Raw genomic sequence first — 115343 nt, forward strand, 5'->3', positions numbered from 1 at the left:
CGGGCGCCACGCCCGGCGGTGCCTTCGAGCCGCTCCAGGAGCCGCTGCCCGGCGGCCGCGAACCGCCGCTGCCGCAGGACCAGGCCTTCGTGGTCGAGGCGATCGCCCTCGATGCGACCCGACTGCTGGCCCGCTTCACCATGCCGGCCGGCTACTACCTGTACCGCGACGCCACGCGGCTGCGCGTCGACGCCGGCGACGCGCTGCTCGGGCAGCCGCAGTGGCCGGCCGCGACCGCCCACGAGGACGAGCACTTCGGGCAGGTCCAGGTGTTCTTCGGCCAGGTCGAGGTGCCGCTGGCGATCGCCCCGGAACGCGCCGGCACGGCCACCACGGTGACCCTCGCGGTGGACCTGCAGGGCTGCCAGCTCGACGGCATCTGCTATCCGCCCATGCAGCGCGGCCTGGTGGTCGACCTGCCGCCGGCATCGCCCGAGGCGATCGCCGCGGCGCGCACGGCGATCGCCGCCGAACCGCCGTCGCCCCCGGCCCTGGGCGAACCGGCCACGACCGTCGGCAACGCCATGCCCGCCACCGCCGACGACGGCAGCCTGCTGACCCGCGGCGGCTGGCTGACCCTGGCCGGCTTCCTGCTGGCCGGCCTGCTGCTGGCGTTCACGCCCTGCGTGCTGCCGATGGTGCCGATCCTGTCCGGCCTGATCGCCGGCGCCGGCACGGTGACCACGCGGCGCGCGTTCACGCTGTCGCTGGTCTACGTGCTGGCCAACGCGGTGGTGTTCACGATCGCCGGCGTGATCGCCGGCCTGGCCGGCCAGAACCTGCAGGCGCTGTTCCAGAAGCCATGGATCCTGATCTCGTTCGCGGCGCTGTTCGTGGCGCTGGCGTTCTCGATGTTCGGCTACTACGAGCTGCAGCTGCCGGCGCGCTGGCAGAACCGCCTGGCCAGCGCCAGCAACCGCGGCGCCGGGGGCTCGCTGGCCGGCGTCGCGCTGATGGGCATGCTCTCGGCGCTGATCGTCGGCCCCTGCGTGGCGCCGCCGCTGGCGGCGGCGGTGGCCTACATCGGCCAGACCGGCGACCCGGTGCTGGGCGGCGCGGCGCTGTTCGCCCTGGCCATGGGCATGGGCCTGCCGCTGCTGGTGGTCGGCACCGGTGCCGGGCGCTGGCTGCCGCGCGCCGGCGCCTGGATGGACACGGTCAAGGCGCTGTTCGGCGTCGCCTTCCTGTTCCTGGCCTGGTGGATGCTCGAGCGCATCCTGCCGCCGGCCTGGACCCTGGCCCTGCTCGGCGCCCTGCTGGTCGGCTGCGGCGTGTTCGGCGGCGCGCTCACCCTGCTGCCCGCCGATGCCGGCCGCGCCCGGCGCCTGGGGCAGGCGCTCGGCGTGATCGCCCTGGTGCTGGGTGCCGCACAACTGGTCGGCGCCATGGCCGGCGGCAACGACTGGCTGCGGCCGCTGGCCGGCCTGCGCGGCGGCGCGGCGCAGGTGGCGCCGGTGCAGTTCGAGAAGGTGGTCGGCGAGGCAGGGCTGGACGCGGCCCTGGCCCGCGCCGCCGCGGACGACCGCCTGGTGCTGTTCGATTTCTATGCCGACTGGTGCGTGGAGTGCAAGCGCATGGAGCGCTACACCTTCACCGACGAGGCGGTGCGCGCGGCGCTCGGCGACGTGGTCCTGCTCAAGGTCGACGTCACCGACCAGACCGCCGACGACGTCGCCCTGCAGCGCCGCTTCGGCATCATCGGGCCGCCGGCGACGCTGTTCTTCCGCGACGCCGCCGAGCTGCGCCCGTTCCGGCTGGTCGGCTTCGAGGCGGCGCCGGCGTTCGCGCGGCGCATCGGGCAGGCCGGCCAGGCGCGGCCATGAACCGTCGCCTGCTGCTGCCCGTGCTGCTGGTGGCGTTCGCCGTGGTCGGCGGCAGCGCCGGCTTCCTGCTCGGCGGCTGGCTCTACGACAACCCGCCGGCCCCGGCCGGCGTCGACCAGGTGGCGGTCGGCCAGCCGGTCCCGGACTGGTCGCTGGACGACGTCGACGGCCGCCCGGTGCGCCTGTCCGACAGCGCCGGCCGCCTGCGCATCGTCAACTACTGGGCGAGCTGGTGCCCGCCCTGCGTCGAGGAGATGCCGATGCTGGACGCCTGGGCGGCCCGCCACGGCGACGCCGTCGCCGTGCTGGGCATCGCCGAGGACGACGAGGACGCGGTGCGCGGTTTCCTGGCCGACCACCCGGTCGCCTACCCGATCCTGCTCGCCCGCCGCGAGCTGGCCGGCTCGTCCCTGCAGGTCGGCAACAGCCGCGGCGTGCTGCCCTACACGGTGGTGATCGGTGCCGACGGCCGGCTGCTGGAACGGCGCGCCGGACTGCTCGACGAGGCGCGCCTGGACGACTGGCTGGCACGCTTCGGCGCCGGCCGGCGCTGACCGACCGGCGCCCGACGTGGAACAATCGGGGCAGCCTGCAGCGCCGCACCGCCCCGCGACCGCCGCAACCACCCGCCTTACGAATCCGCTCACGAGGAACCCGCCATGGTCCGTCGCCTCACCCTGATCGCCCTCGCCGCCGCCCTCGCCGCCTGCGGCCGCGAACCCGCGCCCGCCGCGCCCGAATCGGGCCCCGCGCTGTCGGCGTCGGCGCGCGCCACGCTCGACCGCTACCAGGACCAGGCCCGCGACTTCGCGGCCGCCATCGTCGAGAACGCCGGCGCCGCCGACGAGCTGGCCGCGCACGCCGACGAGCTGCTGGCCAGCGCCGAGGCGGTGCTGCCCGAGTTCGTCGCCGCCCGTCCGCACTGCGAGCCCTACCTGTCCGAGGCGCTGCGCCTGCGCAAGCTGTGGACGGCGATGACGCCTGAGCAGATCGAGGCCGGCTACCACAAGGACGGCGCCCTGCCGGCGGTCGAGGACGCCGTCTCCTGCTACCACATGAAGGACCTGGTGGTGCATCCGCTCACCGCCCTGGCCTTCCTGGCCCAGGACCCGCCGGACGCGGCCGCCGCGCGCCGCGAGATCGACGAGGTGATCGCCCACGTCACCGTGGTCCGCGACATGCGCTGAGCGCGCTCCGGACGGCCGCGGCGCCGTCCGCGATCGCGCGGCGTTGTCGCGGCAACGCCCGCCGCCTCAGGGCTCGAAGCCGTCGCCGAAGATGAGGTCGGTGCCGGGCAGCTGGCCGCTGGCATCGCGGCCGTCCAGCTCGCGCAGCCAGGCGATCAGGTCGGCACGGTCGCCGACGGACAGCGCACGGACCCGGCGGTGCGGCTGGGCGCGGGCCAGGTCGCCGGGGCCGGACACCACGATCTGGTCCAGGGCCAGGGGCGGCCAGCCGCCGGACTGCGCAGTGACCACCACGGTGTTGCCGGTGCCGGGCGCCAGGGCGACGTCGTCGATGGCCAGGGTGCGCCAGTCGATGCCATTGCCGGTCGCCGGCATCTGCAGGTTGCGGACGCTGCCGTTGACGCTGACGGTGAAGTTGAACTGACCCGCGCCGGCCGGCCAGGCCAGGCGCAGCTCGATGCGTCCGTTGCCGCCGGGGCCACCGGCGACGCCTGCCAGGGTGACGCTCGCGCCGGCGCTGCCCAGCTGCACGAAGCCGCCATGGCTGGCGTTGCCCTCGTTGAGGTCGATGAAGTTGGTGACCGCGCTGGCGCCACCGGCCAGCGCACCGGCCTCGGCCTGGTAATCGGGTCCGCCGGCCACGGCGAACACGTCATCGAGTGTGTCGGCCGAGCCGTCGTGGAAGTACGGCGGGTTGTCCCAGACGCCCAGCAGGGTCGGCGTGTCGATGCCGTCCAGCGGGGCGCCCAGGCGCTGCCCGGAAGTGGTGCGCAGCGTGCCGACGTCGTGGCGCTGGCCGTCGCGGAAGCCGCTGGCCGGCGCATGGCAGGTGGCGCAGCCTTCGGCGGCGAACACCGCCTGGCCACGCACCGCCGCCGCCGTCAGCTGGCCGCTGGCCTGGCGGTGCGGGCTGCGCGGCAGGCTGGCCAGGCCCAGCGAACCGACATAGGCGGCCAGGTCGTCCAGCTCGGCGCTGAGACCGGTCTTGGCCGGCCCCAGCGGGTGCTGGGTGGCGGCGAAGTCGGCATCGCTCATGAAGCCGGTGCCGCCGAAGAACAGGCGGATGTCGTTCTCGAAGTCCTGGATCTCGTCGAAGTTGCCGGTCCAGTGCACCAGGCCGTGCGCCAGGCCGGCGCGGCCGCGCAGCTCGATGTTGTTGCGCAGGCCCTCGCCGCGGCCGGTGAAGTCCCAGACCCGGCCGTCGCTGCCGCCGTCGAGATGGCAGGTCGCGCAACTGATGTAGCCCTCCGGGCTCATGCGCGGGTCGGATGCGCGGTAGAACAGCCGCTTGCCGCGCGCCACCGCCGGGGCCAGCGCTTCGCCGGCCGTGAGTGCCACGTGGCTGGCGGTGCCGGACTGGCCGCCGCTGGCCAGGAAGTCGTCGACCGATCGCAGCGAGGCGCTGCGCGACATGAAGTTCTGCACCACCAGGTCGCCGCCGGCGAGCAGCACGCCCTGCGGCGCGCCCTGCACCGGCCAGCGCCCGGCCACGCCCTGCAGACCCGGCGTGGTGTCCAGCGCCAGGGCATCCAGGACCAGCACCTCGTCGTTGCCCTGCAGGCCGACGAAGGCGTAGTCGCCGAGCGGCGAGAAGGCGACCGAGGCGGGCGAGTCGGCGTTGTCCAGGTCGCGGCCTCGGCTGTCGTCGACGCTGTTGCCTGCCAGGTTCAGCACGATCACCTGGGCGCGCACGGTGTTGTCCGGATCGAGCTCGTGGCGGCCGTCGAAGAACTGCAGGCCGCGCGTGGTGTTGTCCTTCTTGGCGGTGATCCAGGCGCGGTTGGCGCGCGGCGAGATCGCGATGGCGGTCAGGTAGTTCGGCACGCCGCGGCCGTCGGCCGAGGAATCGGTCGGGATCGCCCGCATCGGCAGCCGGATGCGCCGGGTCAGGGTGAAGGGACCTGCGGCGATGTCGTAGACCTCGCCATGGTTGCGCGCCGAGACGAAGCGGGTGACCAGCACCCGGGCGCCGTCGCCGCTGACCGCGATCGCCCGCGGCGTCGGCCCGACCGCCAGGCTGTGCACGTCGAGGGTGCCGGTATCGATCTTCAGCACCCGGCCGGCGCCCTGCAGGGCGACATAGGCGGTGGCGCCGCCCGGCGCCATGGCCACCGCCACCGGTGCCGAGCCGTAGCCGGTGGCGATCGACTGCACGACCGCCCCGCTGCCGGCGTCGAGCAGGTCGATGCGGTCGGCATCGAAGCCGGCGACCCAGATCCGGCCGGCGCCATCGACCGCCACCGAGCGCGGGTCGGCGCCGACCGCGAACTCGCCGGTGCGCGTGCGCGTCGGCCGGTGCACGCGGCTGACCGTGTCGTGGTCGGGATTGACGATCCACAGCGTGTCGCTGGCGGCGTGCCAGGCGATCGCGCCGCTGGCGGTGGGCGCCGGCCCTGCCGGCACCGCCTGCACGGTGACCCGGGTCGCCCGCGTGCTGATCGCGCCGTGCGGGTCGCGCGCCTGCACCTGCAGGGTGTAGCGGCCGGCCGCCGCATAGCTGTGGCTGGCATCGCCGCTGGCGGTCCAGGCGGTGCTGGTGCCGTCGCCGAACACGAACCGGTACTGCACGGTGTCGCCCGGATCGGGATCGACGGCGGTCGCGCTGGCCGACACCGGGGCGCCGGGCGCGGCCGGGTAGGGACCGGCACCCAGCGCGGTGATCTGCGGCGGCTGGTTGCCCGAGGCGCTGCCGCCGGTGGAGAACCGGAAGCCGTAGCCCTCGATGCCGTTGCCGGCGACGTCCTGGATGCCGCCGGCCGGAAACACCACCTCGTACTCGGTATCGGCCGCCAGGTCGTCCACCGGGACGACGTTGAGCTGGCCGCCGGAGGTGAAGTTGACCAGGGCCTCGATCGGCGCGCCGCCGACCGGCCGGACGATCACGGTGCTGCCGTTGACGATGGTCTCGGCGCGCAGGGTCTCGTGGATCAGGAAGGCCAGCGGCGCGGTGCGCGGCCAGCTGGTCTGGTTGGGCCGAGGACGGTGGTAGCCGACGGTCGGCCCGCGGGTGTCCGGCTCGGCCTGGTGTGCCCAGATCCGCCAGGCCTGCTCGGTCATGCTGCCGACGCCGCCGGTGACCAGCAGGTTGCCCAGCGGCAGGGCGAACTGGCTGGTGTCGCGCCAGGCGCCGCCCGACTCCGAGGGCAGCGCCAGCACCGGCTGCTGCGGGTTGCGCATGTCGATCTTGAAGCGGCCGGTGAACGCGAAGTTGTCCTGGAACTGGGCGTACATCGGGCCGTCGCGCCAGTTCGTGCTGGCCACCACGTCGGCGACCAGGGCAGGCGCGGCCGGGTCGCTGAGGTCGACCACCTGCCAGCCGCGCAGGCCGTCGTTGCGGCGCGGGAACAGCAGGTACAGGGTGTCGCCCTCGCCCCACAGCTCCGGCCAGTAGCCGCCGGTTCCGCCCTGCTTGAAGACGCTGAGCAGGGTCGGCGGCGTGCCCTGGTTGCGGAAGGTCGGCTTCATGTCGTACACGGCGACGCCGGACAGGGTCTGTTCCTCGCTGGCGACGATCAGCAGGTCGCCGAACAGCAGCGGCATGCCCATCACCCCGCCGCTGACGGACAGGTGGTCCCAGTCCGCCCACAGCGTGGTGGCGACCTGGTTGGACGGGCTGCTGCGCCGGCCGATCGCGAAACGGCGCTGGTCGAGGTTGTAGAACCAGTTGCCGCCGATGTTGCCGTTGCCCGGGTCGCGGAAGCCGACCACCCAGCGCGGCACCGCGCGGCCGCGCTCCCAGGCCATGTTGTGGAAGCCCTGCGGCGCGCCGGTCGGGAAGTTCACTCTCTGGTACTGCTGGTAGCCGGTGCGCCGGAACAGCCAGTTGTCGCCGCCCAGCTGCAGGTCGGCGTTCTGGAACACGTAGCCGTGCGCCTGCATGTTCATCGGCCCGATGCCGAAGTTGGCGACCATCTGCGGCGTCGCCAGCAGGGCCTCGCTGGAGATGTCCCAGGCCTTGATGTGCAGGCTGCTGCCGGCGGCGCTGGAGGGGTGCTCGGGGATGGTGTAGAGCAGGCCGCCATGGAAGGCGATCAGGGCGCCGCGGCCGTCCGAGGCGAAGCCCTGCGGGCCGGTGGTGATCAGGGTGCCGGGGGTGCGCGGCGCGTTCGGGAAGCCGGCCTGGGACCAGGCCGTGCCGGCGCCGGCGAGCAGGGCGGCGAGGCCCAGCAGGGCGCCACGGGCCAGGCGGGCTGGCCGCGGCAACGGACGTGCGGATGCGTTCGACATGGAATCCCCCCGGTTCCAGTGGTCAGCGGAAGACCGGATGCTGGCCGCTGCGGCGCCGGCGAACCGTGATGGACCTCACATTCGCCCGGGCCGGGGCGCCACGCTCAGGCGGCCGCGCGCGCCTCCAGCGCCGCTACCGCCGGCAGGGTCTTGCCTTCCAGGAACTCCAGGAAGGCGCCGCCGCCGGTGGAGATGTAGGACAGCTTCGCGCCGATCCCGTACTTCTCCACCGCCGCGATGGTGTCGCCGCCGCCGGCGATGGAGAACGCGCTGCTCGCCGCGATCGCCCGCGCCAGGGCCTCGGTGCCCTTGCCGAAGGCATCGAACTCGAAGACCCCGACCGGGCCGTTCCAGACCACCGTGCCGGCGCGCTTGACCAGCTCGCCGTAGCGCAGCGCGGTCTCCGGCCCGATGTCCAGGACCATCTCCTCCGAGCCCACCGACTTCGCCGACTTCACGGTGGCGCGGGCCTCGGCCTTGAACTCGCTGGCGACGGCGACGTCGCTGGGCAGCGGGATCTCGGTGCCGCGCTCCTTGGCCAGCGCCAGGATCCGCTTCGCAGCCGGCAGCAGGTCGGGCTCGTAAAGGGACTTGCCGACCAGGTGGCCGGTCGCGGCCAGGAAGGTGTTGGCGATGCCGCCGCCGACGATCAGCATGTCGACCTTCTCGACCAGGGTCTCCAGCAGTTCCAGCTTGGTCGACACCTTGGCGCCGCCGACGATCGCCAGCAGCGGCCGCTTCGGCTCGCGCATGGCCCGGCCCAGGGCGTCCAGTTCGGCGGCCAGCAGGGGTCCGGCCACGGCCACCGGCGCGAACCGCGCGACGCCATGGGTCGAGGCCTGGGCGCGGTGGGCGGTGCCGAAGGCATCCATGACATAGACGTCGCACAGGGCGGCCATCTTGCGGGCCAGCGCCTCGTCGTCGGCGCCTTCGCCGGCCAGGAAGCGGACGTTCTCCAGCAGCACCACCTGGCCGGGCTCGGCCTCGACACCGTCGATCCAGTCCCGCACCAGGGGCACCGGCGCCTCCAGCTTTTCCGAGAGCCAGGCGGCGACCGGCGCCAGGCTGGCGGACTGGTCGACGACGCCCTCCTTCGGCCGGCCCAGGTGCGACATCACCAGGACCCGCGCGCCGGCATCGCAGGCGGCGCGCAGCGTCGGCAGGGCCGCCTCCAGGCGCTGGCTGGCGGTGATGGTGCCGGCCTCGTCCATGGGCACGTTCAGGTCCTCGCGGATCAGCACGCGCTTGCCGGCCAGGTCGATGTCGCTCATGCGGAGAAAGGTCATGGGCTGCGGCTTCCGTGTCTTGGCAGTGGGGCCGCGCGCTGCGCCGGCGGGCCCGGGCCGGCCATGGTAATGCACCGGCCGGCGGGTCCGGCCGGGCTGGCCGGGGACGCGGAGCGTGACCGCTTCGTTAGCGCGTCTTAACCCGCGCCCTGCACCCGGCTGCTAGTTTCACTTTTATGACAGGGGCGAAATCCACCATCACGCCAGGGGCAGGGCCCGGCTGGCGCGGAGCGGCTTCGCGGGTGCCGATGACCGGCCTGCCCGGCTGGCCGCTGCTGGCGCTGCTGCTCGTCGTCGCGGCAAGCGCCTGGCTGCTGCGCGACCTGGTGGTGCAGCTCGATCCCGCGCTGGCCGGCGTGCCGGGCGAGGACGGCCCCGATCCCGACCTGCCCGGGCGGCGCTGGGCCAACGCCCTGCCCCTGCTGGTCCCCGCCCTGGTGCTGCTGGCCCTGCTGCGCCGGCCGGTGCTGGCGCTGTGGCTGACCAGCCTGCTGGCCGCCGGGCTGTACGGCATCGACGCCCTCAAGTCCGCGCACCTGGGCGTGCACCTGGTTCCGGCCGATTTCCAGCTGCTGCCGCAGGTGCTGGCGAGCAGCGGGCTGTACCTCAACTACCTGCGCGCCGAGGGGCCGGGCTGGCTGGCCGTCCTGGTGCTGGCCCTGGCCACCCTCGCCCTGTGCTTCGAACCGCCCCGGCCGTGGCTGCGCTGGCCGCAGCGGCTGGCCTGCGCGCTCGCCGCCGCCGCGCTGCTGCTGGCCCTGCTGCGCGGCTGGCCACCGGTGGCGGCCCTGTACGACAGCGAACGACTCGGCTTCGTCGCCTGGGTGCCGGACGAGTCGACGGACCGCGCCGGCCTGCTGGCGAGCCTGGTGAAGCTCGGCGCCCAGGGCCCCTGGCGCCTGCCGGAGGCCGACCCGGTGTTCGTCGAGCACGTGGTCGCGCTGCACGCCGACGAGGCGCCCGGGGCGATGGTTCCCGATCCGGCCACGCTGCCGGACATCGTGGTGTGGCAGAGCGAGTCGCTGTTCGACCTGGGCCGCATGGCGATGCCAGGCGCCGCCCGCCACCAGCCGGCGCTGGCCGACGCCCGCCGGCGCAGCCATCACGGCAAGCTCAGGGTGCCCACCTACGGCGGCGGCACCGTGCGCACCGAATTCGAGGCGCTGACCGGCTACCCGCTGCACGCCTTCCCCGGCATCGACTATCCCTACACCGCGCTGGCGCACCGGCCGGTGCGGGCCCTGCCCCAGGTGCTGCGCCGGATCGGCTACCGGACCCTGGCCATCCACCCCTACGACGCGCGCTTCTGGAGCCGCAACCGCGCCCTGCCGAACCTGGGCTTCGACGACTTCCGCGATGCCGCCTGGTTCGACGGCGGCGACTACCACGGCTGGTACATCGGCGACGACGCCCTGCTGCGCCATGTCGTCGAGGCCCTGGACGGGCCGGAGCGCGAGGACGATGCGCCGCGCTTCGTGTTCGCCATCTCCATGGAGAACCACGGCCCCTGGCACGAACGTCCGGGCATCGACAGCCGCCGACTGGCCGGCATCCAGGTGCCCGAGGCGCTGGCCGGGGCGCCGGCCACCGAGCTGGCCCATTACCTCTACCACGCGCGGCGCGCCGACGAGGCGCTGGCCGCCCTGATCGACCACGTCGCACGCCGCGCGCGGCCGACGGTGGTGCTGTTCTACGGCGACCACCTGCCGGCCCTGGACGAGGTGTTCGACCAGGTCGGCTTCGCCGACGGCGCCCGCGCCCGCAGCCAGCCGGTGCCGTGGCTGCTGTTCGACAACCGCACGCCGCGGCAGCGCGGCCGGACCGCGGCCGGCATCCTGCGCAGCTACCACCTGGCCAGCCTGGTGCTGGACGCCGCCGGCATCCAGGCCAGCCCGCGGCAACGGGTGCTCAGTGCCGACCGCGAGCGCCACGGCCAGACCGGCCTGGCCAGCCCCGCGCTCGACCCTGTGCTCGACTACGACCACGCCCTGGCGCACCTGAGCTGGCACTACTACCGGCTGGCACCGGATCCCGCCACGCCCGGCGACGGCGAGCCGGCGGCGATCCCGGCCCCGCCCTGAGCCTCGACCCGGAGGCCTCCTGTGGCCGCTGCGGCGGCCTTGCGTCCCGGGGCAACAGCCGGTCCGACCCGCCCGCGACCGGGCCCACCCGCTCCTGGGGCACTTGAACCCGCGTGCCGGAACGCGCAGGCTTGCACCCGATGTCCCTGCGCGCCGCCCTGACCGTGCTGCTGTGCCTGGCCCTGCTGGCCCGGGCCGGAATGGCGTTCGGCTTCGCGACGCCGCCGGCCGCCGAGGCCGCCGCACCGAACGGCGTCGCCGCAATGGCGACCGACTGCCACGGCAATCCGCTGCCGGCCCCGGCGCCGGCCGATCCGGACCCGGTCGCGTGGACCTGCCTGGACTGCGACTGCGGCTGCCTGGCCGTGGCCCTGCCGGCGGCGACCGCCAGCGGCGGCGTCCACCCGCGGCCCGACGGGCCGCGCCCGGACCTGCGCGATGGCCGGGACCAGGCCTGCGCGACGCCGCAGATCCGGCCACCGATCGCCGCCTGAGCCGTCGCGGCGGCGCCCGGCGCCCCCGCCTTCCCCGTCCCGCACCGCGGCGCAGCGCCGCCGGTGCCGTCGTTGCGTCCAGGTGATCCGATGACCCGACCTGCCTCCCCTGCCCTTGCCCTGCTGGCCGGCCTGCTGCTGGCCGGCTGCGCCAGCCTGCCGGCCGACCGCGGTCGCGGCGAGCTGGCCGCCCGCCTGCCGGCGGGCACCGCCCTGCCCGATCCCGCGCAGGCCGCGCCCCTGCCCGAGCTGCCCACCGGTCCGCTCGGCCCGGACGACGCCGTCGCCCTGGCCCTCGCCGCCAGCCCGGCGGTGCGCGCGATCCTCGCCGGACTCGGCCAGGCCGCAGCCGACCGCTTCGAGTCCGGGCGCATCCACAATCCCCGGCTGTCGCTGGGCCGGCTCGGCGAGGAACGCCACGCCGGCCTGGACGTGGTGCTGTCCGACCTGCTCAGCCTGCCGGCGCGCAGCCGGATCGGCGCCGAGCGCTGGCAGGCCGACCTGGCGCAGTCCGCGCACGCGCTGCAGGCCTACGCCGGCCAGGTGCGCGCGGCCTGGTACCGGCTGGTCGCCGCCGGCCAGATCGCCGGCCTGCGCGCGGCGGTCGCCGACGCCGCCGGCGCGCGCGTCGAGCTGGCGCGCCGCTTCCACGCCGCGGGCAACATCAGCGCCCTGCAGCTGGCCCGCGAGGAGGCCGCCGCGACGCTGGCGCGGACCGACGCGGCGCGGGCACGCAGCGAACGGCTGGCCGCGCGCATGGCGCTGGCCGAGCTGACCGGCCTGGCCGGACGCAGCAACGCCTGGCGCACGCCCGAGCGCCTGCCGCTGCCGGCCGGCGAGCCGCCCGCCGTCGCCGCGCTGCTGGCCGGCACCGCCGAGCATCGCCAGGACCTGGCCGCCGCCCGCGCCGCCCTGGCCGCCGGCGAGCGTGGCCGCCGGCTGGCACGCCGGCTCGCCTGGCTGGGCGAGATCGAACTCGGCGTCGAGCGCGAGCGCGAGGGCGACGAACGCCGCAGCGGCGCCTCGATCGCCCTGGAGCTGCCGCTGTTCCACCAGGGCCAGGCCCGGCGCGCCCGCGCCGACGCCGACCTGGCGGCCGCCGATGCCCAGGTCGACGCACTGCAACTGGCCGTGCAACGCCAGGTGCGCACCGCCGCCGAGCGCGTCGCCACCCGTCGCGGGATCGTCGAGACCTACCGCGACGCCCTGCTGCCGCAGCGCAAGGCGATCGTCGAGCGCGAACAGGAACGCTACGACTTCATGCTGATCGGCGCCTTCGACCTGATCGCCGCCCGCCAGCAGGAGTACGACGCCTGGCAGGCCTGGCTGGAGGCGATCCGCGACTACTGGCTGGCCGTGGTCGAGCTGGAGCTGGCCGCCGGCCGGCCGCTGCCGCAACTGCATGCCGGCACCGACAGCGCCGGCAGCGCCGATGTCCTGGCGCCGCCCGACGCCGGCGGCGGCCACGACCACGACCACGACCACCACCATCACCACCTGCACGGAGACACGCCATGAAGCTGCGTCGACGCGACCTGTTGCTCGGGGCCGGCGCGGCCGCCCTTCTTCCCGCCATCGCCCGTCCGGAACCGGTGGACGGCACCGGCATTGCCGTGGCGCCGCCGCGCGACCGCCGGCACGGCTACCGGCCGGTGCGCACGCTGAACGGCTGGACCCTGCCCTGGCGGCTCAAGGACGGCGTCAAGGAGTTCCACCTGGTCGCCGAGGAGATCGAGCACGAATTCGCGCCCGGCAGCCGGGCGGTGTGCTGGGGCTACAACGGCACCACGCCCGGGCCGACCATCGAGGCGGTCGAGGGCGACCGGGTCCGCATCTTCGTCACCAACCGCCTGCCCGAGCACACCACCATCCACTGGCACGGCCTGCTGCTGCCCTCGGGCATGGACGGCGTCGGCGGCCTGACCCAGCCGCACATCCGGCCCGGCGAGACCTACGTCTACGAGTTCACCCTGCGCCAGCACGGCACCCACATGTACCACCCGCACGCCGACGAGATGGTGCAGATGGCGATGGGCATGATGGGCCTGTTCGTGATCCATCCGCGCGCCGGCGAGGCGCGCCGCATCGACCGCGACTACGCCCTGCTGCTGCACAACTGGGCGCTGCACCCGGGCACCGCGCGGCCGGACCCCTCGGTGATGCAGGACTTCGACCTGTGGACCTTCAATTCCAAGGTGTTCCCGGCGATCGATTCCCTGGTCGCGCGCAGCGGCGAGCGGGTCCGGGTGCGGATCGGCAACCTGTCGATGTGGAACCACCCGATCCACATGCACGGCGTGCAGTTCGAGGTCACCGGCGGCGACGGCGGGCGCTGGCCGTCCGGGCAGTGGCGCCGCGAGGTCACCGAGATCGTCGGCGTCGGCCAGATGCGCGACCTGGAGTTCACCGCCGTGCCCGGCGACTGGGCCTTCCACTGTCACATGGCCCACCACGTGATGGGACCGATGGGCCACGGGATCCCCAACACCCTGGGCGTCGACCAGCGCGGCGTCGAGGAGCGCATCCGCCGGCACCTGCCCGGCTACATGGCGATGGGCGAGGGCGGCATGGCCGAGCACCAGGAACACGTCGACATGGGCCACATGCGCGGCCCGGACAACACCGTGGCGATGATGGCCGGCAAGGGCCCGTTCGGGAACCTGGAGATGGGCGGCATGTTCACCGTCATCAAGGTCCGCGACGACCTGGCCCGCGACGACTTCCGCGACCCGGGCTGGTACCGCCACCCGGAAGGCACCGTCGCCCGGCGGGTCAGCGCCGATCCGGACTTCGGCCAGCCGGTCCGTGCTGCGGCGTCGCCCGGTGCCGCAGCACCCGCGACGCTGCCCCGCGCGACCCGCGGCGGCCACCGTCACGATTCGGGCACTCCGTGAACCGCGGATAGGGTGGCGCGCGTCCGGGGCTTGCTGGCGCGAGGCGCCAGGCCCCGGGAGCGTCGACCCGCTCCATGCCGTGTCGCAGAAGTCCCGCTGCGATGGACCCACGCGTTGATGGGCGACCGCGCTTCGGATATGCAGCGATCAACTCTCCCCGGGGGGCGTTGCAGCCCCCCGGATAGCCATCCGCCCGCGCCTCGGATCGCGGGACTGCGCGTGCCGCCACGCCATGCCGCGTGGCGACCGGCGCGCCTGGCCCGTCAATCGAACGTGTCGGCGAACAACAGGTCGTTGCGGGCACCGCGCAGGGTTGCGACCAGGGCGCTGTTGGCGACACGGACCGTAAGCGCGGTGATCAGGCTGCCCGAGCGCAACAGCTGCGTGACCGGCTGCATGCCGCCGGTGCCGCCGACTTCGATGCGGTCGGTGACCCAGCCGCCGACACCGAAACTGGGGTCGGGACTGAAGTCGCGGCGCAGGCGCAACAGGGCCAGCTCGGTCCGGTTGTCCGGGTTCGTGCTGGTGCCGGCCAGCAGGTAGCGGCCGTTGCCCTGGCGCAGCAGGGTGCGGCCGTGGTCGGTGTTGTAGCCGGGCGCGTTCGGATCGCCGCCCTGGTTCAGGCCGTAGGTGCGGTGGCCGGCCGGGCCGAAGCTCGCGTCCGGTTGCCCATCCGGCCGCCAGCGCACCAGCAGGAACTCCGACTTCAGGTGCGGGGCATTGGCGTTGTGCCAGCTTCCGATCTGGATCAGCGAACCATCGCGCTCCAGCAGCGAGTCGTAGGTGATCCCGCCCCCGTACGCGGGGTCGCTGCCGGTCGCCACGGGCAGGTTGAGGAGGCTGATGCCGGGCGCATGGTTGCCGAAGCCGATGTCGCCGGAACCGCTGGGCTGCACGCGGACCACGAACTGCAGCCGGTTCAGGATGTCGTCGCCGGACCACAGGTCGCCACTGGCCACCAGCCGGCCGTCAGGCATGGCGTGGATGGCGCCGATGTGGTCGACCGGCTTGGGCAGTGCGAAGTTGGCGCGACCGGCGTTGCCGAAGCCGGGCACCGGGCCACCCTGCGCGGTGAACAGGGCCAGGCCCAGGCGGCGGCCGGTGGCCGAGCCGACGATGCCGGCCACGGCGACGTGACCGTCGGCGGTGAAGCTCATGCGCCGGGGCAAGTCGAGGTTGTCGCCGCCCAGGTTGAAGGGGATGCTCAGGCGGCCGCTGCCGAGCAGACTGGTGTCGGCAAGGCCAGCGGCGGTGAGGCGGTACAGCTCGAAGTCGCCGCAGCCGCTGAACAGCAGCCAGGGCCGCTGCTGTCCGTCGATCGCGGCATGGGTCAGCGATCCCTCCGGGCAGGGCGGCGCCAGGGTGATGAAACCGTCGTTGCCGAAATCGAAGTCGAACCAGCCGTCGGGCAACAGGCGATAGACCAGGGCGCGGAACTGGTTCGGCGCGACGCGCACGCTGGCGAAGACGTACAGGCGCTGTTGCGCGCCTTCGGCGAGCGTGACCACCCTGTCGAACTCGCTGCCGCCGTACGGCCCCGGGTAGAAGCCGAAGCCAGGGAACTGGGCCTCGGTGCCGAAGCCGATCAGGCGGTCGCCATCGGCGGCGGTGGACGGTAGGTGCCAGACGGCGAGACACAGCGACAGGACGGAAAGCAGCAGGCGGGACATGGCGGAGACTCGTGGAGGGACACCGGCATGTACGGCGCCCCCGGACCCCGGGGATCATCGCCAGCCCGGGTTTCCTTTGACATCTCGCCCTCCGGTGGTCGGCGCGGATGCACGCACTCCTCTCCCATGGCACAAGAGGCGGCCATTCCCGCTGCACACTGGGCCGTACTCGTCCCGCGGCGATCCCCTGCCGGCATGCTCAGCAGGGGTTGGACCCGGTGATCGCGAAGCGGACCCGCCAGATGCGTCGATGGCGATCCGGTCCGCTGCGGTGTTGAGCTGCGAACCGTCGCCCCGCAGGCACGATTGGCGGGGCCGCCGAGCGCCTGCATCCTGCTCCCCTGGAGCATGCCTTCGCGCGCCAGCTCAGCACCCGGCCGTCCATGGCCGGGATGAGGACATCTGCGTTGCTCCCGCTCAGATGCGCGACCGGAGCACGCCCCGCAGACGGCCGGCGGCCAGCAGCAGCACCAGCGCGCCGAGCAGGAGCACCCCCCAGGCCGCCAGGGACGGCACCGGCTGCACGCCGCCGGTGGTCGGTGGCGGCGTGGTGCCCAGCGGCAGGAAGCTGCCGGGCGCCCCTTGCGGCAGCGCGAACACGCCGAGCGGCTGGTTGCTGCCGTCGCCGGCCGCGAACACGCGGATCAGCGTGCCGGCCGGCAGGTTGACCGGCAGCGGGTTGATCAGGGTGGTGCCGCCGCCCGGCGTGGTGATGCGCAGGTCGTAGCTACCGCCCGGCAGTCCGAGGTAGCCGGTGACGTCGCCGAAGGTGACGCCGGGCACCACCGGGGTGCCGTCCTCGAGGCGGACATCGGCCAGTACCGCGGCGCCGGAGGCGAACGGCGCAAGGTGGCCGACGCGGATACGGATGTCGCCGGCCGGCGGCGGCGTCTGCTCGTCGACCAGGGCGATCAGGCCCAACGGCTGGTTGCCGCCGTTGCCGACCGCGATGGCCGTGTAGTCCGTGTTCGCGGCCAGGCTGACGTTGGCGCTGATCGCCGGGCTGCCGCTGCCGACCGGGAAGATCTCGACCAGATAGTCGCCGGCAGGCACCTCGAGGTAGCCGGTGGAACCGCCATAGCTGACATTGGTCAGCGCGGTGGTGCCGTTGAGCGCGATGTTGACGGCGGTGCCGGCGCCGGGGGCGAACGGCGCCAGGTGGGCGACCTGCAGGCGCGCGGTGCCCGGCGGCGGCGTGGTGCCGAGCGGCAGGAAGAAGCCCGGCGCGCCCTGGGGCAGGGCGAACACCCCCAGGTCCTGGTTGACGCCGTCGCCGACGGCGAAGGCACGGATCAGCGTGCCAGCGGGAAGATCCACCGGCAGCGGATTGATCAGGGTCGCGCTGTCGCCCGGCGCGGTGATGCGCAGGTCGTAGCTGCCGCCCGGCAGGCCCAGATAGCCGGTGACGTCGCCGAAGGTCACGCCCTCGACCACCGGCGTGCCGTCCTCCAGGCGGACGTCGGCCAGCACCGCGGCGCCGGAGGCGAACGGCGCGAGGTGGCCCAGGCGCAGGCGGATGTCGCCGGCGGGCGGCGCGGTCTGCTCGTCGACCAGGGCGAGCAGGCCGAGCGGCTGCTGCACGCCATTGCCCACCGCGATCGCGGTGTAGTCGACGCCGGCATCCAGGTTCACGTTGGCCGAGATCGCCGCCGTGCCGCTGCCGACCGGGAAGATCTCCACCAGGTAGTTGCCCGCGGGCAGGTCGATGTAGTCGGTGGAATCGCCGTAGCTGACGTCGGTGAGCGCGGTGCTGCCGTTCAGCGCGATGTTGACGGCGGTCCCGGCCCCCGGGGCGAACGGCGCCAGGTGCGCGACCTGAAGGCGGGCGGTGGGGGCACCGGCGGTATCGGCGACGGCGGGCAGCGCGGCGAGGCTGAAGGCTGCCGCGGCGAGCAAGGAAAGGACTGGTTTCATGACGAACCCCTGGGTGGAAGACGGTGACGCGCTGCGTCTTCCGCATCGTTGCCGGCGATCCGTGGCTGTCGGGTGAGCGATCGCCGCGATTTCGTGGGCGATGCGTGAACCCGTCGCACGAGGCTCACGACGCCTCGACGATCGTGGCGAAGGCGTGAGCTTCGACGCGCGTCGCTCGTCGGAGAACGGCCTCGTCGCACGGGCGCATTGCCGCGCCACTGCGCCGCCAGGGCGCCCGGTCGGCAGGGCCGTCCTCGGGCCAGCCTGCCGACCGCTGCCCGTCGACGACCGCCGCAGCCTTCGCCGCTACTGCGGATCGATCGGATCCGGATCGCCGTCCAGGAACCGGCCGGCCCGCCGGGTGATCTCCGCATCGACGCCGATCACGCCATGCCCGGCGCCCGGGACCACAATCAGTTCGGCCCGTTCGAAACGATGTCGCACGGCCTCGAGGTGGTGCAGAGGCGTGGCCGGGTCGATGCGGCGACTGAGCAGCAGGGTCGGGATCCGGATCTCCCAGTCGGTGTCCAGCGGCTGGGCAGGCACGCCCATCCAGTCGCACAGGGCGTACTGCCACGGCGCCGGACGCATGACGTCGGCGAACTGGGGCCAGGCGGCGAGCTGCTTGTCCAGCTTGGCGGGATCGAGCGGCGGGTTGTCGCGGCAGCCGATCAGGTGGTGGGCGAGCGGGCTGAAGGTCGCGTCCATCCAGAGCGTGGCCGCCGCGTCGAACAGCGCCTGCCAATCCGGGTCGGGACCCGTGCGGGCAAGGCGGTCGAGTAGGCCGGGAAACTCGGCGATGCGATCCTCGCCGTACAGGGCGGAGACGAGCACATCCAGCAGGTCCTGACGCTCGATGCGCATCTCCAGGCTGCGATCGTGCGCGCGCAGATCGCGGGCGACGACCTGCAGGGGCGCTGCACCGAGCCGATCGAGGGCACGCCGCAGTGCGGCGCGGATGCCGCCCTCGTGGCTCGCGCAGCCGGCGAGCGTGCGACAGCGTGCGTCGATCGACGCCAGCAGATGCTCGAAGTCCTCGGGCAGGATCGCCAGGGTGCCACCGCTGCCGGGCGGGTAGACCGAATCCAGGACCAGCCGGTCGACCGGTACATCGGCGCCGCGCACCGCCTCGATGGCCAGGCGCGTGCCGTAGGACTCGCCGAACAGCGCGAATGACCGGTAGCCGTGGACACGGGTCAGGGTGGCCATCAGATCGCGCAGGTCGGCGGCGGCCGTAACCGTCCCGTACAGTCCGGCGGCACGATCCTCCGGCGACACCAGCCGGGCGCAGGCGAGCAGGAACTTGGCGGCCTTGGCCATGCGCTGGCCGTAGTCGCCGGGTCCGGCCAGCACGCTGCGCAGATGGGCGTCGTTGCCATCGCAATGCAGCGACGGTTGCGCCCGGCCGGTGCCACGCTGGTCGTAGAGCACCAGGTCCTGGCGCAGTCCCAGTTGCGCCCGCCACATCCGGGCGGCACGCAGGCCAGCAGTGTCGAGATCGCTGCCGGCGCCCGGGCCGCCGGTGAGGTAGATCACGGCGCGCCGGCTGGCACGCTCCGACTGCCGGCGCAGGATCACCACCGGCAAGCGGATGGCGCCCGCGGCATCCTGCCGCGAGGGCGTCAGCCAGGCGCAGTGCGTGCGGCGACCGGCGCCCACGTCGAACCAGCACTCGGTGTCCTTCAACTCGGCGCCGGCCAACGCCGGCGCCGCTGTGATCAGGGCAAGGGCAGCCGTCAGCAGGCGGGCCAGCCTGTCCCCGCGCCACGCGCGACCGGTCCGCACAGCAGGCGCCACGCGGACCGGGCTGCCCGCCTCAGCCGCCCCGGCGTCCGGCCGCGACCAGCGCCAGCGTGGTGTCCAGCATTCGGTTGGAAAAGCCCCACTCGTTGTCGTACCAGGCGCACACCTTGACCAGGGTGCCGCCCATCACCTGGGTCAGGGTGGCGTCGTAGACCGAGCTGTGCGGGTCGTGGTTGAAGTCCACCGAGACCAGCGGCTTGGTGTTGTAACCGAGGATGCCCTTCAGCTCGCCCTCGCTGGCCGCCTTCAGCACGGCATCGATCTCGTCCTTGCTGGTTTCCCGCGCGGCCACGAACGACAGGTCGACCACCGAGACATTGATGGTCGGCACGCGCATCGAGAAGCCGGTCAGCTTGCCGTTGAGCTCGGGCAGCACCAGGCCGACCGCGGCGGCGGCGCCGGTCTTGGTCGGGATCTGGCTCTGGGTCGCCGAACGCGCCCGGCGCAGGTCCTTGTGGAAGACGTCGGTCAGCACCTGGTCGTTGGTGTAGGCGTGGATGGTGGTCATCAACCCGTGCACCATGCCGATCCTGCCGTGCAGCACCTTGGCCAGCGGCGCCAGGCAGTTGGTGGTGCACGAGGCGTTGGAGATGACCGTGTCGGACGCCTTCAGGGTGTCGTGGTTGACCCCGTAGACGATGGTGTTGTCGACATCCTTCTCGCCCGGCGCGGAGATGATCACCTTGCCGGCGCCGGCGTCGATGTGCGCGGAGGCCTTGGCCTTGGAGGTGAACAGCCCGGTGCATTCCAGCACCACGTCGACGCCGAGTTCGCGCCAGGGCAGCTTGGCCGGATCGCGCTCGGCGCAGACCCGGATGCGGTCGCCGTTGACGACCAGGTCGCCGCCGGCCACCGAGACGGTGCCGGGGAACTTGCCGTGCGCGGTGTCGTACTGGGTCAGGTGGGCGTTGGTCTCGGCATCGCCCAGGTCGTTCACCGCGACCACCTGGATCTCGCCGGTACGGCCGGTCTCGTAGAGGGCGCGGAGGATGTTGCGGCCGATGCGGCCGTAGCCGTTGATGGCGACCTTGACGGGCATGTACGGGCTCCTGGTGGCGGCGGATGGGGGCAAAGGACCGTGATTTTAGCCCATCCCGGCCATCCTCCGGACCGCCGGACGGCGCCCCGCGCGGGTCGGCATACGTCGATAATGGCCGCCCCGAACCGACCCGGCCCGAGGCCCGACGATGCTCAGCAGCTACATCGCCCGCGACGGCCGCGTCGAGGTCGCCGACACCATCGCCGCCCTGCACGACGCCGATCTGGTCTGGGTCGACCTGCTCGATCCCAGCGCCGAGGAGCGCCTGGCGGTCGAGCAGCGCTTCGGCCTGGCGGTACCCAGCCAGGCCGAGATGGGCGAGATCGAGCCGTCGAACCGGCTCTACGAGGAGGATGGCGCGCTGTTCATGACCGCCACCCTGGTCGCCCACGTGGAGACCGGCTCGCCGCGCAGCGCGCCGGTCACCTTCATCCTGGGCGAGGGGCAGCTGATCACCCTGCGCTACATCGATCCGAAGTCGTTCCGCACCTATGCCGGCCACCTGCACAAGGCGAGGCTGGCGGACAAGCGTCCGGTCGGGGTGTTCACCGGCCTGCTCGAGACCGTGGTCGCGCGCCAGGCCGACATCCTGGAGCGGATCAGCCTGGATGCCGACCAGATCTCCGCACACGTGTTCCGACCGGGCGAGGTCCAGCAGGCCAAGCCGCCGGCGGAACTGCTCAAGGACATCGGCCGTTGCGGCGAACTCACCTCGCGCCTGCGCGAGGCGGTGGTCTCGACGATCCGGCTGCTGACCTGGTTCGGGCACCCGGAGAACGGTTACCAGAAGGACCCCGGCGTCCGGGAGCGCATCAAGAGCCTGGGCCGGGACCTGGCTTCGCTGGCCGACTTCGCCAACTACCAGTCCAACAAGGTGCAGTTCCTGCTCGATGCCACCCTGGGCCGGATCAACATCGAGCAGACCAACATCATCAAGATCTTCTCGGTGGCCGCCGCCGCGTTCCTGCCGCCGACCCTGATCGCCAGCATCTACGGCATGAACTTCGAGGTGATGCCGGAGCTGGGCTGGCGCTTCGGGTATCCGCTGGCGCTGGTCGCCATGGTGCTGTCGGCGGTGCTGCCCTTGTGGTACTTCAAGCGGCGCGGCTGGCTCTGAGGGCCTGCGGCAGGACGCCCCACTGCCGCGGCAGCCGCGCAAGGCACCGCGGACCGTCGTTCGCGCAGGCGCCTCTCGAACACCGGCCGACACAACGGAAGCGCCGGCGTCGGCGCGCTGCCGAGCGTGGCCGGTTCGCGCGTCCGGGCTAGACTGGATACCCCGTCATCGCACCTGTCCAGGATGCGCCCTTTCCGGCCCGCCCTTGTCCTCGCATTAGCCGCAATCCTGGCAGCGGCCGCGCCGGCCCGTGCCTTCGGTCCCGACGGCCACCGCATCGTGGGCGACCTGGCCGCCCGGCAGATCGCCGCCGGCACGGCAGCCCGGGTCGCCGCGCTGCTCGCAGGCGAGGCCGACGCCAGTCTCGCTGGCGTTTCGATATGGGCCGACGAGGTGCGGGAACGGCCCGAATGGCGCCACACCGCGCCCTGGCACTACGTGAACCTGCCGCGCGGCGATTGCCGCTACCTGGCGAGCCGCGACTGCAAGGACGGCAGGTGCATCGTCGCCGCGATCGGCGAACAGGCCGAGATCCTGGCCGACCGCAGCCGGGATCCCGCGCTACGTGCCCGGGCGCTCAAGTTCCTGGTCCACTTCGTGGCGGATATCCATCAGCCTCTGCATGCCGGCCACGCCGACGACCGCGGCGGCAACACCTTCCAGCTGTTCTACCTGGGCCAGGGCGGCAACCTGCATGCGCTCTGGGACGGCGGGCTGCTGCGGGCAAGCCGGGAGCCCTGGCGCACGCGCAGCGCACGGCTGGCCGAGGTGCGAGCCGATACCGACACGCGCTGGTCGATTCGGGCGCCGCGCGCCTGGGCAGAGGCCTCCTGCCGCCTGATCGCTTCGGCGGACATCTATCCGCGCCGGCCGGGACGCCTGCCTGCGGACTACATGGAGCGACAGCTGCCCGTGGTGGAAAGGCAACTCGTCCTTGCCGGCGCCCGCCTGGCCGCCCTGCTCGACGCCCTGCTGGCCGACTGACCGAACATCCCCCGCCTGCTGCGAGACTGCTTCGCGCTGGGGCGCCGGGCAGCCGCGCTCACTGCCCAAGCTGTCGTGTCGCCCAGGCGACGATGTCCCCGGCTGCCATCGCGCCCGAATGCCGGGCCCGCTCCTGGCCGCCGATCGACAGGATCAGGGTCGGTATGCTGCGGATGCCGTGCCGCGCCGCCAGGGCGGGCTCGGCCTCGGTGTCCAGCTTGGCCAGGCGCAATCGCGGTTCCAGCGCGCTGGCGGCGCGTTCGAAGTGCGGCGCCATCGCCTGGCAGGGGCCGCACCAGGACGCCCAGAAATCGACCAGCACCGGCAGGCTGGCGCGCTCCAGATGCGCGGCATAGGCGGCGGCGTCCAACGCGACCGGGCCACCGACGAACAGCGGGCGATGACAGCGCCCGCAGGACGGCGACTCGCCCAGACGCCCGTCGGGCACGCGGTTGAGCGCATGACAATGCGGGCAGGCAACCGTGGTTGCGGTCGCGGTCATCGTCGCGCGGCGCTCAGGATCCGGCCTCGAAGCTCTTGTCGCCCAGCAGGACGCGACCGTCGACGTCCTTGACCGTGACCGCAACATCGATGCCCTGACGGACGCTCTGGGTGACCACGCAGAACTGCTCGAACTGGCCGAGGATGCGCTCGAGCTGCGGGTAGCTGGCGGCATTGCCGGGCAGGTGCAGTTCGACATCCGCGCGCGGCAGCCGCCAGCGGCCATCGGCGTTGCGCTGCATGAGCGCGGTGGCCTCGGCCAGCAAGGGACCCGAGGGGTCGTTGCGGAACTTGCGCAATGCGAACAGCAGGCTGGCCGCCAGGCAGTTGGCGACCGCGGCCAGCAGCAGGCGCGAGGGATTGGGGCCGCCATCGTGTCCCAGCGGCGCCGGCTCATCGGTCAGCAAGGCGGCGAGGTCGGTGTCGGGGAAGCTCAGCCGGAAGGCGAAATCCTCCTGCTGTTCGAGACGGACGCGGATCGGCGTGCTGTCGCTCATCGCGGACTCCTGTCAGGGGGGCGGTTCGGTGGCGGGGACCTCGACCCAGAGCGCACCCCGCAGGTCGCCCTCGCGGAAGCCGGTGGCGCGGTCGCCCGGGTACTGCAGGGCGATCGCCTCGGCGATGCCCGGCGCCAGCTCGACGCCATGGCAGAGCTGGCAGGGCGCCTCCACCCGGATACCGCGGGCAAGACGCGCATCGATCCCGTCGGGCAGGCCGTCGATGACCAGCTCGACCTGGTCCTCCGGGGCGCCACCCGTCGCCACCGCGTCGGCGAACCGGGCCAGCACGGCAACTTGCCAGCCGGTTGCGGTGTTGCCGGGGTTGCGCTCGCGTCCGGGGAGAGCGACGCGACCCAGGCGCACGCCGTGCGCCGTCATCACCTCGGCGGCGATCGCCGGCGCCTGCTCGCGGCAGAAGGCCACGGCGGAGACCGGGCCTTCGCTGCCCATGTGGTCGCGAAGCGCCGCGCGCAGACGACCGGAGAAATCGGCGGCGGCGGCACGGGCACGATCCGCAGCCGAGGCCGGCACCTGTTCCGCCCCGGTGTCCGGCGCGCGCTCGCCGGGCGCGGGCGCCTGGCCGCAGCCGGCGACGAGGACCGCCAGCGCCAGGGCCGCGATGATGCCCATCAACCCGGACGCATTGCGAGGACGCAAAGCCACGCCGTCGGAAACGCGTCGTGGTGCCGGCAACGGGCCTTTGCACGGCGAACGCGCGGTCGACGGGAGCTCGAACCGGCCGGCCGCAACCGATAGGCACACAACGCGGATATCTGCAGCCGGAGGTGCGGCCTTGCGAATCATCCGGAACGACCTCATGGCGTGGACTCCTGCGCCCTGCCCTGGCGCTCAAGCAGCGAGAAGTAGAGCAGCGGAATGACCACCAGGGTCAGCACCGTCGACACCAGTATGCCGAAGATCAGGGAGATCGCCAGGCCGTTGAAGATCGGGTCGTCCAGGATGAACGCGGCGCCGGCCATGGCCGCCAGGGCGGTCAGCGCGATCGGCTGGGCCCTGACCGCGCAGGCGTCCACGACTGCCTGCGCGGGCGAGCTGCCCTCCGCCAGCGCCTGGTTGATGAAGTCGACCAGCAGGATCGAGTTGCGGACGATGATGCCGGCCAGGGCGATCATGCCGATCATCGATGTGGCGGTGAACTGCGCGCCCAGCAGGGCATGCCCGGGCAGCACGCCGATCACGGTCAGCGGAATCGGCGCCATGATCACCAGAGGCACCAGGTAGCTGCGGAACTGCGCGACCACCAGGAGATAGATCAGCAGCAGTCCGACCGCATAGGCCATGCCCATGTCCCGGAACGTCTCGAAGGTGATCTGCCACTCGCCGTCCCACTTGACCGTGTAGCCGTCGACGCTGTCCGGTGGCGCGAAGAAGGCCTGGTCGAGCGGCTGGCCGGCGACCTCGCCGTCGCGGATCCGCCCGACCAGGTCGAACATGCCGTACAGGGGACTGTCCAGGCGGCCGGCCTCGTCGGCCGTCACGTACACCACCGGCAGCAGGTCCTTGTGGTGGATCGCCGCCTCGTAGCCGACGCGCTGCACCTGGACCACCTCCGAGAGCGGCACCAGGCGACCGCCCTGGCCGCGCACGCGCAGGGCCAGCAGCTGGTCCAGGCTGGCCTGGTCGCCGGCCGGCAGGCGCAGCCGCACCGGCACCGGATACTTGGAGGCGCCGTCGCGCAGCCAGGTGGCATCGTGCCCGGACACCGCCATCGCCAGAGTCTGGGCGACCTGGGCCTGGCTGACGCCCAGACGCGCTGCGCGAACCCGGTCGACGACGACGAGTTCGCGGGGTGCGTCCGCCTCGACCGTGCTGTCGACATCGACGATGCCTGGGGTGGCTGCGAACATCGCCGCGAGCTCACGTCCGATCTCCCGCTGCCGGGCAGGGTCCGGACCGTAGACCTCGGCGACCAGTGGCGCCAGGACCGGCGGGCCGGGCGGCACCTCGACCACCTTCACGGAGGCGCCCGACCCGGCACCCAGGGCCGCCAGCACCGGCCGGACTGCGCGGGCGATGTCGTGGCTCTTTCGGGCGCGCTGGCGGCGCTCGCGCAGGTTCACCTGAAGGTCGCCGAGATGCGGCCCTTCGCGCAGGTAGTACTGCCGCACCAGGCCATTGAAATTGATCGGCGCCGACGTGCCCGCGTAGGCCTGGACATGGGTGACCTCGGGCACCGCCACCAGCGCCTGTGCCAGGCGGGAAAGCAGGGCGTTGGTCTGCTCCAGGCTGCTGCCCTCGGGCAGGTCGACCACCACCTGGAACTCGGACTTGTTGTCGAACGGCAGCATCTTCATCACCACCCACTGCACCAGCACGAGGCTGGTGGCCAGGACGACCAGACCGGCGATGGCGGCGAACAGCAGGCGGCGCGCGCGACGGCCCCGACGGGCGTCCAGGAAGGGACCGAACAACCTTCCGAACACAGGCTGCAGCCGGGCGGCCAGGCCGTGGCCAGCGTCCTTTCCTTTGTCTTCTCCCGCTGTCCGCGCCGCTGCCGGCAGGTGCCGCGACAGCAGCTTCCAGGCCAGCCAGGGCGTGACGGTCAGGGCGATCAGCAGCGAGATCAGCATGCCCACCGAGGCATTGATCGGGATCGGCCGCATGTAAGGACCCATCAGGCCGCTGACGAAGGCCATCGGCAGCAGCGCCGCGATCACCGTGAAGGTCGCCAGGATGGTCGGGCTGCCGACCTCGTCGACCGCTGGTGGGATGGCTGCGAGCAGGCCGATGTCGCCACGCGCCATGTGCCGGTGGATGTTCTCGACCACCACGATGGCGTCGTCGACCAGGATGCCGATCGCGAAGATCAATGCGAACAGCGACACCCGGTTCAGGGTGAAGCCCATCGCCCAGGAGGCGAACAGCGTGAGGGCCAGGGTCAGCACCACGGCGATTCCCACCACGATCGCTTCGCGCCAGCCCAGCGCCGCCAGCACCAGCAGCACCACCGCCATGGTCGCGAACACCAGCTTGCTGATCAGGGTGTTGGCCTTGTCGGTTGCGGTCTGCCCGTAGTCGCGGGTGATCTCGACCTCGACGCCCTCGGGCAGCACGGTGCGTCGCAGGTCGACCAGGCGTGCGCGCACCGCGCCGGTGATGTCCGCAGCATTGGCGCCGGGCTGCTTGGCGATCGCCAGGGTGACCGCGGGCGCCTGGCCGGCCGCAGGACCGGGCTGGCCGGCGGCGGCCATGTGCCAGACGTAGCTTCGCGGCAGGTCGGCACCGCGCCGGATGGTCGCGACGTCGGACAGGTACAGCGGTCCGCCATCGCGCAGGCCGATGACCAGGCCGGCCACCTCGCCGGCATCGGCCAGCCAGGTGCCGGCGGTCACCGGGACGCTGCCGTCGGCGACGGTGCGTTCGCCAGCGTGCACGGCGACATTGCTGGCAGCCAGTGCAGACGACAGGTCCTCCACGGCCATGCCGTAGGCCGCCAGGCGGGTGGCATCCAGCTCGACCACCACGGCACGCGCAGGGACGCCCAGCGTGTAGACATCGCGGGTGCCACGGATGCGCTTGAGTTCGGTCTCCAGGCTGTGCGCCACTTCGGCCAGTTCGGTGGCGCCGCGACCGGGATCGTCGGTCCACAGCGTGAGCGCCATCACCGGCACGTCGTCGATGCCCATCGGACGGACCAGGGGCTGGCCGACGCCCAGTCCGGCGGGCACCCAGTCGGCGTTCGAGTAGACCTGGTTGTAGAGGCGCACCACCGCCTCCTGGCGGGGCACGCCGACCTGGAACTCGACGGTGATCACGGCGGCGCCGGGGCGACTCACCGAGTAGACGTGCTTGACGCCTTCGATCTCGGCCAGCCTCTGCTCCAGGGGGAAGCTGACCAGGTTCTCGACGTCCCGCGCCGGCGCGCCGGGGAACGGCACGAACACGTTGGCCATGGTCACGTCGATCTGGGGCTCCTCCTCGCGCGGCGTCACCAGCACCGCCAGCAGGCCGAGCAGCAGGCCTGCAACGGCCAGCACCGGGGTCAGGGGGTTGCTCTGGAACGCGCGCGCCAGCCGTCCCGAGATGCCCAGCGGCGGGGTCGTCATCGGGCCGCCTCGCGCCGGCCGGCCAGCCAGGCGAGTGCGCGGCCGGGATCGGCGGCAACCCGCTCACCGTCGCGCAGGCCGGCCAGGATCTCGATCAGCTCATCGTGACGATGGCCGACCCGCACCTGGCGCAGCGCAACGCCGGCCTCGTCGACCACGTAGACCGCGACCACCTCGCTGCGCCTGACCAGGACGCGCTCGGGCAGCAGCAGGCGCTCACCCTCGCCCAGGGCGAAAGCGACCTTGGCGATCATCCCCGGGTGCAGCCCGGTGTCGGCTTCGGGCAACTCGATCCGGACCCGGAAGCTGTGGCTGCCGGGGTCGGCATAGGGGAACACCACCACGCGATCGGCCCGGACCCTGCGACCGTCGTCCAGCAGCACCCAGGCCTGGCCCTGCGCGCGGATCGCGGCGATGTCGCTCTGCGGCACCTGGACCTGCACGCGCAGCCGGTCCAGCGAAAGCCCGGAGACCAGCGGCTGGCCCGGCTGCACGGCCTCGCCGACCTCGACGTGGCGCTCGGTGAGGATGCCCGGATACGGGGCCCGGATCACCGTGTAATCGACCTGCTCGCCGGCTTCGCGGACGGCGGCCCGGGCCGCGTCGAGGCGGGCGCGCTCGGCATCGCGGCGGGCGACGGCCTGGTCCAGCTGGCTGCGCGCGACCAGGCGCCGTTCGTAGACCTCGGCAATCCGCCGGTGTTCCGCCTCGGCTTCGGTGAACGCGGCCTGCGCCGCGGCGAGTGCCGCCTGGGCCTGACGCGCGCCACTGCGCTGCTCGACGTCGGTGAATCGCACCACCACCGCGCCGGCCTCGACGTAATCGTTGACGTCGTAGGGCAATTCCAGCACCCGGCCACGGGTCTGCGCAGACAGCGTGGCCTGGTGGACGGCCTCGACCACACCGTCCCAGACGCGCTCGCGGGGCACGGCGACCGCCCGCACCTCAAGGGTCGCAAGGTCCGGCGCCTCCGCGACGGGTCGCACCGGGCCGCTGTCCTGCGCGCAGGCGGCCAGCGTCATCGCGGCGATCACACCCGTCCAGCGCGGCAGGGCCCGCACGCCGACGCCGCTCACTTGAACGCGCACCCGGACCGCACGCCCAGCGACGCGAGCACCCGCGCCGCCGGGCAGAACCCGGTGAATGCCGACTGCAGCAGGTTCAGACCGACGAAGGCGGTCAGCAGCAGCCACCAGGGCGAGACGAAGTGGACCAGCGCGACGCTGGCGAGGATCATCGTGCCGGCGAAGGCGAAGATGGCGCGGTCGATGTTCATGACGGATTCCTTGGGTTCCTGGCGGGGGTTCGGGCGGAGGCTGGGGCGATGCGATCAGGGCTTCAGGCGGAAGATGCCCAGCGCCCGCATCACATACTTCTCGTAGACCGGCTCGACGTTGCCGGTGCGCATCTTGCGGAGGAAATACTTCTCGAAGGCGATCTTCGCCAGATGCACCCACTTGCCCACCCGGGCCCAGGTGACGTTACGTGGCGGGATCTGCGGCAGTGCCACGAAGGCGGCGCCGGTATCGCCCATGTCGGCGAGGCAGATGGCGTTCCAGGTGGCGCGCGCCGCGGGCGATTGGCCGTCCAGTTGCAACCGGATGTTCTCGCACACCGCGGTCACCATCGATTCGATCATGTATCCGGTCTTGGGTGCGCCGGTCGGCACCGGGGTGACTTCGACCGGCGGGATCGCGACGCAGACGCCGACCGCGTAGATGTTGGGGAACTGCGGATGGCGCTGGTGCGCGTCGATCGGAACGAAGCCGCGCGCGTTGCCCAGTCCGGGCGCCGCGCGCACGGCATCGACGCCAGTGAAGGCCGGCATGACCATCCGGAACACTGCCGGCGCGGCGCCCTGCCGCAGCACGGCACCCTGGTCGTCCAGCTGTTCGTAATGCACCGCCTCGCCGTCCAGCGCGGTGATCCGGGCATTGGCGATCCACTGGATATGGCGCTGCCGGAACTGGTGTTCGAGCAGCCCCCGGGAATCACCCACCCCGCCCAGGCCCATGTGGCCGATCCAGGGTTCCGGGGTGATGAAGGTGATCGGCACCCGGTCGCGAATCCGTCGCCTGCGCAGGTCGGCATCGAGGATCATCGCGTATTCGTACGCCGGGCCGAAGCAACTCACGCCCGGGGCGGCGCCGACCACCACCGGGCCGGGCGCGTCCACGAAACGCTGGTAGTCCTGCCAGGTGGCGAGCGCATGCGGCGTCGTGCAGATCGAATGGCTGTGCGCGTCGGGTCCCAGGCCGGGCACCTCATCGAAGGCCAGGCGAGGTCCGGTGGCCACCACAAGAAAGTCGTAGGCGATCGGGGCGCCGTCGCGCAACTCCACCTGGCTGCCGCCCGGATCGATCCGCGCCGCGCCGGCGCTGACCAGCCTGATGTCGTGACGCGCCAGGGGCGTGGCGATCTCCACCTCGATGGCCTTGGCGGTGCGCCAGCCCACCGCTACCCAGGGATTGGACGGCGTGAACGAAAAGCGGTCGGTCTCGGCGACCACGGTGATGCGGTGGTGCTTGCCGAGGGTCTTGCGAAGCTCATAGGCTGCGCTCATGCCGCCGACACCCGCCCCCAGTACAACGATGTGCGCCATCACCGACCTCCCTGGCAACCCACGGGTTGCACCTGGATTAGATGTTTCTTATATTAGGCCCTGCTAAGCCAAAGTCAAGGGGAACCCCAGCATGACAGTCACCGCTTCCGAACTGGTCGCCACGGCCCGCGCCGCGATCCGCGAGGTCGCGCCCGCCGACTGCGTTGCGCTGCGGCCGCGCCCGGTACTGATCGACGTCCGGGAGCCCGCTGAATTCCAGGAGGCACACCTGCCCGACGCCATCAACCTGCCTCGCGGCGTGCTGGAGTTCCAGGTCGATGCGCATCCGGCGATGGGCTGCGCCACGGCCGCCGCGCTCGCCGATCGCCACCAGCCGGTGCTGCTGTACTGCCGCTCCGGCGGCCGCTCCGCGCTCGCTGCGCAGAGCCTGGCCGCCATGGGATTCACCGACGTGCGTTCCGTCGCTGGCGGCATCCAGGCCTGGCTGGAGGCGAGGCTGCCCGTGGTGCGTCCATGAGCACCGCGACCCGGCCAACCGGGGATCCGGCGTTGCCCGACCCGGAGGCGATGCGCGCCCACGCTGCCGATGCCGCGCGCCTGCTCAAGGCGCTGGCCAACGATCGGCGCCTGATGATCCTGTGCCTGCTGGTGGGTGGCGAGCTCAGCGTCGGCGAGATCAATGCCCGGGTGGACCTCAGCCAGTCGGCCCTGTCCCAGCACCTGGCGGTGCTGCGCGAGGAGCAGCTGGTCCGGACCCGCCGCGAGGCGCAGACCATCTACTACAGCCTTGCCGATGGCCCGGTGCATGCGCTGATCGAGACGCTGCATGGGATCTACTGCGCTGCCTAGCCCGGATGTTTCCTGAGGACGTAGAGCGAGGCCGTCGAGATCGCGTCGTGGTGCGGGCGGCGGACCGTTGGACAGTGAAGGCATAGCCGACACCATGTCGAACCAGCCAACGGAAGCAGACCGCGCCAGGGCGCGAAGATCGGCGGCCGCAGTAGCGGTCTCAAGAAACATCCGGGCCAGGGTAGGCCTGGCCAATTCGGAGCTTCCCGCGGCCCCTGAATGAGCCGGCGCAGGTAGGCCCGCAAGTGCAGGATTCATCCGGGCTCGATCATTTGCCGGCCCCGGCGACCCAGGGCTGGCGACCAGGAGATTGCCATGCTGTTCCGCCAACTGTTCGATGCCGAGTCCAGCACCTGGACCTACCTGGTCGCCTCCGGGCCCGGCCGTGAAGCGCTGATCATCGATCCCTGCAAGGCCAACCTCGACCAGTACCTGCGGCTGGTGGACGAGCTTGACCTGCGCCTGGTGCGCGCCATCGACACCCACACCCATGCCGACCACGTCACGGCGCTGGGCGACCTGCAGGACGCCACCGGCTGCGCGACGGTGATGGGCGAGCACACGCGCGCCGAGTGCGTCAGCGAGCGTGTCCGCGAAGGCGACATGCTGGATGTCGACGGCATCCGCCTGCAGGCGCTGTACACGCCGGGCCACACCGACGAGTCCTTCAGTTTCCTGCTCGAGCCGGAGCGGCCGCGCGCGGTGTTCACCGGCGACGTCCTGCTGATCCGCGGTACCGGCCGGACGGACTTCCAGAACGGAGACGCCGGTCGTTCGTACGATTCGATCACGCAGACCCTGTTCGCCCTACCCGACCGGACCCTGGTCTACCCGGCGCACGATTACAAGGGCGAGACCTGCTCCAGCATCGGCGAGGAGAAGCGCCACAACCCGCGCATCGCCGGCAGGTCCCGGGAACAGTACATCCGGCTCATGGCCGAGCTCGACCTGCCGAAGCCGAAACTCATCGACATCGCGGTGCCGGCCAACCTGCGCTGCGGGCGCAACGCGCCTGCGGCGCAGGGTTCGGCGCCGCAGGGCTGAGCGCCCCCACGATCGCCGGTTCAGCCGCGCGTGGTTCCGGCGACCCGCCGAAGCGCCGCCACCACCGCGTCCACGGTGATCCCGAAGTGCTCGAACAGCCGGGCGGCGGGGGCCGAAGCGCCGAACCGGTCCATGCCGATCACGGCACCATCCAGACCGACGTAGCGCCACCAGCCGTCCGGGTGGGCGGCCTCGACCGCAACCCGGGCCCGGCACCAGCTCGGCAGCACGCCCTCGCGGTACTCCAGCGGCTGGCTCTCGAACACGCTGGTGCACGGCATCGACACCACCCGCACGCCCAGTTCGCCGTCCAGCGCCCGCGCCGCCGCCATCGCCAGCTCGACCTCGGAGCCGGTGGCGATGACGATCGCCTCGACCTTGGCACCGGCCGGGTCCCGCAGGATGTAGCCGCCCCGCGCGGCCGCGGCCAGGGTGTCGGCATCGCGCGGCTGGCAGACCAGGTTCTGGCGCGAGAACACCAGGCAGGTCGGGCCGTCGCGGCGCTCGATCGCGCGCTGCCAGGCGATCGCGCTCTCCACCGCGTCGGCCGGCCGCCAGACCTCGTTGCCGGGAATGCAGCGCAGCGACGGCAGGTGTTCGACCGGCTGGTGCGTGGGGCCGTCCTCGCCCAGGCCGATCGAGTCGTGGGTATAGACATGGATCGCCGGCGCAGGGATCAGCGCGCTCATGCGTACGGCGTTGCGCGCGTAGTCGGAGAACACCAGGAAGGTGGCGTCGTACGGGATGAAGCCGCCATGCAGGGCCAGGCCGTTGGCGATCGCGGTCATGCCGAACTCGCGCACCCCGTAGTAGACGTAGTTGCCGCGCGCCGGATCGGCGTTGACGTCGACCGCACCCTTCCAGAGGGTGAGATTGCTGTGCGCCAGGTCGGCGGAGCCGCCGATCAGCTCGGGCAGCAGCGGTGCCAGCGCTTCGATCGCCTGCTGGCTGGCCTTGCGCGAGGCGACCTCGGGAAGCCGGGCCTGGACATCGGCGACGAACGCCTGCGCACGCTCGGCGAAGTCCTCGGGCAGCTCGCCGGCCAGGCGCCTGCGCAGCTCCGCGGCCAGCTCGGGATAGACCCGTGCGTAGGCCTCGAACTGGCGGTGCCATTCCTTGCTGCGCATGCCGCCAGCCAGGCGTGCGTCCCAGGCGGCGCGGATCTCGCCGGGCACCTCGAACGGCGGGTGCGGCCAGCCCAGGGCCTGGCGCGCGCCGGCGACCTCCTCGGTTCCCAGCGGCGCACCGTGCGAGCTTTCCTTGCCGGCCTTGGTCGGGGCGCCGTAGCCGATCACCGTGCGGCAGCAGATCAGGGTCGGCCGCTCGTCCTGGGCCTGGGCCGAGACGATCGCTGCCTTGATCGCCTCGGGGTTGTGCCCGTCGATCTCGGGGATCACCTGCCAGCCATAGGACTCGAAGCGCTTGACCGTCTCGTCGGTGAACCAGCCGCGGACGTCGCCGTCGATGGAGATGCCGTTGTCGTCGTAGAAGGCGATCAGCTTGCCGAGCTTCAGGGTGCCGGCCAGCGAGGCGACCTCGTGGGAGATGCCCTCCATCAGGCAGCCGTCGCCCAGGAACACCCAGGTGTAGTGGTCGACGATGGCGTGCTCCGGGCGGTTGTAGCGCGCCGCCAGCAGCTTCTCGGCCAGTGCCATGCCGACGGCGTTGGCCAGGCCCTGGCCGAGCGGGCCGGTGGTGGTCTCCACGCCCGGCGTCTCATGCGCCTCCGGATGGCCGGGCGTCTTGCTGTGCAATTGCCGGAAATTGCGCAGCTCGGCCAGCGGCAGGTCGTAGCCGGACAGGTGCAGCAGGGCATACACCAGCATCGAGCCATGGCCGTTGGAGACCACGAAGCGGTCGCGGTCGGGCCAGCCCGGCTCGCCCGGATCGTGGCGCAGGAAGTCGTTCCAGAGCACCTCTGCGATGTCGGCCATGCCCATCGGCATGCCGGGATGGCCGGACTTGGCCGCCTCCACGGCATCCATTGCGAGGGCGCGGACGGCATTGGCGAGGTCGCGTCGGCTGGGCATCGGGATCGACTCCTGGCCGCGGCGGCGGCATTGGGGGCGGCCATTGTCGCCGACCCGGGCCGGCAGCCCAAGCCGGGGCGTGCGCCTTGTGTGACCGGTCCGCCGGAATGCGGCCTCCGGGCAAGGCTAGACTCGCCTGGGCGACCCGCCGGGAGGGGCGGCATGGCGATGTTTCGATGGCTCTGCGGCGGGCGACCGGTCCGTCTCCTGTGCGGCATCCTGGTCGTGCTGGCCGGCCCGGCTGCCGCGATCGACCTCGTGGTCCGCGATGCCCGCACCGGCGTCGGTCTTGACGCCTCGCTCCTGATGGCGCCGGCGCAGGGGCCGTCGACCACCCGCAGCGCCCTGGCGGCGGCACTCGAACATGCCGGCCCGCGCGCCAGGCGCCTGCAACTGACTCAGGGACGGACCCGGCTGGTCCTGGCCGAACCGTCGGCGGTCCTGGTCATGCACCCGGGACACCGGCCCCTGTGGCTGCTGATGGAGCCGGGCACGCCAGCCGTCCCCTGGACACTGTGGCTGGCACCGGCGGAGGAACCGCCGGCACCGGCCGAGCCCGACACGCTGACCGGCCACGTCATCGACCCGCTGACCTTGCGCCCCGTCGCAGGCGCCACGGTGCGGCTCGCCAGTGGTGCCCGCACCGTCACCGGCAGCGACGGCGGCTTCCGTCTGCAGACACCCTCGGGTCCGGAGCATGGCCCCCTGCGCCGCGACCTGCTGGTCGTGGAGGACCTGGGGGGCCGGCGCAGCGAGCGCGCGATCGCGCTCGCGGCCGGCGCCGACCTGCACCTGCTGGTCGATCTCGATGCCGGCTGGCAGGAGGACGCGGGGCACCGTCACCTTGCCGGTGCCGGCGATGCGCAATTGCCGTGGACCGGCCCGATGCCGGTGCCGGCCCCCGCCGGCACCGTGACGGCGCCTGCCGGGCTGGGCGACGAGCCCCCGGCCAGCGTGCGGGTCGGCTACGGCAATGCCGCTTGCAGCGCCACCTGCTGCACCGGCAGTTGCAGCCACGTGTGCGTGTTCGACCTGGAAACCTACGTCAGGCGGGGCCTCAACGACGAGTGGATCGCCTCCTGGAACGGCCAGTCGCTGCGCGCCGGCGCCGTGGCCTACCGCAGCTACGGTGCCTGGCATGCGCTCAATCCGGTGCCCGGCCGGCCGTTCGACCTGTGCTCGTCCGCCTGCTGCCAGGTCAACGACGCCGACACCTCGACCGCCACCGACCAGGCGGTGGCCGCCACCGCCGGGCTGATGCTTGTGCGCAACCAGGCGGTGTTCCGCAGCGAGTACTCGGCGGAGAACAACTGCCTGCTCGGCACCCAGAGCTGCGCCAACGTCGACCTGTCCTGCGGCAACGGCTTCGCCGGTTCGCCGGCGGCCGGCTGGCCCTGCCTGGCCGACCCGGTGGGCACCGACCGCGACTGCTTCGGACATGGCCGGGGCATGAGCCAGTGGGGCACGCAGCGCTGGTCGCTGGCGCCGCACCTGCGCAGCTGGCGCTGGCAGCTCGACCACTACTACAACGGCAACGGCGGCGGCACCGGCCTGCGCACGGCGACGCCCAGCCGCGTTCTGGTGCTCGACGGCCTGGACGGCGCGCCGCGCACCCTGCGGCCGGGCGACACGCTGGAAATCCGCTACCAGGCGCAAAATCTGGCCGCCACCGGCCACGACCTGGTGCTGCTCGGCGCCAGCCTGCGCGCGCCGCCCGGCCCGTTCGTCGACGATCCGGGCAACGACGCCCCGGTGTCCCTGCCCCCAGGGCCGGCCACGCGCAGCCGGCTGTTCGTCCTCCCGGCGTCGCTGCCGCCCGGCCGCTACGACCTCTACGGGTCGCTGTACATCGACGTCGACGGCAACGGCGCGATCGCGCCAGGCGATCTCGCCCAGGCCCTGGTGCACCGACCCGGCACGCTGCGCATCGTCGCCAGCGGCGACCTCATCTTCGCCGACGGTTTCTGACGCGTGGACGCGGGGGCCAGGTTGGCTCAGCCGGAAGCGTTGCCGCGCGGCTGCTCACCGCGTGCGATCACCATGGTGCCCACCAGGTCGCCACCGACGTTTACCGTGGTTCGGCACATGTCGAGGAACCGGTCGACGCCCAGGATCAGGCCGATGCCTTCCGGCGGGATGCCGAACATGGCGAGGATCATGGCAATCACCGGCAGGGAGCCCCCCGGCACACCGGCGGCACCGACGCTGCCAAGAATGCACAGGACCAGTACCAGCAGCTGCTGCAGCAGGGTCAGCTCGACGCCGAAGAACTGCGCCAGGAACAGCACCGTCACGCCCTCGAACAACGCCGTGCCGTTCATGTTGGCGGTCGCGCCCAGCGTGCACACGAAGCGCGAGACGTGCCGCGGTGCACCGAGACGCTCCTCGGCCGCCTTCAGTGTGGTCGGCAGGGTGGCGCTGCTCGACGACGTCGAGAACGCGGTCAGCATGACCGGCTGGATCTGCCTGAAGAACCAGAGCGGGGAAACGCCTGCAAGCGTACGCAGGAGGATCGGGAAGACCACGAACATGTGCACGGCCAGCGCGAGGACCACGGTGCCGACGTAACGGGCGAGCTGGGCCAGCACATCCCAGCCGAGGCGAGCGGTGATGGTGAACAAGAGGGCGGCAACCGCGTACGGGGCGAGGCGGATCACCCATTCGATCAGCTTCAGGCTGATCTCGTACAGACCCTGCACGGTATGGCGAAACGCCTCCGTCGCCGGGCTGCGGATCACCGCGGCGGCCAGTCCGACCAGAAGGGCGAACAGGATCAGTCCGATCAGGTCGTTGCGCGCCGCGGCATCGACCACGCTGCGCGGCACCAGGTTCATCACCAGGTCGCTGGCGCGGACCGCCTCACCGCGCGCGGCGATGTCCGACGCCTGAGTCGACGCTTGCGCCAGCAGTGCCTGGCCGACCTCGGGGGGCAGGCCTCGTCCTGGCTGCAGGACGTTCACCGCGACCAGGCCGATCAGGGCTGCGAGTCCGGTGACCAGCAGTATCCACAGCAGGGTCCGGCCACCAATGCGACCCAGCGAACGAACATCGCCGATCTCGATGACGCCCAGCACCAGCGCGGAGAACACCAGCGGCACCACCAGCATGAACAGCAGACGCAGGAAGATCTGCCCGGCGGGGTAGGTGACCCAGTCGATCAGCGCGTTCAGCCAAGCCGCGTCGGCTGCAAAGGTGTAGGCGGCAATGCCACCGAGCAATCCGACCAGGAACCCGATCAGCATCTTGGTGTGCAGCAGCATGCGGTCGACCCCGTCTGATCGGGACGGCACGGCGTCGCCCCTGGGCAGCCGGCATCCTCGCACAGCTGTGCGCCGGCCTGCGAGCTTGCGAAAAAAAAGAACGCCCGGAGGACCGGGCGTTCAGATGCGATCGATCGTGCGGAAGACCTCAGGGCGCGGCGAACTCCGCCGTGCAGGATCTATCGGCAGTCATGACCACCTGGGTGCCGGCCAGGTTGCCCGTGCAGTCGCCGCTCCACTGCACGAAGGTGCTGCCATTGGTGGGAATTGCGGTCAGGCCGGCAGCGGAGTTGGACACGAAGGTGAAGGAGCATGGCCGGTCCGCGTAAAGGCACAGTGCGGAACCGCCCGGCCGCGGCGGCGAGAACGACGAGGTGCTTGAGGTCACCGCGACATTGCCGGTGCCGCTGCCGATCATGTCCACAGTCAGGGTGAACGTCTCGCCAGGCGTGCCGCCGCCGTCGGCGCCGGTGATCGCGACGGTCGCCGTCGCGCCGAAGGCGAAGAAGATGAGCGCCGGCTCGCCACCGGCAGCGGTCACCCCGGTGGTGGAAACGTTGGCCAACAGGCAACCGTTGCTGTCGGTCGGCCCGATCGTGCCGCCGGTCGATCCGGTGATGCCACCGGTGCCACCGCCCAGCGACTGGAAGGCGAAGCCGATTCTGGCGCCGCGCACCGGCACCTGGTTGGCATCGGTCAGGCAAACGCTGACGGTCGCCTGCTGGTTGGCGCTGATCTGCTCGGGAACGGCGACCAGGTTGGCCGGGCCGGCCGCCGGATAGGCGGTCAGTTCCGCATCGGCGACGGTCTTCGGCTCGCCGGCCACCACGCGACCGTTGCCCTGTGCCCAGACGATGACGCTGGAGCCCAGGCGCGACACCGGGTACGTCATCAGGGTGGTCGCGACGCCCAGCTCGTTGGTGGCTGCGCTCTGGCCGATGTTGCCAATGGTGGCGCGTCCGATTGCGTAGGGGATGACGCCGCCGTTGTTGACGCTGTTGCCCGTGTCGTCGTTGAAGTTGAAGCGACGGGTCACGGTCAGGCTGCCCGGGCCGGTGACGCTCTGGATCACCCGCGCCATCTCCAGATCGCGATTGCCCGCGACACTGCGTCCGAACAGCACCAGCGCGTCGCCCGGGCCGGCGCCACCGCCGGCACTGGTGAAGGCGCCGTTGGCGGCGGTGAACAGGGTGCCGCCCTCCTGCGGATCGCCGTTGTTGCCGGAGATCGCGAACGGACCGAAACCGCCATCGGGCGCGCCCTGGATGGGCGAGTCGATCAGGCCGAAGTCGATGACCGTGCCCGGCCGGACCGGGTTGCCCAACCGGTCGGTGGCCACCGCGCTCATGATCACGCTGTAGCTGCCATCCGGCGCCGCACCGAAGTTGGACTCATTGACGAACAGCGAGTCGATGAACGGGCTGGTCAGGGTGAGGCTGAACAACTGGCCGTCGGACACCACGATGGTGTTCTCCGCGGTCAGCGCATTCTGGATGCCGTTGTCGATGTTGTTGTCGGCACGATCGGCGGTGGCACGGATCGTCACCGGGCCCTCGCGGGTCGAGGAAACGAAGATCGCGCTGGCGATGCCGTTGGCGGTCCGGGTACTGACCACGGTGCCTTCCTGGGTGGCACCGGCGGCGTTGGTGGTGCGCAGTCGCTCACCCTGGGGATTGACGATCTCGAGCCGGAGGTTGTTCCAGGCGACGCCGCCCTGCTGCGGGTTGGGCACCGGGCTCCCGGCGCCGTCGGTGACGAAGATGCGGATGGCGCGGTCGGTCTGTACGTAGGACGCCGAGCCCAGCGGTTCGATATCGATGCTCGCCGGCATGTTGGGCACGCCGGAGACGATGGTGAACTCCATCTCGGCGCTGAGATCCTCGTTGGTGTCGAGGTCGCGCACGCCCACCGTGAGCGTGCCGGTGCCCTGGAAGCCCAGGGAGCGGGCGAACACCGTTGCGCGTCCGGCGTTCAGGGCCAGGTGGGTGGAAGCCAGGAAGAGTTCGCACTCATTGATGTCGGTGGTTTCCGGATCATCCGGAATGCCCAGCGCACCGACGTTCGCCGGAGATGTCCACGATGCCCGCATGGCCTCCGAGTCGGTCGGCGTGGTCACCAACTCGCCGCGCAGGTTGCGCCACGTCACCTGGACCTCGGCCTGGTAGGGGTAACCGCGGCAGTTTGGCGGTACCCCTTCCAGGTTGATCGGGATCTGGGTGCGGTCGGCGACCAGGGTCAGGCGGTTGTCGTTGCTGGGACCGCCATTGAGCGAGATGCTGGTCTGCCCCGTGACGTTCAAGGTCGGCGTCTGCGGGTCGTTCACCGACGCCCGGACCACGACGGTGCCGGTCTGCCGCGTGCTCTTGAAGCGGAACCGGGCGACGCCGCCGGCGGTGGCGGCCTGGGCGCTGTTGTTGAAGGACTGGTTGTCGCCGCTGGCGGCGCCGACCTGGCCGAGCGCGGGACTGTCCACGCTGAGGCTCACCACGGTTCCGTCGGGCACGCCGGTGCCGCGACGCGTGACGTTGACCACGATGTCGGACAGCGAGTTGACACCCAGGGTGGACTGGCTGCTCGACACCGCGACGCTGACCGTCTGCGGCGGCTGGATGCCACCGCCGGAGTCACTGCCACCGCCGCCGCAGGCGACCAGCGCCAGGCTGCCGAGGAGGGGAACGAGCCGTTGCAGGGCGCGGATCATCTTGTTCTCCAAGCTTGCATTGATCATGTCTGGGAATCCGGTGCGCGGTTACTGCAGCGTCTCGCGCAGCAGCTTGGGCGTGACGAAGATCAGCAGTTCTGCCTTCGACATCCGGCGGTTCTTGTTGCGGAACAGGTTGCCCAGCACAGGCACGTCGCCGAGCAACGGCACCTTCTGCAGGGACTCTTCGGATGAGATCTCGTAGACGCCTCCCAGGACCACGGTCTCGCCGTTCTGGACCAGGACCGCGGTGTTGATCTCGCGCTTGGTGATCGAGGGAATGGTGCCCTGCGGCGTCTGGATGCGCTCGGCCACCTCGTCCTTCTTGACGTTCAGGGCCAGGAAGACGCGCCCGTCGTTGGTGATGGTCGGCGTGACGCGCAGCTCGAGCAGGATCTCCTTGAAGTTCACGGTGGTCTGCACCACGCCGCCGGACACCTGTGTGGTCTGGTAGCCCTCTTCACGGCCCTGCTTGATCACGGCTTCCTGCTGGTTGGCGGTGATCACCCTGGGGTTGGACACCACCTCGCCGCGACCCTCTGCCTGCAGAGCCGAGAGCTCCAGGTCGAGCAGGTAGTCGGCGCCCAGGATGGCCAGCGCGAAACTGCCGGCGCCGGGCGTGCTGACCGGAAGGTTGAAGTTCAGGCGCTCACCCAGCAGCGGAGCGCGGATCGGGTCGCCGCGCTGTTCGGGCTCCACGAAGACGGGCAGGCCACGGCTGCGACCGGTGTAGCGGTTGCGGATCCCCTCTCCGTTCATGCGGTCGGTGCCGGTGGCGCTGCCCGCGGTTGTGAAGATGTTGCCCTCGCCATCCTCTCTCGCGCCGCTGACGCCGAAGCGGGCGCCCAGCTCGCGCGCGAAGCTCTCGTTGGCAATCACGATGCGGGACTCGATGAGCACCTGCTGTACCGGCCGGTCGAGCAGGGCAATCAGTTCCCTGATCTCCTGCAGCTTCGGCGGAATGTCGTTGACCAGAAGGGTGTTGGTACGGCGATCGAAGGAGACGCTGCCGCGCGGGGACAGGAAGCCCCTCGCTCCCGTGGTCCCCTGGCCGGCGCCCCCACCCTGGGACTGCTGGCTCTCGGTGGTCAACAGCTTGGCGATCTCCTCGGCACTGCCGAAGTTGATCGGGATGTAGTCGGTGATCAGCTCGGCGCGCTCCTCCATGGCGATGCGCGCGTCCTCCATTTCCTTCTCGCGGTTGGCGATCTCCTGCTGGGGCGCGATCCAGATCACGTTGCCCTGGGTGCGCTTGTCCAGGCCCTTGGCCTGCAGGATGATGTCGAGTGCCTGGTCCCACGGCACGTTGACGAGGCGCAGGGTGATGTTGCCCTGCACCGAATCCGCGACCACCACGTTGAGTTCGGAAACATCGGCGATCAGCTGCAGCACCGAGCGGACCGGTATGTCCTGGAAGTTGAAGGTTACGCGCTGACCGGAGTACTCCGGCGTCTTGAGGCGCCGCTCGGCGGCGGTCGGCTCACGCTTCTCGGCGACCTCGACCACGTACTGGTTGCCGGTCTGGTAGGCGAGCGTCTGGATCGCGCCACTGGTGCCGATCTCGATGCGCGCGCCGCTGTCGCCGACCGCGCGGATGTCGACGAACTGCACCGGCGTGGCGAAATCGGTGACGTCGAGGCGGCGGATGTTGCGCTCCGGGACCCGAACGTTGGCCAGCTCCAGCTGCAGGCGGTTCCCGAACTCCCGCATGTCGGCGCCGACGCTTTCGCCGGTGAACACCAGCTGCAGCCGGCCCTCGCCGTTGCTGCCGCGCCGGAAGTCGACCCGGTCGAGCTCGTTGCGGGCGGCGATCGCCGGTCGCTTGGTGGGATCGGTCTCGGCGGCGATGGTCGCCGATCCGCCGGACGCCGACACGCCGGATTCGACGCTGAGCACCAGCGCCGGGCCCTCCTGGCGCAGCGAATAGCTCGCCGGGCGCAGGAGATCGACCACCAGGCGGGTGCGACCGCCCGATTCCACCGCGGAAACCGCGCTGACGGCGCCGCTGCCGACCGGCAGCCGGCGCTCGGCCCAGGCGTTTCGCGTGTCTATCAGGTCGACCGCGATGCGGGCCGGCGAGTCGGTCGCGAAGTCCCTTGCGTCGACGCGGGCCTCGGCCAGGGTCATGCGGATGTCGACCCGCCCGCCGCCAGCGACCACGTAGTCGACCGATTCCAGGATGTTGGACGCGAACGCTGCGGGTGCCAGCAGCAAGGCCAGGATCGTGGCTGCGGCGGCCAGCGGCCGGCAGCTGTTCTGGATGTGGGCAGAGGCAATCATGGGCTCGCTCTCACTGGTTCTCGAGTGGGATCAGGGCGGGCTGCTCCAGCCATCCGCCCACGCCGTTGGGGATGAGTTCGACCAGCTCGATGCGGTCTTCGAAGATTCGGGTGATGCGTCCGTCGGCCTGACCCAGGTAGTTGTTCGGCCGAACCCGGTAGACCACGCCGTCCGGCGCCTTGATCAGGCCGTACATATCGGCGGCCATGCCGATGGTGCCGACCATGTCCAGGGCGTCGAGCGGAAAACTCTCCAGGGCTTCCTTGCGGCGATTCGGGTCCGGTCGTGGGCCCACGCCGGCCAGGGTGACCCGCTCCTCGCCGGTCTCCCAGGGCGAGAACGGCTCGCGCATGTCGAAGGCATCGTAGGGATGCGGATCGAACGTCTTCAGGACCGGCAATGGATCGAGCGGCGCACCGCGCCTGGCCTTGACCTGCTCGACCCACTCCTCGAGGTCCCGCTTGCCGCCGCCGCAGGCGGCCAGCGACAAGGCCAGGGCCAGGATCGCAAGGACCCTGCCGGACCACATCATCTCCCCCTGACCAGACATCTCAGCCTCCTCCCGCGGCAGCCGCGTCCTGCGCTGCCTGCTCGTCTTCGTCCAGGTACCGGTAGGTCCGGACCGTGCCCTCCATGCGCAGCGGACCGCCGGGCGTCGCCGCCTGGGCGCCGCCGCGTCGGGCACCACGACTGGCCCCCGGGCTGTCGCTGGGCTGCAGGACGATATCGTGCATGGTCAGGATGACCACGCGCGGCAATGAAGCCAGATCGCTGATGAACTGGCCGAACTGGTGATAGGTGCCGACCATGCGGATGGTGATCGGCTTTTCCGCATAGAAGTCCCGAGGCACCTCGGCGCCGGGCTCGAAGAGCTGGGTGTCGATACCTGCGGCCAGCGCGGTCTGCGAAATGTCGGTGAGCAGATCCGGCATCTCCGTTCGGCTGGGCAGCTGGCGCAGCATCTGGCGGAACTGCTCGTCCATCTCGGCGAGCTGGTCCCGATAGGCGGCCAGGTTGACCACGCGGCCCTGCTTGATCTCGAAGTCGCGGCGCAGGTCCTGCTCCTGGCGCGCATGCATCTCGAGCTCGAGCTTCTGTTCGCTGATCTTGAAGTACCAGCCAGCGACGGCGATCAGGATCACCACCAGCGCCGAGAAGGTGACCTTGACACCCTGCGGCCAGGCCCCGACGTTGCTGGTGTCGAGGTTTCGGAAATCGGAAAGCTTCATTGCGTGCCTCCGGCATCCGCGAACGGCGGGTCGTCCTCGGTCTCGGGCGCGCCGGGCTGGGTCATGGTGACCCGCAGCGTGAATGCGAACCGGCTGCCGGCGTCCTCGCCCTTGGCCTCGACGACGCGCAGATCGGGATTGGTGAGCCATTCCGAGCTGTCGAGCCGGCGCATGTACTGGGATACGCGCGCCTGCGACTGGGCGACGCCCTCCAGGGTGAGTTGCGGACCCGACTGGCGGACCGCGCTGAGGCGCACGCCTTCGGGAATGGTCTTCACCATCTGCTCCCACAGGTGGACCATCTGCGTGCGGTTGGCCTGCAGGCGCTCGATGACGTCCTTGCGTGCGATCAACTGCCGACGCCGCTCCTCGAGCCGCTCGATCTCGCGGATCTGGTCCTCGAGCCGGGTGATTTCCTCTCTCAGATAGGCGTTCCGGGCGAGCTGGTCGTCTATCCGGTTGTTGTAGAAGGTGATTCCGGCGAGCACGACCAGGACGCCCAGCACCGCGGCGGCGCCGAGCATGATGTAGAACTCCCGCTCGCGCTGCTTGCGGCGCTTGACACGCCAGGGCAACAGGTTAATGCGCGCGGCCATCAGTCGAAGCTCCTCAGCGCAAGCCCACAGGCGATCATCATCGAGGTGCCCTCCTCCACCGCACGGGCCGGGACCCTGCTGGCCCGGCCCATCTCGGCCAGCGGATTGCCGACGTGGGCCGGGACGCCGATCTCGGCGCTGATCGCCTCGGCCAACCCGCTCATCGCCGCCGTGCCGCCACAGACGATGATCTGGTCGACCCGGCTGAACTCGCTGCCGGCGTAGAAGTACTGGAGCAGGCGGCCGAGCTGCACGGCGACGCCGTTGCGGAAGCCGGGCAGGACCTCCTCGGCATAGCTCTCCGGCAGGCTGTTGGCGCGGATAGCGGCCTGCGCCTCGTCCTGGCTCAGCCCGTAGCGGCGCTGCACGTCGTCGACCAGGCTGCGCCCGCCGAAGGCGTGCTCGCGGGTGTAGACCACCCGCCCTTCCCGGATGACCACCATCGCCGTGGCGTTGGCGCCGATGTCGAAGATCGCCGACACGGTGTCGGCCGGGGCGTTGCGCACCACCGGCAGCAGCTCGGCGGCGCGGGCGATGGCGAAGGCCTCGACATCGACCTTTTCCATGGTCAGCCCCGCCAGCTCGACCACCGCCACCCGGGAGTCGACGGTTTCCGTGCGGCAGGCGGCCATCACCACATCGACCAGCTCGGTGCCGCGGTTGCCCAGGACATGGAAGTCCAGGCTGATGTCCTCGAGCGGGTACGGGATGAACTGTCCTGCCTCGACCTGGACCTGACCTTCGAGGTCGTCTTCGTTCAGGCCGCTCGGCAGGGTCAGGATCTTGGTGATCACTGCCGAGCCGGCCACGGCGGCGGCGGCATGCTTGATCCGGCTGCCGGAACGCTCCAGCGCCCGTTTCACCGCATTGCCCACCGCATCGACGTCGCTGACCTGCTTGTCGCGGACGGCGTCGGAGGGCAGCGGCTCGACGGCCCACGCCTCGATACGGTAGCCACGGTCCTGCCGGCCCAGTTCGAGCAGCTTGACGGATGTGGACGAGATGTCGATGCCGACCAGGGCCGGCGACCTTGCTTTGAAGAGACCCACGAAGATTCCCCCTGTAGGACGGTCTCTTACGACGAATTGTTGTTCAGCCGGATTAAAGGTCAAAACCCTACCCGTGTGCAACACCTTTTTTACGCCGGCCCTGAGGAACCCCCGGCAACAGCAGGAAAGCCAAGGAAAAGTATGATCCTGGTCACAAAACAAAACCGAACCTGAACGCGGGTATCCGCCCGACGTCCGCGCGGGCCACTGTCGGGGGCCGTCCGGCACCGTATACTGCGCCGGTGTCCACCGTCCCCACCCCCGAGCCGGCACCCCGTCGGCGTCGGCGCCGCCTGCTGCGATGGTTACTGGCCCTGCTGGCCGGCGTCGTCCTGCTCGGCGTGGTTGCCGTCGCCACGCTGTACTGGCTGATCGCCCCGACCCTGCCGTCGGTCGACGCCCTGCGCACGGTCGAGCTTCAGGTTCCGCTCAAGGTACTGACCCGCGATGGCAGGCTGATCGCGAATTTCGGCGAGATGCGCCGGATCCCGGTGCGCATCGAGGAGGTGCCCGCCTGCGTGCGCGATGCCTTCCTGGCCGCGGAGGACGCGCGCTTCTACGATCACCCGGGCGTCGACTGGCGCGGCATCTTCCGTGCCGTCTGGCTGCTGGCGATCGGTCATGAGGGCCGGGTTCCCGGCGGCTCCACGATCACCCAGCAGGTCGCCCGCAACTTCTTCCTGAGTTCGGAGTACAAGCTCAAGCGCAAGGCCGCGGAAATCCTGCTGGCGCTGCGCATCGAGCGCGAGCTCAGCAAGGACGAGATCCTGGCGCTGTACCTGAACAAGATCTTCCTGGGCCACCGTTCCTACGGGATCGCCGCAGCGGCCGACTTCTACTACGGAAAGAGCCTCGACCAGCTGACCCTGCCCGAGTGCGCCATGCTGGCCGCGCTGCCCAAGTTCCCGTCGACCGGCAATCCGATCACCCGCCCGCAACGCGCCCTGCAGCGTCGCAATTACGTCCTCGACCGCATGCTCGAGGTCGGCTTCATCGACCGTGCCGCCCATGCCGCGGCGCTGGGCGAACCTGAGCGGGCGCGTCCCCATGAGTCGCCTGCAGAGGTGGACGCCCCCTACCTCGCCGAGATGGTGCGCATGGACGCCATGGAGCGATTCGGCGAGGACGCGTTGACCAATGGCTACGTGGTCTGGACCAGCATAGACGGCGACATGCAGGAGGCCGCCAACGCCGCCGTGCGCGCCGGCATCCTCGAGTACGACCGCCGCCATGGCTGGCGCGGGCCGGAAGCCCGCCTCGAGCTCGGCGACAGCGACCCCGACATGCGCTGGCGTCTGGATCCGCTGGCCGGCCGCTACAACATCGCCGGCCTGCAGCCGGCGCTGGTCCTGGAGTCCAGCGCACAGACCGCCCGCCTGGAACTGCGCGGCGGCGAAACCGTCGAGATCGGCATGGACGCGTTGTCCTGGGCCCGCGAGTACCGCAGCGTCAACGCCCGCGGCCCGGCACCGTCCCGGGTCGATGCCGTGCTGGCGCCAGGCGATGTGGTCCGCCTGCGGCGCGACGACGAGGGCGCCTTGCACCTGGCGCAGATGCCCGCGGTGCAGTCGGCGATGAGTGCGATCGACAGTCGCGACGGCGCATTGCGCGCCCTGGTCGGCGGCTTCAGCTTCGCCCTGAACAAGTTCAATCGCGCCACCCAGAGCGCGCGCCCCCCCGGTTCCAGCTTCAAGCCGTTCGTCTACGCCGCCGCATTCGACCGCGGCTTCAACCCAGGCAGCCTGGTCAACGATGCCCCGGTCGCCCTTCCCGACCCCTCGCAGCCCGACGGCTGGTGGCGGCCCGGCAATGACGATGGCCGGTTCATGGGCCCCGTCCGCCTGCGCGAAGCAATGGTCCGCTCCCGCAACCTGGTCTCGGTTCGCCTTCTGGAGGCGATCGACGTCCGGCAGGGACGCGACTACATGCTGCGCTTCGGGTTCCCGCCCGAGGCCCTTCCGGCCAGCCTGTCGCTATCGCTGGGCACCAGTGCCGTGGCGCCGATCCAGATGGCGCGCGGCTACGCGGTGTTCGTGAACGGCGGTCGCCTGGTCGACCCCTGGTTCATCGAGCGGATCGAGGATCGCGAGGGGCGCGCGCTGTTCCGTACGCAGCCGCTTCTGGCCTGCGAGGACTGCAGCAACGAGGCGGGCGGCGTTCGGATCGCGCCGGAGGTGATCGATCCCCGGATCGCCTTCATGGTCACAAGTCTGATGCAGGACGTCGTTACCCGCGGCACCGGCTCCGGCGCGCGGGTGCTGGGCCGCCCCGATATCGGCGGCAAGACCGGCACCACCAACGATTTCCGGGATGTCTGGTTCTCGGGGTTCGGCGGCCACCTCGTGGCCACCGTCTGGGTGGGTTTCGACGACTTTTCGCCGCTCGGCCAGGGCGAGTTCGCCTCGCGCAACGCGGTGCCGATCTGGACCGAGTTCATGCGCACCGCCCTGGATGAGCTGCCGGTGCGCGAGTTCGCGCTGCCGGACGGCCTGGTCCGGGTGGCGATGAGCCCGTTCACCGGCGCCCTCGCCCGTCCCGGCGAGCCCGGTGCGGTCAGCGACCTGGTCCGACGCGAAGACATCGAGCGGATCCGGTTCGGCCAGGGCATCCTCGGCGGCACCAGCGCCGAGGAGGAAGCGGCGTACGACATCTTCTGAGACGGGTCGCACCGACCAGGGCCGAAGAGACCGCATTGGCCAGCCGGGATCGCAACAGCCAGAGACAGCGGATTGCACAGGCCGCTGCGCGCCTGCTCCATGAGGGCGGGAGTCGCGACTACCGGCAGGCCCGGCGCAAGGCCGCGCGCAACCTGGGAATCGACGATCCCCGCCTGTTGCCCGATGCCGCCGAGATCGAAGCGGCCCTGCGCGAGCACCGGGCGCTGTTCGGCGACAACAACGCGCACCAGTGGCTGCGGACGCAACGGGAGGCGGCCCGCGAGGCGATGGATTTCCTGGCCCGCTTCCAGCCGCGCCTGGTCGGACCGGTGCTTGCCGGGACCGCCGACCGCCATGCCGTCATCGAGCTTCAGGTGTTTTCCGATCCACCCGATGCCGTGGCGCTGTTCCTCGCCGAGCAGCGCATTCCCTACCGCGACGGCGAGCGCCGCCTGATCCTGAGCGGCGACCGCCCTGACCGCACGCAGGTCCTGGCGTTCAGCGCAGGAGGCCAGGACTTCGAGCTGACCGTCCTTCCGGAAACCGCTCTCCGGCAGCCCCCGCGCGAACTCGATGGCCGCCCGCTGGCGCGAGCCGGTCCGGCGGCGCTCGACGCCTTGCTGGCCCGGATCGATCATGAGGAGGCGACACGGACGCCGCGCGCGGGGCCCTGAAGGGCGGGCCGGTATCCGGGCGGCGAATGCGGCGGTGGCGCTGTCGCGCAATCGGACCGGGGCCCTGCTCAGGGCAGCGGCGAAACCGGGCAGTCGACAGGGGGAATGGGGGGCAGAGGCACCAGGAGCGGCCAGCCGAGATCCCGGAACAGGTCGAGCGTGAGATCGAGATCGTCGAAAAGGCTGCGACTGATCGATGGCGCCATCAGCAGCGCAGGCTGGGCCTCGCTGTGGAAGTGGGATACCGACGAGCCGGTCTGCAGAGTAGATGGCGCGAACATCCGGACGCAGCCCTGGCGGGTTCCCGAGGGCGTGGAGGACCGGCCGAACCCTGTCTCCAGTCGGGCGCGCAACAGACGCAGACGCAGGGCCTGCCCCTGCTCGCGGGAGACGCCGACGGCCGGAATCGTGATGTCGGCGGCGCTGCCCCCCATCACCGGTGGCGGACCATCGGCCTGGTTGGCGACGATCACGCCCACCGCGCCATGCTGCTGGGCGTTGCGGACCTTGTCGACGAACGGACAATAGCCCCGGTCGAGCAGTGCCACCTGCCCGGCCAGCCGCGAACCGTTGCGGAACGGAAACTCGCAGCCGTCGGTCAACGTTCCCAGGGGCTCGCCCGCACCAGCCACGCCGTCGTCGACGGCGACCACGCGGGCCGATCCGGCCAGGCCGGGCCAGGCTGGACCGAACTGCGCGAGAGCCAGACCGCCGACCAGTTCCGGGCCGCCACGGATGCCGTCCAGCGCAAGCACCGGCTCGCCCAGGAGCACATCGGCACCCCCACGGCTGACCGCACGCCCGCTCCAGACCAGCCAGGGATCGTCGCGCGCGGATTGCGCGCGCTCGGCAGCCGACAGCGCACGCCAGTGCCGGCCGCGCTGGAGGTCGTACAGGTAGTGGCTCCAAAGAGTCGGCGAGCTTCCGGGAAACTGCCCGGTGGCCAGATCGGTCTGGGCCGAGAAGCCCAGGCCATGGGCCAGCTCATGGAGTGCCACCGGCAGCAGGGCGATGCGGTCGGCGGGCACCGGCTGGGCGGGATCGAGGCCGTACCACCAGCCGCTCACACCCGTGCTGCAGCCGCTGTCCACGGCCAGGTTGAACTCCGCGACGACATCGTCGCGGCTGTCGAGGTCGACCCGCGCCAAGGCGTTCGCATGGGCGATGTGATAGGCCGTATTCGGCCTCGGCGCGTTCGGGAAATTGCTGGCCAGCGCCACCGGTCCGGCACGCGCCAGTGTCGTGCCCTGCGAGCCGCAGGTCAGCGCCAGCATGCGGATGCCGACGCGGATCGGAACGGGGCTGTCCAGGACCGCACCCCAGATCTCCGCGGCGCGCTGCAGCACGGCCAGGCGCTGTCCGCCCAGCGTGGCGGCACCGTTCGCACCGGCACCGGGATCGGCCGGCCGGGTGTCGGAGAAGCCCGTGCCCGCCGCATCGCCATTGACCAGGACCACCTGGGCGGCCGACAGCGGTCCGGCCAGCAAGAGGGCCAGGAGCAGCGCCGCCAGGCCGTTCCGGAAGGGGCGCTCAGCGCGCGGCATCGGCTTCCTCGCCACGCTGCCTGTGCCACCTGAAGTCGCGCCGCTGCGGCAGCGGCCGATCCGGGCCGCTGCACACCATGCGCCGCCCGCTCTGGTCGGTGACCAGTTCGAGCTGCTCCATTCCCCAGCCATCGAGGTAGGTGATGACCGTGCCGTCCGGGGCCCGACTCTCGGAAATGACCGGCAGGGTCGGCTGTCCCCAGGGCCGGGCCAAGGCCGGCGTGTGCTCGATGTGCACGCCCGCGGGCGGTGCGCCAGCGACCGGCGCGGCCATCAGAAAGGTCAACAGGGCGGCCAGGCGCATGGTCGGGCGACGCGGGCGGAGCGGGACTTGGCCCGAGTCTAGCAGCCTGTCCGACTTGGGCGATCGTCGCGAGGGAAAGCGGGATGGAGGACACATTCGTCCTCGTTCGAGGACCGTAGCAACGCCACCTGAGGAGAAGTATTGCGGATACGGACCGATCCCGGCATTTGCGCAGCAGATCAGTCCGTGTCCGACAGGCTGCCAGCAGCCTGTCGGACCCGCCACGCGCGGTCCGGACCGGTGCCGTCCGCCCAGGCTCCGTGCCGGCTCAGCGCTGGCTCAAGGCCCTGTAGTCGCGGCGCACGGCACCGGTGTAGATCTGCCGCGGACGGCCGATCTTGGTGCTCGCGTCGGCACTCTGCTCCAGCCAGTGGGCGACCCATCCCGCGGTCCGGGCGATCGCGAACATGACCGTGAACATCGAGGTCGGGATGCCCAGCGCCTTGTAGATGAGCCCGGAGTAGAAATCGACGTTCGGGTAGAGCTTTCGCTCGACGAAGTAGTCGTCCTTCAGCGCCGCCTGTTCCAGTTCCAGGGCGACATCGAGCAAGGGATCGCTGACGCCGAGCTCCGCCAGGACCTTGTGGCACATCTCCCGGATGATCGCCGCACGCGGGTCGTAGTTCTTGTAGACGCGGTGCCCGAAGCCCATCAGCCGGAACCCGGACTCCTTGTCCTTCGCGCGCACCACGGCCTTGGCGACGTGCCGGGCGTCGCCGATCTCCTCGAGCATCTTCAACACCGCCTCGTTGGCGCCGCCATGCGCAGGTCCCCACAGGGCGGCGATGCCAGCGGCCACGCAGGCATAGGGGTTGGCGCCTGTGGAGCCGACCAGACGCACGGTGGAGGTCGAGGCGTTCTGCTCGTGGTCGGCATGCAGGATGAACAGCAGGTCCAGCGCCCGGGCGGCGACCGGCTTGAGGTTCAACGGCTCGCTCGGCACCTCGAACATCATGTGCAGGAAGCGCTCGCAGTACTCGAGGTTGTTGCGGGGGAAACGGATCGGCCAGCCGATCGAATAACGGTAGGCGGCGGCGGCGATGGTCGGCATCTTGGCGATCAGCCGGATCGCCGCAAGCCGGCGATGCTCGGGATCCTCGATGTCGAGCTGTTCGTGGTAGAAGGCCGCCAGCGAGCCGATCACACCGCACAGCATGGCCATCGGGTGGGCGTCGTAGTGGAAGCCGTGCATGAAGGTCTTCAACGACTCATGCATCATCGTGTGGTGGGTGACCTCGTGCTCGAAGCGCTGCGCCTGGGCGGCATCGGGCAGCTCGCCGTTGATGAGCAGGTAGGCGACCTCGAGGAAATTCGACTGCTGGGCAAGCTGTTCGATCGGATAGCCGCGGTAGAGCAGCACGCCCTCGTCGCCGTCGATGTAGGTGATCGCGCTCTTGCAGCTGGCGGTCGAGACGAAGCCCTGGTCGTAGGTGAACAGGCCCGTATCGCGGTACAGCCGCCCGATGTCCAGGGTCGCCGGCCCCAGCGAGCCCTCGATCAAGGGCAGTTCGGTCTGCTTGCCGGAATCGGCGACGGTCAGTGCGGCATGCTTGGCGGACACGGGAACCTCCATGGCGGGCAGGGGCGCGCGGACTCGGGCGGGGCGATCACGGGACCGGCCCGGCGCCCTTGAGCTGGCGCGACGTGAAGTCGGGACCGGGCGGGGCCGGCCGTCCTGGTTCTATTGCACCGCCGCATTATCGCATACGGGTCAGCATGGACGACGCCTGGCGGGGCCGCTCGACCTGACCCTTGTCGCGCGCAAAGGTCGGCTCACCCGCAGCTCGCGGGTAGCGGCCGAATCTGGGGTCTGGCCGGGACACTTGGCGGATGCGAACCGACCCGGGAAAAGCGGACCGGCCGGTACTTCCCGACAGTACCGGGCGCATGCCGTGAAGGCGCCGGCCCGGCTCCGGCTGACGCCTTTGCGGGCGGATTCCGCCCGTTCCGGAGGCCTGCGCCACGGCTTCGCCGACCGACCGGCGACCGTCATGCTCGGCAGACGGTCACTCACTGGCGGTGCGGATGCGGCCGGGAAACGGGCCGGATCCCTCGACGCCCGCGGCGGGCCCGGTCATCGATGTCCCCATGCGGAACATCGGGAAGGCGTGCGCCGGACACACGGAGGACCGGCGAGCCGCTCGGGCGCGCCGGTCCAGGATGGCTTGTCGGCAGGGGCATCCGGGGCACTTGCCCGGATGCCGGGGTATCACTTGCCGGCGTAGCGGCGACGGAACCGGTCGACGCGGCCGCCGGTATCGACCACCTTGTGCTTGCCCGTGTAGAACGGGTGCGACTTGGAGGAGATCTCGACCTTGACCAGCGGGTACTCCTTGCCATCCTCCCAGACGATGCTGTCCTTGGTGTGGATGGTCGAGCGGGTCAGGAACGCGAATTCGGCGTTGGCGTCCTGGAAGACGACCTCGCGGTAGTTCGGGTGGATGTCGGGCTTCATGGCACTGCCTTGAACAGTCAAGCGGGCAATCATAGCGGCGCCGGGAGCGGCTGCGCAAGGCCGGGAGGGGAACGCAGGCCGCCCGTCCCGATCAGGACCGCTCGACGGTGGCGCAGGCCACCTCGCTGGCGCCGAGGTCCTGGCCGGTGCCGACCAGGGTCCGCCAGTCGATCGGCGCAGGGTCCGGCTGGCGAATCGCGAGCCAGAACACGCGCTGCTCCTCGACCCGCTCGCTCAGTTCCGCAGGGTAACCACGGCTGCGCATCTCACCCTGCCGGCGCTCGGCGTTGGCGCGGTCGCGGAACAGGCCGAGCGAGATCGTGTTCTCGCGATCCCCCGCGGTCACCACGTAGTAGTCGCGGACACCGGCCGCGGCCAGCTCGCGTGCGGTGACCAGGGCGCGGTCGCGGGAGGCGAAGGCCGGCAGGTAGACCCAGTAGCCGCGGAAACTGCGCTCGACCGTCTCCCGGCTGGCCAGGGGCTGGCCCAGCGCGACCAGCGCGGTTTCGGCCTGGCGCAGGGCCGACTGGGTCTGGAACGGACCGATCTCGATGCAGAGCGACGCGCCGGACGACGCAGCGGACCCGGCCTGGACAGGCAGCGGCTCGGGCATGGGCTCGGGGGCGTCGGCCAGCTCGGCGCTGGCGTCGCCCAGGGATGCCAGGCTTTCGCCCAGCAGGGTCAGCACCGCGACGCCAGGGTCGGCCGTAGCCAGCCGCTGTCGTTCCGGCACCGGCGCCAGCCATAGCCACAGGGCAGCGGCGATGTTCAGGGCCAGCAGCAGCAGGAAGACGATGCGTGCGAGCATGATCGCAGTGTAGCCGGGCAGCATCGACCTGTGCTGCCCCTGCGCGTTCACGCGAACGCAGACGCCGGCGCCCGCCCTCAGCCGGCCGCCGGTGTGTCGCCGCTCCAGGCGTCCAGCCCCTCGAGCACCAGCCAGGGGCGAAGCCGGAGCGGCTCGGCCAAACCGGGCGCCAGCGCGGAGGCATCGCCGCCGGCCAGGAAGACGGCATCGCCCGGTTCCCGCCAGCGCTCGACCAGCGCCAGCAGCGCCTGGAGGCAGCCACTGGCGATCGCTTCCGGGCTGTCGGTCGCCAGACCGGCGTCAGCGACCCCGCCGCGGTGGCGACGCAACCCGGGTGCCGCCGCGAACAGGCCAGCCTGCATCGCCGCCAGCCCAGGCACGATCAGGCCACCCGCGTGGCGGCCGTCGGCCTCCAGGCGGTCCAGGGTCAGGGCGGTGCCGGCGCTGACCACCACACAGCGGCCGGGACGCTCGCGCCACGCGGCGACCAGGGCGAGCCAGCGGTCGACGCCAAGCCTGTCCGGTGAGGGATAGCCGCAACGCAGACCCCGCCAGGATGCAGTCGGCGCCGCCCACCTGACCGGAAGCGCCGGCGACAGCCGGGCCAGCGTCGCCCGCAGGCGCCGCTGCGCCGCGGCTGGCGCCACGCTGGCCACCACGACCTGGTCCAGCGCCGCGCGCTGCCAGCGCGCGAGAAGCGTCGGTCCTGCCGCGGTGATCGCCCGCGGCGCATGAAGCCACCCCTGGGGTCCAGAAAGCACCCATTTCAAGCGGGTGTTGCCCTGGTCCAGCAGCAACCTCCTCGGCCCGGTCAGCGCCATGCCAGGGTCACCTCGGCGCTGTGGTAGGCGACGAGTCCGCCCTCATGGTCGACCTGCAAGGCCCCGTCCCGGGCCAGCCCGCAGGCGAGTCCGGCGCGCACGCCGGACGCCGACTCGACGATGACCCGACGGCCGGCCAGCGCATCCAGCGCGGCGAACCGGGCCAGGAAGGCGGCCAGCCCCTCGACATCGAATTGCTCGCTCGCTGCCAGCAGCGCTGCGAGGACACGGCCCGCGAGGTCGCTGCGTGTGGCAGGCCGGGCCAGCAAGGGTGCCAGGCTGGCCACCGGACGCGCCAGCTGGCGGTCGGTGGCGGTCGCCAGGGACCAGTTCAAGCCCAGGCCGATGACCAGCGAGCCATCGCCGGCCGCCTCGACCAGCAGACCGCCCAGCTTGGCCTCTCCGACCAGCAGGTCGTTGGGCCACTTGAGCGTGGGCGCTCGCAGCATCAGCGGCGCCAGGGTCTCGGCCACCGCACAACCGGCGGCCAGCGCCAGGCCTGGATGCTGTGCCGGCGGCCGCGCGACCCGGACGCGAACCGACATCAGGATCGCTTCGCCGTATCCGGCCAGCCACTGCCGCCCGCGCCGGCCCCGCCCGGCCCATTGGCATTCCGCCAGGAGCGCGCGCGGCAGGCTTCCCGTCGGCTGCGCGGCCAGTCGCGTGCTGGTGGAGTCGGTCAGCGCCAGCACCTCGACCGGACACGACCACCCGCTGAGGGCGGCCGCTTCAGCGATGCCGACGGCATCGAGCGCCCCGGAGTCGCGCCGCCAGCGCAGCTCGCCAAGGCGCTCATCGACAGCGAGAGGCAGTCCCAGCACCGACAACTGCCGCAGGGCCCGATCCAGGGCCGCCGGACCGCCGAGCAGGTCTGCGGCCTGCACGATCGCGCACGGCTCGCCGGACTGCAGCCGCTCCACCAGAACCAGCCAGCTCGCTTCGACCTGGTCATTGGTCGATCGGTCGGTTCCGGCGTCCACGACTGCAACTCCTGGGTCTGTGTCAGCAACATAGCCGGAACCCGCCTCAAGGATCGGCGCAATGTCACCCCGGCTTCGACTTCCCTGGCCAGGATCCAGGACCCCTGCCCTCCGGCCCTGGCCGCGCACGGCCCGAGAGTGTCCGGCGGGCATCGTAGCGGACACCATGGCGGACCGGATCCGGACAGTCCCCGCATGGGCGGCCGTTCGCCCAGGTCTTTTGTTTTCAATGACCTGGCCAGTCATGCCAGCTGGCATGCCGCTTGCCTATCCCCATCCAAGATGAAGCTGGAGCGCGCCATGTATCCCCTCCTTGTCCGCCTCGCCCTGGCCCTGGCCATCGTGCTCGCCGCTACCGTGATGGCCTTTGCCGCCACCGGCAACCCGGACGCCCGGGCCGGCGAGTCGGACTGCCCGGCGGACCCGGACTCCCGGGAAGCCGCCCTGCCCGCTGCAACGGGCGAGGCCGAGCCGTCCAGGCGACCGCCCGTGACCAGGCTGCGCTGGCAGACCTTCCTGCCGGGTGCCATCCGCTGAAGGGTTCCCAGGCAGGCTGGTGGCCAGCCGCTGGCTGGGCGACACTGGCGGCATGCTGCAATGGCTGCGCCGCCGGATCGCCGGCCCCGACCCCATCGCCGATGCCGACTGGCGCGCCACCCGCGAGGCGATCGCCCTGCTCGACGGGCTGGATGCCGGATCGCTGGAGCGATTGCGCCAGCTGACCAGCCGCTTCCTGCACGACAAGGACATCGTCGGCGCCGGCGATCTGGAGCTGAGCGCTCACGATCGCCGGGTGATCGCCACCCTCGCCTGCTTGCCGGTTCTGTCGCTGGGCTACGGCTGGCTGGGCGGCTGGCGCCAGGTGATCGTCTACGGGGATGCCTTCCGGGTCAGACGCGAATGGCATGACGAGAACTCGGGCGTGGTGACGGAGGGCGACGACTGGCTGGCCGGAGAGGCCTGGCAGCAGGGGCCGCTGGTGCTCTCCCTGGCGGACATCCAGGCCGACCTCGACGATCCCCATGCCGGGTTCAACCTGGTCGCCCACGAGATCGCCCACAAGCTGGACATGCTCGACGGTCACAGCGACGGCGTGCCGCCGCTGCCCGACCGGGCCCGCCACCGCCAATGGCTGACGGTCTTCCAGCGGGAATTCGATTCGATGCGAACCCGGGTCGAAGCGGGCCAGGACACCTTCCTCGATCCCTATGCCGGCGAGGCGCCCGACGAATTCTTCGCAGTCGCTTCCGAGGCCTATTTCTCCTGTCCCCGGGCGCTGGCCGCGGCCCACCCGGCCCTGCACCGGGAACTGCGTGCCTTCTATGGCGTCGAACCCGACTTGCCAGCCTGAAGCCACCCACCTTGGTGGTGCCGCCGGCCCGGCCAACCGGTCCGGTTACACTGTTGCATCGCGTTCAAACCCCGGGAGTGTCCTTGGTGCCCCCTCGTGATCCGTTTCGCCCGATCCTGGGCGCACTGTTGATGCTGGCTTGCCTGCCGGCCGCCGCAGGCGGCCCGGCCTTTCATGTGGAGGTCGCCGACAGCAGCACCTACCGGGTGACCTGGGAAGCGCTGGCCGAGGTGGCGCCGGACCTGGGCGAGGTCGACTCCGACCGTCTCCGGCTGAGCACCCGCGGCGAGCCCCGGATGCTGCATGTCCACGACGGCGGCGACGGCCGGTTCGGACCCGGAGATCATGTGACCTTCTTCGGAGAGCGCCTGCACGGTCCGGAAAGCTGGTTCGATACCTACGCCGTGCACAACGTCTATCGTCTGGAGGTCGCCGAGGTCCCCTCCGCGCTCTCCCCTGCCCGCGTGGCAACGACGCTGGCGCCCGCGCCTTTGCGGCGCAGTCTTCACCTTGAAGAAGAAAACCTGCAGATCCGCCTGAGCAACTCCTGGGTGCAGCCTGGAGAGGAGCCCGACCTGTGGTTCTGGGCCAAGCTCACCCATATCGACCCGGAACCGTTCCGGACCACCTTTGCCCTGCCCGACCTCGCCGATCGCGGGTCGGTGCGGCTGCGTCTCGGCTTCCGCGGCCTTTCGGAAGTCTGGGTGCCCGACCCCGCCGACAAGCCCGACGACCATGTCGTCGAGATCCGTCTGAACGGCGAGGATGTCGGCACCGCACGCTTCCAGTCGCGCAACCTGCATGACATTGAGATCGAGCTTCCCGCAGAAGGGCTGCTGGCGACCGGAAACGCCCTCGAACTGCACATCCCGCGACGACCCGCGCCGACCGGCGACGATGCCCTGGTCGACGTGGTGATGTTCAATACCCTCACCATCGACTACCCGATCAGGGGCGAGATCGACCAGACGCCGCTGCCCATCAAGGTGGCTTCCGACGGCGTTGTCCGCCTGACGGCCGGCCACGCGAGCACCCTGGCGATCTACGGCCGCGACGGCGGCCGCGTGCAAGGCACGAGGGAAGGCGACCACTGGCGTTTCGGCTCGCTCAGCGCCGGCGAATACCAGCCGGTCCCCGACGACGCCTATGCGCACCCGGCGCGCATACGGCCGGCCGCAGCGCACGCCTGGCGCACCGTCGACACAGGCTATGACTACCTGATGATCGGCCACTCGACCCTGCTGCCGGAGGTGGCGGCACTGGCCCAGCATTACGGCAACATGGGCATGCGCGTGGCCCGCGTCGACGTCGAACACCTTTACGACGAGTTCAACCACGGCATCGTGCACCCCCGCGCGATCCGCGACTTCATCAGCCATGCCTGGCACCAGTGGCCGGCGCCGAGGCCGCGCTTCGTGCTGCTGGTCGGCGATGCCAGCTTCGACATCCGCTCCGACCGGGTCGAGGACGCCCGCTACGCGAAGTGGGCAAACATGGAGCTGCTGATTCCCGGGCAGTTCGGCGAGATTCCCGGCCAGCACTATCAGGGCACCGACAAGCTGGGCGCACGGCGCAACCTGGTACCGACCTGGCAGTACCCGTCCGAAGAGGGCCATTCCGCCTCGGACAACTTCTTCGTCGCGATCGACGGCGACGACTGGCTGCCCGACCTGGCGATCGGACGGTTCCCGGTCGTGGAGCCGCTCGAGGTGGCCGAGATCGTCGCCAAGACCATCCGCTACCACGCCACTTCCGACTTCGGCGACTGGCGCCGGCGCACCTTGTTCGCCACCGACACCAGCACCTTCCTGCAAGAGGCCAGCGACCGCATCGCCGAAGGCCTGCAAACCGAGGGGTTCCAGCCCCTGGCGGTCTATCCGGGCGAGGACGAGCGCGACAACGAGGCGCACATCGGCACGCTCAAGCAGGCCATCAACGAGGGCCAGTTGCTGGTGCACTTCATCGGCCATGGCGGGCGCTACATCTGGCGGACCGGACCGCCCGACCTGACCCGCAACCACGACCTGTTCACCCTCGACCACGTCGCCAACCTGAGCAACGCCAATCGCCTGCCGATGGTGCTGTCGATGACCTGCTACTCGGCGCCGTTCGACCATCCCAGCGCCGACTCGATCGGCGAGCGCTTCCTGCGCGAGCCGAACAAGGGCGCGATCGCCGTGTTCGCCGCCTCCTGGCGCAACTCGCCGATCCCGCAGTTCAGCCAGGCCGCCATCGACGAGCTGATGGTCCCCGGCGCCCATATCGGCGAAGCGCTGATGCGCGCCAAGCGCACCCTGACCCAGCCCTCCACCCGCACCCTGGTCGAGACCTACAACCTGCTCGGCGATCCGGCCGTGGTGCTGCAACGCCCATCCCTGCCCCTCGAGGTCGAGGCCAGGATGCAGTCGCCCCGGCCGCACCTGGCGCTCAGCCTCAACGGCGCCGGGCCTGCGAACGGCCGGGTGTCGGTGGAATGGCAGGACGAGGACGGCCAGGTCGTCGCACGCAGCCAGCGCGAACTGCGCGGCAGCCGGCTTTTGGTGCCGGCGCCGCCCGGCGCCCTCCAGGCCCGGACCGCCATCGTCCACGTCATGGATTTCTCCAGCCGGCGCGATGGCCTGCTGCGCAGCGACCTGCGTCCGGAAATCACCGCCGCCGAAGCGGCAGCCGCCGCCGCCGCGGCGGCTGCCGCCGCTCCCGCGCCGATGGCACCGCGCAGCGAGCCCCGTCCCGCGGTCGCCGCCGACGACGAGATCCTCTACGACGGCGAATGGTAGGCAGGCGCGGTGCACAGCCGCGCATGACCAGCACGCGGCCAGTGGCGGGCGGCGAGCCGCCTGTCCTTGGGGCGCTCCGCTCCAACCGCAATGCGCCCGCGACGGTTTCCGCCTGACGGTTCAGCGCTTGGCGCGCCGCCACAGATCGCGCCAGGCAATTCGCAAGTAGCCGCGTTCGTAGAGACGGGGTTCCACCCAGCGCCACCAGGCGGACGCCGGCACCCGGCGGCTGCGTCGCACCCGGATGCGCTTGCGCAGCACTGCGGGCAGACCCACGAGGGCGTCGCGATACAGACGCAGCAGCGTCCGCCAGCGGCCCTTGCGGAGGTTGCGCAGCCAGATGCCACCGTGGGCAAGGACGATCCAGGGCAGGTGCGCCAGCAGCCAAAGCGCCGGTGCGTTCTTCGCCAGTGCCCAGAGCGAGTTCCTGATGCCGTGGTAGAGCACGAACTCGTTGTCCGGTCCGCCGCTGGAAGCGGAACCTTTGTGCAGAGCAACGGCGTGGTCGGCATAGGCGACGCCGAACCCCAGCCAGCGCGCCCGCATCACCAGATCGGTGTCTTCCGCGTAGCAGAAGAACGACTCGTCGAAGTACTCCCCGTGCGCCGTGTACAGTTCCCCGAGCAGCCGTCGCGACAACAGCATGCAGCCACCGGTCGGCCCAAGCAGGCGCTCGTCCAGCCGCTTTCGGTTCGAGGCGAGTCCGGATCGGTACAGCGTGATGCCAAGGCTATCGATGCGGGACGGGTCGTCGGCGGCCATCAGCCTGGCTGCGACCATGCCGGCATCCGCGGGCGCCTCTGCCTGCGCAGCCAGCAGCCCGGCGACCAGCACGGCACCAGGCAGGGTGTCGTCGTTGAGCAGCAGCACGCTCTGCACGGCGGCAACGGCGAGAGCCGCCTCGATCAGGCGATTCATGCCCGCCGCGAAGCCCAGGTTCCGGCCAGGCACCAGCAGACGCGCCGGCGGCAAGGCCGGATCGAATCGCCACATAGGCCCATCGCCGAGATCGCCCCGGTTGTCCAGGACCAGTACCGGCGCGCCGGCGGGAAGCTGCGGGACGGCACCGGCCAACGCTGCGGCGGTCGCCGCTGCCGAGCCGTAGTGGACCAGCAGGAGGGCCGGGACGTTCATGGGTGCGCCTGGAACCGCCTACGGGCGCACGCGCCGGAACTCATGGCGGCAGCGTGGCCGCGTAGTCGGGATCGATCTCGAAGCTGTTGCCGGGCCTGACGAAGTTGACGTTGTAGTAGGGGTCGCCGCGTTCGATCACCGCTCGATGCCGGGCGTGCATCCAGGCGGTCTCCGCCGCGAACCGCCGCTGCTTGCCGCTGTCGTCCTCGCCGCCGCGTGTCCGCGACTCGTGGTGGTAGAGCTGGGCATGCGGCGTATAGACGACGAGGTAGCCACGCTCGCGCGCGCGCAGGCAGAAGTCGACATCGTTATAGGCCACCGCGAGGTTTTCGGCGTCCAGACCGCCGAGCTCGGTGTAGAGCGCTGTCCGCATCATCGCGCAGGCGAAGGTCACCGCGCTGGCGTTCTGCAGCAGGTGCGGACGCGCCATGTAGCCCGGGTGATCGGCAGGCAGAAGATGGTGGGCGTGGCCTGCGAACGAGCCGATGCCGACGACCACGCCGGCGTGCTGCACAAGCTCATCCGGGTACAGGAGCCGGCAACCGGCGACCGCGACCTCGGGTCGCTGGGCATGCTCGAGCAGCGCCTCGATCCAGCCCGGCGTGATCACCTCGGTATCGTTGTTGAGCAGGAGGAGGTATTCCCCCTTCGCCTGCGTCACGACGTCGTTGTGAAGAGCGGAGTAGTTGAAGGGATGGTCCCAGCTCAGCACACGGACCCGTTCGTCGCTGGCGGCCAACTGCGAGAGGACGGTCGCCGTTTCCGGGTCGCTGCTCTGGTTGTCGACAAGCAATAGCTCGAAGCGATGCCAGGTGCTGCGAGCCAGCACCGACTGTACGCAGGTACGCAGCAGTCCGGGCTCGTCGCGGAACGGCACGACGATGCTCACCAGCGGCTCGCCGACGACGTCCCGGCGCACGTGGTAGGTATTCGGATAAGGCCCCAGATCGACGTGCCCTGCGATACCCCGACGGGCCAGGGAGTCGGTGAGCGCGCGCCGCCCCGCCTCCCAGGTGTAGGGCTTGGCGCTGGCGTCGGACGCCGTCGAACTGGGGATCATCCGCCAGTGGTACAACACCTTCGCGACGTGCCGTATCGTCCGGGCCCGCTCGCTCATGCGCAGCACCAGATCGAAGTCCTGGGCCCCGTCATAACCGTAGTGCAGGCCGCCGACAGTCTCGATCAGACTGCGGCTTGCGACCGTGAAGTGACAGAAGTAGTTGTTCGACGAAAGATAATCCGGCGAGAAGTCGGGCTTGAACACCGGCCCATGAACGCTTCCGTCGACGTCCATCTTGTCCTCGTCCGAGTAGACCAGGTCGACGGTCTCGTCCTGAAGCTCGCGGACGACCTCCAGCAGCGCATCGGCGGTGAGCACGTCGTCGTGGTCGAGGAATCCGATGAAATCTCCGGTAGCCATGGCCAAAGCGGCGTTGGTCGTTCGGGCGATGCCCTGGTTTTCCTCCAGCCGCAGTGTCCGGATTCGCGGATCGTCCAGCGATGCCAGGTAATCGATGGTCTCCTGGCGGGTCGAGCAGTCGTCGACCATGCACAGCTCCCAGTCCGGGTAGTACTGGCGCCGCACCGACTCCACCGCCTCGTGCAGCCAGCGCCGCTCGGTGTTGTAGACCGGCATCACGATCGAGATCTTGGGCCGCCGTCCTAGGCGGCGAAGCAGCGCGCGTGCGCGTGCGGCGTCCATGCGCGGCTCGCTGGAAACCGCCCGGGTCGGCGAGCCACCCTGCCGGTAGAGCATGTAGGACTGCGTGCGCGCGGTCAGGAACGGCAGCCGCCTGTGCAGCCATGTCACGAAGGCCCGCTTGCGGGCATGGCTGACGCCCGGAAACCCGTAGTACCAGCGGTACAGCCGCTGCTCGGTGGCGAACGACAGCCGCGGCGGACGGATCGCACCCGCCAGCCAGCGCATTGGCGCGGTCACCCGCCAGGACAGCGAAGCGCGCATGGCGCGGACCGATTCCAGCGCGAACTCGGTCTCCCCCGCCAGCCTCAGGCGCTCGGCGTCGGCCTCGTCGGCTCGCTCGCGTTGCCGGCGATGATGTTCGCCGAGTTCGGCCAGTCGCTGGCGAAGGTCGGCAATCCGGATCCGGCTGACTTCCTGATCGACCCGAAGCCTCGCGACTTCGGCATCCAGCTCGCCGGAGCGTTGCAGCAGGCGTACCAGCACGGTGTCCGTGCTGTGCTGCAGGTGCACCAGTTGTCGCTGCACGGTCTCGGATCCCGCAGACAGGGCGCGGGCGACCCGTGTATCGAAGGCCGCCTGGAAGCTGGCCAGCACCTCATCCGGCTCGGGCCAGCCGGCGACATCGATGGAAACCGACCCCTCGGCCGCAGCGGCGGACTCCAGGCAGGCATGCAGGGCGGCCTGCCTATGGCTCAGTTGGCCGTCCGGATCGGTCTCGGTCCGGTTGCGGCGCAGGCCGCCCCGCAGCAGCGAGGCTATCCGCTCCGCTGATGGCACGGACAGCTCCGGCCCACCCTGCCGTGCGAGCAGGCGGGCCAGTCGGGCAAGCTCGGAGGCCGGCTCGGCCACCAGTCTCTCGTAGCTGACGAACACCGCAGGTCGGTCGCCAAGGTCGGCAAGCAGACGCAGCAGGTACTTCTCCCAGAGCGACAGAACCATGGCGGTGGGGTAGATGCCGCGCGGCGTGGCCGCCAGCGAGGCGGCGATCGCCAGCGGATGGCGCACCGCCACCACCACGGCGGCATCCGGGACGACGGTTGTCCATGTCGGCAGCAGCAGGCTCAGTCGGGGATCCTTGAGCAGCCATGGTCGGTGCCGGTCCAGGTCCGAGACCAGGACCGCCAGTCGCTCCTGCAACGCTGCAGCGGCAGGCTCGGCGAAGGTCGCCGGACCCAGGCCCGCGACGCGGTCCCACTCCAGGTCCTGCGAGCGCAGGAAATCGACGTGGGCCTGGTAGATGTCGCGACGCTCCCAGTAGCCCTCCGGGTTGTCATCGGGATGCGCCTCGAGCAGGTCCTCCCCCGCGCCCAGCCAACAACCCATCTCGCCCAGGAGACGGGCCATCACCGAGGTGCCGGACCGGTGCATGCCGCACAGGAGTATGGCGCGACCGCTGGCGTTACCGCCGTTGGCGACCCTGACCCGTGCAAGCGTCACGGCAGACGGCGCGGCCGGCTCGCCCCGGGCGGCGACGGCTGGCGTCGACTGCCTCGCTGGCCGGCTGCGCAGACGCCACACCCCAAAGTACTCCAGCCCCGTCTCGTCGCCACCGCGCTCGCAGACCTGGACGGCATCGATCTCCAGCAGCGCCAGTGCCGACTCCATGAAGCGCACGAACGCGCCGCTACCCCAGACATGCACCGATTCGCGACGCGCCCGTGCGCGCCGCACGGCCGCCGCAAGCGCCGGCCCGGAGGCCTCGATCTCTGGATGCGCGACAGCGAGGAATGCCCGGTAGGCCTCGTCGTCGACGCGGTCGACCCCGGCACGCCAGGCGTCCGCCAGCGCCTGGAACGAGGTACAGGGCCGGTCGCGATCCTGCGTGTAGTGCTTGTCCGGCACCGAAAGCATCACGTGTCCGCCGGGACGCACCACCCGGAACATCTCGCTCAGCACCCGGACCGGGTTGGCGACATGGTCGAGCACCATGTTGGCGATGACGAAGTCGACGCTGGCGTCGGGGAACGGCGCCAGGCCTACCGCGTCGAGGTCGACCACATGGTCGACCGGCGCAACGACTGCCTGCGGCAGCTCCGGGAACACCTTGAGCGCCTCGTCGCGACTCATGCAGTCGACATACTCGACACGCAGTCCCTCGGGAAGGCGCGCGGGCGCATTCAGGGCGCCGAGTTCCAGGCCGTGGCCGGTGAGGTGGCGGTAGCCCGCCTGGCGATGCTGCATGTATCCCCCTGCTCAGGACCGGTGCGGTCGACGCTGCCCCGGCGGGACATGGACGCCGCTTCGGGCAAGCGACTATCTTAACCGCTGCCGGCGCCTCGCCAGACACAGCCGCGGACCGGGAGATCGGGATTGGACCGTCATGCCGCCATACTTCGGGACATCGACCGTTCCGGCCTGGGACTGGAGATCGGACCCAGCCACAATCCTGTCGCCCCGCGCCGGCTCGCTTCCGGGTGCAGACCGTCGATCACCTGGACAAGACCGGCCTGGTGGCAAAGTATACCGGCCACGGCGTCGAAACCAGCGCCATCGAAGAGGTCAATCACGTCTGGCGCGGCGAGCCATTGAGCGAACTGGTCGGCGCACCCGGCGGTTTCGACTGGATCATCGCCTCGCACGTGATCGAACATGTACCCGACCTGGTCGGTTTCCTGCGCGAGTGCGAACGCCTCCTGACCGCCGACGGAGTTCTGTCGCTGGCGATACCCGACAAGCGCTACTGCTTCGACCATCTGCGTCCTCACACCAGCACCGGCGAGGCGCTGCAGGCCTTCCTTGAGGGCAGGACCAGGCATCCGCCCGGTCTGGTGTTCGACTATTTCGCCTCGGCCGTGAAGCGATCCGGAGACATCGCATGGCAGGCGGGCAGCCGCGGCGGGCTCGAGGCCGTGCATTCGGTCGAGCAGGCCTGGGCACAGTGCCAGGCTGCATCGGCACCAGGCGCGGACTACCTCGACCTCCACGCCTGGCGATTGACGCCGGCATCGTTCCGGCTGATCGTCGGCGACCTGCGCCGGCTGGGCCTGCTCGATCTCGGCATCCTCAGCGAGATCGACACCGTGGGGTTCGAGTTCTTTGTTTCGATGCGTCGCGATGGCCTGGCGCCCCCGCCTGACCGGGTGGCGCTCGCCCTCGAGATCGGGCGCGAACTCGCGGCTGCGGCCCGGTAGTCGCGGGCCCGACACGGGCCCTGGAATCAACCCGGCCGGCAGGCCTGTGACTCATGCCGCAGCGCCCTGCCCGCCGACCCGCCCGGCTCAGGCCCGTGGCGCTGCCGCGTGGTAGTCCGCCATTACCCTTGTCACCGGGCCCTGGGCAACCAGGCGGCCCGACTCCAGCCATGCCGCGCTGCTGCAGAGCTCGGCGATGGTGCTGTCCTGGTGGCTGACCAGCACGCAGGTCATGCCCGAGCGCATCCGCCTGCGCAGGTCGCCGCCGGACTTCTCCAGGAACTCGGCATCACCGACGCCCAGCACCTCGTCGATCAACAGGACGTCGGGATCGGCCTGCATGGCCACCGAGAAACCCAGGCGTAGAACCATGCCGCTGGAGTAGCAGTTGAGCGGCTGCTCGAAGAAGTCGCCCAATTCGGCGTATTCGCGGATCGCCGGCAGGCGGAGCTCGATCTCGCGGCGGGCCATTCCCAGCAGCATGCCGCTGAGGATCGCGTTGTCCCTGCCGGAAAGGTGCGGCACGAAGCCCAGGCCCAGGGCGAGCAACTGGATTCGAAGGGGACGCGCCTGGACGATCCGGCCTCGGTCCGGGCGGAGGATGCCCGCCAGCACTCTCAGCAGGGTGCTCTTGCCGGCCCCGTTGCGCCCGATCAGGCCCAGGGTCTCCCCCTCGTGCAGCTCGAGGCTGACGTCCTCGACCGCCCAGTAGCCGCCGCGCCCGATCCGGCGCACGCCCTGGTAGGCCACGCCGACGTGGTCGAGGCGAAGCAGGGGCGCCGCCATCAGACCGCCAGCTTCGGATAGCGCGGCGCCAGCCGCGTGATCAGGGCCACGGCGAACGCCAGCACCAGCAGCGACCCCATGCCTGCCTTCGCCAGCAGCGCCCAATCCGGCCACTGCCCCCGCATCAGGATGTCGCGCGCCGATTCGATGATGCCGACCACCGGGTTGAACGCCATCCAGGCGGCGTAGGGCTCGGGCAGGTTGGCCAGCGAGAACACGACCCCGGAAAGGAACATCAGCGCCATCATGGCGTTCTCGATCACGAACCGGATGTCGGGCACGAACGGCACGATCGCGGCTGCGATCAGCGCGCCCGCACAACCCAGGAGCAGTTCCACCGCGAACACCAGCGGCAAAGCCAGGTAGGCCCAGCTCGGCGGATGGCCCATCGCCCACAGGATCACCAGCAGCACCAGGAAGATGAAGGCGAACTTCACCGTGTCGCTGAGCACCGCGGTCAGCGGAAACAGCAGCACAGGCAGGCGGACCTGACGCATCAGCGGAATGTTCAGCCAGATCGCATGGCTGCCATGGGTGATGCACGATTTCAGCCACTGCCAGAAGGTCAGGCCTATCAGCAGGAAAGGGATGAAGGCCGGATCGCGATTGCCCATGACCAGGCCGAACACCACCCAGAACACGGCCATGAACATGGCCGGCTCGAGCAGCCACCAGAGGAAGCCCAGGTAGCTGCGCGCGGATTCCGCCTTCAGCTCCGCGTAGGCGCTGAACCAGAGCAGCTCCAGGAAACGCACGGCGGCAGGCCGCGACTCCGGGTCAGTCGGCGGCGCGCCGCTTGGCCGGCGCGCGGAAGGTCGGTGTGAACTTCTCCCGGTTGCCGTTGGTCGAGATCGACTCGACGTAGTACCAGTAATCCTTGCAGGGATCGATGGTGTCGTCCCGGAAACTGTAGCTGTGCGGCTCGTCGGAGGTGCCGGCGCCGGGGATCGGTGCGGCGGTCAGGCGCTCGAACGGGCCGTCTTCGGCCTCGCCCCGGTAGACGTCGAAGCCGAAATTGTCGAGTTCGGCGGCGGTGCTCCAGCGCGGTGTGTTGGCGATGCGGGCGTCGGCCTCGACGGCGGACTGGTCGCCGCACTGGCCGACCGGCACTTCCGGGGCGGGCGGCGGGGCGGCCGCCTGCGATGCCGCCGCCGCGGGCTCCGCGGTCTCCGGCGCCGGTGCCGGCTCCTGGGCACGCTGACAGGCGGACAGAACCAGCGCAGCGGCGAGCGTGAGCATCAGGCGGGACATGACGGACTCCGGAAGTTGCGTGAATTCCAGCGCACACGATAGCCGAAGGCCAGCAGCAGCGGCAATCGCCCCCCGCGCGCCGGCGCCCCGGGCCTCCAATCCCCCCGGCGCGTCTGCCGGAGATGCCGCGCACCCGCTCGGCCCTGCGCATCCTCGACGACCTGCGGGCGTTTCCGGCGCGCTCCGGGTCCGATCGACCCTCCCGGGTCGGCGTCCGGCGAACCGCGCCCGGCGCTCAAGGCACCCGAAGCCGGAAGCTGGCGCCGCCCAGCGCGCCGGAACGGCCGACATCCAGGCTGCCCCGATAGGCGCGCAGGATGTCCTGGATGATCGCCATGCCGATGCCGTGGCCCTCGACGCGCTCGTCGCCGCGTACGCCGCGCTTGAGGACATCGGACACCCGGTCCTCGGGTATGCCGGGACCATCGTCCTCGACCGCGATCTCCAGCGCCTTGCGCCGTGCCCCGGGCAGCGCGATCTGGCGGGCGCTCAGCATGACCCGGCCGCGCGACCACTTGAATGCGTTCTCGAGCAGGTTGCCGAGCAGTTCGAGCAGGTCGCCGCGCTCCCCGTAGAAGCGGGCCTGGGGATCGATCTCGAATTCGCAGACGATGCCACGGGTCGCATAGACCTTTTCCAGGCTGCGCACGACCTCCTCCGCGGCCGGCTCGATCGCCAGCGGCGTCGCGAAGGTCTGGTGACCGGAGGTCGCCGCCCGCGAAAGCTGGTAGGCGACGATCTCGTCCATGCGCCGGACCTGCGAGAGCAGGTCCCGGCAGGCGGTCATCGGCGTATCGTCGCCTTCCAGGCGGGTGCGCATCACCGCCAGTGGCGTCTTCAGGCTGTGCGCCAGGTCGGCCAGGGTGTTGCGGTAACGCACCAGGTGTTCGCGCTCGGTGACGATGAAGTCGTTCACGCTTTCGGTCAGGCCCTGGATCTCGCGCGGGTAGTGACCGGACAGGCGCTGCAGGTGGCCGCTTTCGATCCGGGTCAGCTCCGACTGCACCCGGCGCAGCGGCGACAGCCCCCAGCGGAACAGCCCGAGCATGATCACCAGCAGGAACATGCCCGCCGCGCCCAGGTACACCCACAGGGTCTGGCGGAACACGCCGATCTGCTCGCGCAGGCCGGAAGCGTGCTCGGCGACATGGATCGTCAGGCGCAGCTCCTCGTCGTCCGGAAGCTCCCAGACCACGCCCTGGCTGAACCTGAAGATGTCGCCGACCGGGCTGTCCAGCGGGCCGTCGAAGCGGATCTCGCCCGGCGGCAACTCGTCGTCGAAGGGCAGATCGCGGGCAAGCGCGGATGCCGACTCCCAGCGCAACCCGTCGCCGGTGATGCCGGCGTACAGGCCGGAGCCGGGCTGGTCGAAGCGCGGCTCCGGCGCCACCTCAGGCAGCACCAGTCGGCGGGAGATGGTCGGGTCGGAGCCGGCGATGTAGGCCCAGACGTAGCTCTGCAGCCGTTCGCGCAGCGCGGTGAGCGTGCTCTCGCGGAACGCCTGGTCGAGCGCGAACCCGGTCAGACCCAGGAAGCCGACCAGGGCGGTGGCCAGGACCAGCAACAGGCGCGATTGCAGCGACCAGGGGCGCACGGGGGATCGCCTTCGTCCCGCTCAGGCGCGGCGGGGCCGGACCGCGCCCGGGCCGCGGCCGGCGTTCATTCCGATCGCGGGATCGAGAAGCGGTAGCCGCGCCCGCGCACGGTATCGATCGGCTTGAGGGTGCCTTCCGGGTCGAGCTTGCGGCGCAGCCGGCCGATGAACACCTCCAGCACGTTCGAGTCGCGGTCGAAATCCTGCTGGTAGATGTGCTCGGTCAGCTCGGCCTTGGAGACCAGTTCGCCGGCATGCATCATGAGGTACTCGAGCACCTTGTACTCGTAGCTGGTCAGCTCGACGGTCTCGTCGTTGACGCTGACGGTCTGCGCAGTGGTGTCCATGCTCACCGGGCCGCACTGGATGACCGGCTTGCTCCACCCGCTGGCGCGCCGCATCAGCGCATTCATCCGCGCCAGCAGCTCCTCGACGTGGAACGGCTTGACCACGTAGTCGTCGGCGCCGATCTTCAGGCCTTCGACCTTGTCCTGCCAGCTGCCGCGCGCGGTCAGGACCAGGATCGGGAAGCGGCAGTTCTCCTCGCGAAGCTTCTCGATCAGCTCCATGCCGTTCATCCTCGGCAGGCCGAGATCGATGATCGCGAGGTCGAACGGCACTTCCTTGCCCAGGTAGAGGCCCTCCTCGCCGTCGGCCGCGGCGTCCACCGCGAATCCCTCGCGCTTGAGCCTGGCCGCCAGCGTCTCGCGCAGCGGCGCCTCGTCTTCAACCAGCAGGATGCGCATGGACAGGTCTCCCTATACGTGGTCGGCAATCAGCGCCGCGCGGATCCGCGGCTGGACTTGGTCACCACCCTGACCCGGCCGTCGGGGGTGAGCACCTTGATGCGGTACAGCTCCCTTGGGCCGGCCCGTACGGTGTCGGCGGAAAGCACGCGGCCACCGGTTTCCTGCTGCACGAGCTCGATGGCGTGCTGGAGACTGTCGGCCGCGTCGCGGGCCAGCGCGGCCGGCGCGACGGCCAGCAGGCAGGCCAGGATGAGGGGACGCAGGATGCAGGTCATGAGCGCGGGATTGTGGTCGGGAAGCGGGCGGCGGCGCAACCGGGTGGCTGCATCCGTGCCAGACTGGCCCTTCGCCATTGAATTCGCACTGAACCCCGCTCGCCCCGGACTCCCGCTGTTCAGCGCGGCAGGCCCGGCCCGGACGGCTCGGTTCGGGCGAGGTCGCCCCACGACCCCTGCCCGTCCCGCCCGTGTCGTCATCAATACAGCTCGGCGACGCAGCAGCGCAGCGAACCGCCGGCTTTCTCGATTTCCGGAAGCGCTACGGTGTCGATGCGCCAGTCCATGTCCGCCAAGGCAGAGACCGTCTGCGGCCGGAGCGCCGACCTGGCGCCCGCACTCATCCACACCGAGCCTTCACGCAGGGCGATGCAGTTGCCCGCGAATGACGCCTGCTCGCCAGCCGACAGCGCCACGCACCGGCCCGCCCAGGCAGTCGCGAGCGCATCGGCGACTGCGGCATCGGCCAGGCCGGACGCCGACATCACCAGGCTTCGTCCACCAAGCACGCTGAGCACCACGTTGGTGTGGTACTCGCCGGGCGCCAGGTCGAACGCGAAGCTCAGGCGCAACCCGAGGGACTCGTGCATGGCAAGGGCCCCGGCCAGGTTGCAGCGCTCGGACAGCCCGCACAGGCCGATGCCGCGACGCCGGTCGATCACCAGGGCGCCGGTCAGCTCGGCGATCGCCTCGCCGCCGGCCAGATCGGTCACCGCGTAGCCCAGCAACTCGGTGAAGAAGCCGCGGATGTCGGCCCGCGCGGTCTCGCGTTGCCTCTGCGGATGACGCATGGCGCCCAGCAACAGCCGGCCTGGGACGGTGGCGAACGCATTGTTGAGGAACACCGCGTCGGGCGTCGCCGGGTCGCCGGGAAAGGTCACCACGGGCAACTGCCTCGACAGCGCGGTCGCCAGCGCCCGGTGCTCGGCGGCACAACGGTCGGCATCCACGGTGTCGGCCGGTCGCATGTAGGCGTTGTCCGCGCAGCTTTCCGCAGCGGGATCCAGGCCGTCGGGCGCCAGCAGCAGGGCGGCGCGCGGGAAAGGCGGCCCCCAGGGGGCGTCGGGCAGACGGGTCAGCGCAGCCAGGAATGCCTGCGGGTCGGTGACCAGCATCAGGCTGCCTCGTCCAGGGCGGGCGCCAGGGCCGCCAGGGCCTGCTCGACCACCGGCCAGCCGGCGCCAGGCTGGCGCGCGGACTCGGTAAGGATGCGCCGAAACGGCCGCGCGCCTGGCAGGCCATGCGCCAGGCCCAACCAGTGCCGGACGATCGATGCCAGGCGATCGCCCTTGGCCAGCCGGGATTCGACGTAGCCGCGCAGGCCGGCGATCACGCCCTGGCGGTCAGGCAGGGCGGTCCCGAACAGTCGATGCTCGATCTGCGCCAGGCGCCACGGTGTGTGGTAGGCGGCCCGGCCGAGCATGACGCCGTCGACCCGGGCGAGCGCGGCGTCGATGTCCTGGTCGGCCTCCAGGCCGCCGTTGAGAACCACCGTCAACGCCGGCCGCTCGCGCTTCAGCCGGTACACGCGCGGCCAGTCCAACGGCGGCACCTCGCGGTTCTCGCGCGGGCTGAGCCCCTTGAGCCAGGCCTTGCGCGCATGCACGACGAACACGCCGCACCCGGCGCCCGAAACGATCTCGACGAAGCGCTCCAGGTCCTCGTAATCGTCCTGCTCGTCGACGCCGATCCGGCACTTGACCGTCACCGGCACGGCGGCCGGCACGGCGGCGCGCATCGCCGCCACGCAGTCGGCCACCCGGGCCGGCTCGCGCATCAGGCAGGCGCCGAACGCGCCGTCCTGGACGCGCTCGCTCGGACAGCCACAATTGAGATTGATCTCGTCCATGCCATGCTCGACGCCGATCCGCGCGGCGGCACCGAGCAGTGACGGGTCGCTGCCGCCGAGTTGCAGCGCCAGTGGGTGCTCCTCGCCATCATGCGCCAGCAGTCGACCGGCATCCCCGCGCACCAGGGCGTTGGCGTGCAGCATCTCCGTGTACAGCAAGGCATGCGGCGCCAGCCGCCGGTGCAGGACCCGGCAGTGGCGATCGGTCCAGTCCATCATCGGCGCCACCGACAGGCGGCGGGCGGCAGCGGCCGCGCCGGTCGATGGCGGTGCGCTCGCGATAGGGGCCTGGCCGGCGGTGGCAGTCATCTGAAAGGTGTGAAGCGCGGAAATCGGGCGCACAGGATAGCGCGTGCACCGCCGGCGACCGTGGCGCCATCCGGTGCAACCGCCCTGGCCCGCTGCGTGAGCGGAGGCCGGCAGCGGCGCGCGGCACCGGGCGATCGCAAGCGCCCGCCGTCGGCGCGACCGGCCCGGGCCTTGTCCTGCACGCATCCGCTGCCCGGGACGCAGGGTCCGCCACAGGTCGTCAGCGGATCGAAATCGCCCTGGCCGGGAACGGTGCTCAGCGGGCCGGCGGCGCCGGCAAGGCCTGCGGCCGGCGATTGGCCCTGACGGCCCACCAGACCAGCAGGCCGATCAGGATCAGGGGCGCCAGCAGCGGCAACAGGGCCAGCGGCAGCACGACCAGCGCCACGACGGCGGCCAGCACCGCGCCCACGGCGCCGAACACGGCTCCGAGCACCGCGCCGACCACGCCGATGGCGAGACCGAACACGACCAGTACGAGGCGCATGACCAGGCCGACCAGGCCGAGCAGGGCTACCGCCATGATCGCCGGCAACGCGACCGCGGCGGCGCCACCGAACAGCGCAGCCACGCCCACGCCGATGCCCGCCAGCACCAGCAGGGGAAGGGCGACCGCAGGCAGGATCACCAGTGCGGCGAGCACACCCAGCACGATCAGGACAGTCTTCATGGTTCCGGCTCCCGGTTGCGCCGACGTCCGGTCGGCTCCTATGCGGCTTTCATGCCGCGTGACCAACGTAGCGTTCCGGCGCATCGTCGTCGGGTGGAAAAGGTCATGGTCGCCGCGCAAGGGCCAGCCACCGTTCAGGCAGGACCACGGCGCGTGAACATGCCCTGTGCTGTCATCGGACGTCCGTTCACCCGTCCGCGGAGGACCGCACGATGATCCGATCCACACTTGCCACCGCCTGCCTGGCGCTCCTGCTGGCGGGCTGCACCGATTCGGCGCAGGACAGGGAGTCGGCCGCCGCCCCGGAAGCATCCGGATTGGCCGCACCCGCCGATGCCGATCCGGCGCCTGCCGTGTCGCCCGCAACGTCGGGCCTGCCGTTCCAGGTCAGTCCGGTGGCCAGCTTCCGGTCTCCCTGGGCCATGAGCTTCCTGCCCGACGGCCGCCTGCTGGTCACCGAGAAGGCGGGCGCCCTGCGCCTGTTCGACCCCGCCAGCGGCAATACCGGCAACGTCACCGGCGTCCCGGCGGTCGACCATGGCGGCCAGGGTGGCCTGGGCGACGTCGTGCTGCATCCCTCGTTCTCCGACAACGGCCTGGTCTACCTGAGCTATGCCGAGGCAGGCGAGGACGACACCCGTGGCGCGGCGGTCGCCCGAGCGCGGCTGGTGCTCGATGACGGCGATGGCCGCCTCGAGGACCTCTCGGTGATCTGGCGGCAGGTGCCCAAGACCACCGGACGGGGCCACTTCGGACACCGGCTGGCGTTCGGGCCGGACGGCCATCTGTGGATCACGTCCGGCGAACGCCAGAAATTCGACCCCTCGCAGGATATGACCGGCAACCTCGGCAAGGTGCTGCGCCTGAACGACGACGGCTCGGTGCCGGCGGACAATCCGTTCGCCGACCAGGGCGGCGTGGCCGCGCAGGTCTGGTCGCTCGGCCACCGCAATCCCCTGGGCATCGACTTCGACGATGCCGGCCGACTGTGGGTGCACGAGATGGGGCCTGCGCACGGCGACGAGCTGAATCTGATCCAGCGCGGTGGCAACTACGGCTACCCGCTTGTCTCCGACGGCGACCACTACGACGGCACGCCGATCCCCGACCACAACACGCGGCCGGAATTCATCGCCCCGGCGATCTCCTGGGTGCCAGCGATCTCTCCAGCCGGCTTCGTGATCTACCAGGGCGATCTGTTCGGCGACTGGCGCGGCAGCGGGCTGATTGGCGGCCTCTCCAGCCAGGCGCTGGTTCGAGTGGCGTTCGAGGGCGAGCAGGCCCGGGAGGTCGAGCGCTACGAGATGGGCGCGCGCATCCGCGAGGTCGAGCAGGGTCCGGACGGCGCGATCTGGGTGCTGGAGGACGAGCGCGATGGCAGCGGCGGGCGCCTGCTGCGCCTGGATCCCGCGCGGCCCTGAGGGCAGACAGCCATGACCAGGCCTGCACCGCCGTGTCGCCGTCCCATGTCCAGGACTCCGTGTCCAGCCATGTGGCCGGCCCGCTGAGCCCGGCATGCCGGGCCGGCTATTGCCAGGGTGGCACCGGCGCAGCACGCAGGGTGCATCGCCACAGCCACTTCTCGCCGGCCTGCACAGGCTCGCCTGCGTGCAGGGACTCGGGGTCGGGGTGGCCGTCCGGATCGACATTCCAGTGGATCAGCCCCATGCCGTCCTGTCCGGCCACCGTCAGGCCGGCGCGGGGGTAGGCGGTGCCGCCGCCACGCCCGGGCGCCCGCAGATAGACCAGGAAGGTCGCCATGCGCTGGCCACTCGGGTCGCCGCGCTGCACCAGGTTGCGCTGCACCTGTTCGGCGCTGAACCAGTCGACATGCGGGCGATAGGCCTGGCCGGGGCGGTAGCGGATGATCGAACAGGGCTCCAGCGCCCGCGTCGACCAGCCGGTCAGGGCGGCGATCCGGCGCTCCATCGTGCGCACCACGGCATCGGCGTTGATGCCGCCGATCGGACAGCCCTCGCCGTCGAATTTCTCAAGTTCGGCATCGTCGTTTTCGCTGGCCGGGCCGTGGAAGCTCCGGGCGCCGGCCAGCCAGGGCGCGACGGCGGCCATCAGGTGCCCGCACTCCTCCTGGCTGGCGAAATGCTCGCTGCTTGCCACCCGCGGTCGCTGGCACAACCAGCGCCACGGGCGGGGCGCGGCCGACTGCAGGGGTTCGGCGCCAGGATCGCCACCGACGGCGCGCAGGCGGCCGTCATGGTCGAGGACCAGGCCGGGATGGCCGATCGCGGCGAACGCCGCAACCGCAGCAACGACCAGCTGCTCGCTGTGGCCCGGATCGGCGACCGGATCGGCCAGCCTGCGCAGCACCGGTGCGGCACGCTGCCCCGCCGCCAGCAGGGACTGGTACCAGTGCCGAACCCGCTGTGGATCGGCCTGCGTGAGCAGTCGGTCGGCGGCGGGACGAGCCCCTGGCCAACCGGCATCCGCGGCCCTGAGCAGCAGCGCACGGCCAAGGGCCGGGTCCCGGCGCAGGCCGAGACCGCGGGCGGTCCGCAGTCCCAGCGAATGAAAGGCCGCCGGATGGCCCAGGGCACAGGCCAGCGCGAACGCCGCCGCTGCCGCCGAAGGGTCGCGCGCGATGCCATGGATTTCCCCGCAGTCGAGCAGGTAGCCGACCTGCCAGGCGTTGCCCGCGAGGCCCCGGGCGGCCAGCGCCCGGTGCAGGTCCAGGGCACGCGCCGGGTCGGCGGGCACGGCCAGGCCCTGGAGGCACAGGTCGGCCAGGCGGTCCAGCGCGCGGGGATGGCCCAGGGTGCCCGCGCGCTCCAGCCAGTGCAGCGCCCGGGACGGCGACTGCGCGTCCCGGGCCGACATCAGGTGGTAGGCGCCCAGCAACCAGCAGGCCTCGGCGGCCGACGCACCGGTGGTCGCCTGCTCCAGCAGCGCCAGGCCGCGCGCATGGTGGTCGCTGCCCGGGTCGTGCTCGACCAGCAGGCGACGCGCCAGCGCGAGCACCTGTGCATCGCCGTTTCCGGGTATCTCCGGGCGAGCATCCCCCACTGCCACGCTGTGCACTCCCATCAGCCGGCGACAGGATAGCGGCGTTGGTTTGTCCACGCGCCTGGCGCGGCGGCTGCCGGCGAGTCTGCCGCGCTGGCGCAGCGCGGCGGCGTCGAACGGGTCTCCAAGCGCGGCGCATGGGTGCCGCCTGCCCGGTTGTCGGAGCCGGATCGACGGTCCTGGCCGTTCTTCGAGTCGCCGACCCGGCGCGTGCCCGCAGCGCGCTCAGGGTGGCAGCGGCTCGAAATCGTCGGCGAACAGAACGTCCGCACGCCCCAGGCTGCCATCGGGATTGAGGTTCTGGGCGAGGATGTCGCCCTGGAAGCTGCCCATGGCATCCTGCCACGCGAAGGCGGCGAAACCGGCAGTCGATCGAGCCGCGACCAGCCGTCCGCCGTCGGTGGTGCCGGTCTTCAAATCGACCACCGCCGGCGTCCACACTTCGCCACCGGCGCTGTCCAGGGCAAGGGCGCGGATCGGCATCGCCGACGGAAAGCTGCCCTGGGCCCAGGAAAACACTGCATGACCGCCCAGTTGCACGGCCTGAATCTGGCCGCGGTCCTCGCCGCCCAGCCCCTGCAGCACGATGCCCTCCGGGCCCCAGACGCGCTGGCCGGCGGCGTCGACGCGCTGGGCATGGACGCCGAACAGCGATTGCGCGGCGTTGGTCTCGCGCCAGGCCAGCACGATGGCGCCATCGAGCCCGTCCACGAAGGCCGTTGGCGCGTATCGATTGCGGCTGGTGTCGAGCGAGGCGCGCAGGCCGTTTGCGGGAAACCGCGCGCTGCCGTCGGCACGCAGGTGCTGTACCGCCACCTCACCGCGCACGCCGGTTGCGAACTGCCATACGAACACGGCGCCTCCCTCGCCGTCGTGGCGGTGCACCGGGAAGTAGCCTAGCGGCATCGCGCCGGCGCTGGCGTCCATCACCACTCTGGCTGACGCCCCCCACAACGGCGCGCCGTCGCCACCGGCCAGCTTCTGCGCCCAGTACTGGCGGTTGTTGAACGACGCCTGGGCCTGCCAGGCCAGCACCACATCGTCGCCGGCGGCGCGCAGGTCGGCGAGCAGGAAGCTGCCCGCGGCGGGTTGCAGCAGCACCGTCTGCGGCCATGCCGCCTGGCCGGCGGCATCCAGCCGGGCGACGCCGATGCCGCCGTCGCTGCGGCTCCAGGCCGCGACGATGCCGCCATCGGCGGTCGCCGCGATGCGGGGGGACAGGGCCTCGACCGGCCCGGAGGAGACTGGCACCGGTGCGGGCCAGGCGGGCGTGCCGTCCGGTGCGATCCGGGCGACCGCCGCCTGCGTCCCCTGCCCGGCCACCGTCAGGCGGAAGGCCAGCACCGCATTTCCGCCGGCATCGACGTCCAGGCCATAGTCCTGGGTGGAGGTGAACTCGCGCGCCGCGACCAGCACGCCCCCGGGCGGCCATTGCGCGACGCCCATGACGTCCAGGCGCTGCAGGCGTACGTCGTAGCCGCCCTGGGCGTTGTCGAACCAGCTGACGTAGAAGCCGCCGTCGGCGGTCGGCACCAGTTTCGGCTGCGCCTGCTCGCCGGGGCCGCCAGCAACCAGCAGGTTGCTGGCGGGATCGGGCGACCATTGCGCGGCCAGGGGCGCCGAAAGCGCGCCGATCAACAGGACGACCGCACTGCGACGCGCCATGGTTCGACTCCGTCCGCAAGGCTCATGCCTTGCCACAAAAAGCGGGAGGCCAGTGTAGTCGGCCCGCTGGCCGGCGCGGGAAGATGCGCATCGCCGGCCGGCGACCGGGGCCAGGCAGGACGGCGGCACGAGGGACCGCACCCGATCGCGGTCGCGGCCCTGGCTGCCGGACGATGGCCTGCTAGAGTCGCCCCGGGGAGGCCGGCGTGCCGGCGAGTGGAGGATGGGATGTCTGGACAGTCGGCGGCCGCGCGCGCGCGCGGTGGACGGATCGGGCGGGGCTGGCGGGCGCTGATGGCGGTACCACTGGGACGCATGTTGCGCTGGCTGGCCTGGCTGGTGGTCGCGCTGCTGGCGCTGGCGGTGCTGGCCTTCGTGCTGTACGTGGCGCTGCCGGTACGCTCGATCCCGGCGCTGGAGCCGGTCGACGACTACGTCTGGCTGGATCAGGGCTGGAGCGCGGAGCACCGGGCGCTGTGGTACTACACACCGCAGGGAACCTCGCTGCCGCAGGGTGCCCAGGCCGACCCGTTGCGCTACGCGTGGTTCGTGCACCTGGAAATGCCGCTGTCCCGGCAGCGCTTCGCCGATCCTGCGCACATGCGCCGTTACCGCTTCCTCGTCGACCCCGAGGCCACGCCTGCAAATCCCGACCACCTGCCGGTCGGATTCACCCGCCACTTCAACAGCGCGATCGGCGAACACGTGCTGGACATCACCTGCGCCGCCTGCCACAACGGCGAGATCCACCACCGTGGCGCGGACGGCCGGACCGTGGCGATCCGCATCGACGGCGGCCAGGCCATGCACGCCTTCACCGACATGCAGCGCGGCTCGTTCGCGCCGACCCTGGCCGCCTCGCTGGCGGCGACCTGGGCCAATCCGTTCAAGTTCAACCGCTTCGCCCGCAAGGTGATCGGGCCCCGCTACCCGGCCGGCAAGGCGCAGCTGCGCGCCGCGCTGCGCCGCACCCTGCTGGCCCTGCTGGAAACCGGCCAGAACAACCCGCTGCGCCATCTCTACCCGGTGCGCGAGGGCTTCGGCCGGACCGATGCGCTCGGCCGCATCGCCAACACCGCGTTCGGCGACCACCTGGTGGCGGGCAACTACCACGTCGCCACCGCGCCGGTCAGCTATCCCTACCTGTGGAACATCTGGAAGTTCGACTGGGTGCAGTACAACGGCTCGGTGGCCCAGCCGCTGGCGCGCAACGTCGGCGAGGCGATGGGCGTCGGCGCGGTGCTGCGCCTGACCGACACCTACGGCAATCCTCTGCCCGTGGCGGAGCGCCTGGACAGTTCGGTGCGCGTTCCAGACCTGGTGCGCATCGAACACACCCTGCAGGCTCTTGTGCCGCCGCCCTGGCCCGAGCACTTGCTGGGCGCCATCGACCGGCCGCTGGCCCGACGCGGCGGCGAGCTGTTCGAGCAGCACTGCCGGGGCTGCCACGGGCCGCACCAGGCCAGCGCGGCGGAACAGCAGGCGATGGCACCGGGCAAGCCCGGCCCGGAGGTGCAGTGGCGTATCGAGGTGATCCCGGTCGAGCACATCGGTACCGACGCCGGGGCCGCCAATGCCTTCATGGACCACCGCTACGACCTGCGCGCCACCGGCCTGGACGGCATGGAGATCGCCGGCCTGCTGCGGCCGTTGCTGGTCCGGCAGCTGGCGCGCGGAGTGCGCTGGCGGCTCACCGAGGTGGTCGAGGGCCGGGCGGCGGCCGGCCAGGATGCCGCGGCGCTGGCGGCCTTGCTGGCCGACTATCCCGACCCGGATGCCGCGGCGACCGCCATCCTGCCCCGTGCCTCCTTCGCCGCGATCGCCGCGGCGCTGGCGCCGCTGCCGATGCCGATCGCGCCGCCGGCAGCCGGCTGGTCGTGCGACCTTGCGTGCCAGACGGACTGGCTCGCCTGGAACGTCAGCGGTGCCGAGGCCGCTTATGAAGGTCAGCTTGCCGCGATCGACCCGGCCAGCCTCAGCGAGGGCGAGGGCCTGAACCTGCTGGGCCTGCTGATCAAGCGCCACTGGTTCGCGCAGCGCGAGATCGGCTGGCAGCAGCAGATGTGCATCGAGGGCTTCGGCACCCTCGACCTGCCCCAACAGGTGCGCGGCTACAAGCCGCGGCCGCTGGCCGGCGTCTGGGCGACCCCGCCGTTCCTGCACAACGGCTCGGTGCCCAACCTGTACGAGATGCTGCTGCCGCCGGAACAACGCAGCGCGCGCTTCTTCGTCGGCCGTCGCGACTTCGACGTCCGTCACGTCGGCTATGTCACCGAGCCCGACCAGGACGGCACCGCCGATGGCTTCTGGCTGGATACCGGCATCGACGGCAATCGCAACACCGGACATGCCTTCGCCGCCGATCCCGCGCAGTGGACCGCGCATCGCGCCGACCCGGCCAAGCACCCGCTGCCCGCGGGGGTGATCGGGCCGCTGCTCGACGACGCCGACCGCTGGGCGCTGGTCGAGTACCTGAAGATCCACCAGGACCCGACAACCCCCGCCGGCTACCAGCCACCCGACTGCGGCCTGGTCGCCAGCAGCCCATGAGCGGCGACGGCCACTGCCACGATTTCGCCCAGGTCGCCGCCGACGAGGCGGCGTGGATCGCACGCCGCCGGCAGGCCAGCGGCCTGCCCGCCGACACCGCCGCGGTCGGCCTGGCGCTGTCCGGCGGCGGCATCCGCTCGGCGGTGTTCAACCTGGGCCTGCTGCAGGCGCTGCACAGCGCCGGCCTGCTGCGACAGGTCGACTACCTGTCGTCGGTCTCCGGGGGCGGCTACGTGGCCGGCTGCCTGTCCTGGCTGCGCCATACCGTGCCCGGCTGGCGCGGCTGCCCGTTCCAGGCGCCGCTGGCCGATGGCTCCGGGACGGTGCTGGACTGGCTGCGACTGAACGGCAAGTTCCTGATCGCCGCGCCCGGTTTTTCGATGTGGACCCTGGTCGCCGCGATCCTGGCATCGACCCTGCTCAACCTGCTGGTGTTGGCGCCCTTGCTGATCGGCCTGCTCTGGCTGCTCGGCCTGCCCTGGTGGCCGGCGCAATGGCCGCACTGGCTCGCCCTGCCGGGAATGGCCGCGCCGCAGGACCACGACGGCTACTGGCTGGCCCTGCGCGGCGGACTCTGGCTGCTGGCTGCCTTCCCCGCACTGGCGGTGCTTGCGGCGCTGCTGATCGGTACCGCGAAGGCGCGCTCGGACCGGCTCATGCACGCCATCCGGCTGCTGCTCGGCCAGGTGCTGGCCCTGGCCTGTGGCCTGCTCGCGCTGGGCACCCTGCCGCTGGCCTCGCGGCTGGGCGACGCCCTGGTGGCCGGCATGGACGACGGGCTGCTGCGGCTGGTCGGCGGCCACCTGGACTGGGGCCTGGCGATCGTCGCCGGCCTGACCGTGCTGCTGGCCGGCCGCGGCCGAGCCCGGCGCGGCCGCCAGGGCCTGGCGATCGCCGGCCTGGCGCTGCTGCTCTACGGCGTGGTGCTGCTCGGTTACCACCTGGCTGTGCAGGACGACGTGGTGGCGACGCCCGCCTTCGCCACCGCCCTGGCCCTGTCCGTGCTGCTGGCGTTCACCTGCGACCTCAACCGCGTCTCGATGTTCGCCTACTACCGCGCCCGGCTGGTCGGCAGCTTCCTGCCGACGGTCGCTGGCGGCGGCGCGCAGCGCTCGATCTCGCTGCGCATGGACCGGCTGGACCCGGACAGCGGTGCGCCGCTGCCGCTGGTCAACACCACGCTCAACACCTTCTCCTCTCCGGACGCCCGGCGACGCGCCCGTGGTGGTGCCAGCTTCTTCGTGTCGCCGCTCTGGCTGGGCTCCGACGCCACCGGCTTCCGGCGCAGCGCCGATTACGCCGGCGACGCCGCCACGCTGGCCAGCGCCCTGACCATTTCGGCCGCCGCCATCGACCCGGACACCCACGTCACCCGAAACCGCGCGCTCAGCGCCCTGATGGCCTTGCTCAACGTCCGACTGGGTTTCTGGGCGCTCAATCCGCTCCGGCATCGCAGCGACTGGCTGCCGCGGCCGCGCTGGTGGCTGTTCATCGCCCGCGAGATGCTGGGCATCGGGCTGTCGGAACGGCATCGCCACGTGCATCTGGCCGACGGCGGCCACTTCGACAATCTCGGTCTGTACGAACTGGTGCGTCGGCGGGTTCCCAACATCGTGGTGAGCGACGCCGGCGCCGATCCCGACCTGGATTTCGGCGACCTCGGCCGGGCCATCGAGCGGGTGCGGGTCGACTTCGGCGCCGAGATCGAGCTGGCGGTCGACAGCCTGGCACGCGAACGCGAGGCGGGACTGGCGACACGTCCCTGGCGCCTTGGCACGATTCGCTACGCGGACGGCAGCGCCGGCCGCATCCTTTACCTGCGACCGATGATGGCCGCCGGACTGTCCGCCGACATCTACACCTGGTGGCGCGGCCACCCGAGCTTCCCGGACGAGTCCACCGCCAACCAGTTCTTCGGCGAGGCGCAGTTCGAGGCGTACCGCGCGCTCGGCTTCGAACTGGCCGGTCGTCTGCTGGCCGGGGCGCCAACCCAGGACATCGTGGCCTGGTTCGACCACCTGGCCGGGCTGGAGCGGGCCGGATGAACGGCACCCGGCGCAGCCTCGCGACGACCGGGCGCAGCGGCAGCCCGCCGACCTGCCCCAGGGCCTCGACCTCTTGACCCGGACGACGATCACCATGGGACGCCCTGCCCGCCTTTTGATCCTGCTGCTTCTGCTCGCGGCAAGCGCCGGCCTGGCCGCGCAACCGGGCCCGGTGGTCGCCACGCCCGGATTCGGCAGTGTCGACCTGCTCGGCCACCTGGAGCTGCTGGAGGACCCTGACGGTGCGCTGGACCTGCCCGCAGCCATGGCCAGCCAGGGCTTCGCCGGCATGCCGGCGCGCGGCGGCAACTTCGGCTTCAGCGGCTCGACCTGGTGGGTGCGCTTCGCGGTGCGCAACCCGGGCAGCGAACGCATCGAGCTGATGCTGCGCCAGGACTATCCCCTGATCGACGACCTGCGCGCCCACATCGGCGACGGTGCGGGGGGCTTCCGGACCGTCGCCACCGGCGACCAGGTGCCGTTCGACCGTCGCGAGCTTGACCTGCGCAATTTCGTGTTTCCCGTGCCCGTGCCTGCCGGCGCGACGGTCCCGGTGTACCTGCGCTTCGCGACCACCGGCACCATGGACATCAGCCTGCACCTGCACGAGCCGGCCGCACTGTTCGGCCTGGTCGGCGTCGAGCAACTCGCCTATGGCATGTACTACGGCGGCTTCCTGGCCCTGATCGTCTACAACCTGTTCATCTTCATCGCCGTCCGCGACCGGGTGTTCTTCTGGTACCTGCTGTACGCGGTCGTGTTCGGCCTGCACTTCGCGGTGCACAACGGCTTCGCGTTCCAGTTCCTGTGGCCGGATCAGCCGGCCTGGGCCAACCAGAGCCTGGTCGTGCTGCTGGGACTGTCGCTGGCGTTCGCCCTGCAGTTCACCCGCGGATTCCTGGATGCCCGACGGGTGACCCCCCGGATGGACAAGGCGGCAATCGTGCTGCAGGTGCTGGCGATGGCGCTCGTTCTGGCCTCGTTCGTGCTGCCCTATGCCCGGGTGATCGTGCCGATCGCCCTGGTCACCGCCCTGGTCACCGGTCTGATCCTGACCATGGGCACCTGGGCGATGGTCAAGGGCTATCGTCCGGCCCGGTACTTCATGCTTGCCTGGGCGGCCATGCTGTTCACGGTGTTCGCCTACATGCTGAAGGCGTTCGGGCTGCTGCCGCACAACACCTTCACGCAGAACGGCTTCCAGATCGGCTCGCTGCTGGAGATGACCCTGCTGTCGGTGGCGCTGGCCGCGCGCGTACGCGACCTCCAGCGGCACAGTTTCAGCGACCCGCTCACCAATCTGCTGAACCGCCGGTCGTTCGACCAGCACCTGGAACTGGAATTCGTACGGGCCACGCGCAATCGCACGCCGGTCTCCCTGCTGATGGTCGACATCGACCACTTCAAGCGTTTCAACGACCAGCACGGCCACGCCGCAGGGGACCAGGCGATCCAGGCCGTGGCCAGGCAGCTGCGGCGCTCGGTACGACAGGGCGACGTGGTGTGCCGTTACGGCGGCGAGGAGTTCGCGGCGATCCTGCCCGGCGCGAGCTGCGCCGACGCTGCCATGGTCGCCGAGAAGATCCGCGCCGCGGTCGCCCAGGCACGGGTTGCCGGGCAGGCGCTGAGCGTCAGCGTCGGCGTGGCCTGCAGCATCGACGCACCCTACGAGGATGCCGACGAACTGTTCCGCACCGCCGACCAGGCGCTCTACGAGGCCAAGGCGACCGGGCGCGACCGCGTGGTCCAGCACGGCAAGCGCCTCACCACAACGTCGCCGGTCGAATCGGCACATCCGGATTGACGCACCGTCGGAGACGACACCGGCCGGTACCCGCTCCCCGTCGGCTTGGCGCAAGGCGCTTCGCCCGCATGCTTCGGCGAGTTCCAGCGTTGCCCGCATGAGACCCCACCCCGGCACAGGCAGCCGCCCGCGGCAACCGACCTGGCCCGGATGATTCGCGAGGACGCGTGGCGAGGCCGTCGGGATCGCGTCGTGGTGCCGGCAGGGAACCGTTTGAGACTGAAGGCGCAGCCGACATCACCCTGAACTGGCCGACGGGAGCAGGCTGCGCCACGGCGCGACGATCCGCCGCCACAGCAGCGGCCTCGTGAAACATCCGGGCCCGCGCCGGCGAATGCTGGGGCCCCTCGAAACACCACCCTCCCGGCCTCCTTGGAATCCGCCTGACCGGCGCACCTCCGGCCAGGCTCCCGGCCAATCGACCCCCAGCGCGGTCGCTCCGCCCGGCGGCCGGACCATGGCTGCCAGGCGGCTGGCCGTTTTTCGGCAGGCCGCTACCTCGGCCAGTAGCGGAACAGTCCGCCGCAGCCATCCCGCACGCGCAGGCTGCGCTCGTCCCAGTCCCAGTTCAGGCCTTCCTCGCAGGGCGCGTCGCCGTCCTGCTGGTGGAGCACGGCCTGTCGCGCCGGCACCGGGAACCGGCAGGTCGCTGGACGGCCACGGATGCTGGTGCAGGCAAGATACTGGGGGCCCGACAGGGGCGGCGGCGCATCCGGATGGCCGCTGCCCTGCCGGAACAGGCCGGCGCAGCCGGCGTCGACCCACAGGCCCTGGGCATCGACACCCCAGCTGCTGCCTTCGGTGCAGGGGGCGCGGGACAACTGCCTGACCAGCACCGTGGGGCGCGAGGGCGCATTGCAGCGCGTATATGCGTTGCGCCGGCTGCGGCACTCCAGCTCGACCTCGGCACCTGGCCAGCCGCCGCCTGTATGCCCGCCTCCGCCCTGCGCAGGCGGCGCCGGGGGGCCGCCGCGGCCGTCCGCGAATTCGCCGGCGCACCCGTCGCTGACCCAGATCCGACCTCGTCGGCTGCCCCAGGTCCGGCCCTCATCGCACGGCGCGCGGGACAGCTGCCGAACCAGTCGGACCTCACGGAACGGTGTCTGGCACTCGTTTCGCTGGTAATCGCGCGACCGGCACTCGACGGTTTCGGAGGCGCCGGCATCCGGCACCATCGACAGCAGGCCGAGCACTAGCGCCGATGCTGTCGCGGCGACCCAGGCGAATCTCGTTCTCACGGCGGTTCTCCCATCGGTACACAAGGCACCTGGCGAGTCTATGGGATACCGACCCGGGTTGGCGAAGACCCCTTGCAGCCTGCATGGGCAATGCCGGCAGGCTGCATGGAACGCCGGAGCCGGGGGCCACTGCGAACTGCGCGGATCGCCCCGTTCAGATTGCCGCAGACGCACCGCGCACGCGGCATTCCGTGCCTTGGCAGCGGGTCGACACCGGCGCTTCGCCCGCCTGTGGCACGCACGTTGCGACGGTTTTCCTGCGGGCCGTTCCCGCTCATCCCTTCAAGGAGAACGCCATGACCAAGACCCTGTTGACCAGCCTTGCCGCCACCGCTGCCCTGGCTCTCGCCGGCCACGCCTTCGCGGACGACCACACCACCTTCGAGTCGCTCGACGCCAACGGCGACGGCATGATCACCGCCGACGAGATCCCGGCAGGTCACAAGCTGGCCGAAAAGTTCAGCTCGATCGACACCGACGGCAACGGCCAGATCACCCGCGCCGAGTTCGACGCTTGGAAGATGAGCCGTGAGGAGGCCAAGTCCGACTACTGAGCCGATGCCAAACGCGCTCACGCGACCGGTGTGCCCGCGGTCGCGCGGCAGGGCCACGGCCGGAACAGGGGCGTCCCTCGGGGCGCCCTTCCTGCTGCCTTGGGCCGGCTTTCCCGCGCGGCTGGGCGGGGAGCCGCACCCGAGCTCAGTCCTTGAGCGAGGACAGGTAGGCGACCAGGGCGTCCAGCTGCTCGGCGGGCAGCGACCGGTAGGCCTGCTTGGTGCGCAGTGCGCGCGGAGACAGGTCTTCGGCGATGCTGTCGCCACCGATCACCCACTCACGGATCTGCGCGGGTGCCAGGGCGCTGCCGACGCCGTCCAGGGGGCTTCGCGGGCTGCCGGTGCCGGCAATGGCGTGGCAGGCCGCACAATCATTCTGATCGTAGACCTGTCGACCCAGCGCCAGCACCGCGGCCTCGGTGTCCTCAGCAGCGCCTGGGTCGACCGCCGAGTGCGAAGCCGCACCCAGGGTGACCGGCAGGTTGCGGACCGCGGCAAAGGCGGCGGTAAGACCCAGCACCAGAAGGCAGGTCAGCAGCGCCAGCCTCCTCGCCCATCGTTCGCGCATGCTCGCGTCCTCCGTGTCGGGGAAGGGGATCGACCCGATGATGCCACCGCCAGACCCGTTCCGCCGGTGGCCGCCGCTCAGGCCAGGTCGAACAGTTCGGAATGCACCTGGCGCAAGGGCACGCCCAGTGCCACAAGGGACTGCTCGGCAAGGCGGATCATGGCGGTCGGACCGCAAACGTAGCACTGCAGACCGGCGACGTCCGCCGGCAGGTGCCGGGCCAGGACCGCGCTGTCCACGTAACCGGTTTCGCCCTGCCAGCCAGGCGGCGGCTCCAGCAGCACGTGCACCACGGTCAGTCCGATCGCCGGCGCCATCGCCTCGATCTCGTCGGCGAAGGCGCTGCGCTCGCGCACCCGGTTGCCGTAGAACAGCCACTTGGGCCGGGTGTCGCCGCGATCGGCCAGGGCGCGCAGCATGCTCATCACCGGCGCGATGCCGACGCCACCGGCGATGAACACCTGGCCGGCGGCCTCCGGCTGGCGGTCGATGCCGAAGCTGCCGTAGGGTCCGTCGACGTAGGCGGTCTCGCCCGGCGCGATGCTGCCGATGGTTCGGGTGAAATCGCCCAGCTCCTTGATGGTGAACGAGACCGCGCCCGCCTGGGTCGGCGTCGACGAGAACGAGAAGGGGTGCTCGCGCATCGCGAACGGGCCCGCACGCAGGGTCAGCCAGGCGAACTGGCCGGGCTGGTAGGCCGGTACCGGCCCGTGCCGCGGTGCCAGCGACAGCGTCCAGGTGCCGGGGCACTCCGGACGCACCGAGACCACCTGCCACGGCCTGCGCCGCAGCCAGGCCGGACGCAGCAGCCGCACCCACACCGCCAGCCCGAGCCAGAATGCGCCCAGGGCGATCCACAGCGCGCGGTCGACCGGCGCCGCCAGATAGCTGCCGCTGCCGTGCACGTGCAGCAGGGCGGCCAGCAGCCCGCCGACCGCCAGCAGCACGTGCCAGCGCCGCCAGCGGTCGTAACCGATGCCCAGGCGCTTGCGCCACAGCGAACTGGCGACCAGCGCGGCGAACGCGAGCAGCGCGACCCAGGCCAGCAGCATGTGCGCCGGCATGGAGCGCGGATCCCAGCCGCCGGTCGCGGCCGGATGGCGCACCAGCAGGATGCCGGCGTGCAGCATCAGCAGGGCCAGGGCGCCGACCGCCAGGAAGCGGTGGAAGTAGTAGATGACATCGATGCCGAACGGCGCGGTCGCGCGTTTGAAGCGCGCGGTCAGCGCGAACTGCACGCCGAACATGCCGGTCGCCGCATAGCCCAGGGCCAGCGCGAAGTCCCACCAGAAGCCGCCGGGACGCGGCTGCGCGCCGACCATCAGGATCGCCAGCGGCGCCAGCACCAGCAGCAGGTAGACCGCCAGCCAGGTCGCTGCCCTCGCCCGCCCCGTCGCACCGCCGTCCGGATTCCGCATGCCGCCTCCTGGTCCGCGCAGGCTTGAACCCGGTCAAGTGCCGGGACGTGGCTCACGCTACCATTCCTGTCAGGTTCGGGCATGCGGAGGCGTCATGACCGGAGGATCCATCGCGGGTCGGCTGCTCGCCGCCACCGTTGCGCTGCTGGCGTTGCCCGGGCACCCGACCGACGGCGCACCGGCGCTTCCTGCCGCGGTGCAGGAGTGCCTGCAGTGCCACGACGAGCCGCATGTCGTGGCGATCCTGTCCGGCCCGCATGCGGTCGCTGCGGATGCCCGGACCGGCTTCGCCCGCCTGGGCTGCGGCAGCTGCCACGGGCCTTCCGATGCGCACATGCAACGTCCGCCGCGCGGCCAGCGCCGCGCCGCACCGGATGCACCGCTGCGCAGGGACGACCCGGCCGCGGTCAACGGCGCATGCCTGGAATGCCATCGCGGCGAGGCCGGGCTGCACTGGCCGGGTTCCGGTCACGACATCGAAGCGCTGGCCTGTACGGACTGCCATCGGGTGCATGCCGCCGAGGACCCGGTGCTCGCCGCGGACGGCGAGTTCGCGGTGTGCACCCGCTGCCACGGCAAGGTCCGCAGCGAGGCGCTGCGACCCTCCGCGCATCCGCTGCTGGACGGCCGCATCGCTTGCAGCGACTGCCACGCCGCCCATGGCGGCCCAGGTCCCGGGCTGCTCAGGGCGACCACCATCAACGAGAACTGCACGACCTGCCACGCCCAGTACCGGGGCCCGTTCCTGTGGGAGCACCCACCCGCCGCCGAGGACTGCCTGTCCTGCCACCGCCCGCACGGTTCGGTGCACGCACCCTTGCTGGTCAAGCGCACCCCCTGGCTGTGCCAGGACTGCCATCTGGCGCAGTTCCACCCCAGCACGGCGCTGAGCGGCACCGGCCTGCCCGGCGATGCCCCGCCTTCCGGCTCCAGCTCGCTGCTTGGACGCGACTGCATGAACTGCCATGTCCACGTGCATGGCAGCAACCATCCCTCCGGCGCCGGGAGCACGCGGTGAACGCGCACCGCTTTGCCTCCGCGGCGATGCTGGCCCTGGCGCTGGCGGTCCCCGCAGGGCAGGCGGCCGAGGGCAATGACACGAACACCTGGTGCGGCGCCGTACTGCTTGGCCTGGGCGTGTTCGACGACGGCGCCGCGACCGGCGATCTGGCCGGGCAGCGCGACGGCGGCACCGCCCTGCTCGACCTGCTGCTGTGCCGACGCCGGCACGCAGGTCCCGGTGGCGCCAGCCATCTGCACCTGGCCAGCCACGGCCTGGCCCTGGACACCCGCCGTCTGGCTCTGGATGCCGGCGTGCAGGGCCGCTGGCGCCTGCGCGCCGGCATCGACAGGCTGCCGGTACGGTCGATCACCGGCTTCACGGTGTTCGCCAACCCGGGCGACGCCGACCTGCGCCTGCCACAGGCCTGGCAGCCCGCTGCGACCACGGCGGGCATGGCCGCGCTCCAGGCCGCGCTGTCGCCGGTCGAGCTGGCGGTCGACCGGCGGCGCCTGCGCCTGCACGCGCTCGCCCACCTGGCCGAGCATTGGCACACCGAGGTGCGCTACGCCGAACACCGCCAGCAGGGCCTGCGCAGCCTGGCCGGCCTGGTCGGCAGCACCGGCGGCAACGCCCGCGCGGTGTTCGCGCCGGTCCCGGTCGACCAGCGCAGCCGCGATGTCGAGCTGGCGCTGCGCCACACCGGCAGCCGGGCCCAGGCCCGGCTGTGGCTGCTGCTGTCGCGCTTCGACAACGCCCTCGACGCCTTCGCCTTCGACAATCCCTACGCCGGCGTCGCCGGCTGGCATCCGGCCGCCTCCCACCCGGCGGGACGCGGACAGGTGTCCCTGGCGCCCGACAACCGCCATGCCCAGCTCGGCCTGTCGCTCGCCGCGGGCCTGCCCGGCAGCACCCGAGTGAACCTGGATGCCGCCCGTGGCCGCCTGCGCCAGGACCAGGCCTTCGTGCCCTACACCGTCAATCCGGCGCTGGCGCAGACCGTTCAGGTGCCGCTGCCGCGGGCATCCTTCGACGGTCGGGTCGACACCAGCCTCCTGCAGCTGCGCCTGTCCGGGCGGCCGCTGCCGGGCTGGCACTGGCAGGCCGGCTGGCGCTTCGAGGAGCGCGACAACCGCAGCCCCCGCGACGAATACATCGGCATCGGCGGCGATTCGCAGGCGCAGCAGGCCGCGCCCGACAGCGGCACCCGCCGCTTCAACCTGCCGGTCGGCCATCGCGACCAGCGGCTGTGGGCGCAGGGCGGCTGGCGCCGCGGCGGCAACGAGGCCCGAATGGGCCTGTCGCACCGTCGCACCGACCGCACCTGGTCGGCACGCAGCGACAACGACGAGACCCGCATCGAGGTCCTGCTGCGCGGCGCCCTGGGTCCCGACGCCGGCATCGGACTGCGCCTGGCCCGTGCCGATCGTGGCGGCGGCACCTACCTGGGCAGCCGGCCGTTCCTGGACAGCCATGCGCCGGCCTACACCGAGACGGTGCCTGGCCAGTTCGAGAACCTGCCCGGGCTTCGCCAGTACCACCTGGCCGACCGCCGACGCGAGCAGGTGGCGGTGTCCGCGCACTGGCAGGCGTCGCCGGCCTGGCGCCTGGAGGCCAGCCATGCGCTGATCGCCGACGACTATCGGCGCTCGGAGTTCGGCCTGCAGCGCAGCCGCATCCGCGACCACCGGCTGGAGCTCGGCTGGCAGCCGGATTCACCGTGGAGCGGCTTCGCCTTCCTGGCCCGCGAGCACCTGGCGGCGGACCAGGCCGGACGGGCGTTCAGCGGCGGCGCGGCGCGCCTGGCCCAGGCCGGCGATCCCGCCCGCGACTGGACCGCCCGCCACCGCGACACCGTCGACAGCGCGGGCGCGGGACTGCACCGCGAGTTCGCCGATGGCCGCTGGCGCCTGGGCCTGGATGGCGCCGTCTCGCGGGCCGCGGGCCATGTCCTGGTGCGCACCGGCCCGGCCCTGGCCAGTGCGCCGCTGCCCGACAGCGACAGCCGGCTGCTGGTTGCCGGCGCCGTTGCCCAGTGGCGGGTGTCGGCGCGCGACGAGATCGCCCTGCGCTGGCGGCTGGAGCGCGTGCGCAGCCGGGACTTCGCCAGCGACGGCGTGGGACCGGGCCAGCTCGCCAATGTCATCCTGCTGGGCGAAGCCTCGCCCGACTACACCAGCCAGGCCTTGCTGCTGTCCTGGCAGCGCCGCTGGTAACCGCTCAGGTCCGACGCCGCGCCGCAAGCACGGCGGCCAGCGCCAGCGCCGCCGGCAGGGCCTGGCTGAGCACGATGCTGGGCTTGGCGGTCAGGCCACCGACGATGCCGGCGACGATCACGCAGGCCAGGAAGAACACCTTCAGGTCGAGACGGTCGCGCCACAGGCCCCAGGCCAGGCCGGCGGCCAGGAAGCCGTTGTACAGGCCCTGGTTGAAGGCCAGCACGGCGCTGGCAGCGGACTGCTCGGGCGTCATCGCGAACACCCGGCGCCCGAACGGGTGGTCCCAGAAAAGCATCTCGATGACCATGAAGGCCAGGTGCCCCAGCACCACCAGCACGATCAGCGCGGTCGCGATCCTCCTCACGGCATCCTCCCCGTCAGCCCGGGGCCAGTGTGCCTGCCGGCTGGCGCTCGCGCCACGGGGCGCTGGCGCGCGGGCGGGCGTTCGTGCCACAGCGCTCAGCGCGGCGCCGGCCGGAACTGGTTGAGCGCCACGCCGCCGAGGATCAGCAGGCCGGCCACGGCCATGGTCGCGGTCAGGGGCTCGTCGAGCAGGGCCCAGGCCCAGGCCACGCCGAACAGCGGCACCAGGTAGGTGACCGTTGCCGCGCGCGCCGGTCCGACCCGGTCGAGCAGGCGGAAGTACAGGGCATAGGCCAGGCCGGTGCACAGCACGCCGAGCGCCACCGCGCACAGCCAGGCCAGCCCGCCCGGCGGCGTTGCAGGCCAGTGCGCCACGGCCAGTGGCGCAAGCAGCACGGTGCTGAAGGCCAGGGTCGCGGCCGCGGTGGCGGTCGGCGGCAGGCCGCCCAGCCAGCGCTTGACCAGGTTGGCGGCGACCGCGTAGCACAGCGCCGCGACGGTGCCGGCCACGGCCGCCCAGGCACTGCCCAGGCCAGCATCGCGACCGGCGACCAGCACCACCACGCCGGCCAGTCCGGCGACCAGGCCGATGCCGCGGCGCAGCCCGATCCGCTCGCCGAACATCAGCCAGGCCACCAGCACCGCGAACAGCGCGGTCAGGCTGTTGGCGATGGCGCCGATCGCGGCCGGCGCCCGTGCCGCCGCCCAGGCGAACAGCACGAAGGGCACCGCCGAGTTGAGCAGGCCGATGATCGCCAGGCGGCCCAGGACGGGGCGCAGCCGGTGCCGCGCCACCAGCGCGAACGGCAACAGCACCACGGTCCCGAACAGCAGGCGCAGCTCGACCAGGGGCACCGCACCGAACGCCGGTGCGGCGATCCGCATGAGCAGGAACGAGCCACCCCAGATGGCACCGAGCAGGAGCAGCTCGGCCAGGCCGCGCACATCGATGCCGGCCGCGGGCGCGGCGGGCGGGCTGGACACCGGTGCGGCTGCGGACATGGCGACGGATCCTGGCGGGGGCGGCATTGTCGGGCAAATCCGCGCCGAATACGCGCCGTAATCGGACGGTACGTTGCCACACGCCGACCAGCTCCCCTTGCAGCCACCCTGTGGCGCTGACAGGCATCGACGATCGATTTCGCCGGCCGATCGTCCAGTCGCACCTCGGAGGCCTGTCCCGGGGGCTCCCGACGCGTCCGCTGTTTGCCGGGTTGCCTGGCCGGGCGGCCGTCCATGGCCGCGGCCGGCAGGGGTCTCACGCCGCCAGGACGCCGCCACCCCACGGCGCGCCGCCGCGCGCCGGTCAACAGCGAACCCTCAGGAGGCGTGGTCGAACGTCCGGCCACGCGTGACCTCCGGCCCATCGTGCTCGGGCGCAGCCATGTGGAACAATACGCCGCCCGCGGCGACCCCGCGTCCCGGCGTCCCGGGGCTGGCCGGCCACCACGACCCCTCCCTGCCCAGGACCGCGCCATGTCCCGCGTCTTCTTGCTTCTGGTGTTCGCGCTGCCGTTGCTGCTGGCAGGATGTGCCGGGCCCGCCGCGGAACCGCCGCCGCAGGCCGCGCCCACCGTGGCCCCAGGGGTGTCGGCGCAGCCCCTGGCTGCGTTGCTGCAACCTCGCCATGGGACGGCACCCGCGACGGTACGGGCTGGCAACGACACCCTGCTGGCCAGCGAGGTCGCCGCGGCGATCGCCGGCGTCGAGGTCGACGTCGGCAGCAGGGTCGGCGCCGGCGACCTGCTGGTCACGCTGGACGACACCGACCTGCGCCTGGCCCTGGCGCAGGCCCAGGCCCGGGTGGCGGCCGCCGATGCCCGCGCCAGCCAGGCCGGGCGCCGCCTGCAGCGCGCACGCGGCCTGCAGGACCGCCAGTTCATCGCCGAGGACGAGGTCCTTGCGCTGGAAACCGAGCACGAGGCTGCCCTGGCGGACGTCGCGGTGGCGCGTGCCGACCGCGACGTCGCCGCCCGCGCCGTAGGCAAGACGCGGATCCGCGCCCCGTTCGCCGCCGTGGTCGTCGAGCGTCAGGCCCAGGTCGGCGCCCTGGCCAGCCCGGGCACCCCCTTGCTGCGCCTGGTCGACCTTGCCGCAGGAGAGGTCGAGGCCCGCCTGCAGGTTGGCGACGCCGCCGCCATCGGCGAAGCACGGGACCTGGCCTTCGAGACCCAGGGCGTCCGCCTGCCGGTCCAGTTGCAACGCTTGGCCCCGGTGGTCGAGACCGGCACTCGCAGCCAGCTCGCCCGCTTCGCCTTCACGCAGGCCGGCGCACCGGCCGGAAGCGCCGGCACCCTGCACTGGCAATGGCCGGCCAGCCAGCTGCCGGCAGCGTTGCTGGTGCGTCGCGGCGACGCCGTCGGCGTGTTCCTGGCCGAGTCCGGACGGGCCCGCTTCCTGGCGGTGCCGGGCGCCATCGATGGCCGGCCGTTCGCCCTCGATCTCCCCGGCGATACCCTGATCGTGACCCGCGGCCAGCAGGGCCTGACCGACGGCGATGCCGTCGTCCTCGCCAGCGACGACCCGGAACCGGAGGCCTGAGGTGGGCCTGCTGCGCGCCCTGATCGGCAACCACCCCCTCGCCAACATCGCCTTCGTGGTGGTGATCGTCATGGGCCTGATGGCCTATGCGCAGATGCCGCGCGAGCAGGACCCGGAGATCAACTTCAACTGGGTCAACGTCGCCACCGCCCTGCCCGGCGCCAGCGCCGAGGACGTCGAGCAGCGCGTCACCAATCCGCTCGAGGACGCCATCCGCAACGTCCAGGACGTGCGCTGGGTGGTCAGCTCCTCGCGCGAGGGGCTGAGCAACATCCTGGTCCGCTTCCGGGACATCGGCGAACGCGACTTCGACAAGCGCATCAACGACCTGCGCCGCGAGCTGCAGAACAAGGCCAATACCGAACTGCCCACGGAGGCGATCGATCCGGAGATCCTGGAGCTGACCACCTCGAACGGCTTCCCGACCGCGATGGTGGTGCTGACCGGTCCCGCCGACGACGAGCACCTGCGCTTCGCGGCGCGCGGCGTGCGCGACGACCTCGAACAGCTCGCCGGCGTCGACCGCGTCCAGGCGATCGGATTCCGCGACCCGGAGCTGCTGGTGGAGTTCGAGCCGATCGCCCTGGCCGGCCGCGGGATCGCCGCCACCGCCCTGGCCGACGGCCTGGCGCCCTGGTTCCGCGACACCTTCGCCGGCAAGGTCCGCACCGAGGGCGGCGAGTGGCTGCTGCGGGTCGCCGGCACCAGCGCCGATCCGGCCCTGCTGGCCTCGTTCCAGCTCGAAGCGCCCGGCACCGTCGATGGCCGGGTACCACTCGACGCCGTGGCCACGGTGCGCCGCGGCAGCGCCGATCCGCGCCAGCTCGCCAGCATGGACGGCCAGGCCGCCGTGCTGATGAGCGTGACCAAGGTGGGTTTCACCAACACCCTCGACCTGGTCGACCGGATCGCCGCCTACATCGACGAACGCAACCGGGTGCTGGCCGGCAGCGGCCTGCGCCTGGCGCTCAGCGACGACCAGACCGTGCCGACGCGCACGGCGCTGGGCGTCATGCAGAACAACGCCCTGATCGGCCTGCTGCTGGTGCTGGCGGTGTGCTGGGTGTTCCTGGGCTCGCGGATCGCCACCCTGGTGGCGCTGGGCGTGGTGTTCTCGGTGGCCGGCAGCTTCTGGCTGATCGCCGCCACCGGCTCGACGCTGAACGTGTCGGTGCTGCTCGGCGTGGTGATCGTGCTGGGCATGCTGGTCGACGACGCCGTGGTCGTGGTCGAGGCGATCTACTACCGCATGCAGCGCGGCATGGCGGCGATGGAGGCCTCGCTGGCCTCGCTGCGCGAGGTCGGCCTGCCGGTGCTGGCCGCGGTGTCGACCACCATCGCGGCCTTCCTGCCGCTGATGCTGCTGCCCGGCATCGTCGGCAAATTCATGTTCGTGATCCCCTTCGTGGTCACGGTCGGCCTGCTGGTCAGCCTGATCGAGGCGTTCTGGATGCTGCCCGCCCACGTCGGCACCCTGGGCCGGCACGCGATCAGCGACTCGCGCAGCCAGGCGTTGCGCGCGCGCTGGACGCACAAGGTCCGGATCGCCTACACGCGCGCGCTGATCCGCGTGCTGCGCCGGCCGATGCGCTGGCTGGCGGCCGCCACCGGCCTGTTCCTGGCCGCGGTGTTGGCGATCGCCGCCGGCCTGGTCCGTTTCGATTTCTTCGCTTTCGACCCGCTGCGCATCTACTACGTCAACGTCGACCTGCCGCCGGACGCGCCGATCGAGGAGACCCTGCACCAGACCATGGCGGTGGAACAGGTGGTGCGCCGGCACCTGCGCGAAGGCGAGGCGCGCTCGGTGGTGTCCATGGCCGGCATCAAGTTCACCGAGGTCGAACCGGTGATCGGCGACCGCCACGGCCAGATCGCCGTCTCGCTGGCGCCGGACAGCCCGGGCATGCGGCAGGTCGACGCGATCATCGAGGACATGCGCGCGGCGGTCGAGGCCTCCGGGGGCCGCGCCGAGGTGTCGTTCCTGAAGCTGTCCGGCGGACCGCCGGCCGGCAAGGCGATCAGCGTCAAGGTGCGCGCCGACGACTTCGACGAGCTGCGCGCGGCGGCGGGCGCGGTCCGCGGCATCATCGCCGGCATCCCAGGCGCCACCGACATCGTCGACGACGACAATCCAGGGCGCGACGAGCTGTCGCTGGAGGTCGACGTGCTGGCGGCCCGCAATGCCGGGCTCGACCCCGGCGCGGTCGCGCGCCTTGTGCGCCTGCATGTCGATGGCGAGGTGGTCGCGCAGATGCGCGACCGCGGCGAGAAGGTCGAGCTGCGCGTGCGCGCCCGGCCGCGGGAGGTGCCCGACGTCCGCGACCTGCTGTCGGATCCGGTCGCCCTGCCCGGCGGCGGCAGCACCACCCTGGGTGCCCTGGTGCGCGCGCAGGAGCGACGCAGCCCCGGCCTGATCCGGCACTGGAACCTGCGCCGGGCGATCACCGTGGAGGCCGACCTGGCGCCGGGCAGCACGGACGCGCTGGCAGCGAACGCCCTGCTGCGGGAAGGCTGGCAGGCGATCGGGAGCCGCCATCCCAACGCCGACCTGGATTTCTCCGGCCAGCTCGACGACATCAACGAGTCGCTGGAGGCGATGGGCGGGCTGTTCCTGCTCGGCCTGGGGCTGATCTACCTGATCCTGGCGGCACAGTTCCGCAGCTACTTCCAACCGCTGCTGATCCTGGTCTCGGTGCTGCTGGCCTTCATCGGCGTGGTGCTGGGCGTGATCGTCTCGGGCCAGGCGGTGTCCCTGTACACGCTGTACGGTGCGGTAGCCCTGACCGGCATCTCGGTCAACGCCGCCATCGTGCTGATCAGCGCGGCCAACGACCGGCGCGCGGTCGGCATGCGCACCCTGCACGCCACGATCTACGCCGGCAGGCGGCGCGTGGTGGCGATCATCATGACCACCGCCACTACCATCGCCGGCCTGTTCTCGCTGGCGGTGGGCCTGGGCGGCAAGTCCCTTCTGTGGGGTCCGGTGGCCTCGGCCATCGTCTGGGGCTTGGGCTTCTCGGCTCTGCTGACCCTGTTCGTGATCCCGACGCTGTACCGGTTCTTCATGCGCCAGCGCCCGGCCCGGACCGGGGTTCCTGGCCGGCGGCAACGCCCCGTCCGCCGCGCGCGGCGCTGAGCCGCGTTCAGGCCGCGCGCGCGGCGATGTCCCCGGCACCCGCGCCGTCCCTGGCCAGGCGCGGCGCCACCACCGGGATGGTCAGCATGGTGCTGGCCACCGCCATCAGCAGCAGGGCGGTGAAGGTCGCCGAGGTGATGATCGCCTTGTCGAGCAGCACGTTGGCGAAGATGATCATGATCAGCGCCTTGGTCTGCAGCAGCCAGCCGATGATGCCGGCGTCGCCGCGCGGCCAGCGCAGGATGCGTCCGGCCAGGTGCACCCCGGCCAGCTTGCCGGCCACCGAGGCGACCAGCAGGGCGGCGGCGGCGGCGAACACCATCGCGCCGCCCAGCTCCCAGGTGGTGCGCAGGCCGGTGCTCAGGAAGAACACCGGCATCAGCACCAGCAGCACGTGGTGGCGCAGCAGGTCCATGCGCTCCTGGTCGAACCAGCGCGCATCCACCACGACCCCGGCCAGGAAGGCGCCGACCATGTAGTGCAGGCCGGCCCAGTCGGCGCCGAACGCACACACGCACAGCCAGATCGGCAGGATGTACCAGCGGTCGCGCTCCGCCACCGCCCGCATCAGGCGCCGGAACACCACGCAGGCCAGGCCGAAGGCGGCCAGGAAGGCCGCCTGCCGGCCGATCCTCTCCCAGTCCATCAGCACGATCGCCAGCACGCCCCAGATGGCGATGTCGTCGAGGCTGGCGTAGCGCAGGATGCGCTGGCCGATCGGCTGGCGCAGGATGGAGAGCTTCTCCATCAGCAGGATCAGGATCGGCAGGGCGGTCACCGCGCAGGCCATACCGATGCCGACCACGAACTGCCAGGGCCGGCCTTCGGTGCCGATCCAGCCCGGCAGGCCGAGCAGCACCCAGGCCACCGCGGCGCCCGCCAGCAGCGGCGTGAACAGCGCCAGCCCGGCGGTCACCACGGTCTCGCGGCGGTTCGCCCAGGCCTGCGCCAGGTCCAGCTCGATGCCGGCGATGCACACGAAGATCATCACCGCCCACCAGGCGACGCCATTCAGCGCAGTCACCACATCCGGCGCGAACACGAAGGCGTAGTAGTCGGGGAAGACCGCGCCCAGCACGCCAGGGCCGAGCAGGATGCCGGCGATGATCTGCACCACCACCAGGGGCGCCCAGTAGTCGGTGCGCAGCAGCCGCCAGACCAGCCAGGGCACGGTGAAGATGATCGCCATGGCGATCAGGTACAGCTCGGTGGTGGTGATCTGGTGTGTCACGGGACTTCCGCTGGCATCGGGCGCGTGGAGCCTAGCACCGGGCCGCGGACCTGGCGGCGTTGGCCCGGGACTGCTGCCGACCGTTCCAGGGACGCAGCCCGCCAGCGCATGCACGATGCCGCCGGGGCCTGCCGAGGCCACCGGCGCACACGGACCGCTTCCTGCGGGAGGCGGACAGGTGCGCGGGCGCCGCGGCGCTTCCTCGTGGCGCACGAAGCGGCGACACTGCAGGCATGAGAACCGCCGAGCCATCCGCCCGCCTCATCCCCGCGGCCGTGCCACGGCGCCGGTTATTGCCACCGCTGGTGGCCCTGCTGCTGGCGCTGTCGCTGCTGGCCGGCTTCGTGCTGGTCCTGGCCAACGTCCTCGACGGCGACCTGGCGCATTTCGACGCCTGGCTGGTGTCGACGCTGCGCGAGGCCGGCGACCCTGCCCTGACCCGCGGTCCGGCCTGGCTGCAGGTGTTCTTCCTGGAGCTGACCCACCTGGGCGGCACCGTGGCCCTGGCCTTCGCGACCCTGGCGGTCGCCGGCCTGCTGGTGATCGAGCGCCGCCCGGCCAAGGCCGGCCTGGTGCTGGTCGCCGTGGTCGGCGGCACGGCGCTGAGCAGCGCGCTCAAGTGGGGCCTGGACCGGCCGCGCCCGGACCTGGTGCCGCACCTGGTCGAGGCGCTCAGCCCGAGCTTCCCGTCCGGCCACGCGATGCTGTCGACGGTGGTCTACCTGACCCTGGGCGCCCTGCTGGCGCGCTTCGAGTTCCAGCGCCAGGCCACGCGTCTCTATGTGCTGGCCTGCGCCATCGGCCTGGCCCTGGCGATCGGCATCAGCCGCGTCTACCTGGGCGTGCACTGGCCCAGCGACGTGCTGGCCGGCTGGTGCCTGGGCGGCGCCTGGGCGATCGCCTGCCTGCTCGGGGCGGACTGGCTGGCCGGTCGCCGCAACGGCCTGTCCTGAAACACGGCAGCCCCGAGGCGGTGCGGTTCAGACCGCGGCGAGCGCCTCGTGCTGGCCGGTGCCGGCGTATCCCGGCTCCCCCGGGAAGCGCCCTTCCCGGTCCGGCCAGAACAGGACCAGGGCTTGGAACGGCCGCTCCGCGTAGTGGCGGAAGGCGGTACCCAGGTACTCGTCGTAGCGGTCGGCGCGCAGCGGCACCAGGCGGACCTTGAAGCCGCCGCCGAGCAGGTCGTCGCGCTCGGCGGCCGCCAGCCGCTGGCCGGCTTCGGCCAGGCCGACGCAGCGCGCCAGCAGGGCGTGCGCCGAGGCCTCCGGCAGGCCGAACACCAGCACCTCCGGCTGATCGAAGCGTTCTGCCAGCCCGATCGTGTAGGCGAACGCCTCCTCGCCCTCGGCCTCCGGCGCGACCATCACGCAGTGCCAGCCGTGGCTGCGGATGTTGGCGGCGATCGGCGTGTCGACGCTCACCGGCCGCCGCCTGGCCGCAGGCTCAGCCGCACTTGGAATTGCCGCAGGACAGGCAGGTCGCGCAGCCGTCCATCATCACCACGGCCTTGGCGCTGCACTTGCCGCACAGGCTGGCCGAGGCGGGGAACCCTGGGACCGTGGCCTGGTCGGCCTGCTCGGGCACCTGGGGGCGGTCGGCCAGGTCCGGGCTGATCCGGTTGCCGCCGACGCCCTTGCCCTGTCTGCGCGCCGACGCGCCAGCGCCTACCTCAGGCTTTTTTTTTGAGCGGGATTCCAGGGCGGCGCGCTTCTCGGCGATCAGGCGCTTCTGCTCGGGGCTCAGCTCCTCGCCCAGGATCATGCCGATCTTCCGGAGGTGGTCCTCGATCACCACGCCGAGTTCGGCCACGATCGACGGCATGTAGATGCCGCCGGCCTTGAAGTAGCCGCCACGCGGGTCGAACACCGCCTTCAGCTCCTCGACCAGGAAGGTGACGTCGCCGCCCTTGCGGAACACCGCGGACATGATGCGCGTCAGCGCCACCGTCCACTGGAAGTGCTCCATGTTCTTGGAGTTGATGAAGATCTCGTAGGGCCGGCGCAGCTCGTGCTCGGTGCCCTCGTTGAGCACGATGTCGTTGATGGTCACGTACAGCGCGTGCTCGAACAGCGGCGACTTGATCTTGTAGGTGTGGCCCTCCAGCCGCTCCGGGCGCTCGACGCGCTCGTGCATCTGGATGACCTCGGCACTCGGAAGGCCTGCCTCGGCATCGGCGTCGTGGGCCGGAGACGGGGCAGAAGCGGCCGCGACGGCCGCAGGCTCGTCGGGCCGGACCACGGCGTATCCCTTGATTTTCTTTTCGATCTTGATGGCCATCGGTTGTCCTTGGCGCACCGCGCGGCGGGCGCGGTGCGGTATCTCGTGGTGCTGCAGCGCCGGTCAGCGACGGGTGCGACCCGCTGCCTTGCCCTTGGCGGCCGGCTTGCGTACTGCGGTCTTCCCGGCCGGCACCGTCGCGGACGCCTTGCCAGGCGTCGCCGCCTTCCTGGCGACCGCCTTCCGGGTGGTGGCCGCCTTCTTGACAGCCGACTTCCTGGTGGCAGCCGCCTTCTTGACCACTGCCGTCTTGGTGGCAGCCGCCTTCTTGACCGTAGCCTTTCTGGTGGCAGCCGCATTCTTGACCACCGTCTTCTTGGTGGCAGTCGCCTTCTTGACCACCGCTTTCTTGGTGGCAGCCGCCTTCTTGACCACCGCTTTCTTGGTGGCGGCCAGCTTCTTGCCCACGGCCTTCTTGGCCGCCACCGCCTTCTTGGCTGCTGCCTTGGGCACGGCGGCCGCCTTCTTCGCGACCGACTTGCCGCTCACGCGCTTGGCAGGGGACTTCGCAGCCTTGCCGGTGACCTTTGCCTTGACCGCGCGCGCGGCAGCACCGACCTTGTCGACGGCGGCGGAGGCGGCGCCAGCCACCGTGCCGGCCGCACGGCCGGCGACGCCAGCAACGGTGCCTACCGCGGTGCCGACCACCGTGGCGACCGTGCGACCCGCGGTGGCGGCGGTGCGGCCGGCGCTGGCCGCGACTTCGGCCGCCTTGCCGGCCACCGGCTCGACGGTGGCACGGACCTTGGCGGCGCCGGTGCGGACCTGGGCACGGCGCAGGGCGACCTGGGTCCGGACGACCTCGGCGGCGCTGCCCGCGACCTCGCGGACGCCGTCGGCCAGCTCGCTGGCGCCGGTGCGGGCGTGGTCCAGAGCTTCCTTCAACGCCTCGGTGCCGTGGCTGGGCTCGGCGGCGGGCTTCTTGCTGGGGGACTTCCTGCTGGCCATGGCGATTGCTCTCATTGGGTCGACGAACGGCCGCGGCACTGCCGCGGCCCCGTGCCCGGCCCGGGGGCCGGGTACTCAGAACTTGCCGTAATAGCCTTCCTTGAGGGCGTCGAACAGATTGGCGGCGGTGTGCAGCTCGCCGTCGTACTCGATCTCCTCGTTGCCGCGCGCCTCGATCACGCTGCCGTCCTCCAGTTCGAACCGGTAGACGGTGTTCTCGAGGTCGGACTCCTTGACCAGCACACCCTGGAACGCGGCGGGGTTGAAGCGGAAGGTGGTGCAGCCCTTCAGACCCTGCTGGTGAGCGTACCTGTAGATGTCCTTGAAGTCCTCGTAGGGATAGTCGGTGGGCACGTTCGCGGTCTTGGAGATCGAACTGTCGATCCACTTCTGCGAGGCGGCCTGGACGTCGACGTGGGCCTTCGGGGTGATGTCGTCGGCGGCGATGAAGTAATCGGGCAGCCGCGCCGAGGCATCCTCGGCGTAGGGCATCGCCTGGGGATTGACGAGTTCGCGATAGGCCAGCAGTTCGTAGCTGAACACGTCGACCTTTTCCTTGGTCTTGCGGCCCTCGCGGATGACGTTGCGCGAGTAGTGGTGCGCGAAGCTGGGCTCGATGCCGTTGCTGGCGTTGTTGGCCAGACTCAGCGAAATGGTTCCGGTCGGCGCGATCGAGCTGTGGTGGGTGAAGCGGGCACCGGTGCGCGCAAGTTCCTCGACCAGCCCGGGCGCGACCTGCGCGACGCGCTGCATGTAGCGCGAATAGCGCGCGTGCAGTTCCCTGCCCTTGATGGTGTCGCCGGCCTTCCAGCCGTCGGCGGCCATCTCCGGCCGCTTGCGCAGCATCTCCGCGGTGACCTCGAAGTCCTCGTCCATGATCGGCGCCGGCCCCTTCTCGCGGGCCAGATCCAGGGCCATCTCCCAGCCGGCCAGCGCCATTTCGCGGGACACGCCTTCGGTGAACTCCAGCGACTGCGGCGAGCCGTACTTCATGCCGAGCAGGGTCATGGTGCTGCCCAGGCCAAGAAAGCCCATGCCATGCCGGCGCTTGCGCAGGATCTCCTCGCGCTGGCGCGGCAGCGGCAGGCCGTTGACCTCGACGACGTTGTCGAGCATGCGCGTGAACACGCGCACGACCTCCTTGTACTCCTCCCAGTCGAAGCGCGCCTGGTCGGTGAACGGGTCGCGCACGAACTTGGTGAGGTTGACCGAGCCGAGCAGGCAGGCGCCATACGGCGGCAGGGGCTGCTCGCCGCAGGGATTGGTGGCGCGGATGTTCTCGCACCACCAGTTGTTGTTCATCTCGTTGACCCGGTCGATCAGGATGAAGCCCGGCTCGGCATAGTCGTAGGTGGACACCATGATCATGTCCCACAGGTGCCGGGCGCGGATCTGGCCATAGATCCGGCAGGCGACCAGGCCATCGTCGCGGGTCACGTAGTTGCGGGTGGTCGGCCACTCGCGCCAGACCACCGCGCCGGCGTCGGCAAGGTCGACCTCGTCGGCCTCGTGGACATGCACCGGGAACACCAGCGGCCACTCGGCGTCGGCCTCGACCGCCTGCATGAAGCCGTCGGTGATCAGCAGGCTGAGGTTGAACTGCCGCAGCCGGCCGTCCTCGCGCTTGGCGCGGATGAACTCGCGGACGTCGGGATGGCTGACGTCGAAGGTGCCCATCTGTGCGCCGCGGCGGCCGCCGGCGCTGGACACGGTGAAGCACATCTTGTCGTAGATGTCCATGAACGACAGCGGCCCGGAAGTGTAGGCGCCGGCGCCGGAGACGTAGGCGCCGCGCGGGCGCAGGGTGCTGAACTCGTAACCGATGCCGCAGCCCGCCTTCAGGGTCAATCCGGCCTCGTGGACCTTGTCCAGGATGCCGTCCATGGAATCCTCGATGGTGCCCGACACCGTGCAGTTGATGGTGCTGGTCTTGGGCTTGTGTTCCTGCGCGCCGGCGTTGGAGGTGATCCGCCCGGCCGGGATCGCGCCGCGCCGCAACGCCCACAGGAACCGCTCGTACCAGTACGCCTGGCGGGCGGCGTCGGCCTCGGCATCGGCCAGGGCGCGGGCGACGCGCTGGTAGGTGGCGTCGATGTCGGCGTCGACCGGCTCGCCCTGTTTGGACTTCAGGCGGTACTTCTTGTCCCAGATATCCACAGAGGCGGGCTGCATCGGGACTTCACGGGACGCAGGGGCGACGGCTTCCAGTCGCACTGTGCTCATTCCTGGGCGCTCCCAATAGTTCGTTGATCTGATGGTGCTTTTGGACGCTTCTCACAACCTCTAGTGCAGCCTGAACGCGGCATCCACAAGATGTTGGGGCGAGTGGGAACGGTACTCCCGGGCGGGTGAGGCGTCAATCTTCGCCTGTACCGGGGCCGGGCCCGCGGTCGATCGGGCGGCAGGCGCGGCGCGCAGGGGCGCGGGGCCGGTGCCCGGCCCTGGGTCGATGCGGCGGTCAGGACACCCCGATCCGCCCCGGGCGTTCCACTGCCGGGCCCGGGGCAGCGCGAGCGGGCGCGTCGACCGACGCACCCGCCATTTCCGACGGGACCCGGCGATACCGACGGCTCAGGGTGTCTGGAAGCCGTTGCCGAACAGCCGATCGGCTCGGAAATGGGCGGTCAGGGCCCGTGGCAACGAGTTCTCGACGTACACCCCGGCGGCGCTCAGGCGGCCATTGGGCTCGCGCAGCAGGTCATGGAAGTCGGCGTCCGGCACCGGTGTGCTCTGGTGCAGGCGCGCGCCGCTGCCGGCGTCGACCACCAGCAGTTCGGCGCTGGCCTCGTGGGGCAGCGTGCAGGAGGTGACGCACTGCGGGCGACGACGTTCGCGTCCGGCGATGTAGAGGCGGGAGCCGCCCAGTACGGCCGCGCGCGGATAGCTCTCGGCGTCGCCGCCGTTGAAGAAGTCCTGGCACGGGGGCGTGCTGCAGCCGCCTGTCACGGCGCGCCCGCCGATGCCGAAACCGGCGTCCAGAAATCCCGCATGGGTGAACTTGGCCACGCCGATGCCGCGGTTGCCGGCATTGCCGTCCGAGGCCGGTCGCTGGGCGACTTCACCGACCAGGAACACCTCGTCCTGGAAGGGCGCCACCTGGCGCACGAGCACCGCGTTCGCGACATCGCGATTGTTGCCTCCGGCATCGAAGATGGCCCACTGACGGCCGCCGCCGGAGCCGCCGAAGCTGGTGTCCAGAACCCCGTTGAAGCCGGTGGCGAGGACCAGGAAGTCCCAGTTCCCGCTGGTGTTGCGGCGCAGGGCCCCGCCCAGGTAGATGCGGTTGAACACGCCGCCGGACTGGCTGAGCGCGATACCGTTCACGAAGCCGTGGCAGGGCTGGGCGGCCGCCGTGCAGTACGAGTCCGGCAGGAAATAGTCGATGTAGGTGAGATTGCCGCCCGGTCCCAGGGTGTTGTCGCGCGTCAACCCGCCGCCGGTGGTCCGGGTCAGGCGGACCTGGGTGATGGTGGTTCCGCTGGGGACCTGCGGAAGGCCGGTGGTGTTCCCGGTCACGAACAGCTTCGCCGGCCCGGGCGGGAACCCCTGGTCCTGGAAGAAAACCATGCCGGAACCGCGCTCATCGAACTCGCTGTTCATGGCGTTGTACTGGCCCACGAATTCGCCATCCAGGGTGAACACCACCACCACGACGTCCCGCACACTGCTGTTGCTGGTGGTCTTGCGCCGGTCCGCCAGCACGTAGAGGTGCGAACCGAACACCTTCAGGTCGGAAATCTCGGTGAACTGCGGCTGCCCGAGATTCGGATACACGAGATATCGGCGCGGCCAGATGCCCCCGGCCGGGACGCTGTACTGTCCCGGAGGCCAGGGGACATGGGTGCAGGGCAGGCGGTAACGCACCAGACCGATGTTCCACATGCCGTTCGGCGGGGGATTGAAACCGTGCTCGGGCACCAGGGCAGCGACCACGTAATCGCCGTCGGCCAGGCGGACCAGCCTGCGGCCGGTGCCCTGACCATTGGGATTGGCGAGGAAGGGATCGACCACCGTGCCACCGCACAGGCCGGTCGGATCCAGGACATGGGGCTCGTTCTGAAGGACCGAGCGGTCCCCGGCCTGGGCGCCCATCGTCAACGCCAGGCCAAGCAGGACCAGCGCAGCCAGTCCGACGCGACTCACCGTCGGGGTGCGGCCAAGAGTGGCGGGGTTCGGAGAAACCGGCGAAGCGTTCATGGGCAGGGCTCCTGGGGGATCTGCTGCCCACCACGCGAAACCCGGGCGGATCCCGACAGCCCAGTGCATCGCGCCCCGGGGCGGCCGGGCCTGGCCACGGACGCCCCTGCCGCAGCCCTGTCCCTGGTGAGGATGAACCGCCAGCGGGCGGCGCAGGAACCTCGGGCGTCGCCCCCGGTCAGACCGCCGTTCCGCCCCCATCTCTGCGGGGTTCTATTGCCAAGGAGCCCAGATGCCTCAGCGTCGCCTGCTTCTCCCGATCCTGATACTGGCCGCCGCCGGCACCGGCTGGCTGGCAGGACAGACGTCCCCGACGCCCGCGACCGCCCTGGCCGATGTCCTGATCGCCCCGGCGCGCGCCGCCGGCCTGCCGGCGGCGATCGATGGCCAGCCGATCCCCTCCCTGGCGCCGATGCTGGAGCGGGTGATGCCGGCCGTGGTCAACGTCTACACCGCCAGCCGGGTGCAGGTGCGGTCGTCGCCGTTCATGGACGATCCCTTCTTCCGGCATTTCTTCGGCATCCCCGACATGCCGCGCGAACGCGTCGAGCGCTCGCTGGGCTCGGGGGTCATCGTCGATGCCGGCCGTGGCCTGGTGGTGACCAACCACCACGTGATCGAGGCTGCCGACGACATCTCGGTGACCCTGGCCGATGGCCGCACCCTGGTCGCCGAGCGGATCGGGGCCGACCCGGCCACCGACATCGCGGTGATCCGCATCCCGGCCGAGGGCCTGGTCGCGCTGCCGCTGGCCCAGCGCGAGCCGCTGCGGGTCGGCGATTTCGTGGTCGCGGTCGGCAACCCGTTCGGCCTGGGCCAGACAGTGACTTCCGGCATCGTCTCCGCACTGGGTCGTGGCGGCCTCGACGGCCGCGGCGTGCAGAACTTCATCCAGACCGATGCCTCGATCAATCCCGGCAATTCCGGCGGCGCCCTGGTCAACCTGCGCGGCGAGCTGGTCGGCATCAACACCGCCATCTACTCGCGGTCCGGCGACAGCGCCGGCATCGGCTTCGCGATTCCGTCGGCGCTGACCGCCTCCGTGCTGGACCAGCTGGTGGAACAAGGTGCGGTCAGGCGCGGCTCGCTCGGGCTGGAGGTGCAGGACCTCGACACGGTGCTGGCCGCAAACCTGGGCGCCGCCAGCGGCGCAGGGGTCGCGGTGACCCGGATCCAGCCGGACGGTACCGCCGCCCGGGCCGGTGTCCAGGTCGGCGACGTGCTCACCGCGTTGAACGGCGCGCCTGTGCGCAACGGCCGGGAACTGCGCGCGCTCGAGGGCATGCTGCCCGGCAGCGGCGAGGTGGCGCTGGTGGTGCTGCGCGAAGGTCGCGAGCGACGCCTGACGGGCGGCCTGGTCAGCGCGCTGACCGCGCTGGTCGGCGATACCGCGGACCGGCGTCTGGCCGGCGCCGAGTTCGCGCCGGTGCCCGAGCGCCTGGCCGCCCGCGGCGTGCGCGGCGCCCTGGCCAGCGCGGTGGCGGCGGACTCGCCGGCCGGGCGCGCCGGCCTGCGCCGGGGCGATGTCGTGCTGCAGGTCAACGACACCGACCTGGACGACCTGGAGGCGCTGCGCGCCGCGCTGACGCGTGCGCCCGCCGTGCTGTCGCTCACGATCCTGCGCGGCAATCGCCTGTACAAGGTGGACCTGACGCGCTGAAAGGGCAAACCGCCAGGTCAGCGGTGGTGGCTCGACAGCCCCCATGGTATCGTGCACAAATCATTGACCGCCAAGCGGATTTCACCTTCATGCGCGTAGCCACCCTGCTCCTGACCGCCGCCTCGGCCCTGCTTGCGGCGGCGCCGGTCCACGCCCAGCTCTCGCTGCGCGGCGACTATGCCGCCGCCCGCGGCCTCACCGAGGTGGGTGCCCTGTACGCGCGCCAGACCCGCACCTCGCTGACGGTCACCCCGTTCAGCACGAATGCCGGCATCGAGGGCGTGATCCGCGGCGAGATCGACATCGCCACCTCAGCCCGCCCCCCGGTCCCCGGCCGCGACGCCGAGCGCCATCTGGTGTTCTGGCCGGTCGCCTGGGACGCGGTGGTGTTCATCGTCCATCCCAGCAACCCGGTACGCGAGCTCAGCCTGGCCCAGGTCCGCGACATCTTCATGGGCCGCCTGGAGAACTGGAACCAGGTCGGCGGCCGCGACGCGCCGATCGACCTGTACTCGGTGATGGGCCCCTATGACGGGCTGGAGTCGTCGATGCGCCAGATCCTGTTCGGCAACCCGGGCTACAACGCCAAGATCCGCCGCCTCTTCCTCAACCAGCACCAGATCGAGATCGGCGTGCAGATGGACCCGGACTCGATCGGCATGACCACCCTGGCGGGCCTGGACAAGCAGCGCGTGCGCGCGCTCGGCATCGAGGGCGTGGCCGCCGACAAGGACACCGTCGCCGATGGCCGCTACCTGCTCACGGTGCCCCTGTACCTCGTGTACCGGGCCGACAATCCCAAGGTCGACGAGATCAACCGCTTCGCCGAGTTCCTGCGCACGCCCGTCGCCGAGAACGTGATCGTCGGCAAGCGCCTGGTGCCGCACCGGGACGACCAGGACTTCCGCGACCTGCACGCGCGCCGGCTGACCACCCTCTGGGAGCGCCTGGGTGGCGAACCGCTGCCGGTCGAACAGGTACGGTTCGCCGGGCGCGACGCCGCACAGGCGGCGGATGCCGGCGACGACGCGGGCGAGGCGACGGCCGCCACCGCCGCGCTGGCGTCCGTCGACGGCATCGAGGGCGATGCGGATGCCGCTGCGGGCGCCGAGGCCGTGGCCGAGGCCGCCGCCCCGGCGGTGCCGAACGGCAGCGGCCAGACCGCCGCCGAGGGGACCGCCGAAGCCGGTGCCGAATGCCGCAGGACGCTGTTCTCGCGCAAGTGCTGAGCGCCAGCACCCGTTCGGCGCCGCCCGCGGCGCTGACCCTGGATCTCGACGATACGCTGTGGCCGATCCTGCCGGTGATCCTGCGCTGCGAGGCGGCGCTGGAATCGTTCCTGCGCGAACACGCGCCTGCGGTGGCGCAACGCTATCCCGGCCTGGCCATGCGCGCCCTGCGCGACACCATCTTCGCCGAACGGCCCGACCTCGCGCACGATTACGGCGCGGTGCGCCGGCTCAGCCTTGAGCGCGCCTTCGAACACTGCGGATTGCACGCGCCGGCGCTGGTCGAGGCGGCCTACGCGTTGTTCTATGCGACCCGCAACGAGGTCGAGTGCTACCCCGAGGTCGACCACACCCTGCCGGCGCTGGCCGCGCGGCACCGGATCGTGGCGCTCACCAACGGCAATGCCGACCTCGCCCGGATCGGCCTCGACCACCACTTCCACGGTGCGGTGTTCGCCCGCCAGGTCGGTTGCGCCAAACCCGACCCGCGCATCTTCGGCCATGCCCTGGCGCTGCTGGAACTGCCTGCCGGCGACGTCTGGCATGTCGGCGACGATCCGCTCATGGATGTCGTCGGCGCCCGCCGCGCCGGCATGGGCGCGGTCTGGCTGAACCGCGACGATCGCCCCTGGCCGCACCCGGACCTGCCCGGTCCGGACCTGGTGGTTCGCGACCTCACCGAACTGGCGGCCCACCTGGCCGACCTTTCACCGACCCCGAGCACTCTCCGATGACCCTGATCTCCCTCGATGCGAACACGTCGGCCACGCCGCTGGTTGCGGTCCGGGCCGACGGACTCGAAGCCCTCCTCGCCACCCTGCCGGCCGCGGCGGCCGGCCACGCGCGCGCCTGCGGCTTCTCCGCCGAGCTGGGCAGCCACTGCCTGCTGCCGGACGGTCAGGGTGCGCTGGCCGCGGTGCTGGTCGGCGCCGGGGAGCCAGCCGACCCCTGGACCCTGGCCGGCCTGCCCCTGTCGCTGCCCGCCGGCGACTACCGCCTGGATCCCCGCGGCCTTGGCCTGGACCCGCTGCCGGCCGGCCTGGGCTGGGCGCTGGGCAGCTACCAGTTCAACCGCTACCGGCAGCCCCGCCGAGCACCGTCGCGCCTGGCGTTGCCGGACGAGGTACTGGGTGCCCTGCAACCGGTCGTCGAGGCGGTGGCCCTGGTGCGCGACCTGGTCAACACCCCGACCGAGCACATGGGGCCAGCCGAGCTCGCCCAGGCCACCAGCCGCCTCGCCGACCGGCATGGCGCGCAGGTCCGGGTGATCGAGGGCGACGACCTGCTGGCGCAGAATTTCCCGGCGATCCACGCGGTCGGCCGCGCCAGCCACCGGCCGCCGCGCCTGATCGAGCTCGACTGGGGCGACGAGGGGCATCCGCGCCTGGCCCTGGTCGGCAAGGGCGTGTGCTTCGACACCGGCGGCCTGGACATCAAGCCGGCCGACGGCATGCTGCGGATGAAGAAGGACATGGGCGGCGCCGCGCACGCCCTGGCGCTGGCCGGCCTGGTCATGGCCGGCGGCCTGCCGGTGCGCCTGAAGCTGCTGATCCCGGCTGTTGAGAATGCCATCGGCCCGGACGCCTATCGTCCTGGCGAGGTGATCGCCACCCGCAAGGGCCTGAGCGTCGAGATCGGCAACACCGACGCCGAGGGCCGGGTGATCCTGTCCGATGCGCTGACCTACGCCGCCGAATGGCAGCCGGCGCTGCTGCTGGACTTCGCCACCCTCACCGGTGCCGCGCGCATCGCCCTGGGCCCGGACCTTCCGGCGCTGTTCGCCAACGACGAGGCACTCGCCGGCGACCTGCTGGCGGCGGGCCTGCGGCAACGCGATCCGCTGTGGCGCATGCCGCTGCACGCACCTTACGCGGCCTTCCTGGACAGCCCGATCGCCGACCTCAACAACGCAGCGGCCAGCAAGCACGCCGGCTGCATCACCGCGGCGCTGTTCCTGCAGCGCTTCGTGTCCGAGGACGTGCCCTGGGCGCACCTGGACGTGTATTCCTGGAACGACGGCGCGCGGCCCGGCCGCCCGGCCGGTGGCGAGGCCCAGGGCCTGCGCGCCTACCACGCGATGTTGCAGGCGCGCTTCCGCGGCTGAGGCGTCGCCCGGCCGCGCGAGCGCGTCCGCGTTCGTTCCGAACGCGGGGGACGGGCGCGGGTGGAGCGGCTGACAGCCATCACTGGCCCTTCGCGCCGGCTGCCGGCAAAGTAGCTTCCTGGCATCGGGAGGCACAGGCATGGAGGGTTCCGAGGAGGTCCTGCGTCAGCTGCGCATCGAGCGCCGGCAGCGGCCGCAGGCGCGGCGTCGTCGCTGGCCCTGGCTGCTGGCCCTCGCGGCGCTGGCGCTGCTGCTGGCCTGGTTGCTGCTGGGCAACCGGCCGGTGCCGGTGGAGACCGTCGCGGCGAGGCCGGCCCAGGCGGGCGGCGGATCGGTGCTGGACGCGAGTGGCTATGTCACCGCGCGACGGCTGGCGACGGTGTCCGCGAAGATCACGGGCAAGGTCGAGGAGGTGCTGATCGAGGAGGGCATGCGGGTCGAGGCCGACCAGGTGCTGGCCCGGCTGGAGGCGGTCGACGCGCTCGCCCAGCAGGCGCTGGCGGAGGCCCAGCTCGACGCCGCACGGACCCAGCTGGGCGAGGTCCGCGCCAACCTGCGCCTGGCGCAGCAGAATCTGGAGCGGCAGCGCAGCCTGCTCGATCGCCGCCTGGTCGCCCAGGCGCAGCTCGACCAGGCACAGGCCGAGTTCGACACCACCCAGGCGCGCCAGGCCAGCCTGGCCCGCCAGGTCGAGGTGGCGCGCAGCCAGGTGGAACTGGCGCGGATCGGCGTCGACAACACCATCGTGCGCGCACCGTTCGCGGGCGTGGTGGTGGCCAAGGCCGCACAACCTGGCGAGATCGTCTCGCCGATCTCGGCCGGCGGCGGTTTCACCCGCACCGGCATCGGCACCATCGTCGACATGGATTCCCTGGAGGTGGAGGTCGACGTCAACGAGGCCTACATCGGGCGGGTGCTGTCCGACCAGCCGGTGGAGGCCGTGCTCAACGCCTATCCGGAGTGGCGCATCCCCGGCTCGGTGATCGCCATCATCCCGACCGCCGACCGCGCCAAGGCGACGGTACGCGTGCGCATCGCCCTCGATGTCGAGGATCCGCGCATCGTCCCCGACATGGGCGTGCGGGTCAGCTTCCTGGAGCAGGCCCGCGCCGATGCGCCGCCGCCCAGGGGCGTGTGGGTGCCTGCGCGCGCCATCGTCGAGCGCGACGGCACCAGCGTGGCGTTCGTGGTCAGCGTGGACCGGGTCCGCCAGGTGCCGGTCGAGGCCGGCGAGCGCCGCGACGCCGACCGCCAGGTGCTGTCCGGGCTGGCCGACGGCGACGCCGTCGTGGTCGGGCCGCTGGAGACGTTGGCCGACGGCGACCGGGTCCAGGTCGGCCGTGGCCGTTGACGGCGCCGCCGCAGTGCCGGCGCCGCTGGTCCGCGTCCGCGGCGTGACCAAGGCCTACGTGCGCGGCAAGCAGCGCATCGAGGTCCTGCACGGCATCGACCTGGACATCCCGGAAGGGGATTTCGTCGCCCTGATGGGTCCCTCGGGTTCCGGCAAGACCACCTTGCTGAACCTGATCGGCGGGCTGGACTCGCCCAGCGCCGGCGAACTGACCGTGGCCGGCGAGCGCATCGACGCGCTGTCCGGCGAGGCGCTGGCGCACTGGCGCGCCGAGACGGTGGGCTTCATCTTCCAGAGCTACAACCTGATGCCGGTGCTGAGCGCACAGCGCAACGTCGAGCTGCCACTGCTGCTCACCTCGCTGGGCGCCGCCGACCGCCGCCGCCGCGCGCGCCTGGCGCTGTCCCTGGTCGGCCTGGACGACCGCGCCGGCCACAAGCCCAGCGAGTTGTCCGGCGGCCAGCAGCAACGGGTGGCGATCGCCCGGGCGCTGGTCTCCGACCCGCGCATCCTGATCTGCGACGAGCCCACCGGCGACCTCGACCGGAAGACCGCCGACGAAGTGCTGACCCTGCTGCAGCTCCTCAACCGGCGGTTCGGCAAGACCATCGTCATGGTCACCCACGACCCCAAGGCCGCCGACTACGCCGCCCGCACCGTGCACCTGGACAAGGGCAGCCTGGTCGACGCGCCGGCCGCGGGCCACTGAACGATGCCGGGGCACGGGCCGCCATGAAGTACCTGCACCTGGTCTGGAGCGCCCTGTTGCGTCGCAAGACGCGCACCCTGTTCACCCTGCTGTCGCTGACCGCGGCGTTCCTGCTGCTCGGCCTGCTGCAGGCGATGAACTCGCTGGTCGCCGGCAGCGCGGATTTCCTGGGCGCCGACCGGCTGATCACCCAGGCGCGGATCAGTTTCACCCAGCCGCTGCCGATGCGCATGCTACCGCAGGTGGAATCGGTGCCGGGCGTGACCCGGGTCGCGCACTCGCAGTTCTTCGGGGGCGTCTACCAGGACCAGCGCCAGGGCTTTCCGCAGTTCGTGGTCGGGCCGCAGCGGCTGCTCGACGTCTACCCCGAATGGATTCTCCCGGAGGAACAGCGGCTGGCCTTCGTCTCGACCGCGGACGGCGCCATCGTCGGCGCCCGGCTGGCCGAGCGCTTCGGCTGGAAGCTCGGGGACATCGTGCCGCTGACAAGCTTCATCTGGACGCGGGCCGACGGCAGCCGCAACTGGGAGTGGCGGATCGTCGGCATCTTCGAGGGTCGCGATGCCGAATGGCGCGACCGCGCCCAGCTCATGTACCTCAACTACGCGCAGTTCGACGAGGCGCGCAGCCCGGGCGCCCGCGGCCTGGCCGGCATCTTCATCGTCCAGGTCGCCGACCCGGGGATGGCCGAAGAAATCGCCGCCGCCGTCGATGCGCGCTTCGAGAACAGCCCGGACGAGACCAAGACCCAGGCCGAGGCCGAGTTCCAGCTCGGTTTCCTGCGCCAGTTCGGCGACATCGGTTTCATCATGAACGCGATCTCCGGGGCGGTGTTCTTCACCATCCTGATCCTGACCGGCTTCACAATGAGCCAGGCGGTCCGCGAGCGCATCCCCGAACTGGCCGTGCTCAAGTGCCTGGGCTTCACCGACCGCACCGTGCTCTGGCTGGTGCTGGCCGAAGCCCTGCTGCTGTGCGCCCTGGGCGCCCTGGCCGGGATGCTGCTGGCCAGCGCAGTGACCGGCGCCCTGCCCCCGGACTTTCCGCCCTTGCGCACCGACCTGCGGGTCTGGGCGTTCGCCGGCATCAGTGTGCTGGCCCTGGCAACCGCGGTCGGCCTGCCGCCGGCACTGCGCGCGATGCGCCTGCGCATCGTCGACGCCCTGGCCGGGAGATGAGCATGCCGGGGCCCTGCCCGCCGATTACCGGAACAGCGCCATGAGGACCTGGCGCCAGGTGGCCGCCATCGTCGCGATGAACCTGCGCAGCATTCCGCAGCGTTGGGGGCGAGCCGGGGCATTCGCGGCCTGCGTCGGATCGCAGGCCGCGCCGGCGAGCGCCGCGCCATGGAGGGCGCGGCCGGCGCAGCCCGCCATGGACGGCTCGCAGCGGCTCGTACCGGCTGGGGCGGGGCGATGAGGACCTGGCGCCAGGTGGCCGCCATCGTCGCGATGAACCTGCGCAGCATTCCGCAGCGTTGGGGGCGAGCCGGGGCTTTCGCGGCCTGCGTCGGATCGCAGGCCGCGCCGGCGAGCGCCGCGCCATGGAGGGCGCGGCCGGCGCAGCCCGCCATGGACGGCTCGCAGCGGCTCGTGCCGCCTGGGGCGGGACGATGAGGACCTGGCGCCAGGTGGCGGCCATCGTCGCGATGAACCTGCGCAGCATTCCGCAGCGTTGGGGCGCATCCCTGGTCATCATCGTCGGCATCGCCGGCGTGGTCGCCGTGCTGGTCGCCATGCTTTCGATGTCGACGGGTCTGCGCCGGACCCTGTCGGCGACCGGCGAGCTCGACCGGTCCCTGGTCCTGCGCGCCGGCGCCAACGCCGAACTGTCCAGTTTCCTGGACCGTGCCGCGGCGACCCGCATCAAGAACGATCCCTCGGTGCGGCGCGATGCCGATGGCCTGCCGATCGCCTCGGCCGAACTGATCGTGATCGCCGAGGTGCCGCGGCGCGGCCAGCGCACCGGCGCCAACGTCTCCCTGCGCGGCGTCGAGCCGGCCGGCGTCGCCATGCGCCCGGAATGGCGGCTGGTACAGGGACGGATGTTCCGGCCCGGCCTGCGCGAGCTGGTGGTCGGCCAGGGCGCCGCCGGCCAGTTCGCCGGCCTGGCGATCGGCGACACCCTGCGCCTGCGCGGCTCGACCTGGACCATCACCGGCGTATTCGACTCCGGCGGCGATGGCCATGCCACCGAGTTGTGGGGCGATGCCGAGGCGGTACAGAGCGCCTTCGGCCGGACCGGCTTCTCCTCGGTGCTGGCCCAGCTCACCCACGGCGATGCCTTCGACGCCATGAAGGCCCGCCTGACCGTCGATCCGACCCTGACCGTGGATGTCTTCCGGGAACAGGAGTTCTTCAGCGCCCAGTCGCAGACGCTGACCTTCCTGATCGGCCTGCTGACCAACATCATCGCCGCGATCATGGCCTTCGGCGCGCTGTTCGGCGCGCTCAACACCATGTACTCCGCGGTCTCGGCGCGTACCGCGGAGATCGGCACGCTGCGC

89 protein-coding genes (1 of these 89 running past the window's edge) are annotated in these 115343 nt (G+C 71.3%); 37 read left to right on the forward strand and 52 right to left on the reverse strand.

The window, feature by feature from the left end; all coding sequences use genetic code 11:
- From dsbD to KF823_12990, 3 genes are all read left to right on the forward strand, one after another.
- On the forward strand, window positions 1-1823 hold a 1823-nt coding region (gene dsbD / locus KF823_12980; protein MBX3726817.1), incomplete at its 5' end, for a protein-disulfide reductase DsbD.
- Window positions 1820-2377, forward strand: a complete 558-nt coding sequence (locus KF823_12985) for a TlpA family protein disulfide reductase (protein ID MBX3726818.1) — start codon at window positions 1820-1822, stop codon at window positions 2375-2377. The genes dsbD and KF823_12985, both read left to right, overlap by 4 nt.
- Before the next feature lie 105 nt (window positions 2378-2482).
- Window positions 2483-3010: a hypothetical protein gene (locus KF823_12990; GenBank protein MBX3726819.1), complete on the forward strand. Its 528-nt coding sequence runs from the start codon at window positions 2483-2485 to the stop codon at window positions 3008-3010.
- A gap of 66 nt (window positions 3011-3076) precedes the next feature.
- On the opposite strand, the gene KF823_12995 is transcribed toward KF823_12990, so the two are convergent.
- Entirely contained in the window at window positions 3077-7237 is a 4161-nt protein-coding gene (locus tag KF823_12995) for an Ig-like domain-containing protein (protein ID MBX3726820.1), read from the reverse strand.
- A 104-nt stretch (window positions 7238-7341) separates the two neighbouring features.
- The gene (locus KF823_13000; GenBank protein MBX3726821.1) at window positions 7342-8523 is read right to left on the reverse strand and encodes a phosphoglycerate kinase; all 1182 of its coding nucleotides are present in this window, start codon (window positions 8521-8523) and stop codon (window positions 7342-7344) included.
- 248 nt (window positions 8524-8771) lie between these two features.
- Here KF823_13000 and KF823_13005 point away from each other — a divergent pair, with 248 nt between their 5' ends.
- From KF823_13005 to KF823_13020, 4 genes are all read left to right on the forward strand, one after another.
- Entirely contained in the window at window positions 8772-10604 is a 1833-nt protein-coding gene (locus KF823_13005) for an LTA synthase family protein (GenBank protein MBX3726822.1), read from the forward strand.
- Between the two features lie 140 nt (window positions 10605-10744).
- Window positions 10745-11098: a hypothetical protein gene (locus tag KF823_13010; GenBank protein ID MBX3726823.1), complete on the forward strand. Its 354-nt coding sequence runs from the start codon at window positions 10745-10747 to the stop codon at window positions 11096-11098.
- Window positions 11099-11188: 90 nt separating this feature from the next.
- Window positions 11189-12616 carry a TolC family protein gene (locus tag KF823_13015; protein ID MBX3726824.1) on the forward strand — a complete coding sequence of 476 codons (1428 nt, stop codon included), beginning with the start codon at window positions 11189-11191 and terminating at the stop codon, window positions 12614-12616.
- Complete coding sequence (locus KF823_13020; protein ID MBX3726825.1) at window positions 12613-13992, forward strand: copper oxidase; 1380 nt, start codon at window positions 12613-12615, stop codon at window positions 13990-13992. Before KF823_13015 ends, KF823_13020 begins: the two co-directional genes overlap by 4 nt.
- A 263-nt stretch (window positions 13993-14255) precedes the next feature.
- Here the strand turns inward: KF823_13020 and KF823_13025 are convergent, their stop codons facing one another.
- From KF823_13025 to gap, 4 genes are all read right to left on the reverse strand, one after another.
- Window positions 14256-15662, reverse strand: a complete 1407-nt coding sequence (locus KF823_13025; protein MBX3726826.1) for a hypothetical protein — start codon at window positions 15660-15662, stop codon at window positions 14256-14258.
- Between the two features lie 417 nt (window positions 15663-16079).
- Window positions 16080-17576 (reverse strand): DUF4397 domain-containing protein, encoded by a 1497-nt coding sequence (locus KF823_13030; protein ID MBX3726827.1) that lies wholly within the window; start codon window positions 17574-17576, stop codon window positions 16080-16082.
- A 306-nt stretch (window positions 17577-17882) separates the two neighbouring features.
- Window positions 17883-19373, reverse strand: coding sequence for an alpha/beta fold hydrolase (locus KF823_13035; protein MBX3726828.1), 1491 nt, complete (start codon window positions 19371-19373; stop codon window positions 17883-17885).
- Window positions 19374-19392: 19 nt separating this feature from the next.
- The gene (gene gap, locus KF823_13040; GenBank protein MBX3726829.1) at window positions 19393-20418 is read right to left on the reverse strand and encodes a type I glyceraldehyde-3-phosphate dehydrogenase; all 1026 of its coding nucleotides are present in this window, start codon (window positions 20416-20418) and stop codon (window positions 19393-19395) included.
- A gap of 148 nt (window positions 20419-20566) precedes the next feature.
- Between gap and KF823_13045 the strand changes: the two genes are divergently transcribed.
- Both KF823_13045 and KF823_13050 read left to right on the forward strand, forming a co-directional pair.
- Window positions 20567-21535, forward strand: coding sequence for a magnesium transporter CorA family protein (locus KF823_13045; protein MBX3726830.1), 969 nt, complete (start codon window positions 20567-20569; stop codon window positions 21533-21535).
- Between the two features lie 183 nt (window positions 21536-21718).
- Entirely contained in the window at window positions 21719-22519 is an 801-nt protein-coding gene (locus tag KF823_13050) for a S1/P1 nuclease (GenBank protein MBX3726831.1), read from the forward strand.
- A gap of 58 nt (window positions 22520-22577) precedes the next feature.
- Here KF823_13050 and trxC read toward each other — a convergent pair whose 3' ends face one another.
- The 7 genes from trxC to KF823_13085 form a co-directional block, all read right to left on the reverse strand.
- A complete protein-coding gene (trxC, locus tag KF823_13055) occupies window positions 22578-23021 on the reverse strand; it encodes a thioredoxin TrxC (GenBank protein MBX3726832.1) in 444 nt (147 codons plus the stop codon).
- Window positions 23022-23034: 13 nt separating this feature from the next.
- Window positions 23035-23517, reverse strand: coding sequence for an OsmC family protein (locus tag KF823_13060; protein MBX3726833.1), 483 nt, complete (start codon window positions 23515-23517; stop codon window positions 23035-23037).
- A 12-nt stretch (window positions 23518-23529) separates the two neighbouring features.
- Window positions 23530-24183: a DUF3365 domain-containing protein gene (locus tag KF823_13065; GenBank protein MBX3726834.1), complete on the reverse strand. Its 654-nt coding sequence runs from the start codon at window positions 24181-24183 to the stop codon at window positions 23530-23532.
- 152 nt (window positions 24184-24335) lie between these two features.
- On the reverse strand, window positions 24336-27587 hold the full coding sequence (locus tag KF823_13070) for an efflux RND transporter permease subunit (GenBank protein MBX3726835.1): 3252 nt from the start codon (window positions 27585-27587) through the stop codon (window positions 24336-24338).
- Window positions 27584-28609: an efflux RND transporter periplasmic adaptor subunit gene (locus KF823_13075; protein ID MBX3726836.1), complete on the reverse strand. Its 1026-nt coding sequence runs from the start codon at window positions 28607-28609 to the stop codon at window positions 27584-27586. The genes KF823_13070 and KF823_13075 overlap by 4 nt, the downstream gene beginning before the upstream one ends.
- A gap of 50 nt (window positions 28610-28659) precedes the next feature.
- Window positions 28660-28863 carry a DUF2892 domain-containing protein gene (locus tag KF823_13080; protein MBX3726837.1) on the reverse strand — a complete coding sequence of 68 codons (204 nt, stop codon included), beginning with the start codon at window positions 28861-28863 and terminating at the stop codon, window positions 28660-28662.
- A 54-nt stretch (window positions 28864-28917) separates the two neighbouring features.
- On the reverse strand, window positions 28918-30189 hold the full coding sequence (locus KF823_13085; protein MBX3726838.1) for an NAD(P)/FAD-dependent oxidoreductase: 1272 nt from the start codon (window positions 30187-30189) through the stop codon (window positions 28918-28920).
- A 91-nt stretch (window positions 30190-30280) separates the two neighbouring features.
- Here KF823_13085 and KF823_13090 point away from each other — a divergent pair, with 91 nt between their 5' ends.
- From KF823_13090 to KF823_13100, 3 genes are all read left to right on the forward strand, one after another.
- Complete coding sequence (locus tag KF823_13090; GenBank protein ID MBX3726839.1) at window positions 30281-30667, forward strand: rhodanese-like domain-containing protein; 387 nt, start codon at window positions 30281-30283, stop codon at window positions 30665-30667.
- Window positions 30664-30999 carry a helix-turn-helix transcriptional regulator gene (locus KF823_13095; GenBank protein ID MBX3726840.1) on the forward strand — a complete coding sequence of 112 codons (336 nt, stop codon included), beginning with the start codon at window positions 30664-30666 and terminating at the stop codon, window positions 30997-30999. The genes KF823_13090 and KF823_13095 overlap by 4 nt, the downstream gene beginning before the upstream one ends.
- A gap of 315 nt (window positions 31000-31314) precedes the next feature.
- Complete coding sequence (locus KF823_13100) at window positions 31315-32043, forward strand: MBL fold metallo-hydrolase (GenBank protein ID MBX3726841.1); 729 nt, start codon at window positions 31315-31317, stop codon at window positions 32041-32043.
- A gap of 20 nt (window positions 32044-32063) precedes the next feature.
- Here the strand turns inward: KF823_13100 and tkt are convergent, their stop codons facing one another.
- On the reverse strand, window positions 32064-34073 hold the full coding sequence (gene tkt / locus KF823_13105; protein ID MBX3726842.1) for a transketolase: 2010 nt from the start codon (window positions 34071-34073) through the stop codon (window positions 32064-32066).
- A 162-nt stretch (window positions 34074-34235) separates the two neighbouring features.
- Here tkt and KF823_13110 point away from each other — a divergent pair, with 162 nt between their 5' ends.
- Complete coding sequence (locus tag KF823_13110) at window positions 34236-36041, forward strand: hypothetical protein (GenBank protein ID MBX3726843.1); 1806 nt, start codon at window positions 34236-34238, stop codon at window positions 36039-36041.
- Between the two features lie 26 nt (window positions 36042-36067).
- Here KF823_13110 and KF823_13115 read toward each other — a convergent pair whose 3' ends face one another.
- From KF823_13115 to pilM, 7 genes are all read right to left on the reverse strand, one after another.
- Window positions 36068-37333 (reverse strand): dicarboxylate/amino acid:cation symporter, encoded by a 1266-nt coding sequence (locus tag KF823_13115; protein ID MBX3726844.1) that lies wholly within the window; start codon window positions 37331-37333, stop codon window positions 36068-36070.
- A 148-nt stretch (window positions 37334-37481) separates the two neighbouring features.
- Window positions 37482-40061 carry a hypothetical protein gene (locus tag KF823_13120; protein ID MBX3726845.1) on the reverse strand — a complete coding sequence of 860 codons (2580 nt, stop codon included), beginning with the start codon at window positions 40059-40061 and terminating at the stop codon, window positions 37482-37484.
- A gap of 21 nt (window positions 40062-40082) precedes the next feature.
- On the reverse strand, window positions 40083-42314 hold the full coding sequence (locus tag KF823_13125; GenBank protein MBX3726846.1) for a type IV pilus secretin PilQ family protein: 2232 nt from the start codon (window positions 42312-42314) through the stop codon (window positions 40083-40085).
- Window positions 42315-42324: 10 nt separating this feature from the next.
- Window positions 42325-42864 (reverse strand): pilus assembly protein PilP, encoded by a 540-nt coding sequence (locus KF823_13130; GenBank protein MBX3726847.1) that lies wholly within the window; start codon window positions 42862-42864, stop codon window positions 42325-42327.
- A gap of 1 nt (window position 42865) precedes the next feature.
- Window positions 42866-43543 carry a type 4a pilus biogenesis protein PilO gene (gene pilO / locus KF823_13135; protein ID MBX3726848.1) on the reverse strand — a complete coding sequence of 226 codons (678 nt, stop codon included), beginning with the start codon at window positions 43541-43543 and terminating at the stop codon, window positions 42866-42868.
- The gene (locus KF823_13140; GenBank protein MBX3726849.1) at window positions 43540-44139 is read right to left on the reverse strand and encodes a PilN domain-containing protein; all 600 of its coding nucleotides are present in this window, start codon (window positions 44137-44139) and stop codon (window positions 43540-43542) included. The genes pilO and KF823_13140 overlap by 4 nt, the downstream gene beginning before the upstream one ends.
- The gene (gene pilM, locus KF823_13145) at window positions 44139-45188 is read right to left on the reverse strand and encodes a type IV pilus assembly protein PilM (protein MBX3726850.1); all 1050 of its coding nucleotides are present in this window, start codon (window positions 45186-45188) and stop codon (window positions 44139-44141) included. The genes KF823_13140 and pilM overlap by 1 nt, the downstream gene beginning before the upstream one ends.
- A gap of 242 nt (window positions 45189-45430) precedes the next feature.
- On the opposite strand from pilM, the gene KF823_13150 reads away from it, so the two are divergent.
- Together KF823_13150 and KF823_13155 are read left to right on the forward strand one after the other, a co-directional pair.
- Window positions 45431-47845, forward strand: a complete 2415-nt coding sequence (locus tag KF823_13150; protein MBX3726851.1) for a penicillin-binding protein 1A — start codon at window positions 45431-45433, stop codon at window positions 47843-47845.
- Window positions 47846-47880: 35 nt separating this feature from the next.
- Window positions 47881-48519 (forward strand): hypothetical protein, encoded by a 639-nt coding sequence (locus tag KF823_13155; GenBank protein ID MBX3726852.1) that lies wholly within the window; start codon window positions 47881-47883, stop codon window positions 48517-48519.
- A 68-nt stretch (window positions 48520-48587) separates the two neighbouring features.
- Here the strand turns inward: KF823_13155 and KF823_13160 are convergent, their stop codons facing one another.
- The 7 genes from KF823_13160 to KF823_13190 all read right to left on the reverse strand — a co-directional run bounded on the left by KF823_13160 (window position 48588) and on the right by KF823_13190 (window position 55431).
- Window positions 48588-50063, reverse strand: coding sequence for a hypothetical protein (locus KF823_13160; protein ID MBX3726853.1), 1476 nt, complete (start codon window positions 50061-50063; stop codon window positions 48588-48590).
- A complete protein-coding gene (locus KF823_13165; protein ID MBX3726854.1) occupies window positions 50050-50367 on the reverse strand; it encodes a hypothetical protein in 318 nt (105 codons plus the stop codon). The genes KF823_13160 and KF823_13165 overlap by 14 nt, the downstream gene beginning before the upstream one ends.
- A 268-nt stretch (window positions 50368-50635) precedes the next feature.
- The gene (locus KF823_13170) at window positions 50636-51940 is read right to left on the reverse strand and encodes a citrate synthase (protein ID MBX3726855.1); all 1305 of its coding nucleotides are present in this window, start codon (window positions 51938-51940) and stop codon (window positions 50636-50638) included.
- Window positions 51941-52576: 636 nt separating this feature from the next.
- Window positions 52577-52822 carry a type B 50S ribosomal protein L31 gene (locus tag KF823_13175; GenBank protein MBX3726856.1) on the reverse strand — a complete coding sequence of 82 codons (246 nt, stop codon included), beginning with the start codon at window positions 52820-52822 and terminating at the stop codon, window positions 52577-52579.
- Window positions 52823-52913: 91 nt separating this feature from the next.
- Entirely contained in the window at window positions 52914-53630 is a 717-nt protein-coding gene (locus KF823_13180) for an SPOR domain-containing protein (protein ID MBX3726857.1), read from the reverse strand.
- Between the two features lie 77 nt (window positions 53631-53707).
- Window positions 53708-54451, reverse strand: coding sequence for a type III pantothenate kinase (locus KF823_13185; GenBank protein MBX3726858.1), 744 nt, complete (start codon window positions 54449-54451; stop codon window positions 53708-53710).
- Window positions 54442-55431: a biotin--[acetyl-CoA-carboxylase] ligase gene (locus KF823_13190; GenBank protein MBX3726859.1), complete on the reverse strand. Its 990-nt coding sequence runs from the start codon at window positions 55429-55431 to the stop codon at window positions 54442-54444. Before KF823_13190 ends, KF823_13185 begins: the two co-directional genes overlap by 10 nt.
- A gap of 300 nt (window positions 55432-55731) precedes the next feature.
- Here KF823_13190 and KF823_13195 point away from each other — a divergent pair, with 300 nt between their 5' ends.
- The 3 genes from KF823_13195 (at window position 55732) to KF823_13205 (ending at window position 59559) form a co-directional block, all read left to right on the forward strand.
- Window positions 55732-55968, forward strand: coding sequence for a hypothetical protein (locus KF823_13195; GenBank protein MBX3726860.1), 237 nt, complete (start codon window positions 55732-55734; stop codon window positions 55966-55968).
- Window positions 55969-56020: 52 nt separating this feature from the next.
- Window positions 56021-56782, forward strand: a complete 762-nt coding sequence (locus KF823_13200) for a zinc-dependent peptidase (protein MBX3726861.1) — start codon at window positions 56021-56023, stop codon at window positions 56780-56782.
- Window positions 56783-56868: 86 nt separating this feature from the next.
- Complete coding sequence (locus KF823_13205) at window positions 56869-59559, forward strand: hypothetical protein (GenBank protein ID MBX3726862.1); 2691 nt, start codon at window positions 56869-56871, stop codon at window positions 59557-59559.
- 120 nt (window positions 59560-59679) lie between these two features.
- On the opposite strand, the gene KF823_13210 is transcribed toward KF823_13205, so the two are convergent.
- Complete coding sequence (locus tag KF823_13210; GenBank protein MBX3726863.1) at window positions 59680-60693, reverse strand: glycosyltransferase family 2 protein; 1014 nt, start codon at window positions 60691-60693, stop codon at window positions 59680-59682.
- A gap of 40 nt (window positions 60694-60733) precedes the next feature.
- Window positions 60734-64576, reverse strand: a complete 3843-nt coding sequence (locus tag KF823_13215) for a glycosyltransferase (GenBank protein MBX3726864.1) — start codon at window positions 64574-64576, stop codon at window positions 60734-60736.
- Between the two features lie 233 nt (window positions 64577-64809).
- Here KF823_13215 and KF823_13220 point away from each other — a divergent pair, with 233 nt between their 5' ends.
- On the forward strand, window positions 64810-65526 hold the full coding sequence (locus tag KF823_13220; protein MBX3726865.1) for a methyltransferase domain-containing protein: 717 nt from the start codon (window positions 64810-64812) through the stop codon (window positions 65524-65526).
- Window positions 65527-65613: 87 nt separating this feature from the next.
- Here the strand turns inward: KF823_13220 and KF823_13225 are convergent, their stop codons facing one another.
- The 9 genes from KF823_13225 to KF823_13265 form a co-directional block, all read right to left on the reverse strand.
- Window positions 65614-66312 carry an ABC transporter ATP-binding protein gene (locus KF823_13225; GenBank protein MBX3726866.1) on the reverse strand — a complete coding sequence of 233 codons (699 nt, stop codon included), beginning with the start codon at window positions 66310-66312 and terminating at the stop codon, window positions 65614-65616.
- Window positions 66312-67067 (reverse strand): ABC transporter permease, encoded by a 756-nt coding sequence (locus KF823_13230; GenBank protein MBX3726867.1) that lies wholly within the window; start codon window positions 67065-67067, stop codon window positions 66312-66314. The genes KF823_13225 and KF823_13230 overlap by 1 nt, the downstream gene beginning before the upstream one ends.
- Window positions 67068-67089: 22 nt before the next feature.
- Window positions 67090-67563, reverse strand: coding sequence for a hypothetical protein (locus KF823_13235; protein ID MBX3726868.1), 474 nt, complete (start codon window positions 67561-67563; stop codon window positions 67090-67092).
- A gap of 235 nt (window positions 67564-67798) precedes the next feature.
- Window positions 67799-69157 (reverse strand): two-component sensor histidine kinase, encoded by a 1359-nt coding sequence (locus KF823_13240; GenBank protein MBX3726869.1) that lies wholly within the window; start codon window positions 69155-69157, stop codon window positions 67799-67801.
- A gap of 65 nt (window positions 69158-69222) precedes the next feature.
- Window positions 69223-69903 carry a response regulator transcription factor gene (locus tag KF823_13245; GenBank protein MBX3726870.1) on the reverse strand — a complete coding sequence of 227 codons (681 nt, stop codon included), beginning with the start codon at window positions 69901-69903 and terminating at the stop codon, window positions 69223-69225.
- Between the two features lie 29 nt (window positions 69904-69932).
- Window positions 69933-70181: a PepSY domain-containing protein gene (locus tag KF823_13250; protein ID MBX3726871.1), complete on the reverse strand. Its 249-nt coding sequence runs from the start codon at window positions 70179-70181 to the stop codon at window positions 69933-69935.
- Between the two features lie 200 nt (window positions 70182-70381).
- Window positions 70382-71296 carry an amidinotransferase gene (locus tag KF823_13255; GenBank protein ID MBX3726872.1) on the reverse strand — a complete coding sequence of 305 codons (915 nt, stop codon included), beginning with the start codon at window positions 71294-71296 and terminating at the stop codon, window positions 70382-70384.
- Entirely contained in the window at window positions 71296-72339 is a 1044-nt protein-coding gene (gene dusA / locus KF823_13260) for a tRNA dihydrouridine(20/20a) synthase DusA (protein ID MBX3726873.1), read from the reverse strand. The genes KF823_13255 and dusA overlap by 1 nt, the downstream gene beginning before the upstream one ends.
- A 256-nt stretch (window positions 72340-72595) precedes the next feature.
- Complete coding sequence (locus KF823_13265) at window positions 72596-73009, reverse strand: hypothetical protein (GenBank protein ID MBX3726874.1); 414 nt, start codon at window positions 73007-73009, stop codon at window positions 72596-72598.
- 212 nt (window positions 73010-73221) lie between these two features.
- Between KF823_13265 and KF823_13270 the strand changes: the two genes are divergently transcribed.
- A complete protein-coding gene (locus KF823_13270; GenBank protein MBX3726875.1) occupies window positions 73222-74430 on the forward strand; it encodes a PQQ-dependent sugar dehydrogenase in 1209 nt (402 codons plus the stop codon).
- A 106-nt stretch (window positions 74431-74536) separates the two neighbouring features.
- Here the strand turns inward: KF823_13270 and KF823_13275 are convergent, their stop codons facing one another.
- Both KF823_13275 and KF823_13280 read right to left on the reverse strand, forming a co-directional pair.
- Window positions 74537-76036, reverse strand: a complete 1500-nt coding sequence (locus KF823_13275; protein MBX3726876.1) for a 2OG-Fe(II) oxygenase — start codon at window positions 76034-76036, stop codon at window positions 74537-74539.
- A gap of 219 nt (window positions 76037-76255) precedes the next feature.
- A complete protein-coding gene (locus KF823_13280; protein ID MBX3726877.1) occupies window positions 76256-77695 on the reverse strand; it encodes a hypothetical protein in 1440 nt (479 codons plus the stop codon).
- A gap of 228 nt (window positions 77696-77923) precedes the next feature.
- Here KF823_13280 and KF823_13285 point away from each other — a divergent pair, with 228 nt between their 5' ends.
- From KF823_13285 to KF823_13295, 3 genes are all read left to right on the forward strand, one after another.
- Window positions 77924-80245 carry a hypothetical protein gene (locus KF823_13285; protein ID MBX3726878.1) on the forward strand — a complete coding sequence of 774 codons (2322 nt, stop codon included), beginning with the start codon at window positions 77924-77926 and terminating at the stop codon, window positions 80243-80245.
- On the forward strand, window positions 80242-82290 hold the full coding sequence (locus KF823_13290) for a hypothetical protein (GenBank protein ID MBX3726879.1): 2049 nt from the start codon (window positions 80242-80244) through the stop codon (window positions 82288-82290). The genes KF823_13285 and KF823_13290 overlap by 4 nt, the downstream gene beginning before the upstream one ends.
- 115 nt (window positions 82291-82405) lie before the next feature.
- Complete coding sequence (locus KF823_13295; protein ID MBX3726880.1) at window positions 82406-84094, forward strand: GGDEF domain-containing protein; 1689 nt, start codon at window positions 82406-82408, stop codon at window positions 84092-84094.
- 494 nt (window positions 84095-84588) lie between these two features.
- On the opposite strand, the gene KF823_13300 is transcribed toward KF823_13295, so the two are convergent.
- Window positions 84589-85332, reverse strand: a complete 744-nt coding sequence (locus KF823_13300) for a DUF3011 domain-containing protein (GenBank protein ID MBX3726881.1) — start codon at window positions 85330-85332, stop codon at window positions 84589-84591.
- 296 nt (window positions 85333-85628) lie between these two features.
- Here KF823_13300 and KF823_13305 point away from each other — a divergent pair, with 296 nt between their 5' ends.
- Window positions 85629-85886, forward strand: a complete 258-nt coding sequence (locus KF823_13305) for a hypothetical protein (GenBank protein MBX3726882.1) — start codon at window positions 85629-85631, stop codon at window positions 85884-85886.
- 145 nt (window positions 85887-86031) lie between these two features.
- On the opposite strand, the gene KF823_13310 is transcribed toward KF823_13305, so the two are convergent.
- Window positions 86032-86454, reverse strand: a complete 423-nt coding sequence (locus KF823_13310) for a cytochrome c (GenBank protein MBX3726883.1) — start codon at window positions 86452-86454, stop codon at window positions 86032-86034.
- Between the two features lie 77 nt (window positions 86455-86531).
- Complete coding sequence (locus tag KF823_13315) at window positions 86532-87872, reverse strand: ferredoxin reductase family protein (GenBank protein MBX3726884.1); 1341 nt, start codon at window positions 87870-87872, stop codon at window positions 86532-86534.
- Window positions 87873-87966: 94 nt separating this feature from the next.
- Between KF823_13315 and KF823_13320 the strand changes: the two genes are divergently transcribed.
- Both KF823_13320 and KF823_13325 read left to right on the forward strand, forming a co-directional pair.
- A complete protein-coding gene (locus tag KF823_13320; GenBank protein ID MBX3726885.1) occupies window positions 87967-88890 on the forward strand; it encodes a DmsE family decaheme c-type cytochrome in 924 nt (307 codons plus the stop codon).
- Complete coding sequence (locus tag KF823_13325) at window positions 88887-91088, forward strand: MtrB/PioB family decaheme-associated outer membrane protein (GenBank protein MBX3726886.1); 2202 nt, start codon at window positions 88887-88889, stop codon at window positions 91086-91088. Before KF823_13320 ends, KF823_13325 begins: the two co-directional genes overlap by 4 nt.
- Window positions 91089-91092: 4 nt before the next feature.
- Here KF823_13325 and KF823_13330 read toward each other — a convergent pair whose 3' ends face one another.
- A complete protein-coding gene (locus KF823_13330; protein ID MBX3726887.1) occupies window positions 91093-91455 on the reverse strand; it encodes a DUF1304 domain-containing protein in 363 nt (120 codons plus the stop codon).
- Window positions 91456-91550: 95 nt separating this feature from the next.
- Window positions 91551-92456: a DMT family transporter gene (locus KF823_13335; GenBank protein ID MBX3726888.1), complete on the reverse strand. Its 906-nt coding sequence runs from the start codon at window positions 92454-92456 to the stop codon at window positions 91551-91553.
- 474 nt (window positions 92457-92930) lie between these two features.
- Between KF823_13335 and KF823_13340 the strand changes: the two genes are divergently transcribed.
- Window positions 92931-93995, forward strand: a complete 1065-nt coding sequence (locus KF823_13340; protein ID MBX3726889.1) for an efflux RND transporter periplasmic adaptor subunit — start codon at window positions 92931-92933, stop codon at window positions 93993-93995.
- A gap of 1 nt (window position 93996) precedes the next feature.
- Window positions 93997-97131, forward strand: a complete 3135-nt coding sequence (locus tag KF823_13345) for an efflux RND transporter permease subunit (GenBank protein ID MBX3726890.1) — start codon at window positions 93997-93999, stop codon at window positions 97129-97131.
- 7 nt (window positions 97132-97138) lie between these two features.
- Here the strand turns inward: KF823_13345 and KF823_13350 are convergent, their stop codons facing one another.
- Window positions 97139-98320: a cation:proton antiporter gene (locus KF823_13350; protein ID MBX3726891.1), complete on the reverse strand. Its 1182-nt coding sequence runs from the start codon at window positions 98318-98320 to the stop codon at window positions 97139-97141.
- Between the two features lie 275 nt (window positions 98321-98595).
- Between KF823_13350 and KF823_13355 the strand changes: the two genes are divergently transcribed.
- A complete protein-coding gene (locus KF823_13355) occupies window positions 98596-99315 on the forward strand; it encodes a phosphatase PAP2 family protein (GenBank protein ID MBX3726892.1) in 720 nt (239 codons plus the stop codon).
- A 27-nt stretch (window positions 99316-99342) separates the two neighbouring features.
- On the opposite strand, the gene KF823_13360 is transcribed toward KF823_13355, so the two are convergent.
- The 5 genes from KF823_13360 to KF823_13380 all read right to left on the reverse strand — a co-directional run bounded on the left by KF823_13360 (window position 99343) and on the right by KF823_13380 (window position 105784).
- Complete coding sequence (locus KF823_13360; protein MBX3726893.1) at window positions 99343-99783, reverse strand: DUF4262 domain-containing protein; 441 nt, start codon at window positions 99781-99783, stop codon at window positions 99343-99345.
- A 22-nt stretch (window positions 99784-99805) separates the two neighbouring features.
- Window positions 99806-100639 carry an NrdJb gene (locus tag KF823_13365; protein ID MBX3726894.1) on the reverse strand — a complete coding sequence of 278 codons (834 nt, stop codon included), beginning with the start codon at window positions 100637-100639 and terminating at the stop codon, window positions 99806-99808.
- A 63-nt stretch (window positions 100640-100702) separates the two neighbouring features.
- Entirely contained in the window at window positions 100703-101626 is a 924-nt protein-coding gene (locus tag KF823_13370; protein ID MBX3726895.1) for a hypothetical protein, read from the reverse strand.
- Between the two features lie 36 nt (window positions 101627-101662).
- Window positions 101663-103810 (reverse strand): adenosylcobalamin-dependent ribonucleoside-diphosphate reductase, encoded by a 2148-nt coding sequence (locus KF823_13375; GenBank protein MBX3726896.1) that lies wholly within the window; start codon window positions 103808-103810, stop codon window positions 101663-101665.
- A 348-nt stretch (window positions 103811-104158) separates the two neighbouring features.
- On the reverse strand, window positions 104159-105784 hold the full coding sequence (locus KF823_13380; protein MBX3726897.1) for a hypothetical protein: 1626 nt from the start codon (window positions 105782-105784) through the stop codon (window positions 104159-104161).
- 232 nt (window positions 105785-106016) lie between these two features.
- Between KF823_13380 and KF823_13385 the strand changes: the two genes are divergently transcribed.
- The 8 genes from KF823_13385 to KF823_13420 all read left to right on the forward strand — a co-directional run.
- Window positions 106017-107444, forward strand: a complete 1428-nt coding sequence (locus tag KF823_13385) for a Do family serine endopeptidase (GenBank protein ID MBX3726898.1) — start codon at window positions 106017-106019, stop codon at window positions 107442-107444.
- 89 nt (window positions 107445-107533) lie between these two features.
- Window positions 107534-108673: a substrate-binding domain-containing protein gene (locus tag KF823_13390; GenBank protein MBX3726899.1), complete on the forward strand. Its 1140-nt coding sequence runs from the start codon at window positions 107534-107536 to the stop codon at window positions 108671-108673.
- Window positions 108640-109407 carry an HAD family hydrolase gene (locus KF823_13395; protein ID MBX3726900.1) on the forward strand — a complete coding sequence of 256 codons (768 nt, stop codon included), beginning with the start codon at window positions 108640-108642 and terminating at the stop codon, window positions 109405-109407. The genes KF823_13390 and KF823_13395 overlap by 34 nt, the downstream gene beginning before the upstream one ends.
- Window positions 109404-110777, forward strand: coding sequence for a leucyl aminopeptidase family protein (locus KF823_13400; GenBank protein ID MBX3726901.1), 1374 nt, complete (start codon window positions 109404-109406; stop codon window positions 110775-110777). The genes KF823_13395 and KF823_13400 overlap by 4 nt, the downstream gene beginning before the upstream one ends.
- Window positions 110778-110916: 139 nt before the next feature.
- Window positions 110917-112128 carry an efflux RND transporter periplasmic adaptor subunit gene (locus KF823_13405; protein ID MBX3726902.1) on the forward strand — a complete coding sequence of 404 codons (1212 nt, stop codon included), beginning with the start codon at window positions 110917-110919 and terminating at the stop codon, window positions 112126-112128.
- Window positions 112129-112141: 13 nt separating this feature from the next.
- Complete coding sequence (locus tag KF823_13410) at window positions 112142-112837, forward strand: ABC transporter ATP-binding protein (GenBank protein MBX3726903.1); 696 nt, start codon at window positions 112142-112144, stop codon at window positions 112835-112837.
- A gap of 23 nt (window positions 112838-112860) precedes the next feature.
- Window positions 112861-114015, forward strand: a complete 1155-nt coding sequence (locus KF823_13415) for an ABC transporter permease (GenBank protein MBX3726904.1) — start codon at window positions 112861-112863, stop codon at window positions 114013-114015.
- Window positions 114016-114449: 434 nt separating this feature from the next.
- Window positions 114450-115343 carry the 5' portion of an ABC transporter permease gene (locus KF823_13420; protein MBX3726905.1) on the forward strand. 291 nt of this gene lie beyond the right edge of the window, so 894 of the gene's 1185 nt are visible here — the first part of the coding sequence; it begins with the start codon at window positions 114450-114452; its stop codon lies off the right edge, out of view.

It is taken from the genome of Lysobacterales bacterium, assembly GCA_019634735.1.
GTDB lineage: Bacteria > Pseudomonadota > Gammaproteobacteria > Xanthomonadales > UBA2363 > Pseudofulvimonas.

Excerpts from the sequence above, each read along its gene's own strand:
- KF823_13200 (MBX3726861.1), top strand. The coding sequence starts at position 56,021 with ATGCTGCAATGGCTGCGCCGCCGGATCGCCGGCCCCGACCCCATCGCC.
- KF823_13405 (MBX3726902.1), top strand. The coding sequence starts at position 110,917 with ATGGAGGGTTCCGAGGAGGTCCTGCGTCAGCTGCGCATCGAGCGCCGG.
- KF823_13380 (MBX3726897.1), bottom strand. The coding sequence starts at position 105,784 with ATGAACGCTTCGCCGGTTTCTCCGAACCCCGCCACTCTTGGCCGCACC.
- trxC (MBX3726832.1), bottom strand. The coding sequence starts at position 23,021 with ATGACCGCGACCGCAACCACGGTTGCCTGCCCGCATTGTCATGCGCTC.
- KF823_13170 (MBX3726855.1), bottom strand. The coding sequence starts at position 51,940 with ATGGAGGTTCCCGTGTCCGCCAAGCATGCCGCACTGACCGTCGCCGAT.
- KF823_13015 (MBX3726824.1), top strand. The coding sequence starts at position 11,189 with ATGACCCGACCTGCCTCCCCTGCCCTTGCCCTGCTGGCCGGCCTGCTG.
- KF823_13390 (MBX3726899.1), top strand. The coding sequence starts at position 107,534 with ATGCGCGTAGCCACCCTGCTCCTGACCGCCGCCTCGGCCCTGCTTGCG.
- KF823_13070 (MBX3726835.1), bottom strand. The coding sequence starts at position 27,587 with ATGACGACCCCGCCGCTGGGCATCTCGGGACGGCTGGCGCGCGCGTTC.
- KF823_13320 (MBX3726885.1), top strand. The coding sequence starts at position 87,967 with ATGACCGGAGGATCCATCGCGGGTCGGCTGCTCGCCGCCACCGTTGCG.
- KF823_13080 (MBX3726837.1), bottom strand. The coding sequence starts at position 28,863 with ATGAACATCGACCGCGCCATCTTCGCCTTCGCCGGCACGATGATCCTC.
- KF823_13270 (MBX3726875.1), top strand. The coding sequence starts at position 73,222 with ATGATCCGATCCACACTTGCCACCGCCTGCCTGGCGCTCCTGCTGGCG.
- dusA (MBX3726873.1), bottom strand. The coding sequence starts at position 72,339 with ATGACTGCCACCGCCGGCCAGGCCCCTATCGCGAGCGCACCGCCATCG.
- KF823_13050 (MBX3726831.1), top strand. The coding sequence starts at position 21,719 with ATGCGCCCTTTCCGGCCCGCCCTTGTCCTCGCATTAGCCGCAATCCTG.
- KF823_13290 (MBX3726879.1), top strand. The coding sequence starts at position 80,242 with ATGAGCGGCGACGGCCACTGCCACGATTTCGCCCAGGTCGCCGCCGAC.
- KF823_13010 (MBX3726823.1), top strand. The coding sequence starts at position 10,745 with ATGTCCCTGCGCGCCGCCCTGACCGTGCTGCTGTGCCTGGCCCTGCTG.
- KF823_13350 (MBX3726891.1), bottom strand. The coding sequence starts at position 98,320 with ATGGCGATCATCTTCACCGTGCCCTGGCTGGTCTGGCGGCTGCTGCGC.
- KF823_13285 (MBX3726878.1), top strand. The coding sequence starts at position 77,924 with ATGTCTGGACAGTCGGCGGCCGCGCGCGCGCGCGGTGGACGGATCGGG.
- KF823_13395 (MBX3726900.1), top strand. The coding sequence starts at position 108,640 with ATGCCGCAGGACGCTGTTCTCGCGCAAGTGCTGAGCGCCAGCACCCGT.
- KF823_13265 (MBX3726874.1), bottom strand. The coding sequence starts at position 73,009 with ATGAAGACTGTCCTGATCGTGCTGGGTGTGCTCGCCGCACTGGTGATC.
- tkt (MBX3726842.1), bottom strand. The coding sequence starts at position 34,073 with ATGCCCAGCCGACGCGACCTCGCCAATGCCGTCCGCGCCCTCGCAATG.
- KF823_13385 (MBX3726898.1), top strand. The coding sequence starts at position 106,017 with ATGCCTCAGCGTCGCCTGCTTCTCCCGATCCTGATACTGGCCGCCGCC.
- KF823_13090 (MBX3726839.1), top strand. The coding sequence starts at position 30,281 with ATGACAGTCACCGCTTCCGAACTGGTCGCCACGGCCCGCGCCGCGATC.
- KF823_13365 (MBX3726894.1), bottom strand. The coding sequence starts at position 100,639 with ATGGCCATCAAGATCGAAAAGAAAATCAAGGGATACGCCGTGGTCCGG.
- gap (MBX3726829.1), bottom strand. The coding sequence starts at position 20,418 with ATGCCCGTCAAGGTCGCCATCAACGGCTACGGCCGCATCGGCCGCAAC.
- KF823_13310 (MBX3726883.1), bottom strand. The coding sequence starts at position 86,454 with ATGCGCGAACGATGGGCGAGGAGGCTGGCGCTGCTGACCTGCCTTCTG.
- KF823_13210 (MBX3726863.1), bottom strand. The coding sequence starts at position 60,693 with ATGAACGTCCCGGCCCTCCTGCTGGTCCACTACGGCTCGGCAGCGGCG.
- KF823_13165 (MBX3726854.1), bottom strand. The coding sequence starts at position 50,367 with ATGCGCCTGGCCGCCCTGTTGACCTTTCTGATGGCCGCGCCGGTCGCT.
- KF823_13005 (MBX3726822.1), top strand. The coding sequence starts at position 8,772 with ATGACCGGCCTGCCCGGCTGGCCGCTGCTGGCGCTGCTGCTCGTCGTC.
- KF823_13315 (MBX3726884.1), bottom strand. The coding sequence starts at position 87,872 with ATGCGGAATCCGGACGGCGGTGCGACGGGGCGGGCGAGGGCAGCGACC.
- KF823_13175 (MBX3726856.1), bottom strand. The coding sequence starts at position 52,822 with ATGAAGCCCGACATCCACCCGAACTACCGCGAGGTCGTCTTCCAGGAC.
- KF823_13400 (MBX3726901.1), top strand. The coding sequence starts at position 109,404 with ATGACCCTGATCTCCCTCGATGCGAACACGTCGGCCACGCCGCTGGTT.
- KF823_13340 (MBX3726889.1), top strand. The coding sequence starts at position 92,931 with ATGTCCCGCGTCTTCTTGCTTCTGGTGTTCGCGCTGCCGTTGCTGCTG.
- KF823_13195 (MBX3726860.1), top strand. The coding sequence starts at position 55,732 with ATGTATCCCCTCCTTGTCCGCCTCGCCCTGGCCCTGGCCATCGTGCTC.
- KF823_13180 (MBX3726857.1), bottom strand. The coding sequence starts at position 53,630 with ATGCTCGCACGCATCGTCTTCCTGCTGCTGCTGGCCCTGAACATCGCC.
- KF823_12995 (MBX3726820.1), bottom strand. The coding sequence starts at position 7,237 with ATGTCGAACGCATCCGCACGTCCGTTGCCGCGGCCAGCCCGCCTGGCC.
- KF823_13085 (MBX3726838.1), bottom strand. The coding sequence starts at position 30,189 with ATGGCGCACATCGTTGTACTGGGGGCGGGTGTCGGCGGCATGAGCGCA.
- KF823_13120 (MBX3726845.1), bottom strand. The coding sequence starts at position 40,061 with ATGATCAATGCAAGCTTGGAGAACAAGATGATCCGCGCCCTGCAACGG.
- KF823_13375 (MBX3726896.1), bottom strand. The coding sequence starts at position 103,810 with ATGAGCACAGTGCGACTGGAAGCCGTCGCCCCTGCGTCCCGTGAAGTC.
- KF823_13095 (MBX3726840.1), top strand. The coding sequence starts at position 30,664 with ATGAGCACCGCGACCCGGCCAACCGGGGATCCGGCGTTGCCCGACCCG.
- pilO (MBX3726848.1), bottom strand. The coding sequence starts at position 43,543 with ATGAAGCTTTCCGATTTCCGAAACCTCGACACCAGCAACGTCGGGGCC.
- KF823_13225 (MBX3726866.1), bottom strand. The coding sequence starts at position 66,312 with ATGGCGGCGCCCCTGCTTCGCCTCGACCACGTCGGCGTGGCCTACCAG.
- KF823_13075 (MBX3726836.1), bottom strand. The coding sequence starts at position 28,609 with ATGACGCTGGCCGCCTGCGCGCAGGACAGCGGCCCGGTGCGACCCGTC.
- KF823_13020 (MBX3726825.1), top strand. The coding sequence starts at position 12,613 with ATGAAGCTGCGTCGACGCGACCTGTTGCTCGGGGCCGGCGCGGCCGCC.
- KF823_13215 (MBX3726864.1), bottom strand. The coding sequence starts at position 64,576 with ATGCAGCATCGCCAGGCGGGCTACCGCCACCTCACCGGCCACGGCCTG.
- KF823_13305 (MBX3726882.1), top strand. The coding sequence starts at position 85,629 with ATGACCAAGACCCTGTTGACCAGCCTTGCCGCCACCGCTGCCCTGGCT.
- KF823_13140 (MBX3726849.1), bottom strand. The coding sequence starts at position 44,139 with ATGGCCGCGCGCATTAACCTGTTGCCCTGGCGTGTCAAGCGCCGCAAG.
- KF823_13415 (MBX3726904.1), top strand. The coding sequence starts at position 112,861 with ATGAAGTACCTGCACCTGGTCTGGAGCGCCCTGTTGCGTCGCAAGACG.
- KF823_13235 (MBX3726868.1), bottom strand. The coding sequence starts at position 67,563 with ATGTCCCGCCTGATGCTCACGCTCGCCGCTGCGCTGGTTCTGTCCGCC.
- KF823_13130 (MBX3726847.1), bottom strand. The coding sequence starts at position 42,864 with ATGTCTGGTCAGGGGGAGATGATGTGGTCCGGCAGGGTCCTTGCGATC.
- KF823_13160 (MBX3726853.1), bottom strand. The coding sequence starts at position 50,063 with ATGCCGCGCGCTGAGCGCCCCTTCCGGAACGGCCTGGCGGCGCTGCTC.
- KF823_13000 (MBX3726821.1), bottom strand. The coding sequence starts at position 8,523 with ATGACCTTTCTCCGCATGAGCGACATCGACCTGGCCGGCAAGCGCGTG.
- KF823_13355 (MBX3726892.1), top strand. The coding sequence starts at position 98,596 with ATGAGAACCGCCGAGCCATCCGCCCGCCTCATCCCCGCGGCCGTGCCA.
- KF823_13025 (MBX3726826.1), bottom strand. The coding sequence starts at position 15,662 with ATGTCCCGCCTGCTGCTTTCCGTCCTGTCGCTGTGTCTCGCCGTCTGG.
- KF823_13250 (MBX3726871.1), bottom strand. The coding sequence starts at position 70,181 with ATGACCTGCATCCTGCGTCCCCTCATCCTGGCCTGCCTGCTGGCCGTC.
- KF823_13245 (MBX3726870.1), bottom strand. The coding sequence starts at position 69,903 with ATGCGCATCCTGCTGGTTGAAGACGAGGCGCCGCTGCGCGAGACGCTG.
- KF823_12990 (MBX3726819.1), top strand. The coding sequence starts at position 2,483 with ATGGTCCGTCGCCTCACCCTGATCGCCCTCGCCGCCGCCCTCGCCGCC.
- KF823_13110 (MBX3726843.1), top strand. The coding sequence starts at position 34,236 with ATGGCGATGTTTCGATGGCTCTGCGGCGGGCGACCGGTCCGTCTCCTG.
- KF823_13125 (MBX3726846.1), bottom strand. The coding sequence starts at position 42,314 with ATGATTGCCTCTGCCCACATCCAGAACAGCTGCCGGCCGCTGGCCGCC.
- KF823_13255 (MBX3726872.1), bottom strand. The coding sequence starts at position 71,296 with ATGCTGGTCACCGACCCGCAGGCATTCCTGGCTGCGCTGACCCGTCTG.
- KF823_12985 (MBX3726818.1), top strand. The coding sequence starts at position 1,820 with ATGAACCGTCGCCTGCTGCTGCCCGTGCTGCTGGTGGCGTTCGCCGTG.
- KF823_13030 (MBX3726827.1), bottom strand. The coding sequence starts at position 17,576 with ATGAAACCAGTCCTTTCCTTGCTCGCCGCGGCAGCCTTCAGCCTCGCC.
- KF823_13335 (MBX3726888.1), bottom strand. The coding sequence starts at position 92,456 with ATGTCCGCAGCCGCACCGGTGTCCAGCCCGCCCGCCGCGCCCGCGGCC.
- KF823_13045 (MBX3726830.1), top strand. The coding sequence starts at position 20,567 with ATGCTCAGCAGCTACATCGCCCGCGACGGCCGCGTCGAGGTCGCCGAC.
- KF823_13115 (MBX3726844.1), bottom strand. The coding sequence starts at position 37,333 with ATGCTGCTGCACACCAAGATGCTGATCGGGTTCCTGGTCGGATTGCTC.
- KF823_13100 (MBX3726841.1), top strand. The coding sequence starts at position 31,315 with ATGCTGTTCCGCCAACTGTTCGATGCCGAGTCCAGCACCTGGACCTAC.
- KF823_13185 (MBX3726858.1), bottom strand. The coding sequence starts at position 54,451 with ATGGCGCTGACCGGGCCGAGGAGGTTGCTGCTGGACCAGGGCAACACC.
- KF823_13060 (MBX3726833.1), bottom strand. The coding sequence starts at position 23,517 with ATGAGCGACAGCACGCCGATCCGCGTCCGTCTCGAACAGCAGGAGGAT.
- KF823_13280 (MBX3726877.1), bottom strand. The coding sequence starts at position 77,695 with ATGGCGCGTCGCAGTGCGGTCGTCCTGTTGATCGGCGCGCTTTCGGCG.